Below are 114,747 nucleotides of genomic sequence, written 5' to 3'. Positions count from 1 at the left end.
TGCTGTCGGTGGGGGTGCGCGCCCGCGACGTCGTGCACGTCGACTTCCCGCAGATGGCCGTCAACGTGCCCGCGGACGTCCACGTCGACGTCCTGGACCTGCACAACGTCGAGTCCGACCTGCTGGAGCGCCGCCTGCGCTCGGAGCACCCGCGGCTGCGGCGCGCGCTGGGGCTGGAGGTCGCGCGCTTCCGCCGCTTCGAGTTCGCCCAGGCGCGCCGGGCGCGGCGGGTGACGGCCTGCTCGCGGCGCGACCAGGAGGTCCTGGCGGCGGCGGGCGTGGAGAGCACCTTCGTGCCCAACGGCGTGCTGACCGGCGCCGGCGCCGACCCGGCGCCGCTGCGCGGGGAGGGGCGGGTGCTGTTCGTGGGGGCGATGGACTACGGCCCGAACAAGGCGTCGCTGCGCTGGTTCCTCGACGAGGTGTGGCCGCTGGTGCTGCGCCGGGTCCCCGACGCGCGGTTCGACGTCGTGGGCCGCGGGCTGGCGGCCTCGCACCCGCGGCCGGCGGGGGAGCCGGCGGGGGTCCGCTTCCACTCCGACGTCGCCGCGGTCGACCCGTTCTACGACGCCGCCGACATCTGCGTCGTGCCGCTGCTGTCGGGGGGCGGGACCAAGATCAAGCTGGTGGAGGCGCTGTCGCGGGGCCGGGCGGTCGTCACGACGTCGCTGGGGCTGGAGGGGCTGGAGGAGCACGCGGCGGCGGTGCGCACGGCCGACGGGGCCGAGGCGTTCGCGGCGGCGCTGGTGGACCTGCTGGAGCACCCCGAGCAGGTCCGCGCCCTGGGCGCGGCGGGGGCGCAGATCGGCCGCGGGTTCTCCTGGGAATCCGCCATGACTCCTCTGCGTGACCTGCTGTCGTCTATCCGTAGCTGATTGGGCGGGCGGGGTCGTCTTTTCACCCGCTCTGCCCAACTTCACGCTCTGTGATCGTGCCGCTGTAGTAGCCTCGCGGCAGCACCTCGACGGGGAAACCGGTGGCTCGGATTCGTGGGGGGTTCGAACCGCCACCGGACGACTCGCCCGCTCATCGACGGGTGCTGCGTTCCCCCACGTGTGGTCCAGCCGGGGTCCCCCGACCGGGCCGACGAGATCCGACCGATCAGGTTCGAGTGAGGGAAGACATGACCGAGTCCGTTGCTCCCGGCGGGACGCCCGTCTCCGAGATCCCCGTCGTCATCCTCTGCGGTGGCATGGGCACCCGGCTGCGCGAGGCCAGCGAGAAGCTGCCCAAGCCGCTCGTCGACATCGGTGGCCGGCCGATCCTGTGGCACATCATGAAGCTCTACAGCTCCTACGGCTTCCGCAAGTTCGTCCTCTGCCTGGGCTACAAGAGCGACCTCATCAAGCGCTACTTCCTCGACTACCGGATCAACGCCGGTGACTTCACGCTGAACCTGTCGACCCAGGACGCCCCGACCTTCCACACCAACGGTGTGCAGGAGGACTGGGACGTGACCTTCGTCGAGACCGGCCTGACCACCGCGACCGCGGCCCGCATCAAGCGCGTCGAGCAGCACCTGACCGCCGACAAGTTCGTGCTGACCTACGGCGACGGCCTCGGCGACGTCGACATCCTCAAGACGCTGCGCGACCACGAGGCCGGCGGCCGCCTGGCCACCGTGACCGCCGTGCACCCCAGCTCGCGCTACGGCGAGATGCACGTCACGGGCGACACCGTCACCGAGTTCAACGAGAAGCCGACCCTGGCCGACGGCTGGGTCAACGGCGGGTTCTTCGTCTTCGACCGCGCCTTCGCGGACAAGTACCTCGAGGACGACCCCGACATGATGCTCGAGCAGAAGCCGCTGCAGACGGTGGCGCGCGACGGCCAGCTGACGGTCTCGCAGCACGAGGGCTACTGGCTGGGCATGGACACCTTCCGCGAGTGGACCGAGTTCAACAAGCTCTGGGACTCCGGCAAGGCCCCGTGGAAGACCTGGGAAGACTGAGACCCCCGAGAACCGGAGAACTGAAGTGAAGATCGTCGTCACCGGGACCGAGGGCTACCTCGGCGCCCTGCTCGCCCCCACCCTGCTCGAGTCCGGCCACTCGGTGCTCGGCATCGACACCGGCTACTACAAGCAGGGCTGGCTCTACAACGGCGTCACCGCCTCGGTCGAGACGCTGGCCAAGGACATCCGCCACGTGACCGTCGAGGACCTCGCCGGGGCCGACGCCGTCGTGCACATGGCCGAGCTGTCCAACGACCCGCTCGGTGAGCTCATCCCCGACGTCACGTTCACCGTGAACCACAAGGGGTCGGTGCGCCTGGCCGAGGTCGCCAAGCAGGCCGGCGTCCAGAAGTTCGTCTACATGTCGAGCTGCTCCGTCTACGGCGTGGCCGAGGACACCGTCGACGAGACGTCGGCCGTGAACCCGCAGACCGCGTACGCCGAGTGCAAGGCGCTCGTCGAGCGCGACGTCGCGCTGCTGGCCGACGACGAGTTCTCCCCGACGTTCATGCGCAACGCCACCGCGTACGGCGCCTCGCCCCGTCAGCGCTTCGACATCGTGCTGAACAACCTCGCGGGCCTGGCCTGGACCACGGGCAAGATCGCCATGACCTCCGACGGGTCGCCCTGGCGCCCGCTGGTCCACGGCCTGGACATCGCCAAGTCGATCCGCGCCGTCCTCGACGCCCCGCGCGAGGCCGTCCACAACCAGATCTTCAACGTGGGCGACTCCGAGCAGGTCTACCGCGTCCGCGAGATCGCCGAGGCCGTCGGCCGGGCCCTGCCCGAGGCCGAGATCACCTTCGGTGAGAGCAACAACGGCGACAACCGCTCGTACAAGGTGAACTTCGACAAGATCCACTCCACGCTCGAGGGCTTCCGCTGCGACTGGAACGCCGACAAGGGCGCCCAGCAGCTCGTCGACGTCTTCAAGGCGATCGACCTGGACGAGGCCACGTTCAAGGGCCGGGGGCACACCCGCCTCAAGCAGCTCGAGCACCTCATCCGCACCGAGCAGCTCGACAAGGAACTGTTCTGGAAGGTCGCTCCGACCAGCGGGATCGCCAAGTGAAGATCACCGGGACCCACATCGAGGGCGTCGCGATCGTCGAGCTCGAGGAGCGCGCGGACGACCGCGGCTTCTTCGCCCGCACGTTCTGCCGCGAGGAGTTCCTCGCGGCCGGCCTGAACCCGGCCGTCGAGCAGTGCAACCTGTCCTACAACCACAAGGCCGGGACGCTGCGCGGCATGCACACGCAGGTCGACCCCGCGCCGGAGGCCAAGCTGGTGCGCTGCACCGCCGGCGCGATCCAGGACATCATCGTCGACCTGCGCCCGGGCTCGCCCACGCGGTTCCAGCACGTCGCGGTCGAGCTGACCGCCGAGAACCGCACGGCCCTGTACGTGCCGGAGTACTTCGCGCACGGCTACCTGACGCTGACCGACGGCGCCGAGGTCGTGTACCAGGTGTCCCAGAGCTACACCCCGGGCACCGAGCGCGGCCTGCGGTACGACGACCCCGACCTCGCCCTGCCCTGGGCGCGCGAGGTCGCGGTCATCAGCGACAAGGACAAGAGCTGGACCCTCCTCGCGGACGGGGCCGAACTCTCTTGATCATCGTCGACAAGGCGCTCCAGCAGCGCCAGGCCGAGGGGCGGCCCATCCGCGTCGCCCTCGTCGGCGCCGGGTTCATGGGCCGCGGGTTCGTCAACCAGGTCGTGAACTCCGTGCCCGGCATGGAGCTCGTCGCCATCGCCAACCGCACGGTGTCCAAGGCGCGCGACGCCTACGAGCAGGCCGGGGTCACCGGCGTGGTCGAGGCCGACTCCGCCGCGGCGGTCGACAAGGCCATCGCGCAGGGCAAGCCCGTCGTGTCCGGCTCCTACGAGGCGGTCGTCGACGCCGGCCAGGTCGAGGCCGTCGTCGAGGCGACGGGCAACACCGAGTACGGCGCGCACGTCGTCGTCCGGGCCATCGAGCAGGGCAAGCACATCGTCCTGCTCAACGCCGAGGTCGACGGGACCGCGGGCCTGGCCCTGCGCACCCGCGCCGAGAAGGCCGGTGTGGTCTACACCGGCTGCGACGGCGACCAGCCCGGCGTGCAGATGAACCTCATCCGCTTCGTGCGGTCCATCGGCGTCACGCCGCTGGTCTCGGGGAACATCAAGGGCCTGCAGGACGAGTACCGCAACCCCACCACCCAGGAGGGGTTCGCCAAGCAGTGGGGGCAGGACCCCTACATGGTGACGAGCTTCGCCGACGGCACCAAGGTGTCCTTCGAGCAGGCCCTGGTCGCCAACGCGGCCGGGTTCAGCGTGGAGAAGCGCGGCATGCGCGGCGCCGACCACCGCGGGCACGTCGACGAGCTCACGACGCACTACGACGTGGACCAGCTCAAGGAGCTCGGCGGCGTCGTGGACTACGTCGTGGGGTCCAAGCCGGGCCCGGGCGTGTACGTCCTCGGCACGCACGACGACCCCAAGCAGCAGCACTACCTGAACCTGTACAAGCTCGGCACCGGGCCGCTGTACTCGTTCTACACGCCGTACCACCTGTGCCACTTCGAGGTGCCGCTGACCGTCGCCCGCGCGGTCCTGTTCGCCGACGCCGCCATCGTGCCCGGTGACGAGGTGAAGGTCGAGGTCGTCACCACGGCCAAGACCGACCTCGCCGCCGGCAAGGAGATCGACCGCCTCGGCGGCTACGACTCCTACGGCGTGGCCGAGACGTACGCGGCGACCAAGGCGCAGAACCTGCTCCCGATGGGCGTCGCCGAGGGCTGCGTCCTCAAGCGCGACGTGAAGAAGGACCAGGTCCTGACGTACGACGACGTGGTCCTGCCGCAGGGGCGTCTCATCGACGCGCTGCGCCTGGAGCAGGCCGCGCTGCTGAAGGGCTGACCGACCCCGCACCACTCGCGCGAAGCACACTCCGCGCCCCGCACGGTCCCTCCCGAGGGTCCGAAGCACGCTTCGAGCCCTCACCGGCCCGGAACAGGGGCCCGGAGTGTGCTTCGCGCGTTCGCGTTAAGGTTCCCGACGTGAACACCGCGGGCAGGCTCGACGTCGCGGTCGTCGGAGCAGGCCGCGTCGGGCCCGTCCTGGGGGCCGCCCTGCGCGCCGCGGGACACCGCGTGACCGGCGTCGCGGCCCGCACCCGCCGGGACGCCGAACGCGTCGAGGCGCTGCTGCCCGACGTGCCGTGGATCGAACCGGCGCAGGCGTTCGCCGCCGACCTCGTCCTGCTCGCCGTCCCCGACGACACCCTGGGCCCGCTGGTGGCCGACCTCGCCCCGCACGTGCGCGCCGGGCAGCTCGTCGTCCACACCTGCGGCCTGCACGGCCTCGGCGTGCTCGACCCCGCCGCGCAGCGGGGGGCGCTGCCGCTGGCGCTGCACCCGGCGATGACGTTCACGGGCACCTCCTTGGACCTGCAGCGGCTGCTGGGGGCCGCCGTCGCCGTCACCAGCTCCCCGGTGCTGGCCCCCGTGGCCGACGCCCTGGTCCGCGAGTGGGGCTCGACGCCCGTCGTGGTGGCCGACGCCGACCGCCCGCTCTACCACGCCGCCCTCGCCCACGGCTCCAACCACCTCGTCACCCTCGTCGCCCAGGCCCTGGACGCCGCGCGCGCCGCGGTGGGCGAGGACGCCGGGCGGGTGCTGCGCCCGTTGCTGCAGGCCGCCCTGGACAACGCGCTGCGCGACGGCGACGAGGCCCTCACCGGCCCCGTCGCGCGCGGCGACGCCGGCACCGTCGCCACCCACCTGCGCGTCCTCGCCGCGCAGGACCCCGCGACGGCCGCCACCTACGCGCAGCTGGCCGGCGTCGCCGCCGACCGCGCGCAGGCCGCCGGCCGGCTGACCGACACCGCGGCGAAGGCCGTCCGCGGTGCACTCACCGCAGGAGAACCGTGAGCCTGACCGTCACCCGCACCCGCACCGAGCTGGCCGCGGCCCGCGACGCCCTCACCGGGCCCGTCGCCGTCGTCATGACCATGGGTGCGCTGCACGCCGGGCACGCCGAGCTGATCCGGCAGGCCCGCCGCCGCGCCGCCTCGGTGCTCGTCACCGTCTTCCTCAACCCGCTGCAGTTCGGGCCCGGGGAGGACCTGGCCCGGTACCCGCGCACCCTCGACGAGGACCTGGCGCTGGCGGCCGAGCACGGCGCCGACGTCGTGTTCGCCCCCGGCCCCGACGTCGTCTACCCCGATGGCGACCCCGGGGTCCGGGTCGCGGCCGGCCCGCTGGGGGAGGTGCTCGAGGGCGCCAGCCGGCCCGGGCACTTCGACGGCGTGCTCACCGTGGTCGCCAAGATGTTCCACCTCACGCGCGCCGACCTGGCGTTCTTCGGGCAGAAGGACGCCCAGCAGCTCCTGCTGGTGCGGCGCATGGTGCGCGACCTCGACCTCGGGGTGGAGGTCGTCGCGGTGCCGACCGTGCGCGAGGCCGACGGCCTGGCCATGTCGAGCCGGAACCGCTACCTCACGCCCTTCGACCGGGAGGTCGCCCTCGTGCTGCAGCGGGCGCTGCGCGCCGGTGCGGCCGCCGCCCCCGAGGGCCCCTCGGCCGTGCGGCGCGCCGCGCGCGACGTCCTGGTGGCCGAGCCCGCCGCCCGCGTCGACTACCTCGCGCTGGTCGACCCGCACGACCTGGCGGACGTCCGCGAGCACTACCGGGGCGAGGCGCTGCTGGCCGTCGCCGCGAAGGTCGGCTCCACGCGCCTCATCGACAACCTGCCCCTCGTCGTGGGCCGACCGGACAACTGACCGCACTAACCTTGAGGGGTGAGTGAACAGACGCCCGCCCCGCCCGAGGACGAGTTCGAGGACCTGCCCGAGCAGGTCCGGGTCCGCCGCGAGAAGCGCGACCGGATCCTCGGCTCCGGCCGGGAGGCCTACCCGGTCTCGGTCCCGCGCACCACGTCGCTGGCGGACCTGCGGGCGCGCTACGCCCACCTGGAGGCCGGCGAGGAGACGACCGACGAGGTCGGCGTCACCGGCCGCGTCGTGTTCCTGCGCGGCACCGGCAAGCTGGTGTTCGCCACGCTGCAGGAGGGGGACGGCACCCGGCTGCAGGTCATGGTCTCCCGCGACGGGGCCGGGGAGGAGGCGCTGGCGAGCTGGAAGGCCGACGTCGACCTCGGCGACGTCGTCTTCGTCCACGGCACGGTGATCTCCTCCCGGCGCGGGGAGCTGTCGGTGCTCGCCGACGGCTGGCAGATGGCGGCGAAGTCGTTGCGCCCCTTGCCCGTCCTGCACAAGGAGCTGTCCGAGGAGACCCGCGTCCGGCAGCGCTACGTCGACCTCATCGTGCGCGAGACCGCCCGGGAGAACGTGCGCGCCCGCTCGACCGTGGTGCGCTCGGTGCGGCGCACGCTGGAGGACCGCGGGTTCCTCGAGGTCGAGACGCCCATGCTGCAGACCCTGCACGGCGGGGCCAGCGCCCGGCCGTTCGTCACGCGGTCGAACGCCTTCGACACCGACCTGTACCTGCGCATCGCTCCGGAGCTGTTCCTCAAGCGGCTCGTCGTCGGCGGCATCGAGCGCGTCTTCGAGATCAACCGCAACTTCCGCAACGAGGGCGCGGACTCCACGCACTCGCCGGAGTTCGCGATGCTCGAGGCGTACGAGGCCTGGGGCGACTACGACTCGATCGCCGAGCTGACCCGGACGATCGTCCAGGAGGCCGCCCAGGCCGCCTTCGGGTCGCACGTGGTGACGTGGGCCGACGGCACCGAGCACGACCTCGGCGGGGAGTGGAAGCAGATCTCCATGTACCCGTCGCTGTCGGAGTCCCTCGGCGAGGAGATCACCCCCCAGACCCCGCGGGCCCGTCTGCTGGAGCTGGCGGAGAAGCTGGGGATCAGCGTGGACGAGGCGCGCTGGACGGCCGGGAAACTGGTGGAAGAACTGTGGGAACACCGGCTGGGTGATTCCCTGGAATCCCCGACCTTCGTCCGCGACTTCCCCGTGGAAACGTCGCCGCTGGTGCGCGCGCACCGTTCCGTGCCGGGTGTGGTGGAGAAGTGGGACCTGTACGTCCGGGGTTTCGAGCTCGCCACCGGCTACTCCGAGCTGGTCGACCCCGTCGTGCAGCGGCAGCGCTTCGTCGAGCAGGCCCGCCTGGCCGACCTCGGCGACGACGAGGCCATGCGGATCGACGAGGACTTCCTGCGCGCCCAGGAGCACGGGATGCCGCCCACGGGCGGAATGGGCATGGGCATCGACCGCCTCCTCATGGCCCTGACCGGCCTCGGCATCCGCGAGACCATCACCTTCCCGCTGGTCAAGCCCCGCTGAGGCGCGCCGCGGGGCGGGCGGCGGCGACGTACCCTGGAGGGGTGGAATACCTCGCCGCGCTCCTGCCCTCGGCCGGCCTGGCCGTGCTCTTCGTGCTGCTGATGCGCTCGATCCTGCACGCCGACCGCCGGGAACGGGCCGCGGCGGCCCGCGCGCGCGCCGAGCGGCGGGCCGCCGGGGAAAGCGCGCCGAAGGACCGGGCTTCCTGAGGCGCGACACGGTTTTCGCTTTCTCCGGTGATTTGACCCGGCGCTCATGAATGCGACAGAGTGTTCTTCGTCCGGCGCACCAGCGGTCGGTCGTCCACTTTGTTCGAAAGGAAAGCCGGCCATGGCGCAGAAGGTCCAGGTCCTCCTCGTCGACGACATCGACGACGGTGAGGCCACCGAGACGGTGACCTTCTCCCTCGACGGGGTCAACTACGAGATCGACCTCTCCGACGAGCACGCCGCCGCCCTGCGCGAGGCCTTCGCGCCGTGGGTCGGGCACGCCCGCCGGGTCGGCGGTCGCGCCGGGTCCGGCCGCAAGGCCGCCGCCGCTCCCCGCCCGGCCGCCAAGTCCGCCGGCGGCTCCGAGCGCGACACCGGCGAGGTCCGCACCTGGGCCCGCGAGAACGGCTACACGGTCTCCGACCGCGGCCGCATCTCCGCCGAGGTGCTGCAGGCCTTCGACGCCGCGCACTGACGCCCGTCCACCCCGCAGGGCCCGACCACCACCCGGTGGTCGGGCCCTGCGTCGTCCTGCCGGTGCCCCGCGGGGGGTGGGGACCATCCCTCCTGCGGACACCGGGTGCGCCCAACGGCTGATGCGGCCCTCGGTGACGGTGCGTGAGGATCGGGCCGTCCCGCTGCGGCGGCCACCCCCGGTGGCCGCGCGGCGCTCCCGATCCCGCTCCTCCCACCACTCACCGAGAGGCTCCTCATGATCGAGGCGGTCGGCCTGCGCAAGGTCTACGGCAAGAAGGTGGCCGTGCACGACCTCAGCTTCACCGTGCGCCCGGGCATCGTCACCGGGTTCCTCGGGCCCAACGGGTCCGGCAAGTCCACGACGATGCGGATGATCGTCGGCCTCGACCGGCCGACCGCGGGGCAGGTGCTGGTCGACGGCAAGCCGTTCTCCGCCCACCGGGCCCCGCTGTCCACCGTCGGGGCGCTGCTGGACGCCAAGGCCGTCCACACCGGCCGCTCGGCCTACCGGCACCTGCAGGCGATGGCCGCCACCGCGGGCATCCCCGCCTCCCGCGTGCACGAGGTCGTCGACCTCGTCGGTCTGGGCGAGGTCGCCCGCAAGCGCGCCGGCGGGTTCTCCCTCGGCATGGGCCAGCGCCTCGGCATCGCCTCGGCGCTGCTCGGCGACCCCGCGACCGTCATGTTCGACGAGCCCGTCAACGGCCTCGACCCCGACGGCATCCTGTGGATCCGCAACCTCATGAAGGAGCTCGCCCGGCAGGGGCGCGCGGTCTTCGTGTCCTCGCACCTCATGAGCGAGATGGCGCTGACCGCCGAGCACCTCGTCGTCATCGGCAAGGGCCGGCTCATCGCCGACGAGAGCGTCAAGGCGTTCGTCGACCGCGTGCAGCCGCGCGGCGTCACGGTCCGCTCCCCGCAGGTGGAGCAGCTGCGCGAGCTCGTCACCGCCGAGGGCGGCACCCTGGCGCCCCGCGAGGACGGCAGCTTCGACGTGCGGGACCTGTCCGCCGAGCGCATCGGGGACGCCGCCGCCCGCCGCGGCGTCGCCCTGCACGAGCTCACCACCGTCAAGGCGTCCCTGGAGGAGGCCTTCATGGAGCTCACCGCGAACGCCGTCGAGTACCAGGCCCACCGCGGCGGGGACCAGCCCCCCGTCGTCGTCCCCGAACCCGCGACCCCCGTGCGAGAGGAGGTCGCCCGATGAGCGCCGCGACCGTCCAGGTCCAGCCGTTCCGCCCCGTCGAGCGGCGGGTGACCCCCGCCGGTCTCCTGCGCTCGGAGTGGATCAAGTTCTGGAGCGTCCGCTCCGTCGTCATCACGATGCTGGCCTCGGTCGTGGCCACCGTCGGCCTCGGCGTCCTGTTCTCCCTCGCGGCCCGCTCGGCGCTCAGCTCCGGCGGGGCCGCGGCCGCCGAGGCGGGTGTGGACCCCTTCACCTTCAGCATGATGGGCGCGCAGTTCGCCTCGCTCGTCGTGGCGGCCGTCGGGGTCATCCTCATCGCCGGGGAGTTCTCCACCGGGATGATCCGCACCTCCTTCGCCGCGGCCCCGGGCCGGGTGGGGGTGCTGCTGGCCAAGGCCGTCGTGCTGGCGGTGAACGTCCTGGTGCTGCAGGGCGTGGCCGTCCTCGTGGCCTTCCTCCTCGGCCAGGCCGTCCTGGACACCCGCGGCTTCGGGATCTCCCTGGGTGACGACCACGTGCTGCGGGCCCTGGCCGGGACCGTCCTCACCCTCGTCGGCGTCTCCCTCGTCGGGCTCGCCGTCGGTGCGCTGCTGCGCAACCCGGCGGGGGCGATCGTCACGGTCGTCGCGGCCCTGTTCATCGTGCCCAACCTGCTCGGCCTGATCCCCGACTCCTGGGGCGGGGAGGAGATCAACAAGTTCTTCCTCACCAACAGCGTCATGAACCTGGGCAGCCTCGACCCGGTCCCGGGGTACCTGGACAACGGTCCGGGGGTCGCGGTCTTCGCCCTGTGGGTCGTCGGCCTCGGCGCGCTCGCCGCGCTGGCGCTGCGCACGCGCGACGTCTGAGCGACCCGGCCGGGCGGCGGGCCCGGCCACCGGGACGACCCGCCGGCCGGACCGGCCGGCGGGTCGTCCCGGTGGTCACTGCCCGTGCAGGCCCCGGACGCGGAACCGCAGCCCCGGCGCCCGGTACTCCTCCAGGGCGTGCGCCACCCAGCCCGCCGTGCGGGCCACCTCGAAGACGAACTCCCCGGCGTCGGCCGCCAGCCCGTGCGCCAGGGCGTGCGCCGCCAGCCCCAGGTCGACGTTCGGGAAGGCCGCCGCCCCGTGGGCGCGGACCACCTGCTCCACCAGCGGCGGCACCACGTCCGCCACCGGGCCCGGCGGCAGGGCACCGAGCAGCTCCTCGGCCCGGGGGTCGCGCGCGGCGTACAGGACGTGGCCGAACCCCGGCGGCCGCTCCTGGCTGCGGCGCCGCTCGGCGACCGCGCGCGCCGGCCCGTCGGCCAGCGCCTGCTCCAGGAACCGGTGCGCCGCGGTGCTGGCGCTGGCGTGCAGCGGGCCGTCCGCCGCGCCCAGGGCCGCCGACAGGACCGAGGACAGCGGGGCCCGCGCGCTGGCCGCGACCCGCGCCGCCACCGTGGAGACCGCCAGGCCGTGGTCGGCGAGCAGGACCAGCGCCGGGCCCCAGCCGCCGGGGGAGCCCAGGGTGGCGTCCACCGCGTCGGCGACCGTCGTCGTGACGCCCAGCACGGCCGCCAGCAGCGGCTCGGGGTCGGCCCCGGCCGAGGCGGGACGCAGCGCGCCGGCCACCGCGACCGCCACCCGCAGCCGGGCCGGTGGCCGGACCCGCGGCGGCAGCCCGCCCACGACGGCGGCCACCCCGGCGGTCAGCTCCTCGTCGCGGGCGAGGGCGCCCGCGACCGCGGTGCCCGTCCACAGCAGCCGCGCCACCTCCTCGAACGAGGCCGTCCGGCTCAGCTCCACGGCGTCGCGGCCCCGGTAGCGCAGCCGGTCCCCGTCCAGCGACGTCAGGCCGCTGCGCACCGTCTCCACGGCCCCCGACGGTCGGTCGCGGCCGCGGCGGGCGAGCGCCGCGACCTGCCCGGCGTCGAACAGGCTGCCCGCCGCGGTCCGGCGCGGGGTCAGCAGACCGCGGCTGACGTAGGCGTACAGCGTCGCCGTCTTCACGCCCAGCCGGTGCGCGGCCTCGGCCGTGGGGATCTCGTCCACGGTTGATCCGATCAACGTTGACCGGCCCCGTCAACCCGCGGACGCTGCGGTGATGACCGACACGCAGGTGCCCCCGGGGCTGAAGGGCGTGGTCGTCACGACCACCGAGCTCGGCGACGTCCGGGGCGAGGAGGGGTTCTTCCACTACCGGCAGCACTCGGCCGTCGACCTGGCCCGCACGCGCACGGTCGAGGACGTCTGGCACCTGCTGCACCGCGGCCGGCTGCCCTCGCCCCCCGAGCTGGCCGCCTTCCGCGCCGAGGTCGCCGCCGCCCGCGCCCTGCCCGCGGAGCTGACCGCCCTGCTGCCGGCCCTGGCCCCGCTGCCGCCGCTGGCCGGGCTGCGGACGGCGCTGTCCGCGCTGCCCGGCGCGCGGCCCGTCTACGACGCCGACCCCGCCGAGCGGGCCGCGGACGCGCTGCGCGTGTGCGCCCTGACCCCCACCGTGCTGGCCGCCCTGCACCGGCACCGCCGCGGCCTGCCGCCCGTGGCGCCCCGCGACGACCTCGACGCCGCCGCGCACTGGCTGTGGCTGCTGCACGGCACCGAGGCCGACCCCCGGCACGCCGACGCGCTGCGCCGCTACCTCGTCGCCACCGTCGACCACGGCTTCAACGCCTCCACGTTCACCGCGCGCGTCGTGGCCTCCACCGGCGCCGACGTGCCCGCCGCCGTCGTCGCCGCGCTCGGGGCGTTCTCCGGCCCCCTGCACGGCGGGGCCCCCGACCGGGCGCTGGCGGCCCTGGAGGAGATCGGCACCCCGGACCGGGCCGAGGGCTGGGTGCGCGCCCAGCTCGCCGCCGGCGGGCGCGTCATGGGCTTCGGGCACGCCGTCTACCGGACGGAGGACCCGCGGTCGGTGCTGCTGCGCGAGACCGCCCTGGAGCTCGGCGGGCCCCTGGTCGACCTGGCCGTCGAGGTCGAGCGGCGCGTGGTGCGGACGCTGGCCGAGCTCAAGCCGGGCCGGGCGCTGCACGCCAACGTCGAGTACTACGCCGGCGTCGTCATGTCGCTGTGCGGGCTGGAGCCGGCCCTGTTCACCCCCACGTTCGCCACCAGCCGGGTCGTGGGGTGGACCGCGAACGTGCTGGAGCAGGCGACCGACCCCCGGATCATCCGGCCCTCGGCCCGCTACGTGGGCCCCGAGCCGGGCCGCCGGCCGGCCCCCCCGGCCGCGCGGGAGCGGACCTGAGCCGTTGCGCCGACGGCGAACGAAGTGGCGGAACAGCACGCCGGAGGCGCAGGTTGGTCAGGACAACCGGGTCACGATCGGCTCACGACCACTGCGGCGACGCTGGTGGGAGTGAGAGTGTCGGGGCTCGGGACTAGCATCGGAATGGTCCGGTCGGGGGATGACCCCCCGTGCACCCCGGACTCGACCACCCGCGAGGAGCGCCGCATGTTCGAGAGGTTCACCGACCGCGCCCGACGGGTCGTCGTCCTGGCCCAGGAAGAGGCCCGGATGCTCAACCACAACTACATCGGGACCGAGCACATCCTGCTCGGCCTGATCCACGAGGGCGAAGGCGTCGCCGCCAAGGCCCTCGAGTCGCTGGGCATCTCCTTGGACGCGGTCCGCGAGCAGGTCCAGGAGATCATCGGTCAGGGCCAGCAGGCCCCGTCCGGGCACATCCCCTTCACCCCCCGCGCGAAGAAGGTCCTCGAGCTGTCGCTGCGCGAGGCGCTGCAGCTCGGGCACAACTACATCGGGACCGAGCACATCCTGCTCGGCCTCATCCGCGAGGGCGAGGGCGTCGCCGCCCAGGTGCTCGTCAAGCTCGGCGCCGACCTCAACCGGGTGCGTCAGCAGGTCATCCAGCTGCTGTCCGGCTACCAGGGCAAGGAGCCCGCGACCGCCGGCGGTCCCCAGGAGGGCACCCCGTCCGGGTCCCTCGTGCTGGACCAGTTCGGCCGCAACCTCACCCAGGCCGCCCGCGAGGGCAAGCTGGACCCGGTCATCGGCCGCGACCCGCAGATCGAGCGCGTCATGCAGGTCCTCTCGCGCCGCACGAAGAACAACCCGATCCTCATCGGCGAGCCCGGTGTCGGGAAGACCGCCGTCGTCGAGGGCCTCGCGCAGGCCGTCGTGCGCGGCGAGGTGCCCGAGACCCTCAAGGACAAGCAGATCTACACCCTCGACCTCGGCGCCCTCGTCGCCGGGTCCCGCTACCGCGGTGACTTCGAGGAGCGGCTGCGCAAGGTCCTCAAGGAGATCCGCACCCGCGGCGACATCATCCTGTTCATCGACGAGATCCACACCCTCGTCGGGGCCGGTGCCGCCGAGGGCGCCATCGACGCCGCCAGCATCCTCAAGCCCATGCTGGCCCGCGGTGAGCTGCAGACCGTCGGGGCCACGACCCTGGACGAGTTCCGCAAGCACATCGAGAAGGACCCGGCCCTCGAGCGGCGCTTCCAGCCGATCCAGGTCCCCGAGCCCAACCTCGCCCACGCCATCGAGATCCTCAAGGGTCTGCGCGACCGGTACGAGGCGCACCACCGCGTCTCGATCACCGACGCCGCGCTGGTGGCCGCCGCGACGCTGGCCGACCGCTACGTCAACGACCGGTACCTGCCGGACAAGGCGATCGACCTCATCGACGAGGCGGGCGCGCGACTGCGCATCCGCCGCATGACCGCACCGCCGGACCTGCGCGAGTTCGACGAGCGCATCGCCGACGTCCGCCGCGAGAAGGAGAGCGCGATCGACGCGCAGGACTTCGAGAAGGCGGCCTCCCTGCGCGACAAGGAGAAGAAGCTCCTCGCGCAGAAGGGCGAGCGCGAGAAGCAGTGGAAGTCCGGTGACATGGACGTCGTCGCCGAGGTCGACGAGGAGCTGATCGCGGAGGTCCTGGCCACCGCCACCGGCATCCCGGTCGTCCGGCTGACCGAGGAGGAGTCCTCGCGGCTGCTCCACATGGAGGATGAGCTGCACAAGCGCGTCATCGGCCAGAACGACGCCATCAAGGCGCTGTCGCAGGCCATCCGGCGCACGCGTGCGGGTCTGAAGGACCCCAAGCGCCCCGGCGGGTCGTTCATCTTCGCCGGCCCCACCGGCGTCGGGAAGACCGAGCTCGCCAAGGCCCTCGCGGAGTTCCTCTTCGGCGAGGAGGACGCGCTCATCCAGCTCGACATGAGCGAGTTCTCCGAGAAGCACACCGTCTCGCGGCTGTTCGGCTCGCCCCCCGGCTACGTCGGGTACGAGGAGGGTGGCCAGCTGACGGAGAAGGTGCGCCGCAAGCCGTTCTCGGTCGTCCTCTTCGACGAGGTCGAGAAGGCCCACCCGGACATCTTCAACTCGCTGCTGCAGATCCTCGAGGACGGTCGCCTGACCGACTCCCAGGGCCGCCAGGTGGACTTCAAGAACACCGTGATCATCATGACCACGAACCTCGGCACCCGGGACATCTCCAAGGGCGTCGGCACCGGGTTCGCGGCCGGGTCCCAGACCCAGCTGACGAACTACGAGCGGATGAAGTCGAAGGTCAACGAGGAGCTCAAGCAGCACTTCCGGCCCGAGTTCCTCAACCGCGTCGACGACATCGTCGTGTTCCCGCAGCTGACGCAGGAGGAGATCATCCAGATCGTCGACCTGTTCATCAAGCGGGTCGACGACCGCCTCAAGGACAAGGACATGGGCATCGAGCTCACGCCCTCGGCCAAGGTGCTGCTGGCGACCAAGGGCTACGACCCGGTCCTGGGCGCCCGCCCGTTGCGCCGCACCATCCAGCGCGACATCGAGGACGTCCTGTCCGAGAAGATCCTCTTCGGCGACCTGCGCCCCGGCCAGATCGTCTCGGTCGACACCGAGGGCGAGGGCCAGGAGCAGAAGTTCACCTTCGAGGGCACCTCGCAGGAGGACCTCCCGGTGACCGTCCCCGTCGGGGACGTCCCCACCGAGGACTGACCCCGCAGGGCTGACGGCCCGGCACCCCGCACGGGGTGCCGGGCCGTTCCGCGTCCCGGCCCCCGCGCCCGGCCGCGGCCCGTCCAGTGGCGGCGCGCCCGGACGCGCGGTCCGTCTGGGAGGATCGGGGCGTGCCGAGCCCCACGAACGTCAGCGCCGACATCACGGTCCGCCCCGCCCGCACCGGCGACGTCCGCGACGTCCGCCGCCTGGTGGAGGAGTACGCCCGGCAGCGCATCCTGCTCGGCAAGGAGCTCATCACCCTGTACGAGGCCGTCCAGGAGTTCGTCGTCGCCGAGCACGAGGGGCGGGTCGTGGGGTGCGGGGCGCTGCACGTGCTGTGGGAGGACCTCGGCGAGGTGCGCACCCTCGCCGTCGACCCCGCCGTCCGCGGCACGGGCACGGGCCACCTCATCCTCACCGCGCTGCTGGACCGCGCCGACGCCCTCGGCCTCACCCGGCTCTTCTGCCTGACCTTCGAGACGGCCTTCTTCGAACGCCACGGCTTCGTAGAGATCGAGGGGACACCCGTCGAGCCGGAGGTCTACGCCGAGATGCTGCGCAGCCACGACGAGGGGGTCGCGGAGTTCCTCGACCTGGCGCGCGTCAAACCGAACACGTTGGGCAACAGCAGGATGCTGCGGGTCACAGGAGGCAACGCGTGAGCACCACCGTCATCGTCATGGGCGTCTCGGGCAGCGGGAAGACGACCCTGGCCCAGGACCTGTCGAAGGCCAGGGGGTGGACGTACGCCGAGGGCGACGACTTCCACAGCCAGGCCAACGTCGAGAAGATGCGGTCGGGGCACCCCCTGACCGACGAGGACCGCTGGCCGTGGCTGCGGTCCATCGCGGCGTGGATCGGCGAGCGCGAGGAGGCGGGGGAGTCGGCCGTCGTCACGTGCTCCGCGCTCAAGCGCGCCTACCGGGACCTGCTCGCCCAGGACAACCCCTCCGTCGTCTTCTGCGAGCTGAAGGTGCCCGACGAGGTGCTCCAGGAGCGGCTCGCCCACCGCGAGGGGCACTACATGCCGGCCTCGCTGCTGCGCAGCCAGCTCGACACCCTGGAGGACCTGCACCCCGACGAGCGCGGCTTCCGCGTCCGGGTGCAGGGTGGACCCGCCCAAGTTCTCGACGAGGTGCTGCGCCACCTCTGACCCGGAGGTAGCGCCCATGCCCGTGTCCGTCCCCCTGTCCGTGCCGGGGGTCGTCCCGGCGGCGGTCCAGGCCGCCGCCTGGACCGGCCACGACACGCGGCTGGTGGTCGCGGCGCTGCTCGGCATCGCCGTCGTCGTCGTCACCGTCTCCTGGGCCAAGCTCAACGCGTTCATCGCGCTGCTGCTCGGGTCGGCCGTCCTCGGCCTGGTCGCCGGGCTGTCGGTGAGCGACATCGTCACCTCCTTCTCCATCGGGCTCGGTGACGCCGACGGTGCCGCGGGCGGTGCGGGGAAGACGTTCGCTGACGTCGGGATCCTCGTGGCCCTGGGGGCCGTCCTGGGCCGGTTCCTCGCCGACTCCGGCGGCGCCAACGAGATCGTCGACCGGATCGTCGACCGCGTCCACGGCAAGGCGCTGCCGTGGGCGCTGGCCGGGGCCGCCGCCCTCGTCGGGCTGCCGATGTTCTTCGAGATCGGGCTGGTGCTGCTCGTCCCGATCGTGCTGCTCGTCGTCAAGCGGACGGGCCGGCCCGTCCTGGCGCTCGGCATCCCCGCCCTGGCCGGGCTGTCCGTCCTGCACGGGTTCGTGCCCCCGCACCCCGGCCCGCTGGTGGCCATCTCCAACCTCAAGGCCGACCTGGGCCTCACGCTCGGGTTCGGGCTGCTGCTGGCCATCCCCACGGTGGTGGTCGCCGGCCCGCTCCTGGCCCCGCTGGTCTCCCGGTTCGGCCCGCAGGACGCCGAGCACCTGCCGACGTCCGGCGGCGACCTCGGCGGCGCGCAGGAGCACACCCGCCGCCCGAAGCTGGTCGCGGTGCTCACCGTGGTGCTGCTGCCCGTCGTCCTCATGCTGGCCCGCGCCGTCGCCGAGATCGTCTCGGAGAAGGGCAACGCGGTCCACGACCTGCTGTACGCGCTGGGGACGCCGCTGGTGGCGCTGCTCATCGGCGCGCTGGTCGCCATCGTGCTGCTGGGCCTGGGCGTCGGCATGGACCGCCGCGCGATCGGCGCCACCATCGACGGCTCGCTGCCGCCGATCGCCTCGACGCTGCTCATCATCGCCGCCGGCGGCGGCTTCAAGCAGGTCCTCATCGACGCCGGGGTCGGCCAGCTCGTGGGGACCCAGGCGGCCTCCCTCGCCCTGTCGCCGCTGATCCTCGGCTGGCTCGTCGCCGTCTTCATCCGGCTCGCGACCGGGTCGGCGACGGTCGCCACCATCACCGCGGCCGGCATCGTCGCCCCCCTCGCCGGCGACCTCAGCGCCAACCACCTCGCGCTCCTGGCCCTGTCGATCGGCGCCGGGTCGCTGTTCTTCTCCCACGTCAACGACGTCGGGTTCTGGCTCGTGAAGCAGTACTTCGGGCTGACCGTGGGGCAGACGCTCAAGAGCTGGTCGGTGATGGAGACCGTCATCTCGGTGTGCGGCCTGCTCGGCGTGCTGCTGCTGAGCCTGGTCGTGTGAGGGGAGCACCGTGGACCTCGTCGTGAACCGCCGGGTGACGATCCCCGAGGCCGAGCTGTTCGAGCGGTTCTCCCGGGCCGGTGGCCCGGGGGGCCAGGGCGTCAACACGACCGACTCCCGCGTCGAGCTCCTCTTCGACCTCCAGCACTCGCCGTCGGTGCCCGACGACCTGCGGGCCCGGGCGCTGGAACGGCTGCGGGGCCGGCTCGTCGACGGTGTCGTCACGGTGGTCGCCTCCGAGCACCGCGCCCAGCTGCGCAACCGCGCCGCGGCGGCCGAGCGGCTGCGGGTCCTGCTCGCCGAGGCGTTCGCCCCCGGCCCGGCCGCGCGCCGCCCGACCAGGCCCACGAGGGGGTCCCAGCGCCGCCGCCTGGAGGCCAAGAGCCGTCGCGGGCAGACCAAGCGCCTGCGCCGCAGCACCGACGACTGACCCGGGCCCGACCACCAGAGCACTTCGGGTCGGGTGCGGCGGGTCAGGTGCGGGGCAGGGTGAACCGGCCGTCCGCCAGCGGTTCGACGAGGCCGTCGGCGACCAGGCCGTCCAGGCAGCGGGCGCGCTGGGCCGCGTCGGGCCAGCAGGCGTCGAGGTCGGCGGCGGGCACCGGGTCCGGGCTGGCCCGCAGGACGGCCAGCAGCTTCCCGCGCACCTGCCGGTCGGTGCCGGCCCACGCCTGACCGCGCCGGGTCGGGCCCGCGTGCGCGGGCCGGCCCGCCAGGACCCACGCGCAGCGGTCCAGCAGCGGGCACGCGTCGCAGCGCGGTGAGCGGGCCGTGCAGACCAGCGCCCCCAGCTCCATGACGGCCACGGCCCACCGCGCGGCCGTCGCCTCGTCCTGCGGCAGCAGCGCCACGGCGAGCCGGTTCTCCGCCGCCGTCAGCGACGGGGCCGGTTCGGCGTCGCCCGTGACGGCCCGGGCGTGGACGCGCCGGACGTTGGTGTCCACGACGGCGTGCCGCTGCCCGAAGGCGAACGACGCCACCGCCGCGGCCGTGTAGGCGCCGATGCCCGGCAGCGCCAGCAGCTGCGCGTGGTCGGCCGGCACCCGGCCACCGTGCTCGTCGCGGATCGCCACGGCCGCGGCGTGCAGCCGCAGCGCCCGGCGCGGGTACCCCAGGCGGTCCCAGGCCCGCACGGCCTCCCCGGGCGGTTCGGCGGCCAGGTCGGACGGCGTCGGCCACCGGTCCAGCCACTCCCGCCACCGCGGCAGCACCCGCGCCACGGGCGTCTGCTGGAGCATCACCTCGCTGACCAGCACCCCCCACGGGGAGCAGCCCGGCTCCCGCCAGGGCAGCGAGCGGGCGTGGTCGGCGTACCAGTCCAGCACGCGGGTGTGCAGCACGTCGGGGGTCGTGGTCGTCATCGCGCAGGATCGTCGCACGGCGCGCCTCCACCGCCGACCCGGACCGGGCCCCTACCTTCGCGCCGTGAGCAGCGTCCTGCACCCGGTCGGACCGGAGGACAAGGGCACCTACTGGCGGCGACGCCTCGTCGTGGTGCTCGTGCTCGTCGTCGTCGCGGCGCTCGCCGTCCTGGGGGTCCGCGCGCTGACCGGGTCCGACGACGCGGCCGCCCAGCAGCCGACGAAGCTCGACCCCAGCACCGTGGCCAGCGGCACCACCGCCTCACCGACCGGGACGCCCACCGGGTCACCCACCGGCAGCCCCACCGCGAGCGGCACCGCCACGGGGACGGCCACCGCCACCGACACCGCGAGCCGGACCAGCGGCGGGGCCTGCCCGGCGCAGTCGCTGAGCCTGACGCTGACCTCCGACTACTCCGCCTACGGCCCCGGCAAGACGGTCAGGCTGGTGCTCACCGTGGAGAACACGTCGCAGACGACGTGCTCGGTGGAGGTCGGCACCGCGGTGCGCACCTTCACCGCCAGCCTCGACGGCCGGCAGGTGTGGTCCAGCGCCGACTGCCAGACGCAGACCGCCTCGCAGGTCTACGACCTCGAACCGGGCGGCCGGCGGGCCATGCCGGTGACGTGGTCCCGGCAGCGCTCGGAGTCCGGGTGCCCCACCGGCCAGCCGATGGTCGAGCCCGGCAACTACACGATCGACGGCAGCTGGAACGGCGTGGACGCCCAGCCCGTCACCGTCGCGCTGACCAGCTGAGGCGGCCTCAGACGTAGCGCTCGAGGATCGAGCTCTCGGCCAGCCGCGACAGCCCCTCGCGCACGGCCCGCGCGCGCTGCTCGCCGACGCCGTCGACCGTCATGAGGTCGTCGATGCTCGCGGCGAGCAGTTTCTGCAGGTCGCCGAACTGGTCCACCAGACGTTCCACGATCGCCCCGGGCAGCCGGGGGATGCGGTTGAGGAGGCGGAAACCCTTGGGGGACACGGCCGAGTCGAGCGAGTCGCCGCCCACGGAGAACCCCAGGACCCGGGCGACGGACGCCAGGTCGACCAGGTCCGAGGAGTGCAGGGCCGCCAGGGAGTCCAGCACGTCCTCCAGCGGACCCTCGTGCCGGGAGGCCTCCAGGTAGTCGCGCACGACGAGTTCGCGGTCGGGACCCACCCCGCCGACCAGTTCGTCCAGCTGCAGCGACAGCAGCCGGCCGTCGACGCCGAGTTCGACGACGTAGCCGGAGATCTCGTCGGCGATCCGGGAGACCATCTCGATGCGCTGCACGACCGAGCACACGTCGCGGACCGTCACGAGGTCCTCGATCTCCAGGGCCGACAGCGTGCCGGTCACCTCGTCGAGGCGGGCGCGGTAGCGCTCCAGCGTCTGCAGGGCCTGGTTCGCGCGGCCCAGGATCGCGTCGGACCCCTCCAGCACGTACCGGCGGTTGCCGGTGTAGACGGCGACGATCCGCATGGACTGCGACACCGAGATGACCGGGAAACCGGTCTGCTTCGCGACGCGCTCGGCGGTGCGGTGCCGCGTCCCGGACTCGCTGGTCTCGATGGAGGAGTCCGGCACGAGCTGGACGGCGGCCCGCACGATGCGCGAGACGTCGCGGTCCAGCACGATCGCGCCGTCCATCTTGGCCAGTTCCCGCAGGCGGGTCGCGGAGAACTCCACGTCGAGGGCGAAACCCCCCGTGGACAGCGAGTCCACGACCCGGTCGAAACCCAGGACGATGAGGGCGCCCGTGCGGCCGCGCAGGATGCGCTCCAGACCGTCGCGCAGTTCCGTCCCGGGCGCCACCGTCGCCAGTGTCGCCCGGAGGACCTCCTCGGGAGTCCGATCCACCACCGGGCACCTCCGAGAACTCCGCTGCGAACGATCCTGGCGCGGAGTCTAGCGGGGTGCTGGTGGGACGGGAGGGCCGCACGGTTCAGCCGCGCGGCGGCTCCTCCCGGGGAGCCCAGCCGCGCACCGTGCGCACGGCCTCGGCCAGCGTCCCCACCTCCACGACGTCGGCCTTCACCTGCTGGCGCGCGACGGCCTCGCGGGCCCCGGGGGGCGCGAGGATGCGGCGCTGCCCCAGCCGGGCGGCCTCGGCGATGCGCTGCCCCAGCATCGTCACGCGGCGGATGTCGCCGGACAGCGAGACCTCCCCGACGGCCGCGACGTCCAGGGGCACCGGGAAGCCCCCCGAGGCCGAGGCGATCGCCAGGCACACCGCGAGGTCGCCGCCGGGGTCGTTGGAGCGCAACCCGCCCACCGTCGCGGCGTAGACGTCCTGCTCCCACAGCCGCAGCCCGGAGTTGTTGTCGGTCACCGCGACGAGCATGTTGACGCGCGCGGAGTCCAGGCCGGTGACGCCCCGGCGCGGGTTGGGCGCCTTCGTGTGCGAGACCAGGGCCTGCATCTCGGTGATGAGGGGCCGGCGGCCCTCGATCGTCACGGCCAGGCACGTCCCCGGGACGGGGGCCTCGCGGGAGGCGCGGAACAGGGCGCTGGGGTCGGCGACCTCGACCATGCCCGCGTCGGTCTGCTCGAAGCAGGCGATCTCCTCCGCCGCGCCGTAGCGGTTCTTCACCGCCCGCAGCAGCCGCAGGGTCGTGTGCCGGTCGCCCTCCAGGGCCAGCGTCGTGTCCACGACGTGCTCCAGCGCCCGTGGCCCGGCCACCGTCGACTCCTTGGTGACCTGCCCGACCAGGCAGTGCGCGATGCCGCGGGCCTTCGCCAGCCGGGTCAGCGTCCCCGCGACCTCCATGACCTGCGACACCCCGCCGGCGCGGCCCTCCACGTCCCCCGAGGCCATCGTCTGCACCGAGTCCACGATCACCAGGGCCACGTCGGGGCCGAGGGCGTCGAGGTGGCCGATGGCCTCGGCCAGGTCGTTGGTGTCGGCCAGGAAGAGCTGCTCGGAGGTGGCGCCGATGCGGTGGGCCCGGGTGGCGATCTGCTCCACGGACTCCTCGCCCGAGACGTACAGCACCGGCCGGCCCGTGGAGGAGGCCACGCTGTTCGCCGTCGTCAGCAGCAGGGTGCTCTTGCCCGCGCCCGGCTCCCCGGACAGCAGCAGCACCTGCCCGGCCACCAGCCCCCCGCCCAGGACCCGGTCGAACTCCGCCAGCCCCGTGCTCAGCCGGTCGGTGACCCGGGCGCGGGAGATCTCCGAGATCCGCCGGGCCGGGCGGACCGGGGCCGTGCCCGTCGAGGAGGACTTCAGCCCCACCACCTTCGCGGCCCCGGCGACCTCCTCGACCGTGCCCCACGCCTGGCACTCCCCGCAGCGGCCGACCCACTTGGCCGTCGTCCAGCCGCACTCGGCGCACTTGTACGACGGTCGGGGGGCTTTCGCGGTGGTCTTGGCGGGCACACCGGCCACCGTAGGCGCCGGGTACGACACGACCCCCCCGCCGGGCCGGCGAGGGGGTCGTGTCGGAGCGGGGGAGGGGTCAGACCCCGTACAGGACCTTCATGGTCGTCATGAGGATGCCCAGGACGGCCATCACGAAGCTCGGCACGAAGGCGAGGATCGCCGCGCCGATGCTGCCGCTCTTGCGGTACAGCAGGTACGCGGAGAACACCATGATGAGCGCGCCGACGAGCGTGAAGACCAGCCCGACCACGATCCGGCCACCGGGGGCCGCCTCGTACGGGTCCGCGCCGAGCAGCAGCAGCGGCACGACCGCCGAGACCAGCACGCCGACCAGCCAGATGACCAGGGCGACGACCGTGCCGCCGCTGGGCCTGGGCCAGCGGATCGGGGCGATCGCCCGCTGTTCCTCGTGACGGGACGGGGTGGTGTGCGCGCTCATGCCCCCATCATCCACGCTCGGGGCCCCCCGCGGCGACCCAGGTGGCGCACGGACACCTACGCCGCGCGGGTGACGCGCGCTCCGGGTGCCGCCCCCGCGGGCCGAGGACACCTGGGTGACCCCGCGACCGGTGCCGCTGCCGCGCTTCCCCGAGCTGTTCGCCCCCGACGTCGAGCGCGAGTACCGGGTCGCGCGCAACGCGGCGCGCTCGCGCTGGTTCACCCTCACCGCCGTCATGGGGCTGCTGCTGTTCGACGCCTACGCCCTCGTCGACGCCGTCCTCGCCCCGCAGGTCCTCGGGCTCTCCCTCGCGCTGCGGTTCGGGCTCGTCACGCCCCTGGTGCTCGCCGGCCTCCTCCTCCGGTCCCGCCGGCTGCGGGCCGAACCGGCCTCCGCGGTCGACGGCCTCGTCGCCTGCGGGACCGCCGTCCTCGTCGTGGCCTCCCTGGGCGTCGTGCAGCACCACGCCCCCGGCGCCCTCGGCGGCGCCTACTTCGGCGGCTCCTTCGTCGTGGTCGTCTTCTTCGTGACGCTGCTGCGCACCGACGTGCGCTGGGCGGCGGGCTGCCTCACGGCCATGCTCGCGGCCTTCGCCTGGGGCCAGGCGCTCGTCGGCGCCGACTCCGGGCCCGTCGAGGTCGCCGCCCTCCTCGCCGTCGCCGTCAGCGGCCTGTTCGGCCTCGTCATGGCGCACGACGTCGAGCGCAGCGAACGCGCCCGCTTCACCGCCGTGCGCCGCGAGCGCGCCCTGGCCGCCGAGCGGGAGCAGCTCATCACCGCCCTGGCCGAGGCCGCCGTGCGCGACGAGCTCACCGGCCTGCTCAACCGGCGCGGGCTGGCCGAGCGGCTGCCCGCCGGTCCCGTCGGCGTCCTCGTGGTCGACGTCGACCACTTCAAGCAGTACAACGACCGGGTGGGCCACCTGCAGGGCGACCGGTGCCTGGCGAGCGTCGCCGCCGCCCTGACCGCCGGCTCGCGGCCCGACGACGTCGTGGCGCGCCTGGGCGGGGAGGAGTTCGTCGTCGTGCTGACCGACGGCGGCGACGCCGCGGCCGCGGGGGAGCGGCTGCGCACCGCCGTGCGGGACCTGGCCCTGCCCCACCCCGCCGGGGGTGTCGTCACGGTGAGCGTGGGAGCGGCCACCGGTGCGTGGGAGCAGGCGTTCGCGCAGGCCGACCGGGCCGTCTACGCGGCCAAGGCCGCCGGCCGGGACCGGGTCGTCGAGCGGGTGGCCGAGCAGGTCGTCGAGCGGCTGGTCGGAGGGGTGGCTCCGTGAGCCGCGGCCGCTGGCTGCGCCTGGGCGAGCGGCTGCGCGGCCTCGGCGTGCCGGCCGTCTCCCCCAGCTACGAGGCGCTGGCCCGCGAGGCCAGCGACGAGGTCCTCGTCACCGGCGCCGACGGCTCGATCAAGTTCTGCAGCCCCACGTTCAGCCGCCGCTGGGGCATCGACCGGTGGGCCCTGCTCGGCCACGACGCCTTCGGGTGGGTCCACCCCGAGGACCGGGCCGCCGCCCGCGCGGTCCTCACCGCCGCCTGCGAGCCCGGCGCCGGGCCCCGCGACAGCGACCACCGCTACCTCGTGCGCTCCACCGGGGAGGTGCGCTGGACCCGCGTCCGCTTCAGCGACGCCCGGCACGTGCCGGGCGTGCGCGGCGTCGTGTGGAACTGCCGCGACACCACCGACGAGCGCCGCACCCTGGAGGCGCTGCGGCACCACGCCACCCACGACCCCCTGACCGGGCTGCCCAACCGGCGCCACCTCACCGCGTCCCTGGCCACGCGGGCCCCCACCAGCGGGCTGCTGCTCGTCGGGCTCGACGGGCTCAAGGCCGTCAACGACCGCTACGGCCACGGCGCCGGGGACGAGGTCGTGCGCCGCGTCGCCGACCGCCTCGGCGACGTCGTCGGCGCCGACGGCCACCTCGCCCGCCTCGACGGCGACGAGTTCGCGGTGCTGCTGCACGGGCCGGAGGCCACCGTGGGGCGCGCGCTCGCGGCCCTGTCCGGGCAGGTCGTGCGGGCCGTGCGCGAACCCGTCGAGGTCGCCGGGCGCCCCGTGAGCGTCACGGCCAGCGTCGGCACCGCCGTCGTGGGGGCCGCCCACGGCGCCGAGGACGGGCGGGAGCTGTTCCGCCGGGCCGACGTCGCCCTCACCGCCGCCAAGCAGGGCGGCCGCGACCGGGCCGTGCCCTTCTCCCACGCCCTGCTCGACGCCGCCCACGAGCGGGCCGAGCTGGCCGCCGACCTGCGGTACGCCGTGGGTGCCGGGGAGATGCACGTGGTCTACCAGCCGCTCGTCGACCTCGCCCGCGACCGGACCGTCGGCTTCGAGGCCCTCGTGCGCTGGCAGCACCCCCAGCGCGGGAACGTGCCGCCGGCGGTGTTCGTGCCGATCGCCGAGGAGTCCGAGACGATCCTGGAGGTCGGGGAGTTCGTCCTGGACACCGCGCTGGCCGCCGCGGCCCGCTTCGGCGGCGACGTCGAGGTCAGCGTCAACCTGTCCGGGCAGCAGCTGCTGCGCCCCGGCCTGGCCGACCTCGTCGCCGGCCGGCTGCGGCACCACGGCGTCGAGCCCTCCCGGTTGTGCCTGGAGGTGACCGAGAGCGCGGCCGTGGCCGACCTCGCCGCGGCGCGGGAGGTGCTGGGGGGCCTGCGCGCGCTGGGGGTCCGCACGGCCCTGGACGACTTCGGGACGGGGTACTCCTCGCTGTCGTACCTGCGCCGGCTGCCCGTCGACATCCTCAAGGTCGACAAGTCCTTCCTCGACGACGTCGCCGAGGAGTCCGGGGTCGCGGTGCTGTCCGGCATCGTGGAGCTGGCCCGCGCCCTGGGCCTGGTGACCGTCGCCGAGGGCATCGAGACCGACCAGGTCCGCTCCCTCGTCGCCTCGGCCGGCTGCACCTGGGGGCAGGGGTACCTCTTCGCGCGACCGCTCACCGAGGACGCGGCCGTCGAGCACCTGCGTCAGAACGAGCGGTGGCGCAGGACGACGGCGTAGTCGACGACCGTGCCGGAGTGCTCGGCGAGGACGGCCTCGGCCTGCCGGGGCGCGAACTCGATGCGGACCACGGCCTCGAGGTCGGCGCGGGAGTCGAACTCCCAGGCCACCTCCAGCCGGTCCGTCGTCCAGCCCCGGCGGGCGAAGAACCGGTCGACGGCGACGGCGTCGTACTGCGGCAGCGACCGGGAGAACCAGCGCCCGAACGTGGAGCGCGTCGCGTCGTTGTCGACGACGAACGCGGTCCCGCCGCGGCGCACGACCCGGTCCAGCTCGGCCAGCCCCGGTTCGCAGCCCGGGCCGAAGAAGTACGCCCAGCGGGCGTGGACGACGTCGACGCTGGCCGGCGGTAGCGGCAGCGCCCCCGCCTCCCCGTGCAGGACCCGCACGCCGTCCAGGCCCAGGTCCCGGACCCGGGCCAGGGCCCGGCGCAGCAGCGGCGGGTGCGGCTCGACCCCCGTCACCGACCGCGCGGTCGCGGCGAAGCGGGGCAGGTGGAAACCCGTCCCGCAGCCGACGTCGAGGACGTCGAGCCCGGCCCAGTCGTGGACCTCGCGCACCCGGGCCTCGATGAGCTGCCCGCGGTCGACGGCGAGGTTCTCCAGCTCGTAGACGTCGGGGGAGTTCCAGACGTTCGGGCTGGGGACGACCCCGTTCACCGGCCCGCGCGGGTCCGGTCGGCGGGGTGGACCGTCAGCGGCAGCAGCCGCCGGTGCGCCGACCCCCCGCGCGTCGTCGCCACCAGCGCCTCGCAGTGCCGCGCGAGCTCCTCGTAGGGGGCGTCGCCCACCATCTCCCGCAGCTCGTTCTCGCAGCTGCGGAACACCGGGCGCTCACCGACGTGGGCCGCGGGGTTGCCCGTGCAGTACCAGTCCAGGTCGTGCCCGCCCTCGCCCCAGCCGCGGCGGTCGTACTCGGCGATGCTGACCTCCAGGTAGGTCGTCCCGTCGCCGCGCTCCACCGTCCGGTAGGAGCGCTTCAGCGGCAGCTGCCAGCACACGTCGGGCTTGTACCTCAGCGGGTCCACCCCGTCGCGCAGGGCCTGCAGGTGCAGCGCGCAGCCGGCGCCGGCGGCGAACCCGGGGCGGTTGGCCAGGACGCAGCCGCCCTCGAACACGCGGGTCTTGCGCGCGCCGTCCTCCAGCTCCGTCCAGCCGTGCGCCCGGCCCTCGTCGTGGAACTGCCACACCTCGGGGGTGAGCCGCGCGACGACGGCCGCGACGCGCTCCTCGTCGGCCGGTTCGGTGAAGTGGGCGCCCAGGGCGCAGCAGCCGACGTCGGGCCGGTCGGCGTAGATGCCGGGGCAGCCGGCGCCGAAGATGCACGTGTAGTCGCTCGTCAGCCAGGTCAGGTCGACGCGGTAGACCGTCTCGGGCTGGTGCTCGGGGTCGGTCGCGTCCGCGACGTCCTGCGGGTCGGGGAACTCCAGCCACAGGCGGGCGGTGTCCAGCGGGGTCTCCAGGTGCACCGGTGCAGGGTAAGCACGGCGCGAGCGCGTCGGGAGCACCGCGCGGGGGACAGTAGGGTCAGCGCGTGCGCTTGGGTGTCCTGGACGTGGGCAGCAACACTGTCCACCTGCTCGTCGTCGACGCCCACCCGGGGGCCCACCCGCTGGCGGCGCACTCCACCCGCCGGCTGCTGCGGCTGGCCGAGCACCTCACCCCCGACGGGGCCATCGACGACTCCGGCGTGGGCGCGCTGACCGACGCCGTCTCGGCGGCCGCGGCGGCCGCCGAGGACGCCGGGGTGGAGGAGCTGCTGGCCTTCGCCACGTCCGCGGTCCGCGAGGCCGCCAACGGCGAGGCCGTCCTGGACCACGTGGAGGCGCGCACGGGCGTCCGGCTGCAGGTGCTGCCGGGCACGGCCGAGGCCGACCTGACGTTCCTGGCCGTGCGGCGCTGGTTCGGCTGGTCCGCGGGGCGGCTGCTCGTCCTGGACATCGGCGGCGGCTCCCTGGAGATCGCCGCCGGGCTCGACGAGGCCCCCGACGTCTCGTTCTCGCTGCCGCTGGGCGCGGGCCGGCTGACGCGCGACCGCCTCGCCGGGGACCCGCCGGCGGCCGGGGACGTGCGCGACGTGCGCCGGTACGTGCGCCAGCAGATCGCCTCCCGCGTCCGCGACGTCACCCGCGCGGGGGTGCCCGACCGCGTCGTCGTGACGTCGAAGACGTTCCGCAGCCTGGCCCGGCTGGCCGGCGCCGCGCCCGCCGAGGAGGGCCCGGTGGTGCGCCGCGTCCTGCGCCGCGAGGACCTGTCCGCGTGGGTGCCGCGGCTGGCGGGGATGACCTGCAAGCAGCGCGCGGACCTGCCCGGCGTCAGCGTGGAGCGCGCGCCGCAGCTGCTGGCCGGTGCGCTGGTGGCCGAGGCCGCGTTCGAGCTGCTGGGCGTGGAGGAGGCCCTCGTGGGCCCGTGGGCGCTGCGCGAGGGGATCATCCTGCGGCGCCTGGACGCCATCACGGCGCAGGGCGCGAACTAGCGTGGCCGCCGTGGACGCGCGCACCCCGGTCGGGCTGTCGACGTCGTGCTCCTACCCGGAGTCGACGACCGCGGCCTTCGAGATCGCCTCGCGGCTGGGCTACGACGGTGTCGAGGTGCTGGTCTGGACCGACCCCGTGAGCCAGGACGCGGCCGCGCTGCGCCGCCTCGTGGACCACTTCGGGGTCCCCGTCCTGTCGGTCCACGCCCCGACCCTGCTGCTGACGCAGGGCACGTGGGGCCGCGACCCGTGGGGCAAGCTGGAGAAGTCCGCCGAGCTGGCCGCCGAGCTGGGCGCGGGCACGGTCGTGGTGCACCCGCCGTTCCGGTGGCAGCGCGACTACGCCGCCGGCTTCGTCGCCGGGATCGGGGAGCTGGAGGCGCGGACCGGGGTGACGATGGCCGTGGAGAACATGTTCCCCTGGCGCGCCCGGGGGCGGGAGCTGGTCATGTACGCACCCGGCTGGGACCCCACGGACCTGGGGTACCGCCACCTGACGCTGGACTACTCGCACGCCGCGACGTCCGGCCAGGACAGCCTGGAGCTCACCCGGGCCTTCGGCGACCGGCTCGCGCACGTGCACCTGTGCGACGGGGCGGGGTCGGCCAAGGACGAGCACCTGGTGCCGGGGGACGGGTCGCAACCCGTCGCCGCGGCGCTGCAGGAGTTGGCGCGCAACGGTTTCGGGGGGACGGTGGTGGCCGAGGTGAACACGCGCAGGGCCAAGGGCCGGGTGGCGCGGGAGGCCGCGCTGGCCCGCACGCTGGAGTTCGCCCGGGAGCACCTGGCCCGGACCCCGGAGGTGACGGCGTGACGCTCGCGCTGATCGGGGCCGGGGTGATGGGCCAGACGCTGCTGGGCGGTCTGCTGCGCGCCGGCCGCGCCGCGGACGACGTGCTCGTGGTGGACCGCCGGGCGGGGCGGGGGCAGGAGCTGCACGAGCGGTTCGGGGTCCGCGTCGTCGAGGACGTCACGGCCGTGCGCTCGGCGCGGACGGTGCTGCTGGCCGTCAAGCCGCAGGACCTGCCGGCGCTGCTGGACTCCATCGCGCCGCACCTGGCCGAGGACGTCCTGCTCATCTCGCTGGCCGCGGGGATCACGACCGCCGCCATCGAGGCGCGCGTGCCGGCCGGGACGGCCGTCGTGCGGGTCATGCCGAACACGCCGTCGCTGGTGGACGAGGGGATGGCCGGGATCGCGGCGGGGTCGCACTGCGCGGACTCCCAGCTCGCCGAGGCCGAGGACCTGCTGCGCTCGTGCGGGCGGGCCGTCGTGCTCGCCGAGAAGCACCTCGACGCGGTGACGGCGCTGAGCGGGTCGGGCCCGGCGTACGTCTTCTACGTGGTGGAGGCCATGGTCGAGGCGGGGGTGCTGCTGGGGTTGCCGCGCGCGACGGCGACCGAGCTGGTCGTGCAGACGGTCGTCGGTGCGGGCGCCATGCTGCGCGAGACCGGCCAGCACCCCACGGTGCTGCGCGAGCAGGTCACCTCCCCGGCCGGGACGACGGCCGCGGCGCTGCGCCAGCTGGACGACTCGGGGGTGCGGGCGGCGCTGGTCTCGGCCGTCGAGGCGGCCGCGGCCCGCTCGAAGCAGCTCTCGGGGGGCTGAGCCGTGAGCGAGCCGTCGCGCGACGAGGTGCAGGTCGTCTGGGACCCGGTGTTCAACGGGTACGACTTCGGCCGCTGGCACCCGATGGCGCCCGTCCGGCTGGAGCTGACCGCGCGGCTGTGCGCGGACCTGGGCCTGTTCGACCGCCCCGGGGTGAGCGTCGTGGGGGCCGAGCCGGCCGACGACGACCTGCTGCGGATGGTCCACGACCCGGCGTACGTCGAGGCCGTCAAGGCGGCCTCGGCCGACCCGCAGCAGGCCCAGGCGGTCTTCGGCCTGGGCACCGAGGACGACCCGGCCTTCCCGGGCATGCACGAGGCCGCGGCCCGGATCGTCGGGGGCTCGGTGGACCTGGGGCGGGCCCTGGTGGCCGGCCGGACGCGGCACGGGGTGAACTTCACGGGCGGCATGCACCACGCCAAGCCCGGCTGCGCGAGCGGGTTCTGCGTGTACAACGACGCGGCCGCGGCGATCGTGGCGATGCTGCGCGACGGGGCCGAGCGCGTCGTCTACGTCGACCTGGACTGCCACCACGGCGACGGCACGGAGGCGGTGTTCTGGGACGACCCGCGCGTCCTGACGATCAGCGTCCACGAGTCCGGCACGACCCTGTTCCCGGGGACGGGCTTCGCCGACGAGCTGGGGGGCCCGGGGGCGCTGGGCGGTGCGGTGAACCTGGCGCTGCCGGCGCGCACGGGGGACGGGGGCTGGTTGCGGGCGGTGCACGCCGTCGTCCCGCAGCTCGTGCGCTCCTTCGCCCCGGACGTGCTGGTCACCCAGCACGGGTGCGACACCCACGCGCTGGACCCGCTGGGTCACCTGCGGGTCTCGGTGGACGCCCAGCGGGTGGCGGCGGCGTCGATGCACGCGCTGGCGCACGAGGCCTCCGGGGGCCGGTGGCTGGCGCTGGGCGGTGGCGGGTACGAGGTCGTCGACGTGGTGCCGCGCACGTGGGCGCACCTGGTGGCCGAGGCCTCCCAGCAGCCCCTGGACCCCACGACGCCCGTGCCGGCGGCGTGGCGCGAGCACGTGCGGCGCACGTTCGGCCGGGAGGCGCCGACGGCGATGACGGACGGTGAACCGGCGACGTTCACGGGGTGGGAGTCGGGGTACGACCCGGACGACGCCGTGGACCGCGCGATCCTCGCGACGCGGCGGGCGGCGTTCCCGCTGCACGGTCTGGACCCGGACTTCGACTGATCCCCAGGGTTTTTACGCAGCGTCAGCGCTGGTCACAGCCTGTTTAGATCACTCAGCGTGACTTTTTGCGCACGGAGATCTTCCACGTTCGTCACACGTGCCCCTACAGTGGACTGTGAACGCGCCCCCACCGGGCCGTCCGCGGGGGACGGCGCATCGCTGGCGCGCGAACTGAAGGGTGCTGTGGGGATGCCTGAGGATCGCCCGCTGTCGGAGGTCAGGTTCCTGACCGTGGCCGAGGTCGCGTCGATGATGCGCGTGTCGAAGATGACGGTGTACCGCCTGGTGCACAACGGGGAGCTGCCCGCCGTGCGGGTCGGCCGCTCCTTCCGGGTGCCCGAGGACGCCGTCCACGAGTACCTGCGGCAGTCGTACATCGACACCGCCTGACCCAGGTCCGGCCCGTGTCCGCTCGGCTGCCCGGTCGGCTGCCCGGTCGGCGTCGCCGACGGGTCCCGCGGGGCGGGTAGACTCGACGACGGTCTGCCGCTCCCGAGCGGCACGCCGGCCACGCTCCGGGGTGTGCCGGCAGCAACCCAGCCGTATCGAGTGAGCGAGGACCCCTTGGGCTCTGTCATCAAGAAGCGTCGCAAGCGCATGGCGAAGAAGAAGCACCGCAAGCTGCTCCGCCGCACGCGCCACCAGCGCCGCAACAAGAAGTGATCCGCTGAAGGGCGGGCCCCCGCGGGGGCCCGCCCTTCGTGCGTCCGGGGCCGCGGCGCGGGTGGGGGTCCGGATCGTTGCGGCAACGCTCGCGATGACTGCGAGCGTTGTCACAACGATCCGCCCCCTCGCGGGCGGGCTCAGCGCCGGCGCCAGGCCCCCGCGACGAGCACCGCCACCCCGACCGCCCCGGCCCCCACGGTCCCGGCCCGCACCGTCCAGCGCGCCGCGTGCTGCCAGCGGCGGAACTCGTGCACGGGCCAGGCGTGGGCGCGGGCGTGCCGGCGCAGCGCCCGGTCGGGGTTCACGGCCACGGGGGAGCCGACCATCGACAGCAGCGGCAGGTCGTTGGCCGAGTCGGAGTACGCCGCGCAGCGGCTCAGGTCCAGCCCCGCCCGGGCGGCCAGGGCGCGCACGGCGTCGGCCTTGGCCTGCCCGTGCAGCGGCTCGCCCAGCAGCCGCCCCGTGTACGTCCCGTCGACGGTCTCGGCCACCGTCCCCAGCGCCCCGGTCAGCCCCAGCCGGCGGGCGACGACGTCGGCCAGCTCCACGGGCGCGGCCGTGACCAGCCACACGGGGGCGCCGGCGGCCAGGTGCCCGTGGGCCAGCGCGTGGGCGCCGGCGCGCACCTTGGCCCCGACGTGCTCGTCGTAGACCTCCTCCCCGATGCGGCGGATCTCCTCCGAGGAGTGCCCGGCCACGAAGGCCAGGGCCAGGTCGCGGACCTCGCCCAGGTGCCCCAGCTCCTCCCCGCGCAGCGCGTAGCGCAGGGCCCGGCGGGCGAAGCCCTGCAGCTCGCGGCGGGAGAAGAACCCGCGGGCGGCCAAGCCCCGGGCGAAGTAGAACAGCGACGCCCCCCGGACCACGGTGTTGTCGAGGTCGAAGAACGCCGCCTGCAGCGGTGCGGCCGACGGCGTCGTGGGCTGGGGCACTGCGGCATCGTAGGCCGCGGGACCGACGAGGGAGGGTGTGCTGGTGAGCGAGGGGGATCCCCGGGTGGTGCTCGTCTCCAGGGTGGGTTGCCACCTGTGCGACGACGGCCGCGAGGTGGTGCGCGCCGTCGCGGCCGCGCGGGGCGTGGGCTGGTCCGAGGTCGACGTGGACGCCGACCCCGAGCTGCTGCGGCGGTTCTCGGACAAGGTGCCCGTGGTGCTCGTCGACGGCGTGGAGCGCGACTTCGGGCGGCTGGACGCCGGCCGGCTGACCGAGGCGCTGGCGGGGCGCCGGTGGTGGCGGCGCCGCCGCGCGTGACGGACCGCCGCGGTGGTGAGGTGAGGCTCACCTGCCTGTGAAGGCGCAGGTCAGGGGCGACGTGTCTCTCGTCACGCGAGCACGGCGCCACTTTGTGCGCGGCTTCACAAGAGCCTAGGCTGCTGGCGCACGACCAGTGGTTCCGGGTCCGCCCGGAGCCTGAGCAACGCGTACGAGGGTGCCGGTCTGACCGCTGTGGACGAGGACGAGGTGGGGACGGTCGACGTCCCCGAAGCGACCGTGGCGCGTCTGCCGCAGTATCTGCGCGCGCTCGCCGAGCTGGCCGAGGCCGGTCTGCGGACCGTCTCCTCCGAGGCCCTGGCCGAGGCCGTCGGCGTCGGCTCGGCCAAGCTGCGCAAGGACCTGTCCCACCTGGGCAGCTACGGCACCCGCGGGGTCGGCTACGACGTGAACGGGTTGCACCGCCAGATCGCCGACCGGCTGGGCCAGACCACCCCCTGGAACGTCGTCATCGTCGGCATCGGCAACCTCGGGCACGCCCTCGCCGGGTACGGCGGCTTCGCCACCCGCGGCTTCCGGGTCGTGGGGCTGTTCGACGACGGCCCCCACGTCGTCGGGGAGCTCGTCAACGGCCTGCGCGTGCGCCCGCTGGCCGACCTCGGCACCGTCGTGCGGCCCGGGGAACCCACCATCGGCGTGCTGGCCGTCCCGGCCGAGCACGCCCAGGGCGTCTGCGACCGGCTCGTCGCCGCCGGTGTCACCAGCGTCCTGAACTTCGCCCCCACCGTGCTGCGCGTGCCCGCCGACGTGGACGTGCGCAAGGTCGACCTCGCCTCGGAGCTCCAGATCCTCGCCTTCCACGCCCAGCGCCGCGCCGTGCGCGCCGCCCTGCGCACCCCCCTGCCCAACCCCTCGGTCCCGGTCAGCGACCGCGTCGGGGAGGTGGTCTGAGTGGCGCTCATGGTGGTGGGCCTGTCCCACCGGACGGCCTCCCTCGACGTCCTGGAGCGCGCCAGCTTCGACGCCGCGGGCGCCGCGCAGGTCGTCGACGCCCTCTCGGCCTCCCCGCACGTCGAGGAGGTGTTCGTCCTCTCGACGTGCAACCGCGTTGAGCTGTACTGCGACGTCTCCCGCTTCCACGGCGGTGTCGCCGACGTCGGCGACGCGCTGTGCCGCCGCATCGGCCTGGGGCTGGACCAGCTCGGCGAGCAGCTGTACGTCCACTACGAGGACGCCGGCGTCGAGCACCTGTTCCGGGTCGCCTGCGGCCTGGACTCCATGGCGGTCGGGGAGAGCCAGATCCTGGGCCAGCTGCGCCTGGCGCTGCGGGACCTGCACGAGCGCGGCCTGGCCGGCGGGACGCTGGACCGCCTGCTGCAGAGCGCGCTGCGGGTGGGCAAGCGCGCCCACTCCGAGACGGGCCTGGACGCCGCCGGCGCCGGCCTGGTCGACGCCACCCTGAAGCGGGCCGAGGCGGTCGTCGGCGGGCCCCTGGCGGGCCGCCGCGCCCTCGTCGTGGGCGCCGGGGCGATGAGCGCGCTCGTCGCGACGACGTTCGCCCGCGCCGGTCTGGACGTCGTCGTCGCCAACCGCACCCCCGACCGCGCCCAGCGCCTCGCCGCGGCCGTCGGCGGCCGCGCCACCGGCCTGGACGACCTGCGCGCCGAGGTGGCCGCCGCCGACGTCGTCGCCAGCTGCACGGGCGCCCTGGGGCACGTCCTGGACGTGGCCACGGTCGCCGCGGCGGTCCTGGACCGCCCGCAGCGCCCGCTCCTGGTCGCCGACCTCGCCCTGCCCCGCGACGTCCAGCCCGACGTGGGGACCCTGCGCGGGGTGCACCTGGTGGACCTCGAGGGCCTGGGCTCGGACCTGGCCAGCTCGGCCGTGGCCGAGGACCTGTGCGCGGTCCGCGCCATCGTCGCCGAGGAGGTCGCCGCGCACGCCGCCTCGCTGCGCGCGGCCGACGTGGCCCCCACGGTCGTCGCGCTGCGCGCCCAGGCCCGGCACGTCGTGGAGGGGGAGATGCGCCGGCTCGCCAGCCGCGTCGACCTCGACGACGCGACGCGCGCCGAGGTCGACCGCGCGGTGCACCGCATCGTGGAGAAGCTGCTGCACACCCCGACCGTGCGGGTCAAGGAACTGGCCGAGGCCCCCGGCGGCGTCGGGTACGCGGCCGCGCTGCGGACGCTGTTCGACCTCGAGGTGGGTCCCACCGGCGCGCTGCCCGGCGACGCCCCGCTGTCGGGGACCGTCGCCGACGCGGTGGGACGCGTGTCGTGACCCGTGTGCTCCGGCTCGGCACCCGCCGCAGCGCCCTGGCCACCACCCAGAGCTCCTGGGTGGCCGACCTGCTGCGCCGCGACGGGGCCCGGGTCGAGCTCGTCGAGGTGACGACCCGCGGCGACGTCGACCGCGCCCCGCTGGCGCAGATCGGCGGCACGGGCGTCTTCGTCTCGGCCCTGCGCGACGCGCTGCTGGCCGGCGAGGTCGACCTGGCCGTGCACTCCCTCAAGGACCTGCCGACCACCCCCGCCGACGGGCTGGCCCTGGGGGCCGTGCCCGAGCGCGAGGACCCGCGCGACGTGCTCGTCGCCTCCGGCGGGCGCACGCTCGCCGACCTGCCCCCCGGCGCCCGGGTGGGCACCGGGTCCCCGCGGCGGCGGGCCCTGCTGCGGGGGCTGCGCCCCGACGTCGAGGTCGTCGAGATCCGCGGCAACGTCGACACCCGCATCGGGTTCGTCAGCGCCGGTCAGCTCGACGCGGTCGTGCTGGCCGCCTCCGGGCTGGCCCGCCTGGGCCGGCTGGGGGAGGCCACCGAGCTGTTCGCCCCCGACGTCTTCGTGCCCGCCCCCGGGCAGGGGGCGCTGGCCGTGGAGTGCCGCGCCGACGACGCGCAGGTGCTCACCGCCCTGGCCGCCCTCGACGCCCCGCACGTGCGGCGGGCCGTCGCCGCCGAGCGGCAGGTGCTCGCCACCCTGGAGGCCGGGTGCTCGGCGCCCGTCGGCGCGCACGTCGACGCCGGCACGCTGCACGTGGCCGTCGAGGACCCCGCGGGCGCGCTCGTGCGGCGCGCCCGGCCCCTGGGAGCCGTCCCGGACGAGGCGGCCGCCCGCGCCTCGGGTGCCCGGGCCGCCCACGACCTGCTGCAGCACGAGCTGCGCCAGACCCCCGCCGCCCGCGGAGGGGAGCCCGAAGTCACGTTGGAGAACCACCCCCAGGACCGTTCCGACGACGGTCCACGTCCCGATCCGGAGAGTGGCTCGTGAGCACGATGACGAACAGCCCGGTGGTCGCCGAGCCGGCCCTCGAGGCGCCGGTCGACACGCTGGTGGACGCTCCCGTCGAGGTGAGCGCCCTGACCGAGGTCGTCGACGCGAAGAAGGACCGCGACGAGCTGCCCGCGCAGTCCCGGTCGAGGAAGTCGGCGGGCCGGTCCGGTGCCGCGGCGAAGAAGTCGGACAAGGCCGCCAAGGCGGACAAGCTCCTCGGCCACGTCTCGTTCGTCGGGGCCGGCCCGGGGGACCCGGGCCTGCTGACCGTGCGCGCGGTGGACCTGCTCGGCGCGGCGGACGTCGTCGTGCTCGACCAGGGCAGCCGCCAGGACCTCGTCGCCCGCTTCTGCCGGGCGGGCGCGGAGGTCCTCGACGCCGGGTTCGGCGACGACGGCCAGCCGCTGACCCGCGCCGCGCGCGCCAAGCTCGTCGTGAGGGCCGCCAAGGCCGGCGGCCGGGTCGTGCGGCTCATGGACGGCGACCCGTCGACGTTCACCGGGCTCGTCGAGGAGGTCGCGGCCTGCCGCAAGGCCGGCGTCACCTTCGACGTCGTGCCCGGCGTCTCGGCCGTCAACGCGGTCCCCGCCTACGCCGGGGTCCCCATGACGACGCCGAGCACCTCCAGCGTCAACGTGGTCCACCCCGCCGGGCGCGCGCTCGACTGGTCCCGGCACGCCGACGCCGACGCCACCGTCGTGGTCCTGGGCACCGGCGACGACATCGCCGCCGCCGCCCGCGGGCTGCTCGCGGCGGGCCGGTCCGCCGCGACGCCCGTCGCGCTGACCTCCCACGGCACCACGACGACCCAGACGACGACCACGGCCACCCTGGGGACCCTGGAGACGGCCGCCACGGTCATCGACGGCTCGCCCACCACGGCCGTCATCGGCGACGTCGTCGCCCTGCGCGAGCAGAACTCCTGGTACGAGACCAAGCCCCTGTTCGGCTGGCGGGTCCTGGTGCCGCGCACCAAGGAGCAGGCCGGCGGCATCACGGCGCGGCTGTCCGACCACGGCGCCACCGCCGAGGTCGTGCCGACCATCTCCGTCGAGCCGCCGCGCACGCCGCAGCAGATGGAGAAGGCCGTCAAGGGCCTGGTGACCGGCCGGTACGAGTGGATCGGCTTCACGTCCGTCAACGCCGTCCGGGCCGTGCGGGAGAAGTTCACCGAGTACGGCCTCGACGCCCGCGCGTTCTCCGGCCTGAAGGTCGCCGCGGTCGGCGGCGTGACGGCGGACGCGCTGCGGGAGTGGGGCATCGAGCCGGACCTGCTGCCGGAGGGTGAGCAGTCCGCGGCGGGTCTGCTGGAGGCGTGGCCGCCCTACGACGACGTCCTGGACCCCATCAACCGGGTGTTCCTGCCGCGCGCCGACATCGCCACCGACACCCTCGTGGCGGGCCTGGTCGAGAACGGCTGGGAGGTCGACGACGTCACGGCGTACCGGACGGTGCGCGCCGCCCCGCCGGCCGCGCCCGTGCGCGACGCCATCAAGACGGGCGCGTTCGACGCGGTCGTCTTCACCTCCAGCTCCACGGTGCGCAACCTCGTCGGGATCGCCGGCAAGCCGCACCCGTCGACCGTCGTGGCCTGCATCGGCCCGGCGACGGCGAAGACCGCCGAGGAGCACGGCCTGCGCGTCGACGTGCTGGCCGCCGAGCCCAGCGCGGAGTCCCTCGTGGAGGGCCTGGCCGCCTACGGGGACCTGCTGCGCGCCGCGGCCGCCGAGGCGGGCGAGCCGGTCCTGCGCCCCAGCCAGAAGAAGTCGTCCGCGCGCCGCCGGGCGCGCTGAACCCGAAGGAGTCCCCCGTGGGGCAGTTGCCGATCCGCCCGCGCCGCCTGCGCGCCACCCCGGCCGTGCGTCGGCTGGTGACGGACGTGCACCTGCACCCGGGGGACCTGGTCCTGCCGGTGTTCGTGCGGGAGGGCATCGAGGAGGCCCAGCCGATCCGGACGCTGCCGGGGGTCGTGCAGCACACGCGCGAGTCCCTCGTCGCCACGGCCAAGGAGGCCGTCGCCGCGGGCCTGGGCGGGATCATGCTCTTCGGGGTGCCGCAGGTGCTGGACGCCCGCGGTTCGGGCGCCGACGACCCCGACGGCATCCTCAACGTCGCGCTCAAGGACGTCCGGGACGCGGTGGGCGACGACCTCGTCGTCATGGCCGACCTGTGCCTGGACGAGTTCACCGACCACGGCCACTGCGGGGTCCTCGACGCGCGCGGGCGCGTCGACAACGACGCCACCCTGGAGCGGTACGCGTCGATGGCGCTGGCGCAGAGCGCCGCCGGGGCCCACGTCCTGGGGCCCAGCGGCATGATGGACGGCCAGATCGGGGTCCTGCGCGAGACCCTGGACACGCACGGCTTCGAGGACGTCCTGCTCTTCGCGTACGCCGTGAAGTACGCCAGCGGTTTCTACGGCCCGTTCCGCGAGGCCGTGAACTCCCAGCTCAAGGGCGACCGCCGCACCTACCAGCAGGACCCGGCCGCGAACGTCGCCGAGGCGCTGCGCGAGGTGCGCCTCGACCTCGAGGAGGGCGCCGACATGGTCATGGTCAAGCCGGGGCTGCCGTACCTGGACGTCCTGCGCGCCGTCGCCGACGTCTCCGACGTGCCCGTCGCCAGCTACCAGGTGTCGGGGGAGTACGCGATGGTCGAGTTCGCCGCGCAGGCCGGGGCGGTCGACCGCGAGCGGGTGGCCCTGGAGTCGCTGCTGGCGCTGCGGCGCGGCGGGGCGCAGATCGTCCTCAGCTACTGGGCCCTGGAAGCGGCGCGGGAGTGGCTGGGCTGAGCGTGGGCGGACCCGGCGAGCGGGCGGCGCTGCAGGGCTACTACGACGACTTCGCCGACCACTACGTCCCCGGCTGGCGCTCGATCCAGTACTACGGCCCGCTCGTCGCGGACTTCCTGCTGCGCGCCGTCACCCCCGAGTGCCGGGTCCTGGACCTGGGCTGCGGGCCGGGGCAGCTGACGCGCGACCTGGCCCCGGACGTCTCGGTCACCGGGACGGACCTGTCCCCGCGGATGCTGGAGGAGGCCCGGCGGGGGCGCCCGCAGGGGCGCTACGAGCTGCACGACCTGCACGACCCGCTGCCGGCGGCGTGGGGCCGCTTCGACGTCGTCGTGGCCGTGGGGTGCCTGGAGTTCTGCCGGGACCTGGCGGGCACCCTGCGCCACCTCGCGGCGGCGTGCGCGCCGGGGGCCCGGCTGCTGGTGGGGGCCGTGGAGGACCGCGCCGTGGGCACCGGGCGGCGGGAGTTCTCCGCCGACGGGCTGCCGGGCATCGACATGCACTGCTACGACGCCACCGCCCAGCTCGCCGCGGCGAGCGCCGCGGGGCTGTCGCCGTGGTCGTACCGGTACGTGCCGGCGTGGCGGCACGAGGAGTACGCCTACGTCGTGCAGTACGGGCTGTGGGAGCTGCGGCGGGGCTGAGGGACCCGCGCCCTCGACCCCGGCGGGGGCCGGGGGCCACACTCGGGGCGTGGCGCTGTCGCGGGAGGACCTCGTGCGGCTGCGGCGCGTCCGGGACCGCATCGACCGCGACCACGCCGAGCCGCTGGACGTGGCGACGCTGGCCCGCCAGGCGCTCATGTCGCCGGGGCACTTCTCCCGCAGCTTCAAGGCCGCCTTCGGCGAGACGCCGTACGACTACCTCATGACGCGCCGCGTGGAGCGGGCCAAGGCGCTGCTGCGGCGCGGGGACGTGAGCGTGACCGAGGCCTGCTTCGCGGTGGGGTGCTCGTCGCTGGGCTCGTTCAGCGCGCGGTTCACGCGGCTGGTGGGGGAGTCCCCGAGCGCGTACCGGGCCCGGGACCACTCGGCGGCCGCGGGCATCCCCAGCTGCGTGCTGGCCCGGGCGGCCAGACCGAGCAGGATCCGAGAAGCCCCCGGCACCTGAGCCGCCCTAGCGTCGGTCGCGTGCTCACCGTCTCCCAGGTCCTGCTGACCGTCCACGACCACGACGAGGCCCTGTCGTTCTACCGCGACCTGCTCGGGTTCGCGGTGACGCAGGACGTCTCCTACGAGGGCATGCGCTGGGTCACCGTGACCCCGCCCGGTTCGGACGTCCACGTCGTCCTGGAGACCCCGCGCTCCTGGCCGGACGCCTCACCCGCCGACCGCGAGGCCGCCGGGGACCTGCTCGCCAAGGGCCTGATGTCCCGGCTGATCTTCACGACCGACGACGTCGACGCCCTGCACGACCGGCTGTCCGCCGGCGGCGCGGAGATCACCTCCGAGCCGGTCGACCAGCAGTACGGCGTGCGGGACTTCGGCGTCCGCGACCCCTCCGGCAACCAGCTCCGCTTCAACCAGCCGCTGGCGACCGCCGCGTCCTGGGCCTGAGGTCCCTCCCCGGGGGCCCACCGCACGCTCCGGGCCCCCGGGACGGGCCGGGGAGGGCCCTTCGTGTGCTTCGCGCAGGGAGGGGCGGGCGGGGGGTCGCGGTGTCCACAGCCGGGCGGTGGCGGCGTGTCGTCCACAGCGGTCCCCGTCGCCGGCGGCGGGGACCGCCGGGCGGCGCAGGGTGGGCGCATGACCCTCGACGCGATCCCCGCACCCGCCGGCCGTCCCCGCGAGACCCTGGAGCAGTGCTGGCGACGGCTGCAGGACCAGGGGTCGGGCTGGACGCTCGACCTGCTGGAGGTCCTCGAGCCCTACGTCCTGGGCCGCCCCCACGACTCGCGCGACATCGCCCGCTTCCGGGACCTGCCGTGGACCGCCGCGGCCCGGCTGCTGCAGCGGCTGCCCCGCGAGGAGCTGGCCGACAAGCAGAACGGGGCCCCCTCCCTGGGGTCGGTCCTCGTCGCCGCGGTCGGCCACCCGGGCGAGGTGGAGGTGCACGGCTACCTCGTCCCGCCCTCGCGCGCCGACGAGCGGATCACGGCGGAGGGGATCGTCGTCTACGACCACCCCGAGCTGGACGAGTTCCGGCTCGTGGGCCCGGAGGAGCCGTGCGACGGCACCGGGTGCGAGCACGAGGCGTTCTGGTCCTCCGTCCAGGCCTCCTTCGGGCTCGACGACGCCGACCACGCGCCGCAGGTGGTCCTGCCCCGCACGTGCCGGCGCACGGGCCGCCCCGGCTGGTACCTGTGGTGGGACTGACCGCCCGCCCCGCGCGCGCCGGGCGGGCCGGACGTGAGGTCCGTCACGCCGGGCCTCCGACACGCCGTCGTAGACGCCCCTGGGGCGACCGCACCCCGCGGAGCTTGCGACACTGGGACCCGTGACCGCGTCGACGCCTGCCCCGACGACCACTCCCGCTCCCACGTCCGCGGCGCTCTTCGAGCGCGCGGGCGCGGTGATCCCGGGTGGGGTGAACTCCCCCGTCCGGGCCTTCCGGGCCGTGGGGGGCACGCCCCGGTTCATCTCCTCGGCCCGGGGCCCGTACCTGACCGACGTCGACGGCCGGGAGTACGTCGACCTGCTCTGCTCGTGGGGACCGATGATCCTCGGGCACGCCCACCCCGACGTGGTCGAGGCCGTCCGCGCCGCCGCGCTCGACGGCTTCTCCTTCGGCACCCCCACCGAGCGGGAGGTGCTGCTGGCCGAGGAGCTCGTCGCCCGCGTCGAGCCCGTCGAGCAGGTGCGCCTCGTCAGCTCCGGCACCGAGGCCACCATGAGCGCCATCCGGCTGGCCCGCGGGTTCACCGGCCGCCCCGTCGTCGTGAAGTTCGCCGGGCACTACCACGGGCACGTCGACGCCCTGCTGGCCTCGGCCGGGTCGGGGCTGGCGACGTTCGCGCTGCCCGACACCCCCGGGGTGACGGGGACCGCCGCGGCCGACACCGTCGTCATCCCCTACAACGACCCCGAGGCGCTCGCGGAGGTCTTCCGCGTCCACGGCGACCGGATCGCGTGCGTCATCACCGAGGCCGCCGCCGGGAACATGGGCGTCGTGCCGCCGCAGCCGGGCTTCACGCAGCTGCTGCGCCGCACCACCCGCGAGCACGGCGCCCTGCTGGTCTCCGACGAGGTCATGACGGGCTTCCGGGTCAGCGCCGCCGGCTGGTACGGCTACGAGGGCCTCGGCCCCGAGCACGCCCCCGACCTGCTGACCTTCGGCAAGGTCATGGGCGGCGGCTTCCCCGCCGCGGCCTTCGGCGGCCGCGCCGACGTCATGGCCCACCTGGCCCCCGCCGGCCCCGTCTACCAGGCGGGCACGCTGTCGGGGAACCCGATCGCCACGGCCGCCGGGCTGGCGACCCTGCGCGGCACGACGCCGGAGGTGTACGCCGCCGTCGAGCACGCCGCGCGGACCGTGCGCGAGGCCGCGAGCGCCGCGCTGCGCGAGGCCGGCGTGCCGCACCTGGTGAACACCGCCGGGTCGATGTTCAGCGTCTTCTTCACCGAGCTGGACGCCGTCACGAACTACGACCAGGCCCGCCAGCAGGACCTCGGCGCGTTCCGGGCGTTCTTCCACTCCCTGCTCGACGCGGGCGTGCACCTGCCGCCCAGCGCCTTCGAGGCGTGGTTCCTGTCGGCCAGCCACGACGAGGCGGCCCTGGGCCGCGTCCTCGACGCGCTGCCCGCCGCGGCGCGCGCCGCGGCCGCCGGGGCGGGGCAGCTGTGAGCGCCCGCACGACGGTCCACCTCGTCCGGCACGGCGAGGTCTGGAACCCCGAGCGCGTCCTGTACGGGCGCCTGCCCGGGTTCCGGCTGTCCGAGCGCGGCCAGGCGATGGCCGAGCGGCTCGGGGAGTTCTTCGCCGACCACGACGTCGCCTCGGTGACGGCCTCACCGCTGCAGCGCGCCCAGGAGACCGCCACCCCGGTGGCCCGCACCCACGGCCTGGACCTGGGCACCGACGCGCGGCTGATCGAGGCCGGCAACAGCTTCGAGGGGCACCGCGTCACCGACGGGTCCGGCTCGATCCGCGACCCCCGCGTGTGGCCGCGGCTGTGGAACCCGTTCCAGCCCAGCTGGGGGGAGCCGTACGAGCAGCAGGTCGCCCGCATGACCGCGGTCGTGCGGGACGTGCGGGACGCCTTCCCCGGGCGGGAGTCCGTGCTCGTGAGCCACCAGCTGCCGGTGTGGGTGACGCGGCTGCGCGCCGAGCACCGCCCCCTCGTGCACGACCCCCGCAAGCGGCAGTGCGCCCTGGCCTCGGTGACGTCGCTGGAGTTCTCCGGCCGCACCCTCGTCTCGGTGGCCTACACCGAGCCCGCCGCCGACCTGCTCGTCGGGGCCGACCCCGTCCCGGGCGCCTGATGGACCTCTCGCGCAGGGCCCTCGGCGTGGCGGCGCTGTCCGCGCTCGTCGTCGCCGGCTGCTCCGGCGGGGACGGCCTGCCGGCCTCCCAGGGCCAGAACTACATCGAGGGCGACGGCACGACCGTGCAGTGGGAGCCCGGTGAGCGCCGGGAGCCCGTGGAGTTCACCGGCACCGCCGTGGACGGCACGACGGTCGACCTGGCGCAGTACCGCGGCAAGGTCGTCGTCCTCAACACCTGGTTCGCCGGCTGCGCCCCCTGCCGCGCCGAGGCCCGCGACGTGGAGTCGGTCTGGCAGCAGTACCGGGACCGCAACGTGCAGTTCCTGGGCGTCAACACCTACGACACCGCCGCCATCGCGCAGAGCTTCCAGGAGAGCTTCTCCATCACCTACCCCTCGGTCCTGGACGCCGGCTCGGGGGCCGCGATGCTCGCGCTGCGCGCCTACTCCCCGCAGGCGACGCCGACGACGCTCGTCCTGGACACCGACGGCCGCGTCGCCGCGCGGGTCTCGGGGATCGTGCGGCCGCTGACGCTGTCGGGCCTGCTCGACGACGCCGGCGCCGACCCCGCCCCCGGCCCGGGCGCGAGCCCCAGCGCGAGCGCGCCCGCATGAGCCTCGCCGCGACGTCGCTGACCCAGTACGTCCAGAGCGGTCCGCTGCTGCTGGCGGTACCGCTGGCGGCGCTCGCCGGGCTCGTGTCCTTCCTGTCGCCGTGCGTGCTGCCGCTCGTGCCGGGGTTCCTCGCGTACGTGACGGGGCTGTCCGGGGGAGGGCTGGAGCAGCAGCGGCGCGGCCGGATGTTCCTCGGGGCGCTGCTGTTCGTGCTCGGGTTCTCCGTCGTCTACGTCCTCATCAGCTTCACGGCCGGCAACCTGGGGTACGTCCTGCAGGCCCACCAGCGCGGTCTGCAGCGCGTCCTGGGCGTCCTCGTCCTGCTCGGCGGGCTCGTGCTGCTCTTCTCGCCGCTGTGGGCGCAGCGGGAGCTCAAGGTCCGCTGGCGGCCCCGGGCCGGGCTCGTCGGCGCCCCCGTCCTGGGGGTGCTGTTCGGCATCGGCTGGACGCCGTGCATCGGCCCGATCTTCGCCGCGATCCAGGCGCTGGCCGTCACGACGGCCAGCGGTTCGCGCGCGACGGGGCTGGGCCTGGCGTACTGCCTGGGCCTGGGCGTCCCCTTCATCCTCGTCGCGATCGCCTACGGCCGCGGCATGCGCGTCCTGTCGGTGTTCCGCCGGCACCGCGTGGCCCTCGACCGCTTCGGTGCGCTGCTGCTCATCGCCATCGGCCTGCTGCTCGTCACGAAGCAGTTCCAGCCGCTGGTGAGCTGGTTGCAGTTCCACCTCGTCTCCGACTACACGACGGTGATCTGAGCATGGTGCAGTGATGGCAAGGACCGACGAGACCCACCTCGACGACCTGCGCGACGAGTACCGCGACGTCGAGGGGGCCAAGCCCGCCAGGCTGCGGCGCGAGCTGGCCTCGGAGATGAAGCCGCTGGAGTTCGCGCGCTACTGCTGGCGGCAGCTGACGAGCATGCGCACGGCGCTGTTCCTGCTGATGCTGCTGGCCGTCGCGGCCGTGCCCGGCTCGACCTTCCCGCAGGAGAACAACGACCCGGCCGGGGTCGCGCAGTGGCGGCTCGACCACCCCACGGCCTACCCGTGGGTGGAGCGCCTGCAGGGCTTCCACGTGTACTCCTCGGTCTGGTTCTCGGCCGTCTACCTGCTGCTGTTCATCTCCCTCATCGGGTGCGTGACCCCCCGCGTCGGCGTGCACTGGCGCTCGCTGCGCTCCCGGCCGCCGCGCACCCCGGCGCGGCTGGGCCGGCTGCCCGAACACCGGGCGGCGACGCTGGCCGCGGCGCCGGAGGAGGTGCTCGACGCCGCCCGCGCGGTGCTGGCCCGCCGCCGCTTCCGCGTCGAGCGGCGCCCCGGGTCCGTCGCGGCGGAGAAGGGGCACCACCGCGAGACGGGCAACCTGCTGTTCCACGTCTCGCTGGTGGGCCTGCTCGTCGCGATCGCGTCGAGCTCGCTGTTCTCCTACTCGGGGCAGCGGCTCGTGACGACCGGCGGCACGATGGTGGGCACCACCCTGGACAGCTTCTCCGGGGGCACCTGGACGACCGTGGACGACGTCCCGCCGTTCACGCTGGCGCTGGACTCGATGGACGTGTCCTTCGAGGCGCAGCAGACCTCCCAGATCGGTGAGCCCCGCACGTTCGCCGCGGACGTCACGCTGACCGACGAGCCGGGGGCCCGGGCCCGGCGGGAGACGATCAGCGTCAACCACCCGGCCAAGGTCGGGCACACCCAGATCTCGCTGTCCGGGAACGGCTACGCCCCGGTCATCGTGGTCCGCGACGGCGAGGGCGACGTCGTGCAGGACGGCCCGACGCCCTTCCTGCCGCAGACGTCCAACTACGACTCGACGGGGGTCGTGAAGGTCCCCGACGCCGTCGACGCGGACGGGCGGCCCGTCCAGCTGGGCATCCAGGGCGTGTTCCTGCCGACCGCGTCCAGCAACGCCGACGGGGCCCCGGTGTCCTCGTTCCCGGGGGCCGTGAACCCGGTGCTCGTCGCCAAGGTCTGGACCGGTGACCTCGGCCTCGACGACGGCGTCGCGCAGAACGTCTACACGCTCGACACGACGCGCATGACGGAGGTCACCGACGCCTCCGGCCAGGCGGTCGCGCTGACCCTGAAGCCCGGTGACGTCGTCACGCTGCCGAACGGGCTGGGCACGGTGGAGTTCCGGGGCGTCGAGCGGTTCGCCAGCTTCGACGTCCGCTCCACCCCCGGCCAGAGCGCCGCGCTCGTCTTCGCCCTGCTGGCGGCGACCGGTCTGGTGCTCTCGCTCTTCCTGCCGCGCCGCCGCGTGTGGGTCAAGGCGGTCCCGGCGGGCGGCGGCGCGGCCGTCGAGGTCGCCGGCCTGGCCCGCGGCAACGACGCGGGCCTGGCCGAGGAGGTCGAGGCCGTGCTGCGCCGGCTGCGGGAGACCCTCGGCGAGCCCGCCGACGACCCCGCCGAGGACCCCACCGGCGACCCCCGCCGCCCCGGCGGTTCGCCAGCAGACCCCCTCGTGGGGGACCATGAGCAGCCCGCGCACGTTCCCGAGGAGAGTCCGTGACCGTCGACGAGAACATCGCCAGGATCAGCAACGTCCTGCTGTACGGCGGGATGACCGCGTACCTGTTCTCCTTCATCGCCTACGCCGCCGACCTCGCCGAGGGCGGCAAGGAGATCACCGACCGGCAGGCCCGGCGCCAGGAGGCCGCCGTCGCCGGCGGCGGCACCCGGACGCTGGAGAGGCCCGTGACGGCCCGCCGCCGCCGCGCGGCCGCGATCGCCACCTCGCTGTTCGTCCTCGCCGCCGCCCTGCACCTGGGGTCGGTCGTGACGCGCGGCCTGTCGGTGCACCGCGTGCCGTGGGGCAACATGTTCGAGTTCGCCCTCACCGGGACGTGCGTCGTGGCCCTGGGGTACCTCGTGGCGGTCCTGCGCGCCCGGCGCGCCGGGCTGGGCGGTGGCCGCGACGCCCGCTACCTCGGCACGTTCGTGACCGGCCCGATCCTCGTCACCCTCGGCATCGCGCTGGTGAAGTTCTACGTCCAGGCCGCGCAGCTCGTCCCGGCCCTGGACAGCTACTGGCTCGTCATCCACGTCTTCGTGGCCATCCTCGCCACGGCCCTGTCGACGCTCGGGTTCTCCGCCACCGTCCTGCAGCTCGTGCAGGAGAAGCGCGACCGCGTCAAGGCCGAGGGCCGGCGCGCCGGCGGGGTGTTCATGGACGCGCTGCCGAGCTCCCTGGAGCTGGAGCGCACCGCGTTCCGGCTCAACGCGGTGGCCTTCGTCATGTGGACGTTCACGCTCATCGCGGGGGCGGTCTGGGCGCAGGTGGCCTGGAACCGCTACTGGAACTGGGACTCCAAGGAGGTGTGGACGTTCGTCATCTGGGTCGTCTACGCCGCCTACCTGCACGCCCGGGCCACGCGCGGCTGGGACGGCCGGCGCGCCGCGTGGCTGTCGGTCCTCGGGTTCGGCTGCATGCTGTTCAACTACCTGGTCGTGAACATCTTCTTCCCCGGCCTCCACTCCTACGCGGGGGTCTGACCATGGGTGTGACGCTCCGCTACACCGCGCTGCGGCTCGGGATCTTCTTCGTCGTCCTCGTCGTGGTCAACGCGCTCGGCGCGAAGGGCTGGCTGGGCCTGGCCATCGCGGCGGTCGTCTCGGTGCTGCTGTCCCTCGTGCTGCTGCGCCGGCAGCGCGAGCAGATGGCGGCCGCCCTCCAGCAGCGCGTCGACGGCCGCGTCGCGGCCCAGCGCGAGGGGACCGCGAAGAAGTCGCGGTTCACGCGCGGGCTCGACGAGGACAACGCCGCCGAGGACTGACCCGTCCCCGGCGCGCGCCGGGTCAGCGCAGCGGGACGCTCGGCAGCAGCTCCGGTCGCTCGGCGTCCAGCCGGCGCAGGTCGATCACCTCGGGCAGCGGGTTCCCGGAGGTCTGCGAGGCCTCCACCAGCACCTCCAGGACCCGGCGCACCAGGATCGGCTCCTCGGCGGCGGTGGCCCGCACCCTCTCCAGCAGTCCGGCGTCGCTGGTGACGACGTGCTCGGTGCTGGCACCGTCGGTCGTCCCCAGGCGCGCGCGGTAGCGGTGCTCGCCGTCGGCGACCACGTCGATCTCACCCATGGGCGCACTGTGGCGCGTGGGGGCTCACAGCGCCAGCCCGAGCGCCAGCAACGCCCCGGTGAGCAGCTCCAGCTGGCCGGTGTCCTTCAGGACCGCGATGAGGTCACGGCCCTTCGCGCCGCCGCGCACGGTGCGCACCGGGCGCTGGGCCAGGACGAGCGCGAGCAGCACCAGCAGCGCGAACGGGTGCCACGGGACGGTCGTCAGGGCCGCGACGAACGCGCCGGCCACCAGCGCGGTGTACAGCGTGCGGGTGCGCGGCTCGCCGAGGCGCACCGCGAGGGTGCGCTTGCCGGCCTGCGCGTCCGTCGGGACGTCGCGCAGGTTGTTGGCCACGAGGATCGCGCAGGCCAGGAAGCCGACGCAGAAGGCGCCCGCGATCGCGGTCCCGTCGACCCGGCCGGCCTGCACGTACGTCGTGCCCGTCACCGCGACCAGGCCGAAGAAGACGAAGACGAACACCTCCCCGAGCCCGGAGTAGCCGTACGGCCGCTTGCCGCCGGTGTAGTACCAGGCGGCGGCGACGCTCGCGGCGCCCACCAGCAGCAGCCACCACGCCCCCGACAGGGCGACCAGGACGAGCCCGGCCAGGCCGGCGACCGCGAAGCAGGCGAAGGCGGCGTCCCGGACGTGCCGCGGTTCGGCGGCGCCGGACCCGACGAGCCGGAACGGCCCGACCCGGTCGTCGTCGGTGCCGCGGATGCCGTCGGAGTAGTCGTTGGCGTAGTTCACCCCCACCTGCAGGGCCAGCGCCACGACGAGCGCGAGGACGGCGCGGACCCACACGACGCCGTCGACCGCGGCGGCCGCGCCCGTGCCCACCAGGACCGGGGTGAGGGCGGCCGGCAGCGTGCGGGGCCGCGCGGCGGCCACCCACTGCTTCGGGGTCGCCCGGCGGTGGGTCACCGGGGTGGTGGGCAGGAGCGGTTCAGCGGGGTCCGACACGAGGACCGATTGTCCCGCGCCCGGCTGCGTGGTCGCACCGCGGGGGTCACAGGCCCCGCAGGAAGTCCTCGTCGTCGTCGGGCCCGCGGGGGGCCTGCCGCGGGCGGCGCGCCGCGGGCGGGAGCTGCCCCACGGGGCGGCCGGCGAGGACGTAGGCGATGCCCCCGGCGAGGGGGAAGAAGAGGACCAGCAGGATCCAGGCCCACTTCGGCAGGTTCCGCACCGAACCCTGGGGGGCCTGCACGATGCTCACCAGGCACCACACCGTCAGGGCCAGGACCAGCAGCGTCGGCAGGATTCTGACCATGCCCCAGTCTGTCACCGGTGCGGGTCCGCCCCCACCCGGGGTTCAGGCCTGCGCGAGCTCGCGCAGCCGCGCGCGGTCGGGTTTGCCCGGGCCCCGCAGCGGCAGCTCCTCCAGCAGCAGCAGCTGGCGCGGTGCGGCGTGCCGGGCCACGGCCGCCGCGACGCGCTCGCGCAGCTCGGCCAGGGTCGGCGGCGGCCCGGCGGGCACGACGCACGCCACGACCCGCTGGCCCCACTCGGCGTCGGGGACCCCCACGACGACGACCTCCCCGACGCCGGGGGTGCCCGTGAGGGCGTCCTCGACGAGGGAGGGCGCGACCTTCAGGCCGCCGGTGGTGACGAGGTCGTCGACGCGGCCCAGGACGCGGACCCGGCCACCGCTCAGGGCGGCGGTGTCGTCGGTGCGGAACCGGCCGCCGGCGAAGGCGGGGTCGCCGGGCCGGCCGCGGTAGCCGCGCGCGACGACGGGACCGGCCAGGACGAGCCGCCCGTCCTCCAGGGAGGGCACGACGCCGTCGAGGGGCACCTCGTCGTAGACGCAGCCGCCGCACGTCTCGCTGGACCCGTACGTCGTGACGACGCGGACCCCGGCGGCGCGGGCGCGGGCCAGCAGCGGGGCGGGGGTCGCGGCGGACCCGACGAGCACCGCCGCGAACGCGCGCAGGGCCGCGGTGGCCTCCTCGCCGGCGTCGAGCAGGCGCAGGAGCTGGGTGGGGACCAGGGAGGTCAGCAGCCGGTCCCCGGTGCAGGCGCCGACGGCGGTGACGAAGGCGTCGGCGCCGAACGGGCCCTCGGGCAGCACGACCGGTTCGGTCCCGGCCCGCACCGAGCGCAGCAGCACCTGCAGGCCGGCGACGTGGTGGGCGGGCAGGGCCAGCACCCACTGCTGGGTCCCGGGGCCGGGGGCCAGCCGGGCGGCGGTCGCGGCGGCGGAGGCCCGCAGCGCCCCCGCGGGCAGCAGGGCCCCCTTGGGGGTCCCGGTGGACCCGGAGGTGGCGACGACGACGGCCGTGGGGTCGTGCGGGTCGTCCTCCCCGGCGTCGAGGGCCCGGCCCGGGCGCAGGGCGGGGTGCGGCGCGGTGCCGGCGGCGTGGGGGAGGAGGGCGTGCGGGAGGTCGCCGGCCAGGGCCCGCGCCAGCGTCGGCAGCAGGGTCAGGACGGCGTCGCCGGCGGGGACGGCGAGGGGCTGCAGGGGACGCACCCGCGCAGGGTAGGCCGCCGCGCGGGGGGCCGGGACGTCACCCGCGGTGGTGCCCGAGTTGCTCCGAGCGGGTTGTCGCAGTTCGCTGACCCACGATCGAGCGTGACCGTATGGTTTCGCAGTGTCAGGATGGCGCTCGATCAGACGACGTCGAGGAGGTGGCGCGTGAGTGGAGCCGTGCGTGAACGCCGCCCGCAGGCCAGTGTCCTGTTCGACGGGGTCGTCACCCTCGCCGCCCTGGCCACGACGCTCGCGGCCGCGGTCTGCTTCGTCCGCGCCGACGGGTCCGGCCGCTGGGGCGACCTGCTGCTCAGCCTCGTCGTCGGCTTCCCGCTCATGCAGCTGCTGACCCGCTTCCCCTTCCAGCTGAACACCAAGCACGCCGGCATCGAGGTCCAGTTCGACATCGGCGTCCTCGTCTTCCTGCTGTGCTTCGTGCGGCCCGACGTCGCCGCGCTGGCCTGGTGCCTGTGCGTCGTCCCGACCAACCTGCTCCAGCGCAAGAGCTGGGTCAGCCGCGTCTACAACGCCAGCATCGGCGTCCTCTTCCTGCCCGTGGCGCTCGCCGTCCTCAGCGCCCTGACCGTCCCCGGCACCGGCAAGGACGGGTACCCGCGCGTCATCGCGCTGGACATGACCGTCCCGGAGCTGTTCGCCGTCGCTGCGGCCGTCGCGGCGGTCTTCGTCGTCGACGTCGCCGTCTCGGCCGTCTCGGTGGCCGTCCAGGAACGCACCTCCATCAAGGACGAGCTGCTGCACACCGGCGCGTGGCTGGCGATCGGCACCAGCGTCGCCGTGGGGGGCCTGGGGTACCTGGGGGGCCTCGTCCACGACCGCCTCGCCCCGTGGGCGGCGCTGCTGCTCATCATCCCGATGATCGTCACCATGGCGGCCACCCGCGCCATGCGGCAGACCCGCGACGTCGCCCGCCGCAGCGAGGCGCTGTTCGAGGCCGCCACGGCCCTGCACACGCAGGGCCGGCGCGCCGACCTCGCCCGGGCCCTGCAGAAGCACGCGCGGATGGTCGCCGGGACCCCCGCCGCCATGGTCCGCTCCGTCGGGCCCGGCGAGGACGAGATCGGCGTCCCCGTCGTCGCCGGCGACGGCGTCGTCCTGCACATCACCGCCCCGCGCCGCCGCGACCCCAACCAGCGCGCCTCCGACGAGAAGGCCCTGGAGGCGCTGGCCTCGGTGGGGGAGGCCGCCTTCTTCCGCGTCAGCGCCAGCGAGGAGATGCACGGCCTGGCCCGCCGCGACGTGGTGACGGGGCTGCCGAACCGGCTGCAGTTCTCCGAGCGGCTCGCCCAGGAGCTCGAGCGCGCCCGCGAGGGCGGCCGGCTGGACCGGCTCGTCGTCCTCTACCTCGACCTCGACGGCTTCAAGGGCGTCAACGACCGCTTCGGCCACGACGCCGGCGACGAGCTGCTGCGCCTGGTGGGTTCCCGGCTGCGCGACACCCTGCGCGGCGGCAGCACCGTGGCCCGCCTCGGCGGCGACGAGTTCGCGGTGCTGCTGCCGGACTGCCCCGACGTGGAGGGGCTGTGCCGCCGCGTCCTGGTCGCCCTGCGGGTCGAGGTCCGGATGCGCGGCCACGTCCTGCGCGTGCAGGGTTCCATCGGCCTGTCCCGGGCCCGCCCCGGCGACGACGTCGGGACGCTGCTGCGCAACGCCGACACCGCCATGTACCGGGCCAAGGTCACCGGCAAGAACCGCTGGGTGGAGTTCCGCCCCGAGCTGCTGGAGGAGGAGATCGCCCGCCTGCAGGTCATCGAGGACCTCCAGCAGGCCCCCGCCGAGGCGTTCGTCGTGCACTACCAGCCCATCGTGGACCTGCAGAGCGCCCCCACCGGCGGGGTCGGCGCCACCGTCGTCGGGCTGGAGGCGCTGGTCCGCTGGCGCCGCGACCGCGGCGGGGCCGTCGAGCCCCTCGTGGGCCCCGACGAGTTCATCGGCCTGGCCGAGCGGTCCGGCACCGTCGTCGGCATCGGCGACTCCGTGCTGCGCCAAGTCGCGCGCGACGCCCCCGCGATCCAGCAGCTCGCCGGTCGCCGCCTCGACCTCATGGTCAACGTCTCGCCCGTCCAGCTGCGCCACCCCGACTTCACCGAGCGGGTCGCGGCGGCCGTGCGGCAGACCGGGCTCAGCGGCTGCCGGCTGCACCTGGAGATGACCGAGTCGGTGATGATCGACGACGACACCGTCGACCGGCTGCGCGACCTCGCCGAGACCGGGGCGCAGCTGACGATCGACGACTTCGGGACGGGGTTCTCCTCCCTGGGCTACCTGCGGCACCGCCCGTTCTCCTCGTTCAAGATCGACCGCAGCTTCGTGCGGGACATCGCGACCGAACCGACCGCCCGCGCCCTCGTCGAGGGCATGGTGAAGATGGGGCAGGCCCTGGGCCTGACGATCGTCGCCGAGGGCGTCGAGCACGCCGAGCAGGCCGCCATCCTGCGCGAGATGGGGTGCCAGCTGGCGCAGGGGCACCTGTACTGCCGGCCGCTGCCCGCCGACGAGCTCGCCGCGGTCCTCGACGAGCCCGTCTCCCCCCAGCTCAGCGCCTGACCCGGTCCCGCTGGCGCACCCCCGGCGGGGCGGTCAGGATCGCCCTGGAACCGGCGACCGCGGGAGGTGGGGCGGGTGGGGTCTGGCGTGGTGCTCCTCGTCGCCGCGTGCGTCGTCGCCGCCCTGGCCCTGGTCGTGGCGGGCTGGTCGTGGTGGGCGGTGCTGCGCGAGCGCCGCGCCCTGTGCGCGGTCCGCGAGCGGCTCGTCCTCGCCGAGTCCCGCCCCCCGCGCACCGACCCCCTCACGGGGCTGCTCAGCGGGGCCGCGTTCGCCGCCCTCGTCGCGGCCCGGGTGCAGGACGGCCCCCCGGTGGCGCTGCTGCACCTCGACCTCGACGGGTTCCGCGCCGTCAACAGCACCCGGGGGCGCGCGGCCGGGGACGCGGTGCTCGTCGAGGTGGCGCGCCGGCTGCGGACCGCGGTGCGGGGCCGCGCGGCCGGGGCCGACGAGCTGGCCCGCCTCGGCGGCGACGAGTTCGGCGTCCTGCTGTCCGAACCCGACGCGGCCGTCGACGTCGCCGTCCGGCTGCTGTCGGTGCTGGCCGAACCCCACGAGGTCGCCGGGTCCCGGTTCGGGGTGGGGGTCGCCGTCGGCGTGGCCCGCCCGTGCGGGGCCGGCACCGAGCTCCTGGAAGCCGCCGAGGCCGCCGTCGCGCAGGCCAAGGCGGCCGGCGGCGGGTGCGTGCGCGTCGTCGACCGGGCCACCGGCCCGGCGCACGGGGAGACCCTGCGGACCGTCGAGCGGCTGCGCGCGGCCGTCCTGGCCCCGGGCCCGCAGGACCACCTGGAGGTGCACTACCAGCCCACCGTCGACGTCGAGTCCGGGGTCGTGAGCGGCGTGGAGGCCCTGGTCCGCTGGCGCCGGGACGGCGAGCTCGTCCCGCCCGAGGAGTTCGTGCCCCTCGCCGAGCGCCACGGCCTCGTCGCCGACCTCGGGCTGGTGGTCCTGGACCGCGCGGTGGCCGACGTCGCGGCGCTGCGCGAGGCCGCCGGCCGCGACGTCGTCCTGGCCGTCAACGTGTCCGCCCCCCAGCTGCACGACCCCCGGTTCCTGCCCGCGGTCCGCCGCGCCGTGGCCGCCGCCACCCCCAACCGGCTCGTGCTGGAGGTCACCGAGACCGTCCTGGTCGCCGAGGACGTCCTGACGGCCGCGACGCTCGACGCGGCCGTCGCCGCCGGCGCCCACCTCACGGTCGACGACTTCGGCACCGGCTACGCGACGCTGGCCTACCTGCGCCGGCGGCCGTTCTCGGCGTTCAAGGTCGACCGGTCCTACGTGCGCGACCTGGAGACCGACGCCCGCACCCGCGCCCTCGTCGAGGGGCTGGTCCTGCTCGCGGGCTCCATGGGCCTCGGCCTCGTCGTCGAGGGCGTCGAGACCGCCGGGCAGGCGGACCTGCTGCGGTGCATGGGCGCACCCACCCAGCAGGGTTTCCTGCACGCCCGGCCGGCCCCGCCGGGGGAGCTGGCCGCGACGATCCGCGACCTGCACGAGCGGCTGGCGCCGGCCCGGCAGGCCGCGGAGCGCGCCGTCGGACCGCGCTGAGCTCGCGGTGCAGCGGGGCGAGCTGACCGCCCGGCCCGGACCGGCCTCAGAAGTACCAGGGGAACGGCGACCAGTCCGGTTCCCGCTTGCCCAGGAACGCGTCCCGGCCCTCGACGGCCTCGTCGGTCATGTAGGCCAGGCGCGTCGCCTCCCCGGCGAACACCTGCTGGCCGACCATCCCGTCGTCCACGGCGTTGAACGCGAACTTCAGCATCCGCTGTGCCGTGGGGGACTTGCCGTTGATCTCGGCCGCCCACTGCAACGCCGTCGCCTCCAGTTCCGCGTGCGGGACGACGGCGTTGACCATGCCCATCTCGTGGGCCTGCTGCGCGGTGTAGGGGCGACCGAGGAAGAAGATCTCGCGGGCGAACTTCTGCCCCACCTGCCGGGCCAGGTACGCCGAGCCGTACCCGGCGTCGAAGGACCCGACGTCGGCGTCGGTCTGCTTGAACCGGGCGTGCTCGGCGCTGGCCAGGGTGAGGTCGGCGACGACGTGCAGGCTGTGCCCGCCGCCGGCGGCCCAGCCGGGCACGACGGCGATGACGACCTTCGGCATGAACCGGATGAGCCGCTGCACCTCCAGGACGTGCAACCGGCCGCCCTCGGCCTTCGTGCGGCGCTCGTCGACGGTGTCGGCGGTCTCGCCGTCGGCGTACTGGTAGCCGGAGCGGCCGCGGATGCGCTGGTCGCCGCCGGAGCAGAACGCCCAGCCGCCGTCCTTGGGGCTGGGGCCGTTGCCGGTCAGCAGGACGCAGCCGACGTCGGGCGTGCGGCGCGCGTGGTCCAGGGTGCGGGCCAGTTCGTCGACCGTGCCGGGCCGGAACGCGTTGCGCACCTCGGGCCGGTCGAAGGCGATGCGGACGGTGCCGCGCGCGGGGCCCTCGACGACGCTGCGGTGGTACGTGACGTCCTGCAGGTCCTCGAACCCGGGCACCTCCGCCCACGCCGAGGGGTCGAAGGTCTCGCTCACACCGTCCAGGGCCGACACGCCCCGCAGGGTACGGCAGGCCCGCTCTCCCGCTCGAAGCACGGTTCGGGCCCTCCACGCGACGCGGGGAGGGCCCGAACCGTGCTTCGAGCGGGACGCCGGGGTCAGGGCGGGGTCAGCGGTGCACGCTGGACATGTCGGGGTAGCGCTCGCCGGCGGTGGCCCCCACGGGCAGGACGGCGTCCAGGCGCGCCAGGTCCTGCGCGGACAGCTGCACGTCCAGCGAGGCCAGGTTCTCGGCGAGGTAGCCGCGGCGCTTGGTGCCGGGGATCGGCACGACGTCCTCGCCCTGGGCCGACAGCCACGCCAGCGCCACCTGCCCCGCGCTGACCCCGAGCCCGGCGGCCAGCGCCCGCACCTCCTCCACGAGCTGGAGGTTGCGCGCGAAGTTCTCGCCCTGGAAGCGCGGGTTGGCGCGGCGGAAGTCGTCGTCGGCGAGGTCGTCGACGCTGCGGATCGTGCCGGACAGGAAACCGCGGCCCAGCGGGGAGTACGGCACGAAACCGACGCCGAGCTCGCGGGTGGTCGCCAGGACCCCGTTCTCCTCCACGTCGCGCGTCCACAGCGACCACTCCGTCTGGACGGCCGTCACGGGGTGGGTGGCGTGGGCGCGGCGGATCGTGGCCGGGGCGGCCTCGCTGATGCCGAGGTGGCGCACGAGGCCGTCGCGGACCAGTTCGGCCATCGCGCCCCACGTCTCCTCGACGGGGACGTCGGGGTCGACGCGGTGCTGGTAGTACAGGTCGACGTGGTCGACCCCCAGGCGCTGGAGGCTGGCCCGGCACGCCGCGTGGACGTACTCGGGGCGGCCGTTGACGCGGCGGGTGCCGTCGGGGAAGCGCTCGTTGCCGAACTTGGTGGCCAGGACGACCTCGTCGCGGCGGCCCGCGACCGCGCGGCCGACGAGCTGCTCGTTGGTGAAGGGGCCGTACATGTCGGCGGTGTCGAGGAAGGTGCCGCCGGCGTCGAGGAAGGCGGCGATCGTCGCGAGCGACTCCTGCTCGTCACCGGCGCCGTAGAACTCGCTCATGCCCATGCAGCCCAGGCCGAGGGCGGAGACGGGCAGGGCGGTGCCGTTCGCGGCGCTGCCCAGGACGCGGGTGGGGACGCGGGTGGGGAGGTGGTCGGTCATGCCGGGCAGCCTCGCCCTTCGAGCGCGCTCGAAGTCAAACGCGGGACCGGACGGTCTCCTCGTACCCCTCGATCTTCGCCTCGATGGCGGCCAGGTGCGCCGCGGTGCGGTCCAGGTCGGCCCGGACCCGCTCGCGGTGGGCGCGCAGCAGGTCCAGCCGGTCGGCCTCCGTGCCCGCACCGGCCCGGCACAGGTCGGCGTAGGCGCGCACGGCGCGCACCGGCATCCCGGTGGCGCGCAACCGCTGCACCGTCTCGATCCACCGCACGTCGGCCGCGTCGTAGCTGCGGCGCCCGGAGGCGTCGCGCCCGGGCGGGCGCACCAGCAACCCGGCGCTCTCGTAGTAGCGCAGCGTGTGGGCGGTGGTCCCCAGCCGCTGCGCCACCTCCGCGATGCCCTCACCCACCAGCGCGTCCAGCACGGCACCAGCCTGCCAGGACGGGTGGGGTTCGGCGTGCGCGCCCCGTTGCCTGGACGCACAGTCGGTGACTGTGACTGAGAACACGCCGCACGGCGGAACCGCCCTGAGCGGCATCTCCGACGACCGCGCGCCCTCCTCCGGGACCGTCCGCACCATCCTCACCGTCATCGGCCTGCTGCTGGCCACGGCGCTGCTGCTGTACGTCGTGCTGCAGACCCGCCAGGTCCTCACCTGGATGGTCGTCGCCCTCTTCTTCGCCGTGGCGCTGTACCCGCTCGTGGGCTGGGTGCAGAACCACCTGCTCGGTCACCGCCACCGCTCGCTGGCGACCCTGCTGGTGTTCCTGGTCCTCGTGGTCGTGCTCGCCGCGATCGGCACGGTCTTCGCCGTGCCGCTCGCGCAGGAGGGCACCCGGTTCGCCGGCCAGCTGCCGGGCCTCATCGACGACGCCCGGGCCGGCCGCGGTCCGGTCGGTGGCCTCCTCGAACGCACCCACGCGCTGACGTACGTGGAGAACAACGAGGACCGGATCCGCCAGTACGCCTCCACGCTGACGACCCCCGCCGCCGGCGTCCTGCGCGGCGTCGCCTCCGGTGCGGCCGGGGTGGCCTCGATCTTCGTGCTGTCGTTCCTCATGGTCCTGGAGGGCCCCAAGGCCGTCGACGGGTTCTCCAACCTCTTCGCGCCCCGGACCGCGACCCGGCTGCGCCGCGTGGGCGCCGACTGCGCCAAGTCCGTCACCGGCTACCTGTCCGGCAACCTGCTCATCAGCGCCGTGTGCGGGGTGCTGACCTACGCGGTCCTGAAGATCGCCGGGGTGCCGTTCGCCGGGCTCATCGCGCTGTTCGTGGCCATCGCCGACCTCATCCCGCTGGTGGGCGCGACGATCGGGGCCGTGGTGGCCGTCGTCGCCGCGCTCGTGCACTCGGTGCCCGCCGCCATCGCCGTCGTGGTGTTCTTCCTGATCTACCAGCAGCTGGAGAACCACCTGCTGCAGCCGCTGGTCTTCTCCCGCACCGTGAAGCTGAACCCGCTGACGGTCATCGTCGCGATCCTGCTGGCCGTGGAGCTCGCCGGGATCCTCGGGGCCCTGCTGGCCATCCCCCTCGCCAGCATCGTGCAGGTCGTCCTGCGCGACGTGTGGGACCACCGCCGCGGCCGGCCCAAGGCCGAGCCGACCGTGGGGGAGGAACGCCGGCCCGCCTCCGCCCCGCACGTGGTGCAGCTGCCCGCCGACGAGCCCGCCGCCCACCGCGCCGACCGCCGCTGAGGGGTCCCGTCGGCGATGCTGGGGCCGTGCTGCCCCCGCTCGACGACCTCCTCGCCGCCGCCCACGTCGTCCGCCTCCCGCTGCGCCGCCGGTTCCGCGGCATCCTCGAGCGGGAGGCGGTCCTGCTCGAGGGCCCCGCGGGCTGGGGGGAGTTCGCGCCGTTCCTGGAGTACGGGCCCGCGGAGTCGGCGCGCTGGCTCGCGGCCGGGGTGGAGGCCGCCTGGGAGGGGTTCCCGGCGCCGCGGCGCGAGCGGGTCGAGGTCAACGCCACCGTGCCCGCCGTCGCGGCCGCCGACGTCCCCGACGTCCTCGCCGGTTTCCCCGGCTGCCGCACCGCCAAGGTGAAGGTCGCCGAAGCCGGCGCCGACTTCGCGACCCGGCTGCGCGAGGACGTCGCCCGGGTGGCCGCCGTCCGCGAGGCCCTGGGCCCGGACGGGAGGGTCCGCGTCGACGCCAACGCCGGGTGGGACCTCGACCAGGCCGAGCGGGCCCTCACCGAGCTCGCCCCGTCCGGTCTGGAGTACGCCGAGCAGCCGTGCGCCACGCTGGAGGAGATGGCCGCGCTGCGCCGCCGCCTGGCCGCCGCCGGCACCCCCGTGCGGCTCGCCGCCGACGAGAGCGTCCGCAAGGCCGAGGACCCGCTGCGCGTCGCCGGGCTGGAGGCCGCCGACGTCGTCGTCCTCAAGGTCGCGCCCCTGTCCGGGGTGCGGCGGGCGCTGGAGGTCGCCCGCGGCTGCGGGCTGCCCGTCGTCGTGTCGTCCGCGCTCGACACCAGCGTCGGCATCGCGGCCGGGACGGCGCTCGCGGCGGCCCTGCCGGACCTGCCGTTCGCGTGCGGGCTGGGGACCGCGGCGCTGCTGGCCGCCGACGTGGTCACCGACCCGCTGCTGCCCGTGGGGGGTTCGCTGCCCGTGGGGGCCGTGGCCGCCGACCCGGGACTGCTGGAGCGGTGGGCCGCACCGCAGGAGCGGCAGGCCTGGTGGCGCGAGCGGATCGCGGCCGCGCACGCGCACCTGACCTGACCGCGCCCGGAGCGCCCGGTGCCCGGGGCTACGCGCCGCCCCGCCCGAGGTGCTGGGCGAGGACGTCGCGCACGCTCGTCCAGCGGTGGGGGCCGTAGCGGTCGCCGTCGACGTGGTGCAGCTGCGCCCGGCCGCTGAACATGTCCGCGAAGTACTGCATGCCCTGCCAGGCCGGGAACGTCTCCTCGCGGTCCTTCGCCAGGAGGCGCCCGACGCGTCCGGCGAGCGAGAGGGTCCCGGCGGTGCCGGCCCACTGCAGCCGGAAGGGGGTCCCCGTCAGCTCCGTCAGCGTGCGGGCGACGTCGCGGGCGGTGACCCGGTCGCCCGCGACCTCGACGACCCGCGGGGCGGCGGGGTCGAGGGCGACGCGGGCGGTGACGCGGGCGACGTCGTCCTTGGTGGTGAAGTCGAGCACCTGGTCGGCGGAGGACCAGAACAGGACCCGGCGGCGCCCGAAGAGGACCATCGGCGCCTGGCCGGTGAGCAGCTCGGTGAACATGCCGTTCAGGACCGACGTCGCCCGCAGCGGGGCGGCGTCGAGGGCGGCGGCGAACTCGCGGCGCAGCTCGAAGTTCCGGTTGGTCCCCGGGGCGGTCCGGCGGTAGTCGGCGGAGTAGTCGGAGGGGACGAACCGGCCGACGCCGGCGGCGACCGCGGCGGCGAGCAGCGCCCGCTGGGCGTCGACGACCACGGGCCGGGTGCCGCTGACGGCGGAGACGACCACGTCGGCCCCCGAGGCGGCCGCGGTGAGGGCGGCGTGGTCGGAGTAGGCGGCGGTGACGACCTCGACGCGGGGGTCGCCGTCGAGGGCCCCGGTCGCCGTGCCGCCGGGGCGGGTGAGGACGCGCAGGCGCACGTCGTGGTGCAGGAGCTCGCGGGCGATGCGGTGGCCGAGGTCGCCGGTGGCGCCGGCGACGAGGACGGTGCTGGTCACGGGGTGCGTCTCACTTCTTCCGGCGGGAGGGGGAGGGGGTCTCGGGGGTGGTGCCGGGGGTGGCCGGGTCGCCGGGGGCGCAGGCCACGACGTCGCCGGCCGTGAGCGCGACCCGGGCCAGGAGGCGGCGCAGCTGGGTCTGCTCGCTGCCGCTGAGGTGGCGCATGAGGTCGGCCTCGACGGCGCGCAGGGCGGCGCGGGCCGAAGTGAGCAGCGTCCGGCCCGCCGCGGTCGGGAGCACCTGGCGCACGCGGCGGTCGTCGGGGTGGGGGCGGCGCTCGACGAGCCCGGCGGCTTCGAGGGCGTCGACGACGTAGGTCATCTGCGTCTTGTCGATGCCCAGGCGGTGGGCGAGCGCCAGCTGCGAGGAGGGTTCCTCGGTGGTGATCGCCACGAGCACCTGGTACCCGCGCGGGCCGGCGGGCACGTCGGCGACGGCGCCCGTCGCCGACCGGGAGAAGCCCTGGTGGACGGCCGGCAGGGCCCAGCCGAGCTCGGTCTCGATGCCCTGGGCGTCCCAGTCGATCTCGGGCGGGGGGGCGGCCGCGTCCTCCGGAGGAGTCGTCACGCCAGAACTGTACGTCCTCCAGATCATCTTGCGTCAAGACGATCTCGTGTGAAGATGGCCGCGGGGCCGGTGGAGGACCACCGCCCCCGATCCCCGACGCGCCCAGGAGGCGACCCCCGTGACCACCGCGATCAGGCCCTTCACCCTCGACGTGCCCCAGGCCGACCTCGACGACCTCCGGCGACGGCTGACCAGCACCCGCTGGCCCGACCGGGAGACCGTCGCCGACACCTCGCAGGGGCCCCGGCTGGACAAGGTCCGCGCGCTCGTCGAGCACTGGGCGCACGGCTACGACTGGCGCCGGACCGAGGCGCTGCTCAACGGCTGGGGCCAGAGCACCACCACGGTCGACGGCCTGGAGATCCACTTCCTGCACGTCCGCTCCGCCGTCCCCGGCGCGCGCCCGCTGCTCCTGACGCACGGCTGGCCGGGATCGGTCCTGGAGTTCCGGCACGCCGTCGGGCCGCTGACCGACCCGCTGGCCCACGGCGGCACGGCCGAGGACGCCTTCCACGTCGTCGTCCCGAGCCTGCCCGGTTTCGGGTTCTCCGGGAAACCGGCCGCGACCGGCTGGAACGTGCAGCGCACCGCGCGGGCGTGGGCCGTCCTCATGGAGCGCCTCGGGTACGCGAGGTGGTTCGCCCAGGGCGGCGACCTCGGCGCCTCCGTCACCGCCGAGCTCGCCGCCCTGCAGGCCACCACCCCGATCGGGCTGGCCGGCGTCCACCTGAACATGGCCCTGTTCACGCCCAGCGAGGAGGAGGTGCGCGCCGCCACCGCCGAGGAGCGGCGGATGCTGGAGGAGACCGGCCACTACTGGCGGGAGCTGTCGGCGTACTCGCAGCAGATGGCGACCCGGCCGCAGACCATCGGCTACTCCCTGGCCGACTCCCCGGTCGGCCTGGCGGCCTGGATCTACGCGATGTTCCAGGACGTCGGGGGTTCCCACGACGAGCACGGGGACGTCGAGGCGCTGTTCAGCCTCGACGAGGTCCTCGACGACGTGATGCTCCACTGGCTGCCGAACACCGGCGCCTCCGCCGCCCGGCTGTACTGGGAGAGCGCCCGGACGGGCTGGGCCACCCCCGGGACCCTCGACGAACCCCTCACCGTCCCGGTCGGGCTCAGCGTCATGCCGGGCGAGTACGTCCGCCGGTCCCGGCGGTGGGCCGAACGCCGCTACCGGAACCTCGTGCACTTCAACGAGGTCGCCCGCGGCGGCCACTTCGCGCTGCTGGAGCAACCCGGGCTGCTCGTCGACGACATCCGCGCCACGTTCCGCCGGCTGCGGTGAACCACGGGCCTCAGCCGGCGGGCAGCCGGTGGATGCCCAGGTCGGTGCGCCCGGGCAGGAGGTCGGCGCGCAGGGCGCGGGTGTCCCGGTAGTCGCCGTCGCGCAGGCGGCGGTAGGGGCGGCCCGGCTCGGCGTCCAGGGTGCGCAGCCTGCGCGCCAGGCGCTCCACCTCGCGCTCGACCCCCGCGGCCCCCAGCGCGTCGGCGTCGTGGACCACGTGCAGGTCGAGGGGCTCGACGCCGACGTACCAGAGGACGCCGTGGGTCAGGGGGAACAGCAGGGACTCCAGGTCCCCGCTGACGCCGCGCGGGCCGATCGAGCCCGCGTCCTCCCCGGCCGTCACCACGACGAGCGCCCGGCGCCCGGCCAGGCCGCCGTCGCCGTAGCGGCGCGGGACGCCCAGCTCGGGGTCGAGGTCGCCGAAGGCGAACCCGGCGGTCAGGACCCGGTCGAACCAGCCCTTGAGGATCGCCGGCGGCCCGTACCACCACAGGGGGAACTGCAGGACGAGCAGTTCGGCGCGGGCCAGCTTCGCCTGCTCGCCGACGACGTCCGCGGGCAGCCGGCCCCGGGCGTGCGCGTCGCCGAGGAGGTCGGCGAGCCCGGCGGGTCCGCCGGTGCGCTCCCCGGGGGCCGCCCCGGGGGACCCGCCGGACAGGGCGCGGGGGTCCAGGACGGGGTCGAACCCCTGGGCGTACAGGTCCGAGGTCACCACCTCGCGGTCGGCGGACAGGGCGCGCACCCCCTCGCGGAAGAGGCGGCCGTTGAGGGAGGACCGGCTGGGGTGCGCGTGCACCCACAGGGCCGTCCCCGGGGTCGGGGGGTGGGCGGTCGTCACGGGGGCTCCGTTCGTGCTCGTCGGGACGTCCGGGGTTCCCGGACGTCCCCATCCAACGCCGCTCCTCTGGACGGAACCATGGGTTGAGGTCCGCTCAACCTCGGCGATCGTCTAATGTGGCGCGGGTGGACCCGTTCAGCGACCTGCTCCGCGGCGTGCGGGCCCACGGCTCGCTGTTCGGCAGCACGACCCTGACCCCGCCGTGGTCGCTGCGCTTCGTCGACGGGGCGCCGCTGACCCTGTGCACCGTCGTGCGCGGGGCGGGGTGGGTCGTGCCCGAGCACGGCTCCCCGGTCCGGCTGGACACCCACGACACCGCGCTCGTGCGCGGCCCGGGGACCTTCGCCTTCGTCGACGAGGTCGGGACCGCGGCCGAGCCCGTGGACTGCGGCGTGGAGTGCGCGACCCCCGAGCAGGGCGGCACCCGGTACCGCCTGGGCTGGTACGACCCGGGCCGCCCCGGCCGGGAGCGGGCGGGGGCCACGACGTTCGTCGTCGGCGCCTACCCGGTGCGCGGCGAGATCAGCCGGCGGCTGCTCGACGCGCTGCCCCCCGTCCTGCGCGTGGACGCCGGGGGCACGGCGGACCCCGTGCTGGACCACCTCGCCGCCGAGGTCGCCGTCGACGCCCCCGGGCAGCAGGTCGTCCTGGACCGCCTGCTCGACTGGCTGCTGGTCTGCACCCTGCGCGAGTTCTTCGACCGCAGCGCCGGGCAGGCCCCGGCGTGGTGGGCGGCGCAGCACGACCCGGTCGCCGGTGCGGCGCTGCGGCTGCTGCACACCGAGCCCGCGACGGCCTGGACGGTCGCCGGGCTGGCCCGGCGCGCCGGGGTCTCGCGCGCCACGCTGGCCAAGCGGTTCAGCGACCTGGTGGGCGAGCCGCCGCTGACCTACCTCACCCGCTGGCGGATGACCCTGGCCGCGGACCTGCTCGCCGAGCGCCCCGCCGCGACCGTCGCCGAGGTCGCCCGGAGCGTGGGGTACGCCGACCCCTTCGGCTTCAGCGCGGCGTTCAAGCGCGTCCGCGGCCTGAGCCCGAGCGAGTTCCGGCGCGCGGCGACCACGACCCCGACCACGACCCCGACCACGACCCCGACCACGACCCCGGTGGGCGCCCCGGCGGGCGCGGGGGTCAGGGCTGCGCCGCCCGCACGTAGTTCGTGATCCGCGCGGTGCACAGCCGCCGGCCCTCCTCGTCGGAGATGACGACCTCGTGGCTCGTCAGGGTCCGGCCCAGCGCGACGGCCGTCGCGACGCCCGTCACGGTGCCCGAGCGCACCGACCGGTGGTGGGTGGCGTTGATGTCCGTCCCCAGCGCCAGCCCGCCGGGCCACACGTGCAGGAGCGCGCCCACCGACCCCAGGGTCTCGGCCAGCACGCAGCTCGCCCCGCCGTGCAGGAAGCCCGCGACCTGCGTGTTGCCCTCCACGGGCATCGTGCCCACGACCCGCGCGGCGCTGATCTCCACGAACTCGATGCCCATGCGCTCGACGAGCGTCCCGGAGCCGAAGGTGGCGAGGATCTCGTCCATCGAGGGCGTCGGCTGCGTCACCGTGGCAGGTTGCCACACCGCCGGGGGCGCACCATGGAGGGGTGAACCACTCGACCGCCTTCGCGACGGTCCTCGTCGACGCCCTCGTCCGGCTCGGCCTGCGACACCTCGTGCTCAGCCCCGGTTCCCGCAGCGCGCCGCTGGCCTACGCGGCCGCCCGGGCCGCCGACGCGGGCCGGCTGCGGCTGCACGTGCGCGTCGACGAGCGCTCCGCCGGGTTCCTGGCCCTGGGCCTGGCGCGGGCCGGTGAGCTCGTCGCCGTCGTGACGACCAGCGGCACCGCGGTCGCCAACCTGCACCCCGCGGTCCTGGAGGCCCACCACGCGGGGGTCCCGCTCGTCGTGCTGTCCGCCGACCGCCCGCACGAGCTGCGCGGGTCCGGCGCCAGCCAGACCGCCGACGCCCAGGCCCGCACGTTCCTGCCCTCGGTCCGGTTCAGCGCCGACCTGCCCGCCCCGGTCGACCCCCGCGCGCAGGCCCCGGCCTGGCGGTCGGTCGTCTCCCGCGCGGTCGCCGCCGCGCGCGGGCTGCGCGGGCAGGGGCCGGGCCCGGTCCACCTGGACGTCGGGTTCGCCGACCCGCTGACGCCCTCGCCGGACGTGTTCGCCCCGTCCGCGGTCGGGCTCACCGAGGTGACGGCGAGCCCGGCCCCGCAGCCGGTGCTGCTGCCCCGCGGGCCCCGCACCCTCGTGCTGGCCGGGGACGCCCCCGACCCCGCGACCGGCCGCGCCGCGCAGGAGCTGGCCGAGCAGGCCGGCTGGCCGCTGCTGGCCGAGCCGAGCTCGGGCGCCCGCGGCGGTGAGCGCGCCGTCGGCCCGTACCGCCTGCTGCTGGACGCCGTCGACGCCCACGGGCCGCTGGGCGACGTCGACCGCGTCGTCCTCTTCGGGCACCCCACGCTGTCGCGGCCCGTGACGCGGCTGCTGGCCCGCGACGACGTCGAGCTCGTCGTCGTCAGCGCGACCGGCAGGTGGCCCGACGCGGGGTTCCGCGCCGCCCGGGTCGTGCCGGCCGTCGCGGTGGAGGACCCGGCCGGTGAGGCCGAGCAGGAGCTGGCCGCCCGCTGGGACCGCGCGGCCAAGCTCGCCGCCGACGCCGTCGACGCCGTCCTGGACGACGAGGACGCGCTCGCGGGGCCGTGGGCGGCCCGGGAGGTCGTGCAGGCCTGCGCGGCGGACGGGTCCGCCCTCGTCGTGGCGGCCAGCAACGCCGTGCGCGACGTCGACCTGGCCGGGCGGCCGCTGGGCGTGCGGGGCGTGTCGAACCGCGGCCTCGCCGGGATCGACGGGACCCTCGCCACGGCCGAGGGCGTCGCGCTGGGGCTGGGGTCCGCGCGCGTGCTCGTGGGGGACCTGGCCTTCCTGCACGACGCGAACGCGCTGCTGCCGGTGCCGGGGGAGACCCGCGCGGACCTGACGGTCGTGCTGGTCAACGACGACGGCGGCGGGATCTTCGAGACCCTCGAGCACGCCTCGGCGGTGGACCGGGCGACGTTCGAGCGGGTCGTGGCGACCCCGCACGGCGTGGACGTGGCCGCCCTGTGCGCGGCCTACGGCGTCCCGCACGCGCGGCCGGCCACCCGCGCGCAGGCCGCCGCCGCGATCGCCGCGCCCCCGGCCGGGCTGCGGGTCGTCGAGCTCGTCGTCGACCGCGCCGCCGTCCGCTCCCGCCTGGAGCGGGTCACCGCCGCCGTCCGCGCCGCCGTCCTCGACGCCTGACCCCCGCTGCGCTTGATCACCGTTGTGCTTGATCACCGTTGTGCTTGATCACCGCGAGGGGGGACGCTCTCCGGTGATCAAGCACTTCCGTGATCAAGCACTTCCGTGATCGACCACGGGGGTGGGGGTGGCCGGGATCACCGTCGGGAGGCCGTCGTCTGGACGGCGCGGTCGCGCACGGCTGCGAGACTGGTGACGTGGGTACCTCCGACGTGCAGACCCAGCGCGAACTGGCCGACCTCGCCAAGCGACCGTCCCAGGTCGCGGGCATGTTCGACGACGTCGCCGAGCGGTACGACCGCACCAACGACGTCCTGTCGGCGGGCCAGGACCGGCTGTGGCGGCGCGCGGTGCTGCGCGCCGTGGACGCCAGGCCGGGGGAGAAGGTGCTCGACCTGGCCGCCGGGACGGGCCGCTCCAGCGAGCCGTTCGCCGACCGGGGCGTCCTGACGGTCCCGTGCGACTTCTCGGCGGGCATGGTGCGGGCCGGCAAGCGCCGCCGCCCGGACCTGGGGTTCGTCGTGGGGGACGCGACGCGGCTGCCGTTCGCCGACGGGGCCTTCGACGCGGCGACGATCTCGTTCGGGCTGCGCAACGTCGTCGACCCCGACGCGGGGCTGCGGGAGATGGCCCGGGTGGTCCGCCCGGGCGGGCGGCTCGTCGTGTGCGAGTTCTCGACCATCCCCAACCCGTTGCTGCGCAAGGCGTACGCGACGTACCTGCACCACGGGCTGCCGCGCGTGGCCAGGCTCGTGAGCTCGCACGCGGACGCCTACAGCTACCTCGTCGACTCGATCGACGCGTGGCCGGACCAGCCGGCGCTGGCGGCCCGGATCGCGGCCGCCGGGTGGGAGCAGGTCGCCTGGCGCAACCTGTCCTTCGGGGTCGTGGCGATGCACCGCGCCGTGCGCACGCACGACTGAGCGCAGGGAACTAGACTTCGTGAAAGTTTTCACGAGTGGAGGGTTGATGGACACGCACGACGCCGACGTGCTCGTCGTCGGGGCCGGGCCGGCGGGGTCGACGCTGGCGCGCCACCTCGCCGACGCCGGCCGTCGCGTCCTGGTCCTGGAGAAGTCCTCCTTCCCGCGCGAGAAGGTCTGCGGCGACGGCCTGACCCCGCGCGCCGTGCACGAGCTGGACCTGCTCGGGCTCAAGACCCCCGAGCAGGACGGCTGGCTGCGCAACAAGGGCCTGCGGCTGCTCGGCGGCGGCGTGCGCCTGCAGGTGCCCTGGCCCGAGATCTCCGACTTCCCCGGCCACGGCCTGGTCCAGACCCGCTCCCGCTTCGACCAGGCGCTGGCCGAGCACGCCCGCGACGGCGGCGCGACCGTCCTGGAGCGCACCAGCGTCACCGGCCCCGTCCTCGACGAGCGCACCGGCCACGTCGTCGGCGTCACCGCCCGCCCCGTGGACGAGTCCGGCCGCAAGAGCGGGCAGGAGCGCACCTACCGCGCCCCCGTCGTCGTCGCGGCCGACGGCGTCGGCAGCCGGCTGGCCCTGTCGATGGGCCTGGCCAAGCGCGACGACCGCCCCCTGGGCATCGCCGTGCGCACCTACTTCACCAGCCCCCGGCACGACGACGACTGGCTGGAGAGCTGGCTGGAGCTGCGCGAGGGCGACTCCTCGACCGGCCCGCTGCTGCCCGGCTACGGCTGGGTCTTCGGCGTCGGCGACGGCACCTCCAACGTGGGCCTGGGGATCCTGGACTCCGACGCCGGGTCCGGGGACATCGACTACCGGCAGCTGCTGCGCCGCTGGCTGTCCGGGATGCCGCCGGAGTGGCGCTTCCGCGAGGAGGACCAGGTCGGCCCGATCCGCGGGGCGGCCCTGCCGATGGCGTTCAACCGCACACCGCACTACACGCGCGGGCTGCTGCTGGTCGGCGACTCCGGCGGCATGGTCAACCCCTTCAACGGCGAGGGCATCGCCTACGCCATGCAGTCGGCGCGGCTGGCCGCCCGGGCCGTCGACGACGCCCTGGCCGCCCCCGACGAGCGCGCCCGCGAGCGCGCGCTGCAGTCCTACCCGGCCGCCGTCCGCGCCGACCTGGGCGGGTACTACACGCTGGGGCGGGTGTTCGTCTCCCTGATCGGCCACCCCGAGGTCATGCGCGTCGCCACGCGCTTCGGGCTGCCCCGGCCGGGCCTGATGAAGCTCGTCGTGAAGCTCCTGGCCAACCTGGCCGACCCGACGTCGAAGGACGCCACCGACCGCGTGGTCGTGGCGCTGAAGCGATTGGCCCCTGCCTCGTGAACACGTCCGTGCACACCACCGGCTCGCTGCCGACCACCGACCCGGCCCTCGAGGACGCGCTGCGCGAGGGGCTCGACGTCGTCGAGGCGCGGCTGCGCGCCGCGGTGGCCAACGCCGACCCGATCGCCGACGCGCCCTCGCGCCACCTCGTCGAGGCCGGCGGCAAGCGGGTGCGCCCCATGCTGACCCTGCTCGGCGCCCACCTGGCGGCCCCGGGCGCGCCCGTGCCCGAGGAGGTCCTCGCCGCGGCCGTCGTCTGCGAGCTGACGCACCTGGCCTCGCTGTACCACGACGACGTCATGGACTCGGCCCCCACCCGGCGCGGAGCGCCTGCGGCGCAGCACCTCTACGGCAACAACGTCGCGATCCTCACCGGGGACCTGCTGTTCGCCCGGGCCTCCAACGTCGTCGCGGGCCTGGGCCCGGAGGCGGTGCGGGTGCAGGCCGAGACGTTCGAGCGGCTGTGCCTGGGGCAGTTGCACGAGACGGTCGGTCCCCGCCCCGACGAGGACCCCGTGCGCCACTACCTCGACGTCCTGGCCGACAAGACGGCCTCGCTCATCGCGACGGCCGGGCGCTTCGGGGCGGTGTTCGGCGGCGGTTCGGAGGACGTCGTGCGGGCCATGGTCCGCTACGGCGAGGACGTCGGCGTCGCCTTCCAGCTCGCCGACGACGTCCTGGACCTCACGAGCGACGTCGGCGAGTCCGGCAAGCGCCCCGGCACCGACCTGCGCGAGGGCGTCCCCACGCTGCCGGTCCTGCTGGCCCGCCGCGCGGCCGCCGAGGGCGACCCCGCCGCGCGGGCCGTCGTGGCCCTGCTGGACTCCGGCCGCCTCGACGACGACGCGGTGCTGGCCGAGGCGGTCGACGCGCTGCGCCGCCACCCCGTCACCGACCAGGCCCGGTGCACGGCCCGCGAGTGGGCCCGGCGCGCCTCCACGCACCTGGCGGGCCTGCCCGCCTCCCCGGCCCGCGAGGCCCTCGAGGCGTACGCGGGGACCATCGCCGACCGGGTCGTCTGAGCGGTCGTCCGACCCGCCCGGCCCCGCCGGGGGCCGGGACCTCAGACCTTGAAGCGGGTCACCAGGAAGCTGAGCTCACCGGACAGCCGCACCAGGTCGTCGGTCGCGGTGCGGGACCCGGCGACGACCTCGGCGGTCGTGGCCGCGGACCCGGTGATCCCGCGGATGCTGTCGGCGATGCGCTCCGAGCCCGCGGCGGCCTCGCCGACGCTGCGGCTCATCTCCGCCGTCGTCGCGGACTGCTCCTCGACCGCGGAGGCGATCGTCGTCTGGTGGTTGCCGATCTCGGCGATGACCTCGGCGATGCTCTCGATGGCGCGCACCGCCTCGGCGGTGTCGGTCTGGATGGAGCCGACCCGGGCGGCGATGTCCTCGGTGGCGCGCGCGGTCTGCGCGGACAGCTCCTTGACCTCCCCGGCGACGACGGCGAAGCCCTTGCCGGCCTCCCCGGCGCGCGCGGCCTCGATGGTGGCGTTCAGGGCCAGCAGGTTCGTCTGCTCGGCGATGGCGGTGATGGCCTTGACGACGTCGCCGATCTGCGCGGAGCTGACGCCCAGGCGCGCGACGGTCTCCCCGGCGCGCCCGGCCAGCTCGTCGGCGCGGGCGGCGACGGCGGTGGCCTCGGAGGCCCCGTTGGCGATGTCGCGGATCGCGGCCTGCATCTCGTCGGCGCCCATGGCGACCGTGGAGACGCTGGCGGACACGGTGGCGGCGGTGTCGGCCGCGGACGCGGCGGCGGAGGCCGTCTCCCCGGCGGTGCCGCCGATGCGCTCGCTGTCGGCGGTCAGCTGGTCGGAGGCCAGCAGCAGCGACTCCGAGGAGGCCGAGATGGCCGAGATGGTGCTGCGGACGCTGTCGCGGGCCCGTTCGAGGGCGTCGGCCATCTGGCCGAGCTCGTCGCGGGAGGTGACGGTCGCCCCGACCGTGAGGTCCCCGTTCGCCACGGCCTCCAGCGAGGCGGACACGGCCCGCAGCGGGCCGACGATGGAGCGCACGACGAGCAGGCCCAGGGTGGTGGACAGGCCCAGACCCAGCACGAGGGCGGCGACGATCAGCTCGCGGGAGCGGGTGGAGTCGTCGGCGGAGGCGTCGGCGGCGGCCTTGGCGCGGGCGTTCTCCGCGGCCTCCACGACGTCGAGGGCGTCGGCGGCGGCGCTGACCAGGGGCTGGGCGACCTCGGCGTTGGCGGCGGCCCACCCGGCCTGGTCCCCGGCCTCCGACAGCGGCAGCAGCCGGCTGTCGCGCGCCTGGCGCCACTGCGCCCACGCGTCGGTGAAGTCCTCCCAGCCGGCGGTGTCGGCCGGCGACCCGGCGGTGTACTTCGCGGCCCAGTCGTCGAGCTCGGCGTCGCTGTCCACGATCTTCTGCGCGACCTCGGCCTTGCCCTCGGCGTCCGGCGTCGCGGCGTGCTGCGCGACGAGCATCCGCGTCTTGAGCTCCTCCTGGTGGACCCGGCCCAGCGCCGTCGCCCCGATGACGCCGTCCCGGTACATCCCGTCGGCGCGCTCGGCGTTGGTGCTCAGGGTCACCAGGGACGCGGTGCTCACCCCGACCGTGACCAGCCCGAGGGCGGCGAGCGCGCTGAGCACCTTGGTGCGGACGCTGCGGTCGGCGAGGAGACGGGCGGTGCTCGGCATGCTGGTCCTCCGGAGGGCGGGCCGGCACCCGCCGGCTCCCACCCCATCGGCCGCGGCGGGCCCGCCCTTGAGGCTCACGCCCCCGGCGGTCGTGCCTGCGGCGGGCGGCGCGCCCGCGACGGCTGCACGCGCGGGGGCTCGCCGGGCACCTTCGGGTAGCTCGGCGGGTAGGGCAGGTCGCCCAGGCCCTCGCCGGCGTCGCGGTCGGCCAGCGCCAGCAGCGGCTCCAGGGACGCCGCGCGGTCGCGGCGCCGGGCCCACAGGTCGCCCACCTCGGCGAACCGCGCCGGGAAGGTCGTCAGGGTGAGGTCGTCCGGTTCCAGGTCCGCGTCCAGCTCCTCCCAGCGCAGCGGCGCCGACACCGTCGCCCGCGGGGTGCGGCGCAGCGAGTAGGCGCTGGCGATGGTGCGGTCGCGGGCGTTCTGGTTGTAGTCGACGAACACCGTCTCCCCGCGCTCCTCCTTCCACCACGCCGAGGTCACCAGGCCGTCGGCGCGGCGCTCGACCTCCCGGGCCAGGGCGATCGCGGCGCGCCGCACCTCGGTGAACGTCCACCGCGGCTCGATCGTCACGAACACGTGCAGCCCGCGGCCGCCGGAGGTCTTGACGAACCCCTCGTAGCCCAGCTCGTCGAGGAAGGGGCGCAGCACGTCGCGGGCGACCGCGCGGGCCTGGGCGAACCCCGTGCCGGGCTGGGGGTCGAGGTCGATGCGCAGCTCGTCGGGGTGGTCGACGTCGGGGGCCGTGCAGTGCCAGGGGTGGAACGTGATCGTGGCCTGCTGCGCGGCCCAGACGAGGGCGGCCGTGCTCGTGGGGCGCAGCGCGTCGGCCGAGCGGCCCGAGGGGAAGGTGATGCGGACGGTCTCCACGAACTCGGGGGCGAACTTCGCGGTGCGCTTCTGGTAGACCTCCTCGCCCTCGATGCCGTCGGGGAAGCGCTGCAGGTACGTCGGGCGGTCCCGCACCGCGGTCAGCAGCGCGGGGGCGACGAGGAGGTAGTGCTCGACGACCCGGCGCTTGCGGCCGGCCTCGCCGAGCGCGGGGTAGTACGGCTTGTCGGGGGAGGTGAGCCGGACGGCGACGCCGTCGACGTCGAGCTCCTCGGCGGCCGGTCGCGCGCTCACCGGGCCGCCCCCGACAGGACCTCGGCCAGGTCGAGGTCGGCGGGGGCGTCCAGCTGGTCCAGGCGGCACTCGGCCGGGTCGCGGTCCGGGCGCCAGCGCAGGAACCGCGGGTTGTGCCGGAACCGCTGCCCCTCCAGCTGGTCGTACTCGACCTCGCAGACCAGCTCGTGCCGCACGGGCACCCAGGAGTCGTCCGCGCGCGCGTTCCACCGGTTCTTCTCGCCCTGCTCGGGCTCCTCACCGGTCCGCAGCCCCTGCAGCAGCTCCAGCAGCTCCACGCGCCGGGCCGCGGTGAACGCCGCCGCCCCGCCGACCTGGACGACGCCGTCGCCGGTGCGCAGGCCCAGCAGCATCGACCCGATCCCCGGCAGGCTCTTGTGCAGCCGGTACCCCACGACGAAGCACTCGGCGGTGCGGTGGTGCTTGACCTTCGTCATGACGCGCTCGCCGGGCCGGTACGGCGCGTCGAGGGGTTTGGCCACGACGCCGTCCAGGCCGGCGCCCTCGAAGCGGGTGAACCAGTCCCCGGCGACGGCGGCGTCGGTCGTCGCCGTGGTGACGTGGGTGACCGGGCCGCAGCCGGCGAGGGCCGCGACGAGCCGGTCGCGGCGCTCGGCGGTGGTGCGGCCGGTGAGGTCCTCGTCGCCCAGGGCGAGCAGGTCGAACGCGACGAACTGCGCGGGCGTCTCGACGGACAGCTTCTCCACGCGGCTGGCGGCCGGGTGGATGCGCTGGGACAGCAGTTCCCACGCCAGCCGGCCGCCGCCGGGGCGCGGGACGAACAGCTCCCCGTCCACGACGCAGCGCGCGGGCAGTTCGGCGCGCACGGCCGCGACGACCTCGGGGAAGTACCGGGTGAGCGGCCGGTTGTTGCGCGAGCCCAGCTCGACCTCGTCGCCGTCGCGGAACACCAGGCAGCGGAAACCGTCCCACTTCGGTTCGTACAGCCACGCCGGGTCGCCGTCGGGTTGCGGCGGGACGCCCCCGGCCGCCCGGGCCAGCATCGGCACCACGGGCGGGTTCACCGGCAGGTCCATGCTCGTCACTCTGCCGCACCGGCGCGGGCCGCACGAGGGTCTGGTCTACTGCGGCGGGTGACGACCCGACCGCTGAAGACCGTCGTGCTCGACGACGACCCGACCGGGACCCAGTCCGCGACGGGCGTGCGGGTCCTGCTGGCGTGGGACCGCGACGTCCTGGAGCGGACGCTGCGGGAGGTGGACAGCGTCTACGTCCAGACGAACTCCCGCGCCCTGGACGAGGCCGCGGCCGTCGCGCTCGTGACGTCCGTGCGCGACGACGCGCTGGCGGCCGCGGCGCGGCTGGGGGCCGGGGTGCGGTTCGTCCTGCGCGGCGACTCCACCCCGCGCGGGCACGTGTTCGCCGAGACGGAGGTCTTCGCCGGGCCCGACGACGTCGTCCTGTTCGTCCCGGCGTTCCCCGCGGGCGGGCGCACGACGGTCGACGGCGTCCACCTGGTCCGCACCGCGGAGGGGGACGTCCCGGCGGGGGAGACGGAGTACGCGGCCGACCCGGTGTTCGGGTTCACCAGTTCCCGGCTGAGCGACTACGTGCGGGAGAAGTCGGCGCGCGAGCCGTTCACGGGGCCGCTGGACCAGGCGCCGCCGGGGTCGGTGGTGGTGCCGGACGTGCGCGACGACGCCGACGTGGCGGCGCTGGCCGCGCAGGTGGGCGAGGGCGTGGTGGTGCGGTGCGCGGCCCCGCTGGCCGCGGCCCTGGCGGGGGTGGCCAGCACCGGTCTCCTGCCGCGCCCGCTGCGGCCCGGCCACCCGCGCGTGCTCGTGGTGTGCGGGTCGCACACCGCCGGTGCCCGCGAGCAGCTCGCCGCCCTGGGCGGCACCCAGCACGTCCTGCCGACGGCCGCGGCGCTGGCGGACCCCGTCGCGGCGGGCCGGGAGCTGGCCGCGCGGGCCGGGGCCGGCCTGGCCGGCGGTGAGGTGGTGGTCGTGGCCACCGAGCGGGTCCGGTCCGCCGACCACGGCACGCTGGCGCACGGCGAGAAGGTCATGCGGGCCCTGGTGGAGGCCGTGCGCGTCCTGCGCCCCGGCCTCGACGCCGTCGTCACCAAGGGCGGCATCACGGCCGCCGAGGTGGCCCGCACCGGTCTGGGGGCGACGGCGGCGGTCGTGGAGGGGCAGGTGGCGCCGGGGGTGTCGGTGTGGCGCCTGGAGGTGGACGGCCGGGACCTGCTGCAGGTCGTCGTCCCGGGCAACGTGGGGGGCCCGGGGGCGATCGCCGACGCGGTCGGGGCCCTGGGCCGGTGAGGAGCACCCGGTCCCGGTCCGCCCCCCGCAGCGCCGTCCCCCTCAGCGTCGCCGTGGCCGTCGCCGTCGTCGCGGCGCTCGCGAACGCCAACTTCCTGCTCGCCCCGCTCGTCGGGGCCCGCGTCGACCTGTCGGTCGGGGTGATCAGCGAGCTGTCGGTCCCCTCCGAGCCGGGGTCGGTGTGGTTCCGGCTGGGGGACGGCACGGCGGGCGCCCTGGGCCTGCTGCTCGCGGTCCCGCTGTGGCGCAGCGCGTCCCGGCACGCCCGGTTCCGCGCGGTGTGCCTGGCGGCGTTCGGCCTGGGCACGCTCGTCTCGGCGCTGGTGCCCCTGACGTGCGCGCCGTCGCTGGGCCCGTGCCCGGCCTCCTCGGCCGGGGCCGAGCTCGTCCACGACGGCGTCTCGGTCGTGGCGACGACCGGTGCCGTCCTCGGGGGCCTGGAACTGGTGCTGCGCACCCGGGGGCCGCTGCGGGTGCTGGCGCTGGCCACCGCGCTCGTCTCCACCGGCTGCGGGCTCTACGAGGTCGTGACGTTCGCCCGCGGCGGCAACGGCGGCGGGGGCGACTCCCAGCGCTGGCAGGTGCTGGCCGTCTCGGCGTGGCTGGTGCTGGAGGCCGTCAGCCGGCGCGGCGACCGCCCGGGCCGGACGGCGCGCGGCCGCGCCTGACCGGGCCGCGCCCGACCCGGCCGCGCCGGGGCGCCGGTCACCCCTCGGGCACCGCGGGCGACCCGGCCAGCACGACCGAGCACCCCACGACGACGGCCAGCGCCACCACGGCCGGCACCCCCCACCCGGGCCGCACCGCGTCCCCCAGCACCGCCGACCCCGCGACGGCCGGCACGACGACCTCCACCGACCACAGCAGCGCCGTGGCGGGCCCCACCGCGCCCCGCTCCAGCGCCCGCGCGTACGCCAGGGACCCCGCGACGCCCGCGACGACCACGGCCCACGCGACGGGTTCGAGGACCAGCCGCCACCAGGGGCCGGGCACCGCGACGGCCCGCGCGCCCAGCGCCGCGACCGAGAAGCCCAGCCCGGCCAGGACCGCCGACGTCGCGGACCCGCTGCGCCGCAGGGCCGCGACGGCGGCCAGGCACAGCCCCGCCGCGACGCACAGCCCCAGCCGGACCCCCGCCGGGACCACCGGCGCGGGCTGCTCGGTCCCCGCGCCCCCGACCACCGCCAGGGCCGCGACGAGCAGCAGCACGGCGGCGGTGTCGCGCCGGCGCAGCCGCGACGACAGGACCACCCGGGCCAGCAGGACCGTCAGCGCGAGGGACCCCGCGAGCAGCGCCTGCACCGCGAACGTCGGCAGCCGGCGCAGCGCGACCAGCGACAGCAGCCACGCGAACCCGTCGAGGCCCAGACCGGCCAGGTACAGCGGCGAGCGCGTCAGGGCGGCCGCCCCCGACCCCCCGCGCACGCCGAGCGCCTGCAGGACCGAGGCCACCGCGTAGGCCAGCGCCGCCCCGAGCGCGGCGGCCAGGGCGGCCGTCACGACGCGACGGCGGGGTGCCGCCCGAGGAACCGGCCCACGACGGGCAGTTCCGCGACGCCCTCGGCCCCGGCGATGGTCAGCCCCTGCGCGGCGGCGAACTCCACCGAGTCCAGCACCACGTACCGCGGCTGCCACTGCGGGTCGTACTTGGCGTTGAACTTCCACAGCGACTCGATCTGGGCGCTGCGCGACAGGGCGTGCAGCGCGCGGCGGCCCAGGTCGGCGACGGCGCCCTCGCGCTCGCCGGAGACGACCTCGCGCAGCACGGCGAAGTTCAGGCCCAGCCCGCGCATCCCGTTCTCCGCCAGGTGCTGCGCGGTCGCCACGACGAGGGCGTCGGTCAGGCCGTTGGGCACGTCCTCGGCGGTGGAGCGGCGCATGACGTCGAGGGAGTACCCCTCGATCCCCGGCGCGGGGGTCCACTGGACGAACCCGGCGGGGCGGCCGTCGGCGAACCGGGCCACGCTGACCAGGACGCCGGTGTCGGCGGGGTCGAACAGGCGCGACAGCGTCATGGAGTACCCGCGCTCGGCCTCGCCCTGCCGGGACTGCCCGGAGATGGCGAGCAGTTCGGCCTTCACCTCGGCGGGCATCGTGGGGCCGTCGAGGAACTCGACGGTGATCCCGGCCTTGGTGACGCGGTTCACCGACCCGCGCAGGCTCTTCATCGACGAGCCCTTGAGGGAGAACCTCGAGCAGTCCAGGACCGCCTCGTCGCCCAGGTACACCGGCCGCAGGCCCACCGCCTCGTACAGGGGCAGCCACGCCGCACCGGCGCCCACGACGGCGACGGACCAGCCGTTGCGCTCGACGTGGTCGAGGAACTCGGTCAGCAGCGCCCCGCCGCGCCCGGCGGGGCCGACGGGGTCGGGGGAGACCAGGCACACGCCGTTGCGCACGCTGTGCGCCACGACGCCCTCGCCCTCGGGGAAGGTCACGAAGAAGAAGTCCTTGTCGTCGCGCAGCGCGAAGTAGTCGAGGGTGCCGCCGCCGTGGGCCAGGACGACGGCGCGGGCGCGCTCGCGCTCGGCCAGCCGCTGCCCGGGGGTGAGGGCCGCGGGCCGGTGCGGGCCGAACAGGGTCCACCCCAGGACCACGAGCAGCGTGAGGCCGAGGGCGAGCAGGGCGGGGTTCAGCAGCGGCAGGACAAGGTGCTGCTCGTCCCCGCGCAGCACCGGCAGGGGCCGCCGCTCGTCGCCGACGAGCCGCTCGACGACGGCCTCGGTGGCCTCCCCGGGGTGGCGCTCCTCCCCGACGGCCAGGACCAGCGCCGCGCAGGCGGCGAGGGTGAGGACGGTCCCGGCGACCAGGACGCGCGCGGCCCGCCGGGTGCGGGCCGCGCTGGGCAGCACGGGGAAGGAGCGGGCGTTGGAGGCCAGCCACACCAGGAGGACGACGTCGAGCGCGGCCTCCTCGACGTCGATGCCCTTGAGCAGGTGCAGCACGGCGGACGCGGCGAGCAGGCCGATCGTCAGCCCCCACGCCAGCCGTTGCCCCTGGCGCAGCCCGCGGGCCAGCAGCAGCAGCGCGACCGAGACGGGCACGAGCGCGGTCCCCGTCAGCAGCGGCACCCCCAGCGGCAGCACCTCCAGCAGCGGCCCGAAGCGCTCCCGGAACGGCGGGGTGAGCGCCGAGGCGATCCCCACGAGCGCCAGCAGGACGACGAGGACGGCGCCGAGGCGGCGCGTGCGGGCCCGGCGGGCGCGCCGGGCGAGGAGCGGGGGCAGCACGGGCAGCAGTCTGCTGGGCCGCTCACGGGCCCCGCACCGTCCCAGGGTGACCTCTAGGGGACTCCCGGCGGACTCCCAGCCCCTGCTGGCGCAGCGCGTCGGCGGTGAGGACGGCCAGGGCCAGCCACACCAGCGCGAACCCGATCCAGCGCGAGGCTGGCATGGTCTCCCCGAGCAGCAGCGCGGCGACGAACTGCAGGACGGGGGTGACGTACTGCAGCATCCCGATGACGCTGAGGGGCACCCGGGCGGCGGCGGTGGCGAACAGCACCAGCGGCACGAGCGTGGTGGGTCCGGCCAGCACCAGCAGGGTCGTGTGCCAGGGCCCCTCGGCGGCGAACGTCACGCCGTGCCCGGACCCCAGCCCCAGCACCAGCAGCGCCGCGACGGCCGGGACGAGGAGCACGGCGGTCTCCACGGTCAGGCCCGTCAGGGGGTCCACGCCCCCGCCGCGGCGGCCGAGCTGGTTCTTCAGCAGCCCGTAGGCGGCGAAGGAGACCGCGACCGTCAGCGCCATCCACGGCAGCCGCCCGAGGTCGGCGGTGATGACGGCGACGGCGACCAGCCCGGTGCCGACGGCCACCCACTGCCCCGGCCGCAGCCGCTCGCGCAGGACGAGGACGCCGAGCAGCACCGTCAGCAGCGGGTTCACGAAGTACCCCAGCGCGGCCTCCAGGACGTGGCCGCGCACGACCGCGAGCCCGTAGACGCCCCAGTTGACGGCGACCGCGACGGCCGCGGCGACCAGCAGCCCGCGCTGGGCGGGGGAGCGCAGGACCGCCGCGACGCGGGCCCAGCGGCGCAGCGCCGTGACGAGGACGACGGACAGGGCCAGGGAGAAGACGATGCGCCAGGCCAGCAGCTCCAGGGCGCCGGCCGAGCGCAGGGCGTGGAAGTAGAAGGGGAACAGGCCCCACAGGCCGTAGGCGGTCAGGCCGGCCAGGACCCCCGTGCGGGTGTGGACGGTTCGTGCAGGCGGGGGAGAGGGGTGGTCCACGGGGGTCATCGTCGCGTTCGCCGCTGCGCCGGGCGGCGTTAGGCTTGCCTTCGGATGAGATCTCCTCGAGCGATAGGGACACCCAGACCTGTGACCGATTCGAACCGTCCGCTGCGCGTCGCCGTCGTGGGAGCCGGACCGGCCGGGATCTACGCCTCGGACATCCTCTCCAAGGCCGACCTGTCGGCCACGGGCTTCGACGGGGTCGGCATCGACCTGTTCGAGCGGCTGCCCGCGCCGTTCGGGCTCGTGCGCTACGGCGTGGCCCCCGACCACCCGCGCATCAAGCAGATCATCGTGGCGCTGCAGAAGGTGCTGGGCCGCGGCGACATCCGGCTGCTGACGAACGTCGACTACGGCACCGACGTCACGCTGGAGGACCTGCGGCGCTTCTACGACGCCGTCGTCTTCTCCACCGGTGCGATCAAGGACGCCCCGCTGACGATCCCGGGGGTCGAGGCTCCCGAGAGCTTCGGCGCGGCCGACTTCGTGTCCTGGTACGACGGGCACCCGGACTACCCGCGCGAGTGGCCGCTGGACGCGGCGTCCGTGGCGGTCCTGGGCGCCGGCAACGTCGCCCTCGACGTGGCGCGCGTGCTGGCCAAGCACGCCGACGACCTGCTGCCCACCGAGATCCCGGCCAACGTCTACGAGGGCCTGAAGGCCTCGAAGGTCACCGACGTGCACGTCTTCGCCCGCCGCGGCCCCGCGCAGGCGAAGTTCTCCCCGCTGGAGCTGCGCGAGCTGGGCCACGTCCCGGGCGTCGACGTCATCGTCGACCCGGAGGACTTCGAGTTCGACGAGGGCTCCGAGCAGGCCATCGCCGGGTCCAACCAGACCAAGCAGGTCGTCAAGACGCTGACGGACTGGACGCTGAAGGAGGGGGAGTCGACGGCCCCGCGCCGCATCCACCTGCACTTCCTGCACGCCCCCGCCGAGATCGTCACCGACGCCGACGGGCACGTCACGGGCCTGCGCACCGAGCGCACCCGCCTGGTGGGCGACGGCACCGTCGAGGGCACGGGCGACCTGCACGACTGGGACGTCCAGGCCGTGTACCGGGCCGTCGGCTACTTCGGCTCCCCCCTGGAGGGGCTGCCGTTCGACGAGCTGGCGGGCGTGATCTCCAACCACGAGGGCCGCGTCGTCTCCCCCGAGGGCGAGACCGTCGACGGCGTCTACGTCACGGGCTGGATCAAGCGCGGCCCCGTCGGGCTCATCGGGCACACCAAGTCCGACGCCTCCGAGACCGTCAAGCACCTCGTGGCCGACGCCGCGCAGCTGTCCCGCGCCGAGGAGCCGGACCCGCAGGCGGTCCTGGACTTCCTGCAGGGCAAGGGCGTCGACGTCCTGACGTGGACGGACTGGGAGAGCCTGGACGCCTTCGAGCGGGCCCTGGGCGAGCCCCACGGCCGCGAGCGCGTCAAGGTCGTGTCCCGCGAGGACATGATCAAGGCCTCCCGCGGGACCGCCTGACGTGCGCGTCGTCGTCTGCGTCAAGCACGTCCCCGACCTGCAGTCGGCCCGGTCCCTGGGGGACGACGGCCGGCTCGTCCGCGGCGGGGACGACGACACCCTCAACGAGCTGGACGAGGACGCCCTGGAGGCCGGGCTGCGCACGGCCGAGGCCGCCGGGTTCCCCGCCGAGGGGCACGACGTCACCGTCCTGACCGTCGGCCCGGCCCCGGCCGTCGAGGCGCTGCGCCGCGGGCTGGCGATGGGGGCCTCCACGGCCGTCCACGTCACCGACGAGGCCGTCGCCGGCTCGGACGCGATCGCCACGGCCCGCGTGCTCGCGGCCGCGGTGGCGAAGCTGCACGCCGAGCAGCCCGTGGACCTCGTGGTCGCGGGCATGGCGGCCCTGGACGGGCTGACCTCGCTGGTCCCGGCGGCCCTGGCCGAGCTGCTGGGGTGGCCCCAGCTGACGCTGGTCGACCGCATCGAGGTCGCCGACGGGGTCGTCACGGTCCGGCGGGAGACCTCCACCGACGTCGAGGTCCTCACCGCGCCCGCCCCGGCGGTGCTGTCGGTGACCGACCAGGCGTTCCGCGCCCGGTTCCCCAACTTCAAGGGGATCATGGCCGCGCGCAAGAAGCCGGTGACCACCTGGTCGCTGGCCGACCTCGGCGTGGACCCGGCGACCGTGGGGGCCGGGGGGTCCGCGACGTCCGTCGTCGGGGCCGCCGAACGTCCCGAGCGCCCCGACCGGGTGCTCGTCACCGGTGACGCCGAGACCGTCCCCGCACTGGTGGACTACTTGTCCCGGAAGGGTTTCGCGTGAGCATCGCCGTTCTCGTCGACCACGCCGACGGCACCGTCCGGCGCACGGCGCTGGAGGTCCTGACCCTGGCCCGCCGGCTGGGCGCCTCGACCGGGCTGGAGGTGCACGCCGTGTGGGTCGGGGCCGACCCGCAGGCCGAGGTGGTCGCCGCCCACGGGGCCGGTGCGCTGCACCACGTCCGCGTCGAGGGGGCCGACGAGCACCTCACGGCCTCCGTCGTCGACGGCCTGCAGACCGTGCTGACCGCGGTCGGGGACGTCTCCCTGCTGCTGGTCGCCTCCACGTTCGAAGGCCGGGAGGTCGCGGCCCGGCTGGCCGTGCGCACCGGCGCCGGGGTCGTCACGGGCGCCTCGGGCCTGGAGCGGGCCGACGGGCGCTGGACGGCCCGCAAGACCGTCCTGGCCGGGACGTGGGACACCGCGTGCACCGCGGCCTCGACGCTGACGGTGGTGGCCGTCACCCCGCACGCCGTGCAGGCCGCCCCGCTCGCGGTCCCGGCCGAGACGCGGCTCGTCGAGCACGTCGTGCAGGCCTCCGCGGCCGCCCGCGCCGTCAGCGTCGTCTCGCGCGAGCCGCGGCCCACGTCCGGGCGCCCGGCGCTGGCCGAGGCGGAGGTCGTCGTCGTCGGCGGCCGGGGCGTGGAGGGCGACTTCACGGCCGTGGAGGAGCTCGCCGACGTCCTGGGCGGGGCCGTGGGCGCGACCCGCGTCGCGACCGACGAGGGCTGGATCGGGCACGAGGCGCAGGTCGGGCAGACCGGCGTGACGATCTCGCCGCGGCTGTACGTGGGCGCCGGCGTCTCCGGCGCGGTGCACCACAAGGGCGGGATGGCGGCCTCCGGGGTCGTCGTCGCGATCAACAACGACCCCGACGCGCCGATCTTCGAGTTCGCCGACTACGGCGTCGTGGGGGACCTCGGCGAGGTCCTGCCCGCGTTGACGGCCGAGCTGCGCGCCCGCCGCGGCTGATCAGGGGGCCGGGGCGAACCCCGCCTCGTTCGCCCCGAGCCACCGCAGGGCCTGCGGCACGAACCCGGCCCAGACGCTCGTGCGGTGCCCGCCCTGCTGCTGGGTCACGAGCGTGACCTGCAGCGGGCCGTGGGCGGCGGCGGCCATCGCCGACGTCGAGGGCCAGGCGAGGGCGTCGCTGCGGGAGGCCAGCGCCCACAGCTTCACCGCCGGCGGGTCGGTCGCGGCGAGGGCGAGCAGGTCGTAGCGCCTCGCCTGCGGGCTGTTCGCCGTGAAGGGGCGCCAGGAGCCGAGGTCCAGCCGGTCGTAGCCGCCGAAGGTGATCGCGGCGCCGAACCGCTGCGGGTGCAGCAGCGCCACCTCGTCCGCGCACCAGCCGCCCATCGACAGGCCGGCGGTGGCCCACCCGTCGGCGCCCCGGCGGGTCGGGTAGTGGCTCTGCACGAACGCCGGGACGTCCTGGGCCAGCCACGTCTCCAGCTGCGGTTCACCGGGCCGGCCGTCGACGCACTCGGTGTCGCGGCCGGCGGGGATCTCCAGGTCCGGGACGACGACGATCGGCTCGGCGAGCTGGTGGTCGGCCACGACCGCGTCCAGGGACGGCAGCAGCCCCATCGCGTCCAGCCACTGCTGCGGGGTGCCGGGCCAGCCGTGGAAGGCCTCGATCACGGGGTAGCCGCCCGCGGGTGCCGGGACCCGGCCGTAGCCCGGCGGCAGCACGAGGAGCACCCGGCCGGTGGTCCCCGACGCGGGGCCGGGGACCTCGACGCTCACGACGCGGCCGTCGTGACCGGGGAGGACCCCCGTGGAGGTGGTGGTCGTGGAGGTGGTCGTGGTGGTCGTCGCGGGGGCCACGCCCAGCAGGTCCGACCAGGAGGAGTACAGCCCGAACCGGCTGTTGACGACGAGGAACACCGCGGCCAGGACGGTGGCGTTGACGCCGGCCAGCGCCGCCGTCCGGGCCAGCACGGCCCACGGTCCCCGCCGCGCCAGGGCGCGCCAGGAGACGACGACGGCGGCCGTGGCCGCGACGGCGGCACCGACCGCCACCGCCTGCGTGGTCGTGCTGGACAGGTCCACCGCGAAACCTCCTCCGGGCACCGCTCCGGGCCCCACCGGCAGCATCGACCCGCGCCGCGCCGCCGGCGGCCCTCCTCAGCCGATGCCCGGCGAACCGGTGGCGTCCTCCCAGCCCAGGGCGGTCAGGACGGCGGCGGCGATCGCCCGGTGGCCCGCGGCGTCGGGGTGGTCGCCGTCGGCGGCCAGCAGCGGGGTGGCGCCGGCACCGGCGTGGAAGGTGGGCCGCAGCCCCACGACCACGGCCCGCCCCGCCAGGGCGCACGCGAGCCGGTCGTCGTAGGCGTCGGTCAGCTCGCCCTGGAGCCGCCGCTGCCGGGGCGTGTACCGCAGGGCGGCGACGTCCCCGTCGAGGCCGACGGCCCAGTAGTCCAGGACGACGACCCGGGCGCCGGTCGCGCGCAGGGCCTCGACGGTCGCCGCCACCCGCGCGACGGCGGCCCCGGCCGCGGCCCGCACCCCCGCGTCGTCCCCCGCGTCGTCCCCCGCGCCGTCCACGAGGGGGGCGAGGTCGTTGGCCCCCGTCTCCAGCAGCACCACGTCACCGCGGGTGAGCGCGGGCAGGTGCGCCCCGACGGTCCGGGCCGTGTCCGCGGACGTGGCACCGTCCTCGGCGAGCTGCTCGACGCCGACGCCGAGGCGGGCCGCGACGAGGGCGGGGAAGGGCGTGCACGCGCAGCGCGCGCCGTCGGGGACCGAGTCGCCGAAGGCGACCACCCGGGTCACCCGGGCCACGGGGGCCACCGGGGTCACCGGCCCGCCGAGGCCGCCCAGCAGCAGCACGACCACCGCGCCCAAGCGCGCCCTGGACCCCACGCGCGGCACCGTCGCACCGCAGCCTGTGCCCCGGCTGGGCCGCCGGCCCGTTCCGGCACCCGGTTTGCCGACCCCGCTCACCTCGTCGTAGGTTCGCCGGAGCCATCCAGAGCGACCGAGAGACCCGGCTCACCGACGTCGCAGCAGCCACCCGTCAGGGCAGGTGCTACCGCCGGGACCGATGGGAGTCCTCGTGAGCAGCACGCAGTCCACCGACGTCCTCGCGCGCCCCGGCAGCCGCCTGGCCCGCCGCCGGGCCGCCCTCGGCAGCTTCGTCGGCACCACGATCGAGTGGTACGACTACTACCTCTACGGCACCGCGGCCGCCCTCGTCCTGGGTCCGCTGTTCTTCCCCGACGTCGGCGGTGCCGTCGGGGTCGTCGCCGCCTTCGCCACCTACGCCGTCGGGTTCGTCGCCCGTCCCGTCGGCGGGGCCGTGGCCGGTCACCTCGGGGACCGGGTGGGCCGCAAGGTCGTGCTGGTCGCCTCGCTGCTGACCATGGGGGTCTCCACGGCCGCGATCGGCCTCCTGCCCACCCACGACGCCATCGGCGTGTGGGCGCCCGTGCTGCTCGTGCTGTGCCGGCTGCTGCAGGGCTTCTCCGCCGGCGGGGAGTGGGGCGGGGCGGTCCTGCTGTCGGTCGAGCACGCCCCCACGGGCCGCCGCGGCCTGTTCGGGGCGATCCCGCAGATGGGCTCGGCGGCCGGCATGGTCCTGGCCTCGGGGGGTTTCTGGCTGACCCGGACGCTGACCAGCGACGAGGCCTTCCTGGCCTGGGGCTGGCGCGTGCCGTTCCTGGCCAGCGCCGTCCTCGTCGTCGTCGGGCTGCTCATCCGCCTGAAGGTCACCGACTCCCCGGCGTTCACGGCGCTGCGCGAGGCCGACGCCACGGCCCACCGGCCCGTCGCGGAGGTGCTGCGGCGCAACCGGCGCGGGGTGCTCCTGACGACCGGCATGCGGCTGGGGCAGAACGGCGCGTACGTCCTCTACACCGTCTTCGCCCTCAGCTACCTGACGAACCACGTCCGCTCCGACGGCGCCGACGTCGGGTTGCTCGCCGTCCTCGTGGCCTCGGTGCTGAGCCTGGCGGCCACCCCGCTGTGGGGGCTGCTGTCCGACCGGGTCGGCCGCCGGCCCGTCTACCTGTTCGGCGCGATCCTCACCGCGGTGTTCACCGTCCCCGCGTTCCTGCTGCTGGACACCGGCTCGACCGTGCTCATCGTCGGTGCGGTCGTCATCGCGATCAACCTCGGCCACGACAGCCAGTACGGCGCGCAGGGCGCCTTCTTCGCCGAGCAGTTCGACAACCGCACCCGCTACAGCGGGGCGTCGCTGGGGTACTCGATCGGCGCGGTCCTCGGCGGGGGGCTGACCCCGCTCATCGCGGCCTCGCTGCTGGCGGCCGGCGGCGGCTCGCCCTGGCTGGTCGCGGGGTACCTGTCGTTCCTGGCGGTCCTGACGACGATCTCGGCGGCCTGCGCGCGCGAGACCGCGCACGAACCCCTCGACGGGTACGCGGCGTGAGCGGTCCCCTGCGGCTCAACGCCTTCGCGATGGCCTGCGTCGGGCACCAGGCCGCCGGGCTGTGGACGCGGCCGGAGGACCGCAGCGCCGACTACCGGACGCTGCGGCACTGGACCGACCTGGCGCAGCTGCTCGAGCGCGGCGGTTTCGACGCCCTCTTCCTGGCCGACGTGCTCGGCACCTACGACGTGTACGGCGGCTCGCGCGACGCGGCGGTCCGCGGCGCGCTGCAGGTGCCCGTCAACGACCCGCTGGCCGCGGTGTCGGCCATGGCGGCCGTCACGTCGACCCTGGGTTTCGGCCTGACCGTCACCACGACGTACGAGCAGCCCTACTCCCTGGCCCGCCGGCTCACGACGCTGGACCACCTCACCGAGGGCCGCGTCGCGTGGAACGTCGTCACCGGCTACCTCGACTCCGCGGCGCGGAACCTGGGTTTCTCCGCGCAGGTCGCGCACGACGAGCGGTACGACGTCGCCGAGGAGTACCTGGAGGTCTGCTACAAGCTCTGGGAGGGGTCCTGGGAGGACGACGCCGTCGTCCGCGACGCCGCGGCCGGGGTCTACGCCGACCCGGCGAAGGTCCACGACATCGCCCACCACGGCCGGTACTTCGACGTGCCCGGGGCGTTCCTGTGCGAGCCGTCCCCGCAGCGCACCCCCGTCATCTTCCAGGCGGGGTCCTCCCCGCGCGGGCAGGAGTTCGCGGCGCGGCACGCCGAGTGCGTGTTCGTCATCGCGCCCACCGCCGCGATCGCCCGCCGGTCCGTCGACTCGTTGCGGCGCGCGGTGGCCGAGGCGGGCCGGGACCCGCGCTCGGTCGCGGTGTACGCGGGCCTGACGGCCGTGGTGCGCAGCTCGGACGCCGAGGCGCGGGCGCTGCTGGCCGACTACCGCGAGCACGCCAGCCGGGAGGGGGCGCTGGCGCTGTTCGGCGGCTGGACCGGCGTCGACCTCGCCGGCGCCGCGCCCACCGACACCCTGCAGCACGTCACGACGGACGCGAACCGCTCGGCGCTGCGCAGCTTCACCGACGACCCCGACCGGGAGTGGACGGTGGAGGACCTGGCCCGGTTCGTCGCCGTCGGCGGCCGCGGCCCGGTCCTGGCGGGGTCCCCGCAGACGGTGGCCGACGAGCTGGAGGAGTTCGCCGAGCAGGCCGACGTCGACGGGTTCAACCTCATGTACGCGACGCTGCCGGGCACGTTCGCCGACGTCGTCGACCACCTCGTGCCCGAGCTGGAGCGCCGGGGGCGGACGGCGCCGCCGGTCGCGCCGGGCACCACGCTGCGCGAGCGGCTGGGGCGGGAGCGGGGGGCCGGTCCCCGGCTGCCCGCCGACCACGTGGGCGCCACCCACCGCCGGTAGGCCCCCGCCGGGCCGGTGCCCCCGGGCCGGGCCGACCTCAGGCCGGGCCGGTGACGTCGCGGACCGCGAGGACGGCGCAGTCGTCCTCGCTGTTGGCCACGTGCTCGGTCACCAGCTCCCCGAGCAGCGTCTCCAGCGGTTCGGTGTGCGTGCGCTCCAGCCCGGCCCGCAGGACCCGGATGCCCTCGCCCACGTCCCGGCCCCGCCGCTCGACCAGGCCGTCGGTGTAGAGCACGAGCGTGCCCCCGGCCGGCCAGGGGACCTCCTGGTCGTGCCGCGGCCGGCCGGGGGCCACGCCCAGCGGCAGGTCCGGCTCGTGGGGCAGCGCGCTGCTGCGGCCCCGGGCGTCGACGAGCAGCGGCGGCGGGTGCCCCGCCGTCGTCCAGCGCAGGGCGCGCGGCGCCCCCGGCGGCTCCAGCCGCGCGACGGCCATCGTCGCCAGCGTCTGGTCGCCCAGGACGTCCAGGACGTGGTCGAGCCGGCTGACCAGCGCCGCCGGCGGCTCCTCGGGGTGGTCCACGGCCAGCGCCCGGAACATCGAGCGGACCCGGCCCATCCGGGCCGCGGCCTCGGTGTCGTGCCCGGCGACGTCCCCGATGAGCAGGAGGACGCCGTCGTCGGGCAGCGGGATGACGTCGTACCAGTCGCCGCCGACCTGCTCGTCCGTCGTCGACCACGGCAGGTAGCGGCTGGCCAGCTCCAGACCGGGCACGACGGGCAGCTCGGGCAGCATCGCGGCCTGCAGCGTGTGCGCGACGTCCCGGCGCTCGCGGTACAGCTGCGCGCGCCGGGCGGCCTGCGCGGTGGCGTCGGCGACGGCGGTCAGCAGGACGGCCTCGTCGTCGCCCACGGTCCGGTCGACGTCCCAGGCGATGGTCAGGGCCCCGGTGCGGAACCCGCCGGAGATGAGCAGGGGGAGCACGACGCCGCTGCGCAGGCCGTTGCGGCGCAGCCGGTCGGCGAGGTGGGGGAAGGCGGTGACGAGGGCCTGCAGGTCCTCCACGAGGAGCGGCCGGCCGGTGCGGGCCACCCGGTGCGCGGGGGTGTCGAGGTCCAGCGGCAGCCGCAGCAGGCGCTGCTCGGTGTCGTCGTCGAGCTGCGCCAGCGCCGGTGTCGTCAGCCACGGGCCCTCGATCACCGACACCGCGGTGTAGGCCGCCTCCAGGTCCTTGCGCAGGACGTCGCGCACGGCGAGGGCCACGTCCTCCACGCTGTCGGTCCCGGCGAGGGCGGTGGCCAGCGCGAGCAGGGTGCCGGTCCGGCGGTCGGTGGCGCCCGTCCCCACCCCGCACCACCCCGTTCCCGGTGACTCGTCCCGCCCTCCGGCGAAGTCACTCACAGTCGGTATCCGTGACGCAACTGTCCGCAGGCCGTCGGTCACGACGGGTGGGGGAGCGGGGACCGGGACCGGAACGTCGCGGGCACCTGGCGCGTTCAGCCGGAGCAAGCACCGCGCGCGGGGGGAAGGGACTGGATGCACCGGCACCACAACGGCCTGAAGACCGCCGTCCTGTTCGGCGCCATCTGGGCCGTGCTGCTCCTCATCGGCGGGCTCCTGGCGTCCTCCTTCCGGGCGCCGGTGATCCTGCTCGTGTTCGTCCTGCTCGGGGTCGGCACCTCGGTCTACGGGTACTGGAACTCGGCGTCGCTGGCCCTGCGCGCCATGCGGGCCCGGCCGGTCTCCGAGGCCGAGCAGCCCGGCATGCACCGCATCGTCCGCGAGCTGTCCACGGCCGCCCGCCAGCCGATGCCGCAGCTGTACGTCTCGCCCACCATGGCCCCCAACGCCTTCGCCACGGGCCGCAACCCCGAGAACGCCGCCGTCTGCTGCACCGAGGGCATCCTGCAGCTGCTCGACGAGCGCGAGCTGCGCGGCGTCCTGGGCCACGAGCTGATGCACGTCTACAACCGCGACATCCTCACCAGCTCGGTCGCGGGGGCCCTGGCGGGCGTCATCACGTCCCTGGCCCAGTTCGGGGTGCTCTTCGGCTCGATGCTCGGCGGCCGCGACGAGGACCGCCCCAACCCGCTGGCCGCGCTGCTGCTCTCGCTCGTGGCGCCGCTGGCCGCGACCGTCATCCAGCTGGCGATCTCCCGCACCCGCGAGTACGACGCCGACGAGGACGGCGCGCGCCTGACGGGCGACCCGCTGGCGCTGGCCTCGGCGCTGCGCAAGCTGGAGCTGGGGACCCGCCAGCTGCCCCTGCCGCCGGAGCGCGAACTGGTCAACTCCAGCCACATGATGATCGCGAACCCGTTCCGCGGGCAGGGGGTGGCGAAGCTGTTCTCCACCCACCCGCCCATGGCCGAGCGCATCGCGCGCCTGGAGGCCCTGGCCGGCTACCGGCGCTGAGGGCCCGCCGGGCTCAGGCGAAGCGCTGCTCCAGCCAGGCCCGGAACAGCGGGACGACCGGCCCGTCGGGGTCCTTGGCGTCGTCGTGGCCCGCGCCCTCGACGAGCTGGACCTCCACGGTGTCCCCGGCCCGCGTCACCGCGTCGGCGAAGAACTGCGTCTGGGACACCGGCACGACCTCGTCGGCCAGCCCCGCCCCCGCGAACAGCGGCATGCCGTAGGGCGCGCGCAGCGAGGGGTCGCCGTAGGCGAACCGGTCCGGCTGCTGGTCGGGCAGGCCCCCGAACAGCGCCTCCACGAGGTCGTTCTCGCCGTAGTCCACCGAGGGGTGCAGGACCCCCGCCAGCGAGGCGGCCAGCGCGGGGGTCACCCGCGGGTCCGCCGAGGGCTGGCCCGCGGCGAGGGTGTGCCGCGCGGCCGCCCACATCGCCAGGTGCCCGCCCGCGGAGTGCCCGACGTAGGCGATGCGGTCCGTCGGCAGCGAGAACTCCTCGGCCGCCTCCAGCGCCAGGTCGACGGCCGAGCCGGTGTCGGTGAACGTCCCGGGCCAGCCGCCGTTCTGCCCGAAGCCGCGGTAGTCGACGTTGAGCGTGGGGTACCCCCGCCGCACGAAGTCGCTCACCAGGCCGTTCACGTCCCGGCGGTCGTTGGTGTCGTCCCAGCCCCCGCCGTGCACGACGACGACGAGGAACCCCGCGTGGTCGCCCGCGGGCATCCACAGGTCGGACGTCTGCCGGTAGTGCTCGCCGTAGCTGAACGCCGTCAGCTGGTCCCGGGACAGCCCGTCGGGCACGAACGTGTCGTCGGTCGCTGGGTCGGGGTCCCCCGACGACGGGGACGGGCTCGTGCCGCCCGTCGCGGTCGCGGTGGGCGCCGCCTCCTCGTCCCCGCCGCCGCAGCCGGCCAGCACGCCGCCGGCCACGCCGAGGCCCAGCAGCGCGCGCCGCCTCACCGGTAGTTGACGAACTGCAGCGCCACGTCGAGGTCGGCGCCCTTGAGCAGCGCGATGACCTCCTGCAGCTCGTCGCGGCTCTTGGAGGTGACGCGCATCTCGTCGCCGGTGATCTGGGTCTTGACGCCCTTGGGGCCCTGGTCCCGGACGATCTTGCCGATCTTCTTGGCCACGTCCTGGGCCAGGCCCTCCTTGAGCCCGGCGGTGATCCGGTACTCCTTGCCGGACTGGACGGGCTCGGACAGGTCCAGGACCTTCAGCGAGACCCCGCGCTTGACCAGCTTGGTCTGCAGGACGTCCAGGACGGCGTTCACGCGGTCCTCGGAGCTGGCGACCATGACGATCGACTCGCCGCTCCAGCGGACGTCGGCACCGACGCCCTTGAAGTCGTAGCGCTGGGCGATCTCCTTCGCGGCCTGGTTGAGGGCGTTGTCGACCTCCTGGCGGTCGACCTTGCTGACGACGTCGAACGACGAGTCGCTGGGCACGCGGGGTCCTCCTGGGGCGGTTCGTGGGATCTCGGTTTCCGAGGAGCGCCTCGGGCTTGCTATGGTCTCACCCGTCACCAGCTCGCTGGTGGCACTGGCGGGTTGCCCGAGCGGCCAAAGGGAGCGGATTGTAAATCCGCCGGCGTAGCCTACGTTGGTTCGAATCCATCACCCGCCACGTCGCGAGTCGCGACCCGGTGCTCGTCCTGAGCACCGGGTCGTGGCGTGTAAGGTCGTCACAGGCCGTGCACGCGGCAGTACAGCAAGCAGCAGTGCCCCGATAGCTCAGTGGTAGAGCACTTCCTTGGTAAGGAAGAGGTCTCGAGTTCAATCCTCGATCGGGGCTCGCAGCCGGCGGCCTCCGCCGGACGCACGGCGGGGTAGCTCAGTTGGTAGAGCAAGCGGCTCATAATCGCTGTGTCGCCGGTTCAAGTCCGGCCCTCGCTACAGCGCACGACACGTCCCGAGCGGTCGCCCCCTGGGCGGCCGCTCGTCGCACGTTCGGGCGCGGCGCGCTGGTCGCGTACCCTGGTACGCGGATCGGCGGCGCACTCGACCGCCCGCAGTACGACGACACTGAGGAAGAGGCACCCGCCGTGGCCAAGACCACCGACGTCCGCCCCAAGATCACCATGGCTTGCACCGAGTGCAAGGAGCGGAACTACATCACCAAGAAGAACCGTCGGAACGACCCCGACCGTCTCGACCTGGCGAAGTTCTGCCCGCGCTGCGGCAAGAAGACCACGCACCGCGAGACCCGCTGACCCACCGTCCCGATCGGGGAGACCGCACCGCTGTGACGACCGTCAGCGTCGACGAGTCCTTCACCGGGCGCGTCTACCCCCCGAACGGCACGACCACGGTGACCGCCGACGCGGTCCGGGCCTTCGCCCGGGCCGTGCGGGCGGCCCACCCCAGCCACCACGACGCCGAGGCCGCCCGCGCGCTCGGGCACCGCGACGTCGTGGCCCCGCCCACCTTCGCGGTCACGCTGGCCCAGGCCGCCGAGGCGCAGTTCATCACCGACCCGGCCGCCGGCATCGACTTCTCCCGCGTCGTGCACGGCGAGGAGCGGTTCACCCACCACCGCCCGGTCGTCGCCGGCGACGAGCTGGCCGCCGAGGTCCACGTCGACCGCGTCCGCGTCGTGCGCGGCAACGCCATGGTGACCACCCGCACCGAGCTCACCCTGACCGACGGCACCCCGGTGACGACCGTGACGTCGACGCTCGTGGTGCGCGCGGAGGAGGAGGCGTGAGCGTGGAGGACGTGCAGGTCGGCACCGAGCTGCCCCTGGCCCGCTACGAGCTCTCCCGCGAGGACCTCGCCGCGTACGCCGAGGCCTCGGGGGACCGCAACCCCATCCACCTCGACGAGGCGACCGCGCGGTCCGTGGGCCTGCCCGACGTCATCGCCCACGGGATGCTGACCATGGGCCTGGCCGGCACCGTCGTCGCCGACTGGGCGGGCGACCCGACCCGGGTCCTGTCCTTCGGCACGAAGTTCACCGCCCCCGTCGTCGTGCCCGCCGACGCCCCCGCGGTCGTCGAGGTCACCGGCACGGTCGTGGCCCTCGACCCCGCCGCCGGCACCGCCGAGGTCGACCTCACCGTCACCAGCGCCGGCGCCAAGGTCCTCACCCGCGCCCGAGCGGTCGTCGGGCTCACGTGAGCGCCCCCTCGCCCGCAGCCCTGCGCGCGAGGACGGCCGTCTACGCGGCCTTCGTGCTCAACGGCTTCACCTTCGCCTGCTGGGTCTCCCGCATCCCCTCGGTGCGCGACACCCTCGGCCTGAGCCCCGGCCGCCTCAGTCTGCTGCTGCTGGCCCTGTCCGTCGGCTCCGTCGTGGCGATGCCGCTGGCGGGGGCCGTCGTCCTGCGCATCGGCCGCTCCCGCACCGTCCTGGCCGGCGCGGCGACCGTGGCCCTGGGGACGTCCCTGGTCGCCCTCGCCGTCGACGGGCTGCGCAGCGCGCCGCTGGCCGCCCTGGGCCTGCTGCTCCAGGGCGCGGGGACGGCCAGCTGGGACGTCGCCATGAACGTCGAGGGCACCGTCGTCGAACGCCGGCTGGACCGGGCGATCATGTCCCGCTTCCACGCCGGGTACAGCTTCGGCACCGTCGTGGCCGCGGGCGTGGGCGTGGGGCTGCTCGCCGTCGGGGTGCCCACGTGGGCCCACCTGCTGGCCGCGGCCGCGCTCGCCCTGGGCGGGGCGCTCGTCGCCACCCGGGCCTTCCTGCCCGACGAGGCGCCGTCCGAGCAGGCCTCCCGCGGCGGGATCCCGCTGCGCCGGGCCTGGACCGAGCCCCGGACGCTGCTCATCGGCGTCATGGTCCTGGGGATGGCCTTCGTCGAGGGCACCGCCAACGACTGGCTCGCCGTCGGGCTGGTCGACGGGCACGGCGTCAGCCACTCCGTGGGGGTCGCCGGGTTCGCGGTCTTCGTGACCTGCATGACGGTGGGCCGCCTGCTGGGTCCGGTCGTGCTGGCGCGGTGGCCGCGCGTGGCCGTGCTGCGCGCCTGCGCCGCCCTCGCCGTCGTGGGGGTCCTCGTCTTCGTCCTGTCGCCCTCGGTGGTCGGGGCCGTCGCCGGCGCCGCGCTGTGGGGGGTCGGGGCCGCCCTGGGGTTCCCCGTGGGCATGACCGCCGCGGCCGACGAGGAGGTCAACGCGGCCGTCCGCGTCAGCGTCGTCTCCTCCGTCGGCTACACCGCCTTCCTCGCCGGGCCGCCGGTCCTGGGCTTCCTCGCCGACCACGTCGGCGTCCTGGACGCCGTCACGGCGGCCGCGGTCATGTCGGCCCTCGCGCTCGCCGTCTCGGGCGCGGCGGCCCCCCACCACGCGGGTGTGGAGCTCGGCCGGGGCAAGGTGTCCTCGTGACCTCCCTGGCCGACCTGACCACCCTGCGCGTCGGTGGCCCCGCCACCCGCCTCGTCGAGGCCCGCTCCGAGGCCGAGCTCGTCGAGGCCGTCTCCGCCGCCGACGCCGCGGGGGAGCCCCTGCTGCTCGTCGCGGGCGGCTCGAACCTGCTCGTGGCCGACGAGGGCTTCGCCGGCACCGTCGTGCACGTCGCCACGCAGGGCCTGCGGGTGTCCTCCGAGGACGCCTGCGGCGGGGGCGTGGTGACGGCCGCGGCCGGGCACCGCTTCGACGACTTCGTCGCGGTGGCCGTCGAGCGCGGCTGGGGCGGGGTGGAGGCGCTGTCCGGCATCCCCGGCAGCGTCGGGGCCACCCCCGTGCAGAACGTCGGCGCCTACGGCCAGGAGGTCGCCCAGACGGTCGAGACCGTCCGCACCTGGGACCGCGTCGAGCGGCGGCAGCGGACGTTCGTGGCCGCCGAGCTGGCCTTCGGCTACCGCACGTCGCTGCTGAAGACCTCGCGCGTGGCGCTGGCCGGCCCGCACCCCGAGAGCCGGTACGTCGTGCTCGACGTGACGTTCCAGTTCCCGCTGCGCACCCCGCCGGTCCGCTACCCCGAGCTCGCCCGGCGCCTGGGCGTCGAGGTCGGCGCGGTCGCCCCGGCGCGCGAGGTCCGCGCGGCCGTCCTGGAGCTGCGCGCGAGCAAGGGCATGGTCTGGGACCCGGCCGACCGCAGCGACCACGACACGTGGAGCGCCGGCTCGTTCTTCACCAACCCCGTGCTGAGCGTGGACGACGCCGCGCGGCTGCCCGCCGACGCCCCGCGCTTCCCCGCCGGGGATGGGCTCGTCAAGACGTCCGCGGCGTGGCTCATCGACCGCGCCGGCTTCGGCAAGGGGTACGGCGCGCCGGGCCCGGCGACGCTGTCCACCAAGCACACCCTGGCCCTGACCAACCGCGGCGACGCGCGCGCCGCGGACCTGCTGGCCCTGGCCCGCAGCGTCGTCGACGGCGTGGAGCGGGAGTTCGGCGTCCGGCTCGTCAACGAGCCGGTGCTCGTCGGGGCGACTCTCTAGTCCGGCCCACGCTCTCCAGCGCCGCCCGCACGACGTCGAGCGCCTGGTCGGGGGACAGCCCCGAGCTCAGGGCGCGCTCCACGAAGCCCTCGGCCGCCCAGCGCACGTCCTCCTCGACGCTGACCCGGGCCGCGACGACCGTCCCGGTGCGCCGCCGGGAGACGACGGTGCCGGCGAGCTCCAGCTCCCGGTAGGCGCGCTGGACCGTGCCGACGGCCAGGCCGAGGTCGGCGGCCAGCGCCCGGGCCGCGGGCAGGCGGTCACCCTCGGCCAGCGCGCCGGTGGTGACCAGCGCCGTGACCTGCTCACGCAGCTGCTCGTAGGCGGGGACGGCGGAGCGGGTGTCGACGACGACGCGCAGCTCGCTCACCGGGCCACCTCCGGACGGCCGACCCCGCGGGCGGGGACGAGCAGGACGGCGAGGGCGAGCAGGGCGAGCAGGCCGCCGAGGACCGCGAACCCCGCGGCGAACCCGTTCCAGACGGGGCCGACGGCGTCCGTCCAGACGGTCGTGCCGCCCACCTGCACGCCGCTGCGGCCGCCGACGCCGTGCGCGGTCGTCCCCCCCAGGAAGAGCAGGGCCCCCGTGGTGCCGAGGACCGCGGCGGTCGAGAAGCGCAGGGCCCGGTGGGCGGCGGCCCGGCGCAGCGACCCGTCCGTCCGCGCGTCGGCCCCGGCCACCGCGGGGCGCCGGGGGACGCGCAGCAGCACCCACCACGTGAGGGCGGCGGCGAGCGCCGCGGCCAGAGCGGTCGGTGCGGCGTAGAACGGCCCGGGGAAGGGGCTGGCGCTGCCGCCGCCGCCGGGCGCGGAGATCGCCCGGCCGGAGTCGTCGCTGAGCACGGTCCCCGCCAGGCACGTCGCCCAGAGGAGCCCGCAGGAGAGCAGGAACAGCACGACCATCCCCCGGGGGGCGTCCTGGCGGACGGTGCGCACCGCCAGCCGCGCCGAGCGCACCCGCTGCGCCGGCCGCGGCCAGCTCAGCTCCCCGACGAGCAGCACCGCGGCGTGCACGGCGGCCCCCGCGAGCGGGGCCACGGCGATGAGCTGGCCCTGCCGCAGGCCGGTGCCGAGCGCCGAGACCGCCAGCAGGGGCAGGGCCACGGCCAGCACGACCGCGAGGCCGGCGACCGCGGCCCCCCGGCGCCGGGCCCGTACGACGGGGACCGTCAGCTCGGCCGAGGGGACCCTGCGGGCGAGCAGCACGAGGCCGACGACGGACCCGGCGAGCAGGAACAGGGTCAACGGCAGCACGACGACAGCGGGTCCGGACACGTCGGCCTCCCGAGGATCAATGAATCAACTCATTGAGTCAATCACACCGCGAGGGCCCGTGTCCCGTCCTCGGCCGGCAGCGCCAGCCAGTCGTCCACCGCGGCGTGCAGCTCCCGCTTGACCGCCTCCGGGGCCCGGGAGGCGCTGACCGACGCCTTCGCGAGCGCCGCGAGCCCGGCGTCGTCGAACCCGTGGTCCTCCCGCGCGCTGCGGTACTGCGCCGCCAGCCGCGGCCCGAACAGCAGGGGGTCGTCGGCGCCCAGGGCCACCGTCGCCCCCGCCGACACCAGCCGCCGCAGCGGGACCCGCGCCAGGTCGGGGTAGACGCCGAGGGACACGTTGCTCGTGGGGCACACCTCCAGCGCGACACCGCCCCGGACGAGGCGGTCGAGCACGGCGGGGTCCTCGCCGCTGCGCACGCCGTGCCCGAGGCGGTCCGGGCGCAGGGCCTGCAGCGTCGCATCGACGTGGGCCGGGCCCAGCAGCTCCCCGGAGTGGGGCACGCAAGCCAGGCCCGCGGCGCGCGCGATGTCGAAGGCCCCGGCGAACTCAGCGGTGTCCCCGCGCCGCTCGTCGTTGGACAGCCCGAACCCGACGACGGCCCCGGCGCCCTCCCCGGCGTACCGGGCGGCCAGGCGGGCCAGCGTGCGGGCGTCCAGGGGGTGCCGGACCCGGCTGGCGGCCACGACGACGGCGACCGTGGTCCCGGTGAGCGCGCTGGCGTCCCGGGCCGCCTGCAGGACGATCTCCAGGGCCGGGGTCAGACCGCCGACGTGCACCGCGTAGGACGTCGGGTCGACCTGCAGCTCCAGCCAGCGCGACCCCTCCGCGGCGTCGTCGGCCGCCGCCTCCAGGACGATGCGCCGCATGTCGTCGGCCGTGCGCACGCAGGCCCGGGCGGCGTCGTAGAGCCGCTGGAAGCGGAACCAGCCGCGCTCGTCCGGCGACAGCGTGACCATGGTCTGCGAGCTCAGCGTCGCGGGCAGCCGCGTGCCGTGGCGGTCGGCGAGCTCGAGCAGCGTGCCGGGGCGCATCGAGCCCGTGAAGTGCAGGTGCAGGTGGGCCTTCGGGAGCGTCTCGACCGGTCGCGTCACGCTCCGTGAGTCTGCCAGGACACCGCGTGCGGTGCCCTGTCCCCGGGGACCGGGGAGCGCCGGCTCAGGACGGCGGCGGCAGCAGCCCGCGCTGGATGGCCACCGTCACGGCGTGCGTGCGGTCGTCCACCCCCAGCTTGGCGAAGGCCCGCAGCAGGTGGGTCTTGACCGTGGCCTCCCCGATGAACAGCTCCCGGCCGACCTCGGCGTTCGTCGCCCCGCGCGCGACGGCCGCGAGCACCTCCAGCTCCCGGCGCGTCAGCGTCTCCTGGGCGGTGGCGCGCAGGCGGGCCATCAGCCGGGCCGCCACCGGCGGGGCCAGCACCGTCTCCCCCCGCGCCGCGGCCCGCACGGCGTCGGCCAGCTGGGCCAGCGGGGTGTCCTTCAGCAGGTACCCCGTGGCGCCCGCCTCCACGGCCCGCACGATGTCGGCGTCGGTCTCGTAGGTCGTCAGGACCAGGACGTGCACCGACGGGTGCTCCCGGCGGATGCGCCCGGTGGCCGCGGCCCCGTCCCCGCCGGGCATCCGCAGGTCCATGAGGACCACGTCGGGCAGCAGCCGGCGGACCTGCTCGACCGCCTCGTGGCCGTCCCCGGCCGTCCCGACGACCTCCAGGTCGTCGGTCGTGGCCAGCAGGCCCTCGAGCCCGCGGCGCACGACGGGGTGGTCGTCGACGACCAGGACCCGGGTGCTCACGCGTCCGTCTCCGCCGGTCCCCACGGCACCGCGATCCGCAGCCGGGTCCCGCTGCCGGGCGCGCCGGCGACCTCGAACACCCCGCCGGCCTCCTCGACGCGTCGCCGCATCCCGGCCAGGCCGAACCCGCTGGCCCCGCTGACGTCGGCGGGGGCGATGCCCACCCCGTCGTCGCGGACCTCCAGCGTCGCCGTCGTGCCGTCGGTCCGCAGGACGACGTGCGCGCTGCGCGCCCCGGCGTGCTTGCGGACGTTGCCCAGCGCCTCCTGGGCGGCCCGCAGCAGCACCACCTGCTGCGCCTTCGGCAGGGCCGCGGGGTCGGCGCCGGTCACGACGACCCCGACGTCGACGCCGCTCTCCCGGGAGACCCGCTCGGCCAGCCGGTGCAGCGCCCCGGCCAGCGCACCGGGCCCCTCCAGCTCCACGGGGCTCAGGGCCGCCACCAGCGTCCGGGCCTGCGCCAGCCCGGCGCGGGCGGCGTCCTCGATGACGCTCAGCTGCCCGCGGGTGGGCTCCTCGGCGGCCGCGGCCGCCGTCTGGGCCAGCAGCACGATGCCCGTGAAGCCCTGGGCGAGGGTGTCGTGGATGTCGGCCGCCAGCCGGGCCCGTTCGGTGGCGACCCCCGCCTGGTGGTGGGCGGCGGCCAGCTCCGAGCGGGTGCTCTCCAGCTCGGCGATCAGCTCGGCGCGCTCGGCGCTCTGCGCCACCACCCGCGAGATCCAGAGCCCCAGGGTGCAGGTGAAGGCCACCGACACCAGCATCGAGACGGCGACGTCCAGGGTCTCGGCGCTGCGCCCGTGGCCGGCCGAGAGGCCGACCAGGCCGGCCACGGCCGTCGCGGCCGTCCACGCGCACCCCTCCCGGCGGGAGTCGGTGAAGAACCACGCCTGCGGGAAGGCCATGAAGAGCAGGAAGTCCAGCTCCGGCGCGCACGCCAGGGCCGCCCCCAGCGCCACGACCTCGACCCCGAGGTAGGCACGTGCGCGGCGGTCGCGCGCCCGCGCCCCGGGGACCCCCAGGAGGGCGTAGGCCAGCACGACCGCGGCGAGGGCCGCGGCGGCCCCGGCGCGCCGGGGGTCGTGCGAGAGGACGAGGACGACGGCGGCGATGAGCACGAACGCCGCGAACGCCGCGTGCCAGCCGGGGATGCTGCGGACCCACCACGAGGTGGCCCCGGCGGGCGTGCCGGGGCTCCAGCGTGCGGGGCGGGTGCGGGTGCGCACGTCCACATGGTGCCGCGTCCGGGCCCCGCGGGCGGGGGTGCGGGTCAGCGCACCTCGGCGAGCAGCTGCTGGACCCGCTCCACGCCGGTCACCAGGTCGGCGTCGGCCAGGGCGTAGGACAGGCGCAGGAACCCGCTGGGGCCGAACGCCTCGCCGGGGACGACGGCCACCTCGGCCTCGGTGAGGACCAGCTCGGCCAGCACGGCCGAGGAGGTGATCTCGCGCCCGCGCAGCGACTTCCCGATGAGCTCCTCGACGCTGGGGTAGGCGTAGAACGCCCCCTGCGGCAGCGGGCACCGGACGCCCTCGATCGCGTCGAGCATCGAGACCATCAGCCGCCGGCGCCGGTCGAAGGCCTCGCGCATGCGCACGACGGCGGTCAGGTCGCCCGTGAGGGCCTGCACGGCCGCGCGCTGGGAGACGTTGGCGACGTTGGAGGTCAGGTGCGACTGCAGGTTGGCCGCGCCCTTGACCACGTCGGCCGGGGCGATCATCCAGCCCACCCGCCAGCCCGTCATGGCGTAGGTCTTGGCGACGCCGTTGAGGACGATCGTCGTGTCGGCGAGCTCGGGCACCTCCGCGACGACGGGGGCGGCCCGCACGCCGTCGTACACCAGGTGCTCGTAGATCTCGTCGGTGACGACCCAGACGCCGTGCTCCAGCGCCCACTGCCCGATCGCCCGGACCTCCTCGGGGGAGTACACGGCGCCGGTGGGGTTGGAGGGGGAGTTGAGCAGCAGGGCCTTGGTGCGCGGCGTGCGCGCGGCCTCGAGCTGGTCGACGGTCACCTTGTAGCCCTGGTCGAGCCCGGCGAACACCTCGACGGCGACGCCGCCGGCCAGCCGCACGGCCTCGGGGTAGGTCGTCCAGTAGGGGGCCGGCAGCAGCAGCTCGTCGCCGGTGTCCAGGATCGCCGCGAAGGCCTCGTAGACGGCCTGCTTGCCGCCGTTGGTCACCAGCACCTGGCCGGGGGAGACCTCGTACCCGCTGTCGCGCAGCGTCTTCGCGGCGATGGCCTCCCTGAGGGCGGGCAGCCCGGCCGCGGGGGTGTAGCGGTGGTTGGCGGGGTCCTGGCAGGCGGCGACGGCGGCGTCGACGATCTCCTGCGGCGTGGGGAAGTCCGGCTCGCCCGCGCCGAAGCCGATGACCGGGCGGCCGGCGGCCTTCAGCGCCTTCGCCTTCGCGTCCACCGCCAGGGTCGCCGACTCGGCGATGCCCGCGACGCGGGCGGAGAGGCGGTCGCGGGAGGTCTGGGGACTCGTCTGCGCGGTCACGAAGGTCATCCTTCCACCCCGCCCCGCCGACCCGCTCCGGCGCACTGGTTCGACTCCCGCCCCTCCCGTCACCTATGGTGGTCGCTGGCGGTCCTCGCACCGCCAGCGTTGAAGCACGTGGTGGAGCACACCCCGCCGGGGTGGCCGAGCCGTGTGAAGGGCAGTGGCGCAATTGGTAGCGCACCGGTCTCCAAAACCGGCGGTTGTGGGTTCGAGTCCCTCCTGCCCTGCGAGCACCACCCGTGTTCCGGGGACACCCGGCGCACGTCCGTAGACGGCGAGCAACAGAAGCGGGGCAGCCCGAGGTGAGCCAGACGACGAAGGCCGCGGCGCAGCCCGCCGAGGCCAGGAAGCGCACCGGCCTGCTGCTGTTCCTGCGCCAGGTCATCGAGGAGCTGCGCAAGGTCGTCTGGCCCGGCCGGCGCCAGCTGCTCAGCTACACCGGCGTCGTCCTCGTCTTCGTCGTCGTGATGATGCTCTTCGTCTCCTTGCTGGACTACGGCATCGGCAAGCTCATCCTGCTGGTGTTCGGGTCCTGACGAGCGTCGGTGCGCACCAGTCCGGTGCGCGTGTGTCCCGGATACTGAAGGAAGCAGGTCAGCACGTGTCGGAGCAGTGGGGTCCCTCGGACGACGACCAGTCGGACGAGCAGTTCGTCGCGACCCGGTCCTACGACGCCGACGACGTCCGTGACGACGTCGAGGCGGACGCCGAGGCCGCCGACGAGCAGGCCGCTGACACCGCCGGCACGCCCGTCGGCGACGTCCTGGGCGCGCCCGAGGGCGAGGAGGCCGCCGACGTCGACGAGCCCCTCGTGGCCGACGACGCCGCGGCCGACGACGCTGGTGAGGCTGCCGAGGACGGGGACGCCCCCGAGCGCGAGGCCCTGGACCCCGGCGAGGGTGACCTCGACGAGGCCGAGGAGTTCCGCAAGAAGCTGCGCCGCCAGCCCGGTGAGTGGTTCGTCATCCACTCCTACGCCGGGTACGAGAACCGCGTGAAGACCAACCTCGAGACGCGCATGACGTCCCTCAACATGGAGGACTACATCTTCCAGGTCGAGGTGCCCATGGAGGAGGTCGTCGAGGTCAAGAACGGCCAGCGCAAGAACGTCCGCCGCGTCCGCATCCCCGGCTACGTCCTGGTCCGCATGGACCTGACCGACGAGTCGTGGGGCGCCGTGCGGCACACCCCGGGGGTCACCGGCTTCGTCGGCAACACCCACCAGCCGGTCCCGCTGTCGCAGGACGAGATCTTCTCGATGCTGGCCCCGACGCTGACGCCCAAGCCCGCCAAGGCCGGCGAGAAGGCCGCCTCGGGCGGCACGGCGACGGCCGCCCCGGCCCGGGTCGTGGACTTCGAGGTCGGCGAGTCCGTCACGGTCATGGAGGGCCCCTTCGAGACCCTCCCGGCGACTATCTCGGAGATCTCCGCCGACCGGCAGAAGCTCACCGTGCTCGTCTCGATCTTCGGCCGCGAGACGCCCGTCGAGCTCAACTTCAACCAGGTCGCCAAGATCTGACGCCTCCGCGCTCTCCCAGGACCCCCTGACCCGCAACGGGTCAGGGGGTCCTGTCGTCGCCGATTTCGGGCCTGCGAGCCGCGGCCGTAGACTGGACGACGGCCTCCAACCACTCGTCGCCCGAACCGCGGGCACCGAAGGGCCGTTCACGTCGAAGCGAAAGGGATGGCGCATGCCCCCCAAGAAGAAGGTCGCCGGTCTCATCAAGCTCCAGATCAAGGCCGGTCAGGCGACCCCGGCCCCGCCGATCGGCCCCGCGCTCGGTCAGCACGGCGTGAACATCATGGAGTTCTGCAAGGCGTACAACGCGCAGACCGAGGCCCAGCGCGGCAACGTCATCCCGGTCGAGATCACGGTCTACGAGGACCGCTCGTTCACCTTCATCACCAAGACCCCGCCGGCCGCCGAGCTCATCAAGAAGGCCGCGGGCGTGGAGAAGGGCTCCGGCGAGCCCCACGTGAAGAAGGTCGCCAACCTGACCCAGGCCCAGGTCCGCGAGATCGCCGAGCAGAAGCTCCAGGACCTCAACGCCAAGGACGTCGACATGGCCGCGCGGATCATCGCCGGCACCGCCCGCTCCATGGGCATCACCGTCTCCGACTGAGCACCCGCTCGGCCGGTCCCAGTGGCAGGGCCCGCGCGGCCCGTCCGACCACGACCTCCCCGCACGAAGGAGAAGCAGTGAAGCGCAGCAAGGCCTACCGCGCCGCCGTCGAGAAGATCGACGCCGACGAGCTGTACGCCCCTCTCGACGCCGTGAAGCTGGCGCGCGAGACCTCGACCGTGAAGTACGACGCGACCGTCGAGGTGGCCTTCCGCCTCGGCGTCGACCCCCGCAAGGCCGACCAGATGGTCCGCGGCACGGTCAACCTCCCGCACGGCACCGGCAAGACCGCCCGCGTGCTGGTCTTCGCCGTCGGTGACCGCGCCGCCCAGGCCGAGGCCGCCGGCGCCGACATCGTCGGTGGCGACGAGCTCATCGACGAGGTGGCCAAGGGCCGTCTCGACTTCGACGCCGCCGTGGCGACCCCGGACCTCATGGGCAAGGTCGGCCGTCTGGGCAAGGTGCTGGGCCCCCGTGGCCTCATGCCGAACCCGAAGACCGGCACCGTGACCATGGACGTCGCCAAGGCCGTCACGGAGATCAAGGGCGGGAAGATCGAGTTCCGCACCGACAAGCACGCCAACCTGCACTTCATCATCGGCAAGGCGTCCTTCAGTGACGACCAGCTCGTCGAGAACTACGCCGCCGCCCTCGACGAGGTGCTGCGCCTGAAGCCGTCGTCGTCCAAGGGTCGTTACCTGAAGAAGGCCACGATCACCACGACGATGGGCCCGGGCGTCCCGGTGGACCCGGCGCTGACCCGCGGTCTGACCAGCGAGGCCACCAGCGCCTGACCCGGCGCACGAGCACGACCCGCAGGGGCGGGATCCCGGGAGGGGTCCCGCCCCTGCGGCGTGCCGGCGGGCTCCCGCGCCCCCGCGGGGCGCCGGCCGCCCCGCGCGTGGCGGCAGCACCCCGTGACGGCGTGTACCCTTGACGAGTACCGAAGACCGCCGGTCGCCGTCTCCTCCCGGGGGCGGCAGAAGGTCCCGTGCACACGGGCGACCTGCGCAGGTGAGCAAGAGCATCGAGAGCCAGACCTTCGACGCCCCGTGCCGCGCCTGCGCCGGGGCGTTCCGTGCGTCCAGGGCCTGACCGGCCCCCCGAGACGAAGGAAGGAGGGCACTCGTGCCGAAACCCAGGAACATCGCGGCCGTGAAGGAGATCACGGCCCTGTTCGAGGCGTCCAACGCCGCCGTGCTCACCGAGTACCGGGGGTTGTCCGTTGCGCAGATCACCAACCTGCGCAAGGCGCTGGGTCCTGACACGACCTACGCGGTCCTCAAGAACACGCTGACCAGCATCGCTGCGAAGGAAGCCGGCGTCACGGCTTTCGAGGGGAAGCTGTCCGGCCCCTCCGCGATCGCCTTCATCACCGGTGACCCGGTCGAGGCGGCCAAGGGTCTGCGTGACTTCGCGAAGGCCAACCCCCAGCTGATCGTCAAGAGCGGCATGCTCGACGGCCGTGCGATCAGCGCCGAAGAGGTCACGGCCCTGGCCGACCTGGAGTCCCGCGAGGTCCTCCTGGCCAAGGTCGCCGGCGTCCTCAAGGCGTCCCAGTCCAAGGCCGCGGCCCTGTTCCAGGCGCCGCTGTCGAAGACCGTCCGCACCGTGGAAGCGTTGCGGGAGAAGCAGGCCGGCGCCGAAGCTGCCTGATCCCCGGATCAGCGCGGCTCCGCACCGACCACACCACCCGCCCGCAGGCGCCCACCTGCGGATCACCCCAGCACAGGAAGGACCGCCACCATGGCGAAGCTCAGCACCGAAGAGCTCATCGACGCGTTCAAGGAACTGACCCTGATCGAGCTCTCCGAGTTCGTGAAGCAGTTCGAAGAGGTCTTCGACGTCACCGCCGCGGCCCCCGTGGCCGTCGCCGCCGCCGGTGTCCCCGGCGCGGCCGCTCCGGTCGAGGACGAGAAGGACGAGTTCGACGTCGTCCTGACCGCCGCCGGCGACAAGAAGATCGGCGTCATCAAGGAGGTCCGCGCGCTGACCTCCCTCGGCCTCAAGGAGGCCAAGGACCTCGTCGACGGCGCCCCCAAGCCCGTCCTCGAGAAGGTCAACAAGGAGACCGCCGAGAAGGCGAAGGCGCAGCTCGAGGGCGCCGGCGCCACCGTCGAGCTCAAGTGATCGCCGCCCCGGTCTGACCGGGGCAGCTCGCCGCAGGGGCGGCCGGACACCCGTCCGGCCGCCCCTGCGGCGTCGTGGGCGGGTCCGGAGGGGGCCGGACGGGGGAGCCCGGCGTCCACAGGTCGGGGAGTCGCCTTGACGCGACCGCCGCGGCGGAGCATCCTCATCACCGGTTGTCCTCGACTCCCGACCCGCCGACAACGACGTCGTCCCGGTCCCGAGTCCGCGGCCCAGGCTCTCCGAGCCGGGGGCTGGACAGGTGCGCCCGTAGCGGGTAACCTGCTGTTTTGCGCTGCCCACTGTCATATGGCCGGTCGTCGCCGTGGGAACGACCGAGTGGGACGGGGAGCGCACAACGTTCGCAGGCCCGTGGAAGGACCCCTCTTGGCTGCCTCGCGTCCAGCGTCCGCACCGAACAGCACCGGCACCACCGTCGTCGGCAACCAGTCGCCGCGCACCGTCTCCGGACGGTACTCCTTCGGCAAGATCCACGAACCGCTGGAGGTCCCCGACCTCCTCGCGCTGCAGACCGACAGCTTCGACTGGCTGCTCGGGAACAAGCGCTGGCAGGACCGGGTCGAGGCCTCCACCAACGGTGGGCTCGCCGTCCCGACCACCTCGGGTCTGGAGGAGATCTTCGAGGAGATCTCCCCGATCGAGGACTTCTCCGGCTCCATGTCGCTGTCGTTCCGCGACCACCGGTTCGAGCCGCCCAAGTACTCCCTGGACGACTGCAAGGAGCGCGACCTCACCTACGCCGCCCCGCTGTTCGTCACGGCGGAGTTCATCAACGGCAACACCGGTGAGATCAAGTCGCAGACGGTCTTCATGGGCGACTTCCCGCTCATGACCGACCGCGGCACCTTCGTCATCAACGGCACCGAGCGCGTCGTGGTGTCGCAGCTGGTCCGCTCGCCGGGCATCTACTTCGAGCGCGTCCCGGACAAGACGTCCGACCGCGACACGTGGACGGCCAAGATCATCCCGTCCCGCGGCGCCTGGCTCGAGTTCGAGATCGACAAGCGCGACACCGTCGGCGTCCGCATCGACCGCAAGCGCAAGCAGTCCGTCACGGTGCTGCTCAAGGCCCTGGGCTGGAGCGAGTCCCAGATCCGCGAGGAGTTCGCCGACTACGAGTCGATGATCTCCACCCTGGAGAAGGACCACACCGCCGGTGTCGAGGACGCCCTCCTGGACATCTACCGCAAGCTGCGCCCGGGTGAGCCGCCGACGCAGGAGGCCGCGCGCAACCTGCTCGACAACCTCTACTTCAACCCCAAGCGCTACGACCTCGCCAAGGTCGGCCGCTACAAGGTGAACAAGAAGCTCGGCATGGAGGAGCCGCTGGACGCCAGCGTGCTCTCCGTGGACGACATCGTGTCCACCATCAAGTTCCTCGTGAAGCTGCACGCCGGCGAGACGTCCATGCCGGGCGTCAAGAACGGCCAGCCGGTCGACGTCCGCGTCGAGGTCGACGACATCGACCACTTCGGCAACCGCCGCCTGCGCAGCGTCGGCGAGCTCATCCAGAACCAGGTCCGCACGGGCCTGTCCCGGATGGAGCGCGTCGTGCGCGAGCGCATGACGACCCAGGACGTCGAGGCCATCACGCCGCAGACGCTGATCAACATCCGCCCCGTCGTGGCCTCCATCAAGGAGTTCTTCGGGACGAGCCAGCTGTCGCAGTTCATGGACCAGACCAACCCGCTCGCGGGTCTGACCCACAAGCGCCGCCTGTCGGCGCTGGGTCCCGGTGGTCTGTCCCGTGAGCGGGCCGGCATGGAGGTCCGCGACGTCCACCCGTCGCACTACGGCCGCATGTGCCCGATCGAGACCCCCGAGGGCCCGAACATCGGCCTCATCGGGTCGCTGTCCTCGTACGGCCGGATCAACCCGTTCGGCTTCATCGAGACGCCGTACCGGAAGATCGTCGACGGCAAGGTCTCCGACGACGTCGACTACCTGACGGCCGACGAGGAGGACGCCTTCGTCATCGCGCAGGCGAACGCCCCGCTGAACCCGGACGGCTCGTTCGCCGAGGCCCGCGTCCTGGTGCGCGCCAAGGGCGGTGAGACGGAGTTCGTCCCGAACTCCGACGTCGACTACATGGACGTCGCCGCCCGGCAGATGGTCTCCGTCGCGACCGCGATGATCCCCTTCCTCGAGCACGACGACGCCAACCGCGCGCTCATGGGCGCCAACATGCAGCGCCAGGCCGTGCCGCTGGTCAAGACCGAGGCCCCGCTCGTCGGCACCGGCATGGAGTTCCGCGCCGCCGTCGACGCCGGTGACGTGGTCGTGGCCACCAAGCCCGGTGTGGCGACGGAGGTCTCCGCGGACCTCATCACCGTGTCCAACGACGACGGCACGACGTCGGCCTACAAGGTCGCCAAGTTCCGCCGCTCCAACCACGGCACCGCCTACAACCAGCAGGTCGTCATCGACGAGGGCGCCCGCGTCGAGGTCGGCACCGTCCTCGCCGACGGCCCGTCCACCGACGGTGGCGAGATGGCCCTGGGCCGCAACCTGATGGTCGCCTTCATGCCGTGGGAGGGCCACAACTACGAGGACGCGATCATCCTGTCGCAGCGCCTCGTGCAGGACGACGTCCTGTCCTCGATCCACATCGAGGAGCACGAGGTCGACGCCCGCGACACCAAGCTGGGCCCCGAGGAGATCACGCGGGACATCCCGAACGTGGCCGAGGAGGTGCTGGCCGACCTCGACGAGCGCGGGATCATCCGCATCGGCGCCGAGGTCCGCGACGGCGACCTGCTCGTCGGCAAGGTCACGCCCAAGGGCGAGACCGAGCTGACGCCGGAGGAGCGCCTGCTGCGCGCCATCTTCGGCGAGAAGGCCCGCGAGGTCCGCGACACGTCGCTGAAGGTCCCCCACGGCGAGACCGGCACCGTCATCGGCGTCAAGGTCTTCGACCGCGACGAGGGCGACGAGCTGCCCCCGGGCGTGAACCAGCTGGTCCGCGTCTACGTGGCGAACAAGCGCAAGATCACCGACGGGGACAAGCTCGCCGGCCGTCACGGCAACAAGGGCGTCATCTCCAAGATCCTGCCCGTCGAGGACATGCCGTTCCTCGAGGACGGGACCCCGGTCGACGTCATCCTCAACCCGCTCGGCGTGCCGAGCCGGATGAACGTCGGGCAGGTCCTGGAGCTGCACCTGGGCTGGATCGCCAGCCGCGGCTGGGAGATCGAGGGCCAGCCGGACTGGGCGAAGCTCATCCCCGAGGAGATCCGCTCGGCGCCGGCCGGCTCCCGCATCGCGACCCCCGTCTTCGACGGTGCGCGCGAGGAGGAGATCACGGGTCTGCTGAGCTCGACGCTCAAGACGCGCGACGGCGACCGCCTCGTCCAGGGCGACGGCAAGGCGCGGCTGTTCGACGGCCGCTCCGGGGAGCCGTTCCCGGATCCGGTCTCGGTCGGCTACATGTACATCCTGAAGCTGCACCACCTGGTCGACGACAAGATCCACGCCCGCTCGACCGGCCCGTACTCGATGATCACCCAGCAGCCGCTCGGTGGTAAGGCGCAGTTCGGTGGTCAGCGCTTCGGCGAGATGGAGGTCTGGGCCCTGGAGGCCTACGGCGCCGCCTACGCCCTGCAGGAGCTGCTCACGATCAAGTCCGACGACGTCCTGGGCCGCGTGAAGGTCTACGAGGCGATCGTCAAGGGCGAGAACATCCCCGAGCCGGGCATCCCCGAGTCCTTCAAGGTGCTCATCAAGGAGATGCAGTCGCTGTGCCTGAACGTGGAGGTCCTCTCCTCCGACGGCATGGCCATCGAGATGCGCGACAGCGACGAGGACGTCTTCCGGGCGGCCGAGGAGCTGGGCATCGACCTGGCCCGGCGCGAGCCGAGCAGCGTCGAAGAGGTCTGACGGGTCCTCCGGCGGGGGAGGGGTTCTCCCCTCCCCGCCGGAGCCCGGACGGACAACGGGGCCCCGCGACGGGGTCCCTCGGATCAGTCAGACCTCGGAAGAACCTAGAGAAAGAAGATCACGTTGCTCGACGTCAACTTCTTCGACGAGCTGCGCATCGGGCTGGCCACTGCGGACGACATCCGCACGTGGTCGCACGGTGAGGTCAAGAAGCCCGAGACCATCAACTACCGCACCCTGAAGCCGGAGAAGGACGGGCTCTTCTGCGAGAAGATCTTCGGTCCCACCCGGGACTGGGAGTGCTACTGCGGCAAGTACAAGCGCGTCCGCTTCAAGGGCATCATCTGCGAGCGCTGCGGTGTCGAGGTCACGCGGGCCAAGGTCCGTCGTGAGCGCATGGGGCACATCGAGCTCGCCGCCCCCGTCACCCACATCTGGTACTTCAAGGGTGTCCCCAGCCGTCTGGGCTACCTGCTGGACCTGGCGCCGAAGGACCTCGAGAAGGTCATCTACTTCGCCGCCTACATGATCACCTCGGTCGACGAGGAGGGTCGCCAGCGCGACTTCGCCTCGCTCGAGGCGCAGATCGAGGTCGAGAAGCGCGAGGTCGAGAACCGTCGCGACGCCGACGTCGAGGCCCGCGCCAAGACGCTGGAGACCGACCTCGCCGAGCTCGAGGCCGAGGGGGCCAAGTCGGACGTGCGCCGCAAGGTGCGCGAGTCGGCCGAGCGGGAGATGGCGCAGATCCGCCGTCGCGCGGACACCGAGATCGACCGCCTGGCGACGATCTGGGACCGCTTCCGCACCCTGAAGGTCCAGGACCTCGAGGGTGACGAGGTGCTCTACCGCGCCATGCGCGAGCGCTTCGGCCTGTACTTCGAGGGCGGCATGGGCGCGGCGGCGCTGCAGAAGCGCCTGCAGAGCTTCGACCTGGAGGCCGAGGCAGAGTCGCTGCGCGAGACCATCGCCACGGGCAAGGGTCAGCGCAAGACGCGTGCGCTCAAGCGCCTCAAGGTCGTCTCGGCGTTCCTGACGACGCGCAACTCGCCCGACGGCATGGTCCTGGACTGCGTCCCGGTCATCCCGCCGGACCTGCGCCCGATGGTCCAGCTCGACGGTGGCCGCTTCGCCACCTCCGACCTGAACGACCTGTACCGCCGCGTCATCAACCGCAACAACCGGTTGAAGCGCCTCCTCGACCTCGGGGCTCCCGAGATCATCGTGAACAACGAGAAGCGCATGCTGCAGGAGGCCGTCGACGCGCTGTTCGACAACGGCCGCCGCGGCCGGCCGGTGACGGGCCCGGGCAACCGCCCGCTGAAGTCGCTGTCCGACATGCTCAAGGGCAAGCAGGGCCGGTTCCGCCAGAACCTGCTCGGCAAGCGCGTCGACTACTCGGGCCGTTCGGTCATCGTCGTCGGCCCGCAGCTGAAGCTGCACCAGTGCGGTCTGCCCAAGCAGATGGCCCTGGAGCTGTTCAAGCCCTTCGTCATGAAGCGGCTCGTCGACCTGTCGCACGCGCAGAACATCAAGTCGGCCAAGCGCATGGTCGAGCGCGCCCGCCCGGTGGTCTGGGACGTCCTGTCCGAGGTCATCACCGAGCACCCCGTGCTGCTCAACCGCGCGCCCACGCTGCACCGCCTGGGCATCCAGGCCTTCGAGCCGCAGCTGGTCGAGGGCAAGGCCATCCAGATCCACCCGCTCGTCTGCACCGCCTTCAACGCGGACTTCGACGGTGACCAGATGGCCGTGCACGTGCCGCTGTCGGCCGAGGCGCAGGCCGAGGCCCGCATCCTCATGCTGTCCTCGAACAACATCCTCAAGCCGGCGGACGGCCGTCCGGTGACCATGCCCACCCAGGACATGATCATCGGTCTGTACCACCTGACCGCCGACCGGGACGACGTCGAGGGCGTCGGCCGTCAGTTCTCCTCGCTGGCCGAGGCGATCATGGCGTTCGACGCGCGGCAGCTGCACCTGAACGCGAAGGTGAAGATCCGCCTGCAGGGTGTCGTGCCGGCCGAGGGCTGGACGCTGCCCGAGGACTGGAACGCCGGGGACGACCTCACGGTCGACACCACGCTGGGGCGCGCGCTCTTCAACGAGACGCTCCCGGTCGACTTCCGGTACGTGAACTCGGCCGTGGACAAGAAGCACCTGTCCGCGATCGTCAACGAGCTGGCCGAGAAGTACCCGAAGGTCCAGGTCGCGGCGGCCCTCGACGCCCTGAAGGAGGCCGGCTTCCGCTGGGCCACCCGCTCGGGCACGACCGTCTCGATCGCCGACGTGGTCGCGCCGCCGAACAAGCTCGCGATCCTGGAGACCTACGAGGCCAAGGCCGAGAAGGTCCAGCAGCAGTACGAGCGTGGTCTGATCACCGACGACGAGCGCCGTCAGGAGCTCATCGAGATCTGGACGCAGGCCACGAACGACGTCGCCAAGGACCTCGAGGCGGCCATGCCCAAGCACAACACCATCAACCGCATGGTGAGCTCGGGTGCGCGAGGCAACTGGATGCAGATGCGTCAGCTCGCCGGGATGCGCGGCCTCATGGCCAACCCGAAGGGCGAGATCATCCCGCGTCCGGTCAAGGCCTCGTTCCGCGAGGGCCTGACCGTGGGTGAGTTCTTCATCACCACGCACGGTGCCCGCAAGGGTCTGGCGGACACCGCGCTGCGGACCGCCGACTCGGGGTACCTGACCCGTCGTCTCGTGGACGTCTCCCAGGACGTCATCGTGCGCGAGGAGGACTGCGGCACCAGCCGCGGCCTGTCGATGCCGATCGCGGAGAAGGGTGCCGACGGCACCCTGCGCCGCCACGACGACGTCGAGACCAGCGTCTACGCCCGCACGCTGGCGACCGATGTGGTCGTCGACGGCGAGGTCGTGCTGGCCGCCGGCGCTGACCTCGGCGACGTGGTCATCGACGCCCTGGTCGCCCAGGGCGTGGAGAGCGTCAAGGTCCGCTCGGTGCTGACGTGCGAGTCGCGCGTCGGGACCTGCGCGCACTGCTACGGCCGCTCGCTGGCCTCCGGCAAGCTCGTCGACATCGGCGAGGCCGTCGGCATCGTCGCGGCCCAGTCGATCGGTGAGCCCGGCACGCAGCTGACGATGCGCACGTTCCACACCGGTGGTGCGGCCTCGGAGTCGGGTGACATCACGCACGGTCTGCCGCGCGTGGTCGAGCTCTTCGAGGCCCGGACCCCGAAGGGGAACGCGCCCATCTCCGAGGTGGCCGGCCGCGCTCGGATCGAGGAGACCGACAAGGGTCGCAAGATCGTCGTGACCCCCGACGACGGTGCGGAGGAGGTCGAGTACCCCGTCACGCGCCGTCAGCGCCTCCTGGTGGAGGACGGCACGCACGTCGAGGTCGGGCAGAAGCTCGTCCAGGGTGCCGTCGACCCCAAGCAGGTGCTGCGCATCCTCGGCCCGCGCCGGGTGCAGATGCACCTGGTCGACGAGGTGCAGGAGGTCTACCGCTCCCAGGGCGTGTCGATCCACGACAAGCACATCGAGGTCATCGTCCGCCAGATGCTCAAGCGGGTGACGATCATCGAGCAGAACGGCTCCGAGCTCCTGCCCGGTGAACTCGTCGAGCGCGCGCGCTTCGAGGAGGAGAACCGGCGGGTCATGGCCGAGGGCGGGCAGCCGTCCTCCGGCCGGCCCGAGCTCATGGGGATCACGAAGGCGTCGCTCGCGACGGACTCGTGGCTGTCCGCCGCCTCCTTCCAGGAGACGACCCGCGTCCTGACGAACGCGGCCATGGAGGGCAAGAGCGACCCGCTGCTCGGGCTCAAGGAGAACGTCATCATCGGCAAGCTCATCCCGGCCGGTACGGGGCTGCCCCGCTACCGCAACGTCCGGGTGGAGCCGACCGAGGAGGCCAAGGCGCAGATGTACTCGGTGCCCGGCTACGACGACGTGGACTACGCGCAGTTCGGCGTGGGCTCCGGCCAGGCCGTGCCGCTCGAGGAGTTCGACTACGGCAGCAGCGACTACCGCTGATCCGCCGATCCGGGCCGTCCCGCCCCCCTGCGGGGGAGCGGGGCGGCCCGTCCGCGGGCCCGCGTCCACCGCGACGGGCTCGTTTTGACCACTCAACAGCGCGGCGGGTAGTCTCGTGTCCGCTTGACACGAGCGCGCCCGCAACCAGGTGACCACACGTCATCCCCTGCGGGACCTCGACCGAACGACACGCCCGACCTCGTGGGTCGGCGGGGGTCGAGCGCCGGCCCGTCACGGGTGGCGCGTTCCCAGGACAGCCGACACACAGATCGAGACAGACGGAGACAGGGTGCCCACCATCCAGCAGCTGGTCCGCAAGGGCCGGGAGGACAAGGTCGTCAAGACCAAGACGCCCGCCCTCAAGGGGAGCCCGCAGCGCCGCGGCGTGTGCACGCGCGTGTACACGACCACGCCGAAGAAGCCGAACTCGGCACTGCGCAAGGTCGCCCGCGTGAAGCTCACCAGCGGCATCGAAGTCACCGCGTACATCCCGGGCGTGGGCCACAACCTGCAGGAGCACTCGATGGTCCTGGTGCGCGGTGGCCGCGTGAAGGACCTGCCCGGTGTCCGCTACAAGATCGTCCGCGGGTCGCTCGACACGCAGGGCGTGAAGAACCGCAAGCAGGCGCGCAGCCGCTACGGCGCGAAGAAGGAGAAGAGCTAACATGCCGCGCAAGGGCCCCGCACCCAAGCGTCCCCTCGTGGTGGACCCCGTCTACCAGTCCCCGCTGGTGACGCAGCTCGTCAACAAGATCCTCCTCGACGGCAAGAAGTCCGTCGCCGAGTCGATCGTCTACGGCGCCCTCGAGGGTGCCCGCGACAAGACCGGTGGCGACCCCGTCGTCGTGCTCAAGCGCGCGCTCGACAACGTCAAGCCGGCGATCGAGGTCAAGTCCCGCCGCGTCGGCGGGTCCACCTACCAGGTGCCGATCGAGGTCCGCCCGAGCCGCTCCACGACGCTGGCCCTGCGCTGGCTCGTCGGCTACGCCCGGCAGCGCCGTGAGAAGACCATGACCGAGCGTCTCCTCAACGAGATCCTCGACGCGTCGAACGGTCTCGGTGCCGCGGTCAAGCGCCGCGAGGACACCCACAAGATGGCCGAGTCGAACCGGGCCTTCGCGCACTACCGCTGGTGACCCCGGCGGTGAGCAGCGCTCGCCGTTTCACCCCCTCGATCCCAGGGAAGAGGCAGTAAACCGTGGCACAGGACGTGCTGACGGACCTGACCAAGGTCCGCAACATCGGCATCATGGCGCACATCGACGCCGGC

At 74.6% G+C, this 114,747-nt stretch carries 114 protein-coding genes, 4 tRNA genes and 1 riboswitch (2 of these 119 only partly in view); of the genes, 82 read left to right on the top strand and 36 right to left on the bottom strand.

The window, feature by feature from the left end; all coding sequences use genetic code 11:
- The 12 genes from BJ968_RS25565 to BJ968_RS08530 form a co-directional block, all read left to right on the top strand.
- Positions 1-875 carry the 3' portion of a glycosyltransferase gene (locus BJ968_RS25565; protein WP_179750942.1) on the top strand. It extends 247 nt beyond the left edge of the window, so only the last 875 of its 1,122 coding nucleotides appear in the window; its start codon lies off the left edge, out of view; its stop codon occupies positions 873-875.
- A 248-nt stretch (positions 876-1,123) separates the two neighbouring features.
- A complete protein-coding gene (locus BJ968_RS08580) occupies positions 1,124-1,951 on the top strand; it encodes a glucose-1-phosphate cytidylyltransferase (RefSeq protein ID WP_106209868.1) in 828 nt (275 codons plus the stop codon).
- Positions 1,952-1,976: 25 nt separating this feature from the next.
- Positions 1,977-3,026 (top strand): NAD-dependent epimerase/dehydratase family protein, encoded by a 1,050-nt coding sequence (locus BJ968_RS08575; protein ID WP_179750940.1) that lies wholly within the window; start codon positions 1,977-1,979, stop codon positions 3,024-3,026.
- Positions 3,023-3,568, top strand: coding sequence for a dTDP-4-dehydrorhamnose 3,5-epimerase (rfbC, locus tag BJ968_RS08570; protein ID WP_179750938.1), 546 nt, complete (start codon positions 3,023-3,025; stop codon positions 3,566-3,568). The genes BJ968_RS08575 and rfbC overlap by 4 nt, the downstream gene beginning before the upstream one ends.
- On the top strand, positions 3,565-4,854 hold the full coding sequence (locus BJ968_RS08565) for an NAD(P)H-dependent oxidoreductase (protein WP_179750936.1): 1,290 nt from the start codon (positions 3,565-3,567) through the stop codon (positions 4,852-4,854). Before rfbC ends, BJ968_RS08565 begins: the two co-directional genes overlap by 4 nt.
- A gap of 140 nt (positions 4,855-4,994) precedes the next feature.
- Entirely contained in the window at positions 4,995-5,867 is an 873-nt protein-coding gene (locus BJ968_RS08560) for a DUF2520 domain-containing protein (RefSeq protein ID WP_179750934.1), read from the top strand.
- The gene (panC, locus tag BJ968_RS08555) at positions 5,864-6,718 is read left to right on the top strand and encodes a pantoate--beta-alanine ligase (RefSeq protein ID WP_179750932.1); all 855 of its coding nucleotides are present in this window, start codon (positions 5,864-5,866) and stop codon (positions 6,716-6,718) included. The genes BJ968_RS08560 and panC overlap by 4 nt, the downstream gene beginning before the upstream one ends.
- Positions 6,719-6,736: 18 nt before the next feature.
- Positions 6,737-8,251 carry a lysine--tRNA ligase gene (gene lysS / locus BJ968_RS08550; RefSeq protein ID WP_179750930.1) on the top strand — a complete coding sequence of 505 codons (1,515 nt, stop codon included), beginning with the start codon at positions 6,737-6,739 and terminating at the stop codon, positions 8,249-8,251.
- 41 nt (positions 8,252-8,292) lie between these two features.
- Positions 8,293-8,460, top strand: a complete 168-nt coding sequence (locus BJ968_RS08545) for a hypothetical protein (protein WP_179750928.1) — start codon at positions 8,293-8,295, stop codon at positions 8,458-8,460.
- A 121-nt stretch (positions 8,461-8,581) separates the two neighbouring features.
- A complete protein-coding gene (locus tag BJ968_RS08540; protein WP_179750926.1) occupies positions 8,582-8,935 on the top strand; it encodes a histone-like nucleoid-structuring protein Lsr2 in 354 nt (117 codons plus the stop codon).
- A gap of 237 nt (positions 8,936-9,172) precedes the next feature.
- Positions 9,173-10,144 carry an ABC transporter ATP-binding protein gene (locus BJ968_RS08535; protein WP_179750923.1) on the top strand — a complete coding sequence of 324 codons (972 nt, stop codon included), beginning with the start codon at positions 9,173-9,175 and terminating at the stop codon, positions 10,142-10,144.
- The gene (locus BJ968_RS08530; protein WP_179750921.1) at positions 10,141-10,971 is read left to right on the top strand and encodes an ABC transporter permease; all 831 of its coding nucleotides are present in this window, start codon (positions 10,141-10,143) and stop codon (positions 10,969-10,971) included. Before BJ968_RS08535 ends, BJ968_RS08530 begins: the two co-directional genes overlap by 4 nt.
- A gap of 75 nt (positions 10,972-11,046) precedes the next feature.
- On the opposite strand, the gene BJ968_RS08525 is transcribed toward BJ968_RS08530, so the two are convergent.
- Positions 11,047-12,138, bottom strand: coding sequence for a citrate/2-methylcitrate synthase (locus BJ968_RS08525; protein ID WP_218884943.1), 1,092 nt, complete (start codon positions 12,136-12,138; stop codon positions 11,047-11,049).
- Positions 12,139-12,190: 52 nt separating this feature from the next.
- Between BJ968_RS08525 and BJ968_RS08520 the strand changes: the two genes are divergently transcribed.
- The 6 genes from BJ968_RS08520 (at position 12,191) to arfB (ending at position 19,090) form a co-directional block, all read left to right on the top strand.
- The gene (locus BJ968_RS08520; RefSeq protein WP_179750917.1) at positions 12,191-13,330 is read left to right on the top strand and encodes a citrate/2-methylcitrate synthase; all 1,140 of its coding nucleotides are present in this window, start codon (positions 12,191-12,193) and stop codon (positions 13,328-13,330) included.
- Positions 13,331-13,537: 207 nt separating this feature from the next.
- Positions 13,538-16,042: an ATP-dependent Clp protease ATP-binding subunit gene (locus tag BJ968_RS08515; protein WP_179750915.1), complete on the top strand. Its 2,505-nt coding sequence runs from the start codon at positions 13,538-13,540 to the stop codon at positions 16,040-16,042.
- Positions 16,043-16,173: 131 nt separating this feature from the next.
- Positions 16,174-16,707: an amino-acid N-acetyltransferase gene (locus BJ968_RS08510; protein ID WP_343077904.1), complete on the top strand. Its 534-nt coding sequence runs from the start codon at positions 16,174-16,176 to the stop codon at positions 16,705-16,707.
- 17 nt (positions 16,708-16,724) lie between these two features.
- Positions 16,725-17,198, top strand: a complete 474-nt coding sequence (locus BJ968_RS08505; RefSeq protein ID WP_179756412.1) for a gluconokinase — start codon at positions 16,725-16,727, stop codon at positions 17,196-17,198.
- Positions 17,199-17,214: 16 nt separating this feature from the next.
- Positions 17,215-18,660: a GntT/GntP/DsdX family permease gene (locus BJ968_RS08500; protein WP_179750913.1), complete on the top strand. Its 1,446-nt coding sequence runs from the start codon at positions 17,215-17,217 to the stop codon at positions 18,658-18,660.
- A 10-nt stretch (positions 18,661-18,670) separates the two neighbouring features.
- Complete coding sequence (arfB, locus tag BJ968_RS08495) at positions 18,671-19,090, top strand: alternative ribosome rescue aminoacyl-tRNA hydrolase ArfB (RefSeq protein WP_179750911.1); 420 nt, start codon at positions 18,671-18,673, stop codon at positions 19,088-19,090.
- Positions 19,091-19,133: 43 nt separating this feature from the next.
- On the opposite strand, the gene BJ968_RS08490 is transcribed toward arfB, so the two are convergent.
- The gene (locus tag BJ968_RS08490; RefSeq protein WP_179750909.1) at positions 19,134-20,021 is read right to left on the bottom strand and encodes an HhH-GPD family protein; all 888 of its coding nucleotides are present in this window, start codon (positions 20,019-20,021) and stop codon (positions 19,134-19,136) included.
- Positions 20,022-20,085: 64 nt separating this feature from the next.
- On the opposite strand from BJ968_RS08490, the gene BJ968_RS08485 reads away from it, so the two are divergent.
- Positions 20,086-20,778: a DUF7974 family protein gene (locus BJ968_RS08485; protein ID WP_179750907.1), complete on the top strand. Its 693-nt coding sequence runs from the start codon at positions 20,086-20,088 to the stop codon at positions 20,776-20,778.
- Positions 20,779-20,785: 7 nt separating this feature from the next.
- Here BJ968_RS08485 and disA read toward each other — a convergent pair whose 3' ends face one another.
- From disA to BJ968_RS08470, 3 genes are all read right to left on the bottom strand, one after another.
- A complete protein-coding gene (gene disA / locus BJ968_RS08480) occupies positions 20,786-21,865 on the bottom strand; it encodes a DNA integrity scanning diadenylate cyclase DisA (protein WP_179750905.1) in 1,080 nt (359 codons plus the stop codon).
- An 82-nt stretch (positions 21,866-21,947) separates the two neighbouring features.
- Positions 21,948-23,381: a DNA repair protein RadA gene (radA, locus tag BJ968_RS08475; RefSeq protein WP_179750903.1), complete on the bottom strand. Its 1,434-nt coding sequence runs from the start codon at positions 23,379-23,381 to the stop codon at positions 21,948-21,950.
- Positions 23,382-23,460: 79 nt separating this feature from the next.
- Positions 23,461-23,823, bottom strand: coding sequence for a hypothetical protein (locus BJ968_RS08470; protein WP_179750900.1), 363 nt, complete (start codon positions 23,821-23,823; stop codon positions 23,461-23,463).
- 115 nt (positions 23,824-23,938) lie between these two features.
- Between BJ968_RS08470 and BJ968_RS26480 the strand changes: the two genes are divergently transcribed.
- Both BJ968_RS26480 and BJ968_RS08460 read left to right on the top strand, forming a co-directional pair.
- Complete coding sequence (locus BJ968_RS26480) at positions 23,939-25,099, top strand: diguanylate cyclase (RefSeq protein ID WP_179750898.1); 1,161 nt, start codon at positions 23,939-23,941, stop codon at positions 25,097-25,099.
- On the top strand, positions 25,096-26,820 hold the full coding sequence (locus tag BJ968_RS08460) for an EAL domain-containing protein (protein WP_179750896.1): 1,725 nt from the start codon (positions 25,096-25,098) through the stop codon (positions 26,818-26,820). Before BJ968_RS26480 ends, BJ968_RS08460 begins: the two co-directional genes overlap by 4 nt.
- Here BJ968_RS08460 and BJ968_RS08455 read toward each other — a convergent pair.
- On the bottom strand, positions 26,787-27,479 hold the full coding sequence (locus BJ968_RS08455) for a methyltransferase domain-containing protein (RefSeq protein ID WP_179750894.1): 693 nt from the start codon (positions 27,477-27,479) through the stop codon (positions 26,787-26,789). The genes BJ968_RS08460 and BJ968_RS08455 overlap by 34 nt on opposite strands.
- A complete protein-coding gene (locus BJ968_RS08450) occupies positions 27,476-28,288 on the bottom strand; it encodes a DUF3109 family protein (protein ID WP_179750892.1) in 813 nt (270 codons plus the stop codon). The genes BJ968_RS08455 and BJ968_RS08450 overlap by 4 nt, the downstream gene beginning before the upstream one ends.
- Positions 28,289-28,353: 65 nt before the next feature.
- On the opposite strand from BJ968_RS08450, the gene BJ968_RS08445 reads away from it, so the two are divergent.
- The 6 genes from BJ968_RS08445 to BJ968_RS08420 all read left to right on the top strand — a co-directional run bounded on the left by BJ968_RS08445 (position 28,354) and on the right by BJ968_RS08420 (position 32,766).
- Entirely contained in the window at positions 28,354-29,295 is a 942-nt protein-coding gene (locus BJ968_RS08445) for a Ppx/GppA phosphatase family protein (RefSeq protein ID WP_179750890.1), read from the top strand.
- A gap of 1 nt (position 29,296) precedes the next feature.
- Positions 29,297-30,109, top strand: coding sequence for a TIM barrel protein (locus BJ968_RS08440; protein WP_179750888.1), 813 nt, complete (start codon positions 29,297-29,299; stop codon positions 30,107-30,109).
- Positions 30,106-30,903 carry a pyrroline-5-carboxylate reductase gene (gene proC, locus BJ968_RS08435; RefSeq protein ID WP_179750886.1) on the top strand — a complete coding sequence of 266 codons (798 nt, stop codon included), beginning with the start codon at positions 30,106-30,108 and terminating at the stop codon, positions 30,901-30,903. Before BJ968_RS08440 ends, proC begins: the two co-directional genes overlap by 4 nt.
- A gap of 3 nt (positions 30,904-30,906) precedes the next feature.
- Positions 30,907-32,103 carry an acetoin utilization protein AcuC gene (locus tag BJ968_RS08430; RefSeq protein ID WP_343077903.1) on the top strand — a complete coding sequence of 399 codons (1,197 nt, stop codon included), beginning with the start codon at positions 30,907-30,909 and terminating at the stop codon, positions 32,101-32,103.
- Between the two features lie 189 nt (positions 32,104-32,292).
- Positions 32,293-32,493 carry a helix-turn-helix domain-containing protein gene (locus tag BJ968_RS08425; RefSeq protein ID WP_179750884.1) on the top strand — a complete coding sequence of 67 codons (201 nt, stop codon included), beginning with the start codon at positions 32,293-32,295 and terminating at the stop codon, positions 32,491-32,493.
- 174 nt (positions 32,494-32,667) lie between these two features.
- Positions 32,668-32,766 carry a 30S ribosomal protein bS22 gene (locus BJ968_RS08420; protein ID WP_012085056.1) on the top strand — a complete coding sequence of 33 codons (99 nt, stop codon included), beginning with the start codon at positions 32,668-32,670 and terminating at the stop codon, positions 32,764-32,766.
- Between the two features lie 140 nt (positions 32,767-32,906).
- Here the strand turns inward: BJ968_RS08420 and BJ968_RS08415 are convergent, their stop codons facing one another.
- Complete coding sequence (locus tag BJ968_RS08415; protein WP_179750882.1) at positions 32,907-33,698, bottom strand: HAD-IB family hydrolase; 792 nt, start codon at positions 33,696-33,698, stop codon at positions 32,907-32,909.
- A gap of 43 nt (positions 33,699-33,741) precedes the next feature.
- Here BJ968_RS08415 and BJ968_RS08410 point away from each other — a divergent pair, with 43 nt between their 5' ends.
- From BJ968_RS08410 to BJ968_RS08330, 17 genes are all read left to right on the top strand, one after another.
- Positions 33,742-34,017, top strand: a complete 276-nt coding sequence (locus BJ968_RS08410; RefSeq protein WP_343077902.1) for a glutaredoxin family protein — start codon at positions 33,742-33,744, stop codon at positions 34,015-34,017.
- Between the two features lie 195 nt (positions 34,018-34,212).
- Positions 34,213-34,929: a redox-sensing transcriptional repressor Rex gene (locus BJ968_RS08405; RefSeq protein WP_343077901.1), complete on the top strand. Its 717-nt coding sequence runs from the start codon at positions 34,213-34,215 to the stop codon at positions 34,927-34,929.
- 9 nt (positions 34,930-34,938) lie between these two features.
- Entirely contained in the window at positions 34,939-36,258 is a 1,320-nt protein-coding gene (locus BJ968_RS08400) for a glutamyl-tRNA reductase (protein WP_218885676.1), read from the top strand.
- Positions 36,255-37,244, top strand: coding sequence for a hydroxymethylbilane synthase (gene hemC / locus BJ968_RS08395; RefSeq protein WP_179750876.1), 990 nt, complete (start codon positions 36,255-36,257; stop codon positions 37,242-37,244). Before BJ968_RS08400 ends, hemC begins: the two co-directional genes overlap by 4 nt.
- A 5-nt stretch (positions 37,245-37,249) precedes the next feature.
- Complete coding sequence (locus BJ968_RS08390) at positions 37,250-39,040, top strand: bifunctional uroporphyrinogen-III C-methyltransferase/uroporphyrinogen-III synthase (RefSeq protein WP_218885673.1); 1,791 nt, start codon at positions 37,250-37,252, stop codon at positions 39,038-39,040.
- A 17-nt stretch (positions 39,041-39,057) separates the two neighbouring features.
- Complete coding sequence (hemB, locus tag BJ968_RS08385; RefSeq protein ID WP_179750874.1) at positions 39,058-40,038, top strand: porphobilinogen synthase; 981 nt, start codon at positions 39,058-39,060, stop codon at positions 40,036-40,038.
- Entirely contained in the window at positions 40,026-40,682 is a 657-nt protein-coding gene (locus BJ968_RS08380) for a class I SAM-dependent methyltransferase (RefSeq protein WP_343077900.1), read from the top strand. The genes hemB and BJ968_RS08380 overlap by 13 nt, the downstream gene beginning before the upstream one ends.
- Positions 40,683-40,737: 55 nt before the next feature.
- Positions 40,738-41,148 (top strand): helix-turn-helix transcriptional regulator, encoded by a 411-nt coding sequence (locus tag BJ968_RS08375; RefSeq protein WP_179756404.1) that lies wholly within the window; start codon positions 40,738-40,740, stop codon positions 41,146-41,148.
- A 20-nt stretch (positions 41,149-41,168) separates the two neighbouring features.
- Positions 41,169-41,594 (top strand): VOC family protein, encoded by a 426-nt coding sequence (locus BJ968_RS08370; RefSeq protein ID WP_179750871.1) that lies wholly within the window; start codon positions 41,169-41,171, stop codon positions 41,592-41,594.
- Between the two features lie 126 nt (positions 41,595-41,720).
- Positions 41,721-42,353, top strand: coding sequence for a hypothetical protein (locus BJ968_RS08365; RefSeq protein WP_179750868.1), 633 nt, complete (start codon positions 41,721-41,723; stop codon positions 42,351-42,353).
- 121 nt (positions 42,354-42,474) lie between these two features.
- A complete protein-coding gene (gene hemL, locus BJ968_RS08360) occupies positions 42,475-43,821 on the top strand; it encodes a glutamate-1-semialdehyde 2,1-aminomutase (RefSeq protein WP_179750866.1) in 1,347 nt (448 codons plus the stop codon).
- Complete coding sequence (locus BJ968_RS08355; protein ID WP_179750864.1) at positions 43,818-44,459, top strand: histidine phosphatase family protein; 642 nt, start codon at positions 43,818-43,820, stop codon at positions 44,457-44,459. Before hemL ends, BJ968_RS08355 begins: the two co-directional genes overlap by 4 nt.
- Positions 44,459-45,076, top strand: coding sequence for a TlpA family protein disulfide reductase (locus BJ968_RS08350; RefSeq protein WP_179750862.1), 618 nt, complete (start codon positions 44,459-44,461; stop codon positions 45,074-45,076). Before BJ968_RS08355 ends, BJ968_RS08350 begins: the two co-directional genes overlap by 1 nt.
- Complete coding sequence (locus tag BJ968_RS08345) at positions 45,073-45,831, top strand: cytochrome c biogenesis CcdA family protein (protein WP_179750860.1); 759 nt, start codon at positions 45,073-45,075, stop codon at positions 45,829-45,831. Before BJ968_RS08350 ends, BJ968_RS08345 begins: the two co-directional genes overlap by 4 nt.
- A 13-nt stretch (positions 45,832-45,844) precedes the next feature.
- Positions 45,845-47,587 carry a cytochrome c biogenesis protein ResB gene (resB, locus tag BJ968_RS08340; RefSeq protein WP_179750858.1) on the top strand — a complete coding sequence of 581 codons (1,743 nt, stop codon included), beginning with the start codon at positions 45,845-45,847 and terminating at the stop codon, positions 47,585-47,587.
- Complete coding sequence (gene ccsB / locus BJ968_RS08335; protein ID WP_179750856.1) at positions 47,584-48,570, top strand: c-type cytochrome biogenesis protein CcsB; 987 nt, start codon at positions 47,584-47,586, stop codon at positions 48,568-48,570. Before resB ends, ccsB begins: the two co-directional genes overlap by 4 nt.
- 2 nt (positions 48,571-48,572) lie before the next feature.
- Positions 48,573-48,851, top strand: coding sequence for a DUF4229 domain-containing protein (locus tag BJ968_RS08330; protein WP_218884941.1), 279 nt, complete (start codon positions 48,573-48,575; stop codon positions 48,849-48,851).
- Between the two features lie 22 nt (positions 48,852-48,873).
- On the opposite strand, the gene BJ968_RS08325 is transcribed toward BJ968_RS08330, so the two are convergent.
- Genes BJ968_RS08325 through menE form a run of 4 tightly spaced genes read right to left on the bottom strand, consistent with a single transcriptional unit; the run spans position 48,874 to position 51,604 of the window.
- Positions 48,874-49,152, bottom strand: coding sequence for a hypothetical protein (locus BJ968_RS08325; protein WP_179750852.1), 279 nt, complete (start codon positions 49,150-49,152; stop codon positions 48,874-48,876).
- A 24-nt stretch (positions 49,153-49,176) separates the two neighbouring features.
- Complete coding sequence (locus BJ968_RS08320) at positions 49,177-50,097, bottom strand: 1,4-dihydroxy-2-naphthoate polyprenyltransferase (RefSeq protein ID WP_343077899.1); 921 nt, start codon at positions 50,095-50,097, stop codon at positions 49,177-49,179.
- Between the two features lie 46 nt (positions 50,098-50,143).
- Entirely contained in the window at positions 50,144-50,404 is a 261-nt protein-coding gene (locus BJ968_RS08315) for a PLD nuclease N-terminal domain-containing protein (RefSeq protein ID WP_179750850.1), read from the bottom strand.
- A gap of 42 nt (positions 50,405-50,446) precedes the next feature.
- Positions 50,447-51,604, bottom strand: a complete 1,158-nt coding sequence (menE, locus tag BJ968_RS08310; protein WP_179750848.1) for an o-succinylbenzoate--CoA ligase — start codon at positions 51,602-51,604, stop codon at positions 50,447-50,449.
- Positions 51,605-51,769: 165 nt separating this feature from the next.
- On the opposite strand from menE, the gene BJ968_RS26475 reads away from it, so the two are divergent.
- A complete protein-coding gene (locus BJ968_RS26475) occupies positions 51,770-54,169 on the top strand; it encodes an EAL domain-containing protein (RefSeq protein ID WP_179750846.1) in 2,400 nt (799 codons plus the stop codon).
- Between the two features lie 75 nt (positions 54,170-54,244).
- Positions 54,245-55,714 (top strand): EAL domain-containing protein, encoded by a 1,470-nt coding sequence (locus BJ968_RS08300; protein ID WP_179750844.1) that lies wholly within the window; start codon positions 54,245-54,247, stop codon positions 55,712-55,714.
- Between the two features lie 46 nt (positions 55,715-55,760).
- Here the strand turns inward: BJ968_RS08300 and BJ968_RS08295 are convergent, their stop codons facing one another.
- From BJ968_RS08295 to BJ968_RS08285, 3 genes are all read right to left on the bottom strand, one after another.
- A complete protein-coding gene (locus BJ968_RS08295; RefSeq protein ID WP_179750842.1) occupies positions 55,761-56,702 on the bottom strand; it encodes a 1,4-dihydroxy-2-naphthoyl-CoA synthase in 942 nt (313 codons plus the stop codon).
- A gap of 115 nt (positions 56,703-56,817) precedes the next feature.
- Positions 56,818-57,834, bottom strand: a complete 1,017-nt coding sequence (locus tag BJ968_RS08290; protein WP_179750840.1) for an aldo/keto reductase — start codon at positions 57,832-57,834, stop codon at positions 56,818-56,820.
- Between the two features lie 34 nt (positions 57,835-57,868).
- Positions 57,869-58,255, bottom strand: coding sequence for a MerR family transcriptional regulator (locus BJ968_RS08285; RefSeq protein WP_218884940.1), 387 nt, complete (start codon positions 58,253-58,255; stop codon positions 57,869-57,871).
- Between the two features lie 70 nt (positions 58,256-58,325).
- On the opposite strand from BJ968_RS08285, the gene BJ968_RS08280 reads away from it, so the two are divergent.
- Both BJ968_RS08280 and BJ968_RS08275 read left to right on the top strand, forming a co-directional pair.
- On the top strand, positions 58,326-59,525 hold the full coding sequence (locus tag BJ968_RS08280) for an AI-2E family transporter (protein ID WP_179748102.1): 1,200 nt from the start codon (positions 58,326-58,328) through the stop codon (positions 59,523-59,525).
- Between the two features lie 26 nt (positions 59,526-59,551).
- Positions 59,552-60,547: an o-succinylbenzoate synthase gene (locus tag BJ968_RS08275; protein WP_179750836.1), complete on the top strand. Its 996-nt coding sequence runs from the start codon at positions 59,552-59,554 to the stop codon at positions 60,545-60,547.
- 28 nt (positions 60,548-60,575) lie between these two features.
- Here BJ968_RS08275 and BJ968_RS08270 read toward each other — a convergent pair whose 3' ends face one another.
- Both BJ968_RS08270 and BJ968_RS08265 read right to left on the bottom strand, forming a co-directional pair.
- Positions 60,576-61,481, bottom strand: a complete 906-nt coding sequence (locus tag BJ968_RS08270) for an NmrA family NAD(P)-binding protein (protein ID WP_179750834.1) — start codon at positions 61,479-61,481, stop codon at positions 60,576-60,578.
- A 10-nt stretch (positions 61,482-61,491) separates the two neighbouring features.
- Positions 61,492-62,049, bottom strand: coding sequence for a MarR family winged helix-turn-helix transcriptional regulator (locus BJ968_RS08265; RefSeq protein ID WP_343077897.1), 558 nt, complete (start codon positions 62,047-62,049; stop codon positions 61,492-61,494).
- A 118-nt stretch (positions 62,050-62,167) separates the two neighbouring features.
- On the opposite strand from BJ968_RS08265, the gene BJ968_RS08260 reads away from it, so the two are divergent.
- The gene (locus BJ968_RS08260) at positions 62,168-63,343 is read left to right on the top strand and encodes an alpha/beta fold hydrolase (RefSeq protein ID WP_179750830.1); all 1,176 of its coding nucleotides are present in this window, start codon (positions 62,168-62,170) and stop codon (positions 63,341-63,343) included.
- A gap of 10 nt (positions 63,344-63,353) precedes the next feature.
- Here the strand turns inward: BJ968_RS08260 and BJ968_RS08255 are convergent, their stop codons facing one another.
- Entirely contained in the window at positions 63,354-64,181 is an 828-nt protein-coding gene (locus BJ968_RS08255) for an NAD(P)H-dependent oxidoreductase (protein WP_179750828.1), read from the bottom strand.
- Positions 64,182-64,306: 125 nt separating this feature from the next.
- On the opposite strand from BJ968_RS08255, the gene BJ968_RS08250 reads away from it, so the two are divergent.
- On the top strand, positions 64,307-65,344 hold the full coding sequence (locus tag BJ968_RS08250; protein WP_179750825.1) for a cupin domain-containing protein: 1,038 nt from the start codon (positions 64,307-64,309) through the stop codon (positions 65,342-65,344).
- Here BJ968_RS08250 and BJ968_RS08245 read toward each other — a convergent pair.
- Positions 65,313-65,711, bottom strand: a complete 399-nt coding sequence (locus BJ968_RS08245; RefSeq protein ID WP_179756400.1) for a hotdog fold thioesterase — start codon at positions 65,709-65,711, stop codon at positions 65,313-65,315. The two genes, BJ968_RS08250 and BJ968_RS08245, sit on opposite strands and share 32 nt — an antisense overlap.
- 62 nt (positions 65,712-65,773) lie before the next feature.
- Between BJ968_RS08245 and menD the strand changes: the two genes are divergently transcribed.
- The 4 genes from menD to BJ968_RS08225 all read left to right on the top strand — a co-directional run bounded on the left by menD (position 65,774) and on the right by BJ968_RS08225 (position 70,728).
- Entirely contained in the window at positions 65,774-67,450 is a 1,677-nt protein-coding gene (menD, locus tag BJ968_RS08240; protein WP_179750823.1) for a 2-succinyl-5-enolpyruvyl-6-hydroxy-3-cyclohexene-1-carboxylic-acid synthase, read from the top strand.
- 197 nt (positions 67,451-67,647) lie between these two features.
- Positions 67,648-68,373 carry a demethylmenaquinone methyltransferase gene (locus BJ968_RS08235; RefSeq protein ID WP_343077896.1) on the top strand — a complete coding sequence of 242 codons (726 nt, stop codon included), beginning with the start codon at positions 67,648-67,650 and terminating at the stop codon, positions 68,371-68,373.
- A gap of 46 nt (positions 68,374-68,419) precedes the next feature.
- A complete protein-coding gene (locus tag BJ968_RS08230; RefSeq protein ID WP_179750821.1) occupies positions 68,420-69,706 on the top strand; it encodes a geranylgeranyl reductase family protein in 1,287 nt (428 codons plus the stop codon).
- Positions 69,703-70,728, top strand: a complete 1,026-nt coding sequence (locus BJ968_RS08225) for a polyprenyl synthetase family protein (RefSeq protein ID WP_179750819.1) — start codon at positions 69,703-69,705, stop codon at positions 70,726-70,728. The genes BJ968_RS08230 and BJ968_RS08225 overlap by 4 nt, the downstream gene beginning before the upstream one ends.
- Positions 70,729-70,769: 41 nt before the next feature.
- Here the strand turns inward: BJ968_RS08225 and BJ968_RS08220 are convergent, their stop codons facing one another.
- The 3 genes from BJ968_RS08220 to BJ968_RS08210 form a co-directional block, all read right to left on the bottom strand.
- The gene (locus BJ968_RS08220; RefSeq protein ID WP_179750817.1) at positions 70,770-72,365 is read right to left on the bottom strand and encodes a methyl-accepting chemotaxis protein; all 1,596 of its coding nucleotides are present in this window, start codon (positions 72,363-72,365) and stop codon (positions 70,770-70,772) included.
- Between the two features lie 74 nt (positions 72,366-72,439).
- Entirely contained in the window at positions 72,440-73,489 is a 1,050-nt protein-coding gene (locus BJ968_RS08215) for a DNA polymerase domain-containing protein (RefSeq protein WP_179750815.1), read from the bottom strand.
- Positions 73,486-74,526: an ATP-dependent DNA ligase gene (locus BJ968_RS08210; protein WP_179750813.1), complete on the bottom strand. Its 1,041-nt coding sequence runs from the start codon at positions 74,524-74,526 to the stop codon at positions 73,486-73,488. The genes BJ968_RS08215 and BJ968_RS08210 overlap by 4 nt, the downstream gene beginning before the upstream one ends.
- A gap of 57 nt (positions 74,527-74,583) precedes the next feature.
- Here BJ968_RS08210 and BJ968_RS08205 point away from each other — a divergent pair, with 57 nt between their 5' ends.
- Both BJ968_RS08205 and BJ968_RS08200 read left to right on the top strand, forming a co-directional pair.
- A complete protein-coding gene (locus tag BJ968_RS08205; protein ID WP_343077895.1) occupies positions 74,584-75,774 on the top strand; it encodes a four-carbon acid sugar kinase family protein in 1,191 nt (396 codons plus the stop codon).
- The gene (locus tag BJ968_RS08200) at positions 75,771-76,442 is read left to right on the top strand and encodes a DUF998 domain-containing protein (RefSeq protein ID WP_179750811.1); all 672 of its coding nucleotides are present in this window, start codon (positions 75,771-75,773) and stop codon (positions 76,440-76,442) included. The genes BJ968_RS08205 and BJ968_RS08200 overlap by 4 nt, the downstream gene beginning before the upstream one ends.
- 37 nt (positions 76,443-76,479) lie before the next feature.
- On the opposite strand, the gene BJ968_RS08195 is transcribed toward BJ968_RS08200, so the two are convergent.
- From BJ968_RS08195 to rarD, 3 genes are read right to left on the bottom strand one after another with little or no spacing between them, the layout of a single operon-like run.
- Positions 76,480-77,274: a hypothetical protein gene (locus BJ968_RS08195; RefSeq protein WP_179750809.1), complete on the bottom strand. Its 795-nt coding sequence runs from the start codon at positions 77,272-77,274 to the stop codon at positions 76,480-76,482.
- Positions 77,271-79,004 (bottom strand): phosphatidylglycerol lysyltransferase domain-containing protein, encoded by a 1,734-nt coding sequence (locus BJ968_RS08190; RefSeq protein ID WP_179750807.1) that lies wholly within the window; start codon positions 79,002-79,004, stop codon positions 77,271-77,273. The genes BJ968_RS08195 and BJ968_RS08190 overlap by 4 nt, the downstream gene beginning before the upstream one ends.
- A gap of 22 nt (positions 79,005-79,026) precedes the next feature.
- Positions 79,027-80,010, bottom strand: coding sequence for an EamA family transporter RarD (rarD, locus tag BJ968_RS08185; protein ID WP_179750805.1), 984 nt, complete (start codon positions 80,008-80,010; stop codon positions 79,027-79,029).
- 81 nt (positions 80,011-80,091) lie between these two features.
- On the opposite strand from rarD, the gene BJ968_RS08180 reads away from it, so the two are divergent.
- The 3 genes from BJ968_RS08180 to BJ968_RS26470 are packed head-to-tail and all read left to right on the top strand — an operon-like array spanning position 80,092 to position 83,250.
- On the top strand, positions 80,092-81,477 hold the full coding sequence (locus BJ968_RS08180; protein WP_343077894.1) for an FAD-dependent oxidoreductase: 1,386 nt from the start codon (positions 80,092-80,094) through the stop codon (positions 81,475-81,477).
- A 1-nt stretch (position 81,478) separates the two neighbouring features.
- Positions 81,479-82,282 (top strand): electron transfer flavoprotein subunit beta/FixA family protein, encoded by an 804-nt coding sequence (locus BJ968_RS08175; RefSeq protein WP_179750800.1) that lies wholly within the window; start codon positions 81,479-81,481, stop codon positions 82,280-82,282.
- Positions 82,279-83,250, top strand: a complete 972-nt coding sequence (locus BJ968_RS26470; RefSeq protein WP_179750798.1) for an FAD-binding protein — start codon at positions 82,279-82,281, stop codon at positions 83,248-83,250. Before BJ968_RS08175 ends, BJ968_RS26470 begins: the two co-directional genes overlap by 4 nt.
- On the opposite strand, the gene BJ968_RS08165 is transcribed toward BJ968_RS26470, so the two are convergent.
- Together BJ968_RS08165 and BJ968_RS08160 are read right to left on the bottom strand one after the other, a co-directional pair.
- A complete protein-coding gene (locus tag BJ968_RS08165; RefSeq protein ID WP_179750796.1) occupies positions 83,251-84,330 on the bottom strand; it encodes an alpha/beta hydrolase-fold protein in 1,080 nt (359 codons plus the stop codon). It lies immediately after the preceding gene.
- Between the two features lie 75 nt (positions 84,331-84,405).
- Complete coding sequence (locus tag BJ968_RS08160; protein WP_179750794.1) at positions 84,406-85,143, bottom strand: GDSL-type esterase/lipase family protein; 738 nt, start codon at positions 85,141-85,143, stop codon at positions 84,406-84,408.
- A gap of 99 nt (positions 85,144-85,242) precedes the next feature.
- Positions 85,243-85,331, top strand: a riboswitch (SAM riboswitch).
- Positions 85,332-85,336: 5 nt separating this feature from the next.
- On the opposite strand from BJ968_RS08160, the gene BJ968_RS08155 reads away from it, so the two are divergent.
- Both BJ968_RS08155 and BJ968_RS08150 read left to right on the top strand, forming a co-directional pair.
- Entirely contained in the window at positions 85,337-86,668 is a 1,332-nt protein-coding gene (locus BJ968_RS08155) for an MFS transporter (RefSeq protein WP_218884935.1), read from the top strand.
- A gap of 29 nt (positions 86,669-86,697) precedes the next feature.
- Positions 86,698-88,035 (top strand): LLM class flavin-dependent oxidoreductase, encoded by a 1,338-nt coding sequence (locus BJ968_RS08150; protein ID WP_179756394.1) that lies wholly within the window; start codon positions 86,698-86,700, stop codon positions 88,033-88,035.
- Between the two features lie 37 nt (positions 88,036-88,072).
- Here BJ968_RS08150 and BJ968_RS26465 read toward each other — a convergent pair whose 3' ends face one another.
- Positions 88,073-89,320, bottom strand: a complete 1,248-nt coding sequence (locus BJ968_RS26465; protein WP_179750790.1) for a SpoIIE family protein phosphatase — start codon at positions 89,318-89,320, stop codon at positions 88,073-88,075.
- Between the two features lie 189 nt (positions 89,321-89,509).
- Between BJ968_RS26465 and htpX the strand changes: the two genes are divergently transcribed.
- On the top strand, positions 89,510-90,388 hold the full coding sequence (gene htpX, locus BJ968_RS08140; protein WP_179750788.1) for a zinc metalloprotease HtpX: 879 nt from the start codon (positions 89,510-89,512) through the stop codon (positions 90,386-90,388).
- Between the two features lie 13 nt (positions 90,389-90,401).
- Here htpX and BJ968_RS08135 read toward each other — a convergent pair whose 3' ends face one another.
- Positions 90,402-91,340 (bottom strand): alpha/beta fold hydrolase, encoded by a 939-nt coding sequence (locus BJ968_RS08135; protein WP_179750786.1) that lies wholly within the window; start codon positions 91,338-91,340, stop codon positions 90,402-90,404.
- Positions 91,337-91,828 (bottom strand): YajQ family cyclic di-GMP-binding protein, encoded by a 492-nt coding sequence (locus BJ968_RS08130; RefSeq protein WP_179750784.1) that lies wholly within the window; start codon positions 91,826-91,828, stop codon positions 91,337-91,339. The genes BJ968_RS08135 and BJ968_RS08130 overlap by 4 nt, the downstream gene beginning before the upstream one ends.
- A 96-nt stretch (positions 91,829-91,924) precedes the next feature.
- On the opposite strand from BJ968_RS08130, the gene BJ968_RS08125 reads away from it, so the two are divergent.
- The 8 genes from BJ968_RS08125 to BJ968_RS08090 all read left to right on the top strand — a co-directional run bounded on the left by BJ968_RS08125 (position 91,925) and on the right by BJ968_RS08090 (position 95,759).
- A tRNA-Tyr gene (locus BJ968_RS08125) sits at positions 91,925-92,006 on the top strand.
- A 96-nt stretch (positions 92,007-92,102) separates the two neighbouring features.
- Positions 92,103-92,174, top strand: a tRNA-Thr gene (locus BJ968_RS08120).
- A 28-nt stretch (positions 92,175-92,202) separates the two neighbouring features.
- Positions 92,203-92,275: transfer RNA gene (locus tag BJ968_RS08115), tRNA-Met, on the top strand.
- Between the two features lie 149 nt (positions 92,276-92,424).
- Positions 92,425-92,592, top strand: a complete 168-nt coding sequence (rpmG, locus tag BJ968_RS25550; RefSeq protein ID WP_012085006.1) for a 50S ribosomal protein L33 — start codon at positions 92,425-92,427, stop codon at positions 92,590-92,592.
- 32 nt (positions 92,593-92,624) lie between these two features.
- Positions 92,625-93,086 carry an FAS1-like dehydratase domain-containing protein gene (locus BJ968_RS08105; RefSeq protein WP_179750782.1) on the top strand — a complete coding sequence of 154 codons (462 nt, stop codon included), beginning with the start codon at positions 92,625-92,627 and terminating at the stop codon, positions 93,084-93,086.
- Entirely contained in the window at positions 93,083-93,499 is a 417-nt protein-coding gene (locus BJ968_RS08100; RefSeq protein WP_179750780.1) for a MaoC/PaaZ C-terminal domain-containing protein, read from the top strand. The genes BJ968_RS08105 and BJ968_RS08100 overlap by 4 nt, the downstream gene beginning before the upstream one ends.
- Entirely contained in the window at positions 93,496-94,704 is a 1,209-nt protein-coding gene (locus tag BJ968_RS08095; RefSeq protein WP_179750778.1) for an MFS transporter, read from the top strand. Before BJ968_RS08100 ends, BJ968_RS08095 begins: the two co-directional genes overlap by 4 nt.
- Positions 94,701-95,759: a UDP-N-acetylmuramate dehydrogenase gene (locus BJ968_RS08090; RefSeq protein WP_179750776.1), complete on the top strand. Its 1,059-nt coding sequence runs from the start codon at positions 94,701-94,703 to the stop codon at positions 95,757-95,759. The genes BJ968_RS08095 and BJ968_RS08090 overlap by 4 nt, the downstream gene beginning before the upstream one ends.
- On the opposite strand, the gene BJ968_RS08085 is transcribed toward BJ968_RS08090, so the two are convergent.
- The 6 genes from BJ968_RS08085 to BJ968_RS08060 all read right to left on the bottom strand — a co-directional run bounded on the left by BJ968_RS08085 (position 95,725) and on the right by BJ968_RS08060 (position 101,331).
- On the bottom strand, positions 95,725-96,129 hold the full coding sequence (locus BJ968_RS08085) for a GntR family transcriptional regulator (RefSeq protein WP_179750774.1): 405 nt from the start codon (positions 96,127-96,129) through the stop codon (positions 95,725-95,727). The two genes, BJ968_RS08090 and BJ968_RS08085, sit on opposite strands and share 35 nt — an antisense overlap.
- Positions 96,126-97,034, bottom strand: a complete 909-nt coding sequence (locus BJ968_RS08080) for a hypothetical protein (RefSeq protein WP_179750772.1) — start codon at positions 97,032-97,034, stop codon at positions 96,126-96,128. Before BJ968_RS08080 ends, BJ968_RS08085 begins: the two co-directional genes overlap by 4 nt.
- A 41-nt stretch (positions 97,035-97,075) precedes the next feature.
- Complete coding sequence (locus tag BJ968_RS08075) at positions 97,076-98,128, bottom strand: adenosine deaminase (RefSeq protein WP_179750770.1); 1,053 nt, start codon at positions 98,126-98,128, stop codon at positions 97,076-97,078.
- A 64-nt stretch (positions 98,129-98,192) separates the two neighbouring features.
- Entirely contained in the window at positions 98,193-98,825 is a 633-nt protein-coding gene (locus BJ968_RS08070) for a response regulator (RefSeq protein ID WP_179750767.1), read from the bottom strand.
- Complete coding sequence (locus BJ968_RS26460; RefSeq protein ID WP_179750765.1) at positions 98,822-100,048, bottom strand: ATP-binding protein; 1,227 nt, start codon at positions 100,046-100,048, stop codon at positions 98,822-98,824. The genes BJ968_RS08070 and BJ968_RS26460 overlap by 4 nt, the downstream gene beginning before the upstream one ends.
- A 44-nt stretch (positions 100,049-100,092) precedes the next feature.
- Positions 100,093-101,331, bottom strand: coding sequence for a pyridoxal phosphate-dependent aminotransferase (locus tag BJ968_RS08060; RefSeq protein WP_179750763.1), 1,239 nt, complete (start codon positions 101,329-101,331; stop codon positions 100,093-100,095).
- 148 nt (positions 101,332-101,479) lie between these two features.
- Here BJ968_RS08060 and BJ968_RS08055 point away from each other — a divergent pair.
- The 12 genes from BJ968_RS08055 to fusA form a co-directional block, all read left to right on the top strand.
- Positions 101,480-101,552 (top strand) — tRNA-Trp (locus BJ968_RS08055).
- Between the two features lie 75 nt (positions 101,553-101,627).
- Complete coding sequence (gene secE / locus BJ968_RS24300) at positions 101,628-101,861, top strand: preprotein translocase subunit SecE (protein ID WP_179750761.1); 234 nt, start codon at positions 101,628-101,630, stop codon at positions 101,859-101,861.
- Between the two features lie 65 nt (positions 101,862-101,926).
- Complete coding sequence (gene nusG / locus BJ968_RS08045; protein WP_179750759.1) at positions 101,927-102,844, top strand: transcription termination/antitermination protein NusG; 918 nt, start codon at positions 101,927-101,929, stop codon at positions 102,842-102,844.
- A gap of 172 nt (positions 102,845-103,016) precedes the next feature.
- Complete coding sequence (gene rplK / locus BJ968_RS08040; protein WP_179750756.1) at positions 103,017-103,448, top strand: 50S ribosomal protein L11; 432 nt, start codon at positions 103,017-103,019, stop codon at positions 103,446-103,448.
- Positions 103,449-103,525: 77 nt separating this feature from the next.
- Positions 103,526-104,242 (top strand): 50S ribosomal protein L1, encoded by a 717-nt coding sequence (gene rplA / locus BJ968_RS08035; RefSeq protein WP_179750754.1) that lies wholly within the window; start codon positions 103,526-103,528, stop codon positions 104,240-104,242.
- A gap of 334 nt (positions 104,243-104,576) precedes the next feature.
- On the top strand, positions 104,577-105,104 hold the full coding sequence (gene rplJ / locus BJ968_RS08030) for a 50S ribosomal protein L10 (RefSeq protein ID WP_179750752.1): 528 nt from the start codon (positions 104,577-104,579) through the stop codon (positions 105,102-105,104).
- Between the two features lie 90 nt (positions 105,105-105,194).
- A complete protein-coding gene (gene rplL, locus BJ968_RS08025) occupies positions 105,195-105,578 on the top strand; it encodes a 50S ribosomal protein L7/L12 (RefSeq protein ID WP_179750750.1) in 384 nt (127 codons plus the stop codon).
- A 384-nt stretch (positions 105,579-105,962) separates the two neighbouring features.
- Positions 105,963-109,472 (top strand): DNA-directed RNA polymerase subunit beta, encoded by a 3,510-nt coding sequence (gene rpoB, locus BJ968_RS08020; protein ID WP_246314088.1) that lies wholly within the window; start codon positions 105,963-105,965, stop codon positions 109,470-109,472.
- A 123-nt stretch (positions 109,473-109,595) separates the two neighbouring features.
- Entirely contained in the window at positions 109,596-113,477 is a 3,882-nt protein-coding gene (locus BJ968_RS08015; protein WP_179750746.1) for a DNA-directed RNA polymerase subunit beta', read from the top strand.
- 289 nt (positions 113,478-113,766) lie between these two features.
- Entirely contained in the window at positions 113,767-114,141 is a 375-nt protein-coding gene (rpsL, locus tag BJ968_RS08010) for a 30S ribosomal protein S12 (protein WP_012084987.1), read from the top strand.
- Position 114,142: 1 nt separating this feature from the next.
- Positions 114,143-114,613, top strand: a complete 471-nt coding sequence (gene rpsG, locus BJ968_RS08005) for a 30S ribosomal protein S7 (RefSeq protein ID WP_106209636.1) — start codon at positions 114,143-114,145, stop codon at positions 114,611-114,613.
- 62 nt (positions 114,614-114,675) lie between these two features.
- On the top strand, positions 114,676-114,747 hold the start of the coding sequence (gene fusA / locus BJ968_RS08000; protein ID WP_179750744.1) for an elongation factor G. It continues 2,031 nt past the right edge of the window; the window shows 72 of its 2,103 coding nt (coding positions 1-72); it begins with the start codon at positions 114,676-114,678; its stop codon lies beyond the right edge, outside the window.

The sequence above is a fragment of the Kineococcus aurantiacus genome, assembly GCF_013409345.1.
GTDB classification, from domain to species: Bacteria; Actinomycetota; Actinomycetes; order Actinomycetales; family Kineococcaceae; genus Kineococcus; species Kineococcus aurantiacus.
Note: the sequence above shows the minus strand (reverse complement) of the source record. Positions and strands in the feature narration are given on the sequence as shown.

Bases quoted from the DNA above. Each gene is read 5' to 3' on its own strand.
- rplL (WP_179750750.1), top strand. From the start codon at position 105,195: ATGGCGAAGCTCAGCACCGAAGAGCTCATCGACGCGTTCAAGGAACTG.
- BJ968_RS08520 (WP_179750917.1), top strand. From the start codon at position 12,191: ATGACCGACACGCAGGTGCCCCCGGGGCTGAAGGGCGTGGTCGTCACG.
- BJ968_RS08425 (WP_179750884.1), top strand. From the start codon at position 32,293: ATGCCTGAGGATCGCCCGCTGTCGGAGGTCAGGTTCCTGACCGTGGCC.
- BJ968_RS08210 (WP_179750813.1), bottom strand. From the start codon at position 74,526: ATGGACCTGCCGGTGAACCCGCCCGTGGTGCCGATGCTGGCCCGGGCG.
- rarD (WP_179750805.1), bottom strand. From the start codon at position 80,010: ATGACCCCCGTGGACCACCCCTCTCCCCCGCCTGCACGAACCGTCCAC.
- BJ968_RS08350 (WP_179750862.1), top strand. From the start codon at position 44,459: ATGGACCTCTCGCGCAGGGCCCTCGGCGTGGCGGCGCTGTCCGCGCTC.
- BJ968_RS08245 (WP_179756400.1), bottom strand. From the start codon at position 65,711: ATGGACGAGATCCTCGCCACCTTCGGCTCCGGGACGCTCGTCGAGCGC.
- BJ968_RS08060 (WP_179750763.1), bottom strand. From the start codon at position 101,331: ATGACCTTCGTGACCGCGCAGACGAGTCCCCAGACCTCCCGCGACCGC.
- BJ968_RS08220 (WP_179750817.1), bottom strand. From the start codon at position 72,365: ATGCCGAGCACCGCCCGTCTCCTCGCCGACCGCAGCGTCCGCACCAAG.
- BJ968_RS08330 (WP_218884941.1), top strand. From the start codon at position 48,573: ATGGGTGTGACGCTCCGCTACACCGCGCTGCGGCTCGGGATCTTCTTC.
- BJ968_RS08490 (WP_179750909.1), bottom strand. From the start codon at position 20,021: ATGACGACCACGACCCCCGACGTGCTGCACACCCGCGTGCTGGACTGG.
- BJ968_RS08580 (WP_106209868.1), top strand. From the start codon at position 1,124: ATGACCGAGTCCGTTGCTCCCGGCGGGACGCCCGTCTCCGAGATCCCC.
- BJ968_RS08535 (WP_179750923.1), top strand. From the start codon at position 9,173: ATGATCGAGGCGGTCGGCCTGCGCAAGGTCTACGGCAAGAAGGTGGCC.
- rpsG (WP_106209636.1), top strand. From the start codon at position 114,143: ATGCCGCGCAAGGGCCCCGCACCCAAGCGTCCCCTCGTGGTGGACCCC.
- BJ968_RS08325 (WP_179750852.1), bottom strand. From the start codon at position 49,152: ATGGGTGAGATCGACGTGGTCGCCGACGGCGAGCACCGCTACCGCGCG.
- BJ968_RS08400 (WP_218885676.1), top strand. From the start codon at position 34,939: ATGGTGGTGGGCCTGTCCCACCGGACGGCCTCCCTCGACGTCCTGGAG.
- BJ968_RS08150 (WP_179756394.1), top strand. From the start codon at position 86,698: ATGGCCTGCGTCGGGCACCAGGCCGCCGGGCTGTGGACGCGGCCGGAG.
- rplK (WP_179750756.1), top strand. From the start codon at position 103,017: ATGCCCCCCAAGAAGAAGGTCGCCGGTCTCATCAAGCTCCAGATCAAG.
- BJ968_RS08530 (WP_179750921.1), top strand. From the start codon at position 10,141: ATGAGCGCCGCGACCGTCCAGGTCCAGCCGTTCCGCCCCGTCGAGCGG.
- BJ968_RS08505 (WP_179756412.1), top strand. From the start codon at position 16,725: ATGGGCGTCTCGGGCAGCGGGAAGACGACCCTGGCCCAGGACCTGTCG.
- resB (WP_179750858.1), top strand. From the start codon at position 45,845: ATGGCAAGGACCGACGAGACCCACCTCGACGACCTGCGCGACGAGTAC.
- BJ968_RS08390 (WP_218885673.1), top strand. From the start codon at position 37,250: ATGACGAACAGCCCGGTGGTCGCCGAGCCGGCCCTCGAGGCGCCGGTC.
- BJ968_RS08230 (WP_179750821.1), top strand. From the start codon at position 68,420: ATGGACACGCACGACGCCGACGTGCTCGTCGTCGGGGCCGGGCCGGCG.
- htpX (WP_179750788.1), top strand. From the start codon at position 89,510: ATGCACCGGCACCACAACGGCCTGAAGACCGCCGTCCTGTTCGGCGCC.
- BJ968_RS08345 (WP_179750860.1), top strand. From the start codon at position 45,073: ATGAGCCTCGCCGCGACGTCGCTGACCCAGTACGTCCAGAGCGGTCCG.
- BJ968_RS08470 (WP_179750900.1), bottom strand. From the start codon at position 23,823: ATGAGCGCGCACACCACCCCGTCCCGTCACGAGGAACAGCGGGCGATC.
- BJ968_RS08500 (WP_179750913.1), top strand. From the start codon at position 17,215: ATGCCCGTGTCCGTCCCCCTGTCCGTGCCGGGGGTCGTCCCGGCGGCG.
- BJ968_RS08540 (WP_179750926.1), top strand. From the start codon at position 8,582: ATGGCGCAGAAGGTCCAGGTCCTCCTCGTCGACGACATCGACGACGGT.
- BJ968_RS08315 (WP_179750850.1), bottom strand. From the start codon at position 50,404: ATGGTCAGAATCCTGCCGACGCTGCTGGTCCTGGCCCTGACGGTGTGG.
- BJ968_RS08290 (WP_179750840.1), bottom strand. From the start codon at position 57,834: ATGACCGACCACCTCCCCACCCGCGTCCCCACCCGCGTCCTGGGCAGC.
- BJ968_RS08515 (WP_179750915.1), top strand. From the start codon at position 13,538: ATGTTCGAGAGGTTCACCGACCGCGCCCGACGGGTCGTCGTCCTGGCC.